Genomic DNA, 115,343 nt, shown 5'->3' on the forward strand with positions numbered 1-115,343 from the left:
AAAAATAAGCAATTGATTTTATATTTAGGTTGTTAATAAGATAATTGCTAAATAATGCCTTGGCTCCAACGAGAAAATTGCTCAATCCCCATCCTATTTAATATATAACGAAACCAAACACTGTAATTTTGTGGGTTTTTTTCAGTGTCTTGATAGAGTGTATCTAAAGAAACCCAACGATAATTCATCACTTCATCTGGATTGCTATGTGGTAATTCGTTACTAAACCCAAGAAATAGATGATCAAATTCATGCTCTATCAGATCATCTGTCACTTTTTCGTTATACAGAATAGTTCCAATAGATTGCATATCACATTGCATACCTAATTCTTCATCTAAACGACGATGAATAGCATCTGAAAGTAATTCGTTTGGAAGCGGATGACTACAACATGTATTTGCCCATAAACCACCAGAGTGATATTTAGATATTGCACGTTGCTGAATAAGTAATTGTTGTTTTGAATTAAAAATAAATATTGAAAAGGCTCGATGTAAGGCGCCTACAATATGAGCTTCAAGCTTTGGCATTGTTCCTAGCTCATTATCATTTTTATCTACGAGAATAACAGCGTCTTCCACAAGAAATCACCTTAATAAAATAATATATTGTTATAGCGTGAATATAACATGACTGTATATCAAATAACGATTTATTGTGTTGTCCTTTTTATGGCATCACAGTGATGATGCCTTTATTATAGTAATAAATACGTAGGTAATCTGCTTTTTTAAAATTATCTAAAAATAACTATTTGTTTTATATAAATTTAAAATAATGAATTTAAATGATTTAGGTAATGGCTATCAGAGAGTTTACTAGATTCATATTATGATGAGAGGTAAGATGAAATACTAATTCTGCTACTGTTTGTAGCAAAATCTAAAATAAAGGAATTTAGTTATGTCATCTATATTACCTCGCTCTGTAACCTCGCCAAAAAAAATTCTTTATTGGTAGCCAATTACTGTCTTCTGTCGGTAAATATGTAAAAGATTTTGGTGATAATGCATTTATTATTAGTGATGAGTTTTTTTTAGAAAAAGTAACTAAAGAAGCGGCTCCTTCTCTAAAAGAAAATGGTATTGTTTCACTGGTTGAAAAATTTAATTACGAATGTACTGAGGCAGAAGTTAATCGCCTTGGTAAAATCGCGGTTGAAAATAAAGCAAACGTTATTATTGGGATTGGAGGAGGTAAGACATTAGATGTGTCTAAAGCCGTTGCTTATTATCAACACATTCCTGTTATTTTATTCCCAACTATCGCTTCAACTGATGCACCTTGTACTGCATTATCTGTTTTATACAAAGAAAATGGTGAGTTTGATAAATACTTATTCTTACCACAAAATCCAGATGTTGTTATTGCTGATACCGCTATTATTGCATCAGCCCCACAACGCTTTTTCTCAGCAGGTGTTGGCGACGCCTTAGCAACTTACTTTGAAGCACGAGCTTGCTATCAAGCAGACGGCTTAAATTTAGTCAATCAACGTCCATCACGTACAGGCCTTGGTTTAGCACAACTTTGTTTTGAAATGTTAAGTGAAAACATTGATAAAGCAATGGATGCTATTCGCCACAAAATTACCACTCCTGCATTAGAGCAAACTATTGAAGCAACAATCTACCTAAGTGGCGTTGGTGCTGAAGCCGGTGGTTTAGCAGCTGCTCACGCAGTAAATAATGGTATGTCTGCTGTTGAGTCTTTACACCGAGTTCAACATGGTGAAAAAGTGGTATTCGGTTTATTAACTCAATTAGTGTTAGAAAATGCCCCACAAGAAGAAATTGATGAAGTGATCCGTATTATTAAAGCGGCAGAATTACCACTGACACTTGAAGATATGGGCATGAAAGAATTCATTGAAAGCGAATGGCGCACTGTTGCTAAAATCGCCTGTGCTGAAGGCGACACGATGGGTAATATGCCAATGAAAGTGACTGAAGAAGATGTTTATAATGCAATGATCGCAGCTAACGCATTGGCTCATCGTTATAAATAATTCTTAGTTTAGTAATGATTATCTTAAAACCCCAAATTGATTTTGGGGTTTTTCTTTACTCTAATGTTGGATTCATTTGGGTAAGATCGAACGGTGTTATCTGATAAACATAGTAGTTCAACCAATTAGCAAACAATAAATGTCCATGACTACGCCAAGAAGCGATAGGTTTTTTACTCGGATCATTATTAGGAAAATAGTTTTCGGGTAATTTAGGATCTAGCCCCGCTTTAACATCACGATGATATTCATCTGCTAGTGTATTGGGATCGTATTCTGGATGCCCAGTTGCAAAAACAACTCTTTTATCTTTTGATGCAAATAAATAAGCGCCAGCTTCTTCTGATGTTGCAAGGATCTCTAAATCAGTATTGTTTTGAATAAACTCGATAGGAAAACCAGCATAGCGAGAATGCGGAGCAAAGAAAGTCTCATCAAATCCGCGTGTTAACAGTGAAAATGGTGAGCAAGTGTTATGACTATATACGCCTGAAATTTTTTGTTCTAGCGTGTATTTAGGTAGGTCGTATAAGATATTCAATCCAGCTTGAGCAGCCCAACAAATAAAGAGTGTAGAAGTCACATGCTCTTTAGCCCACGTAATGACTTCTTTTATTTCATCCCAATAAGCCACATCTTCAAATTCAACTAGCCCTAATGGCGCACCCGTGACAATAAGCCCATCGAAATTTTGTTCTTTAATTTGGTCAAAATCACAATAGAAAGTATCGAGATGCTCTACCGGGGTATTTTTAGGAACACGAGAGTCAATACGCAATAATTGAATATCAATTTGAAGAGGGCTATTAGAAAGCAATCGTAGAAATTGATTTTCTGTTTCTATTTTTTTGGGCATTAAATTAAGGATAAGCACTTTTAATGGGCGAATATCTTGAATACTCGCTCTACTGGATGTCATAACAAAGACATTCTCTTTTTGTAAACAACGGACTGCGGGTAGCTCATCGGGCACTCTAATTGGCATTTCAATAACCTCTAAAATACATCTAGACATCTAGAAGCCTGAATTTATCTAATAACCTTTTAAATGTCGAGGTCTTCATGTGGTGTATGAAGAATATTCATATAAGAAAAAGCTATATAGCTAAAATCATCAAACATTAACATTCTTTTTTCCGTCTATTATCGATCTCTTCCAGATCCCTCGAATTATTTTGAAATTCTGATTTTTGTACAATAAAAAAACACCGATGTAATCACATTGTTAAAAATTATTTAAATAAAAATGGAATTCATTTTTGATTTTTGTGAAAACTGCATTAATCTTAATCAGGTGTGTAAAAGCTTTTAGGGGAATGCAGAATGTCACAATCGTTAACAACAGAAGAATTAAATTTTACGCAATCTTTTGGTGAACAGGAAAAGGATATATTAAATCATGATGTTAAGTGTTTTTTAACTGATTTAGTAAATCATTTCTCAGATAGACGCCATGCTTTATTAGTTGAAAGAGATAACTGGAAACACAGAGTTGATAATGGTGAACTTCCTAATTTTATTTCGGAATCAGATTCCATTATAAAATCAGAATGGAAAGTTAATCCAATACCTAAAGATCTTCAAGACCGTCGAGTGGAAATAACAGGGCCTGTTGATCGCAAAATGGTTATCAATGCACTAAATGCTAATGTGAAAGTCTTTATGGCGGATTTTGAAGACTCCTTAGCGCCTACATGGGACAAAGTAATTGATGGCCAGATCAATTTGCGTGATGCCGTCAAAGGCACTATTTCTTATACCAATGAACAAGGTAAATGTTATCAACTTAAAGCGTCACCTGCGGTATTGATTGCAAGAGTAAGAGGACTCCATCTTCCTGAGAAGCATGTGCTATGGCAAGGGAAGCCTATTGCAGGGGGATTATTTGATTTTGCTTTGTATTTTTACCATAACCACAAAGCCTTATTAGAAAAAGGGAGTGGCCCTTATTTTTACATTCCTAAATTGCAAACATGGCAAGAAGCTAAATGGTGGAGTGATGTTTTTCATTTCACTGAAAAGCGCTTTGGTTTAGCGACAGGAACCATTAAAGCCACAGTATTAATTGAAACCTTACCCGCTGTTTTTCAAATGGAAGAAATTCTTTTTCATATGAAAGAGCATATCGTTGGACTCAATTGTGGTCGTTGGGATTATATTTTTAGCTATATCAAGACATTAAAAAATTATCCTGATCGTGTATTACCTGATAGACAAGGGATCACGATGACTCAACCTTTCTTAAGTGCTTATTCACGTTTACTGATCCAGACTTGCCATAAACGAGGTGCGTTTGCGATGGGAGGAATGTCTGCATTTATCCCAAGTAGAGATCCTGAGCAAAATGGCATTATTTTGAAAAAGGTATTTGACGATAAAGAGTTTGAAGCAACAAATGGCCATGATGGCACTTGGATTGCTCACCCTGGTCTTGCTGAAACAGTATTAGCTGCTTTTGATCCTATTTTAGGATCTCGAAAAAACCAACTTGATGTTCAACGTAATGAAAAAATTACGGCAGAAATGTTATTAGCACCTTGTACAGGTGAACGTACAGAAAAGGGCATGAGAGCGAATATCCGTGTTGCTGTGCAATATATCGAAGCGTGGATTTCTGGTAATGGTTGCGTACCTATCTATGGATTAATGGAAGATGCAGCAACAGCGGAAATATCGCGTACCTCTATTTGGCAATGGATCCGCCATCAAAAAACACTGTCTGATGGGCAAGTCGTGACTAAAGATCTCTTTCGTAAGATGCTGAAAGAAGAGCTTGAAGTGATACACCAAGAAGTCGGTGATACTCGTTTTAAAGAAGGGCGTTTTAAAGAAGCGGCTTCTTTGATGGATAAGATTACAACCCAAGATGAATTAGTCGATTTTCTGACTTTACCGGGTTACCAACTTTTAAATTAAAAAAGATACGTCAAAGCGTATTTATAAACTGCAAACATCATCACTACCGTATTTATAGGAGCTGTTTTTATGACTATTAGTAGATCAGAGCAAATCGCCCAATTAGAGAAAGAGTGGGAACAACCTCGCTGGAAAGGCATTACCCGTCCTTATAGCGCTGAAGATGTCATTAAATTAAGAGGTTCGGTTAACCCAGAACATACCTTAGCAAGACGTGGCGCTCAAAGGCTTTGGTCATCATTAAATGGAAAATCGAAAAAGGGTTATGTTAACGCATTAGGTGCTTTAACTGGTGGGCAAGCGTTGCAACAAGCAAAAGCAGGGTTAGAAGCTGTTTACCTTTCAGGATGGCAAGTGGCTGCTGATGCTAACACCGCAGCAAGCATGTATCCTGATCAGTCGCTATATCCAGTTGATTCTGTTCCTAATGTTGTTCAACGTATTAATAATACGTTTAGACGAGCTGATCAAATTCAGTGGTCAAATGGTATTGGTCCTCAACATAAAGATTATATTGATTTTTTCCTTCCTATTGTGGCTGATGCGGAAGCAGGTTTTGGTGGAGTATTAAATGCCTTTGAATTAATGAAAGCAATGATTGAAGCTGGAGCGGCAGGTGTTCACTTTGAAGATCAATTAGCAGCAGTGAAAAAATGCGGTCATATGGGAGGAAAAGTATTAGTTCCGACTCAAGAGGCTGTACAAAAGCTTGTTGCTGCACGTTTGGCCGCTGATGTGTCTGATGTGCCAACATTACTTGTTGCCAGAACAGATGCTGATGCTGCCGATCTCTTAACTTCAGATTGTGATCCTTACGATAGTCCATTCTTAACAGGAAAACGTACTCCTGAAGGTTTCTTCTGTACCCATGCGGGTATTGATCAAGCTATTAGTCGTGGACTTGCTTATGCACCTTACGCTGATCTGGTGTGGTGTGAAACATCACTCCCTGATCTGAAAATGGCAGCTAAGTTTGCAGAAGCTATTCACGATAAATATCCCGGAAAAATGCTGGCTTATAACTGCTCGCCTTCTTTTAACTGGAAAAAGAACCTTGATGATCGCACGATCGCGCATTTCCAAGATGAGCTTTCCGCGATGGGATATAAATTCCAGTTTATTACTTTAGCGGGTATTCACAGCATGTGGTTTAACATGTTCGATCTGGCACATGATTATGCCAAGGGTGAAGGTATGAAACATTACGTTGAGAAGGTGCAAGAAAAAGAGTTTGCTGCACTTAATCAAGGCTACACCTTCTCCTCGCATCAGCAAGAAGTGGGAACAGGGTATTTCGATAAAGTGACCACGATTATTCAAGGTGGTATGTCTTCAGTGACGGCACTAACGGGCTCAACAGAAGAACAACAGTTTTAGGTTTCAGCGAACCACAAGTTTTAAAAATATCATTATCTATTTTTGTGGTGATAATTCAGGAGCAGGATGCTCCTCTTTTTCGTGAGGTTGTTAATGACGCCAGAAGATTTAATTGCTCAAACAATTTTACAAGGCTTTGATGCTCAATATGGTCGCTTCCTTGAGATAACCTCGGGGGCACAATATCGTTTTGAGCAAGCGGATTGGCATGGTGTTCAAATCGCGATGAAAGAGCGCATCCGTTTATACGATAATCATGTTGGATTAGTGGTTGAACAACTTAAGTGTATTCGGCATGATATTGATAAAGAAAGTCTTTTTCTACAAAGGGTGAAAGAAAACTATACGCAATTATTGCCCAATTACCCTCGGTTTGAGATCGCAGAGAGCTTTTTTAATTCTGTTTATTGTCGTCTGTTTTACCATCGTGAATTGAATAAAAAAAACCTATTTGTTTTTTCATCCCAACCCGCTTATCGCTTTACACAAGCACCTCGACCGTTATCAAAACAGTTTGTTATTCAGAGTGATTTACCCACATTACTGCAAGACATTTTATCACGCTTACCTTTGCGACTACCGTGGCAAAATAAACAACGCGACATTCACTCTATTTGTAGTGTACTTATCGCTCAATTCTCTTCTGAACAATTGCAGAGTGCGGTATTTCATATCGCAAACGAACTCTTTTATCGTAATAAAGCGGCTTGGTTGATTGGCAAAATAGTGATTAATAATCAATATATTCCATTCTTATTGCCTATTCATAATGTTGAGCAGCAATTACTGATTGATACCTGCCTTATCTCAGCAGATGAAGCGAGTATTGTCTTTGGTTTTGCCCGTTCTTATTTTATGGTTTATGCCCCATTTCCTGCGGCATTAGTTGCATGGTTAAGAGATATATTACCAAGCAAATCTATCGCTGAGCTTTATATGTCAATAGGGTGTCAAAAACACGGTAAAACAGAATACTATCGTGAATACCTCGCCTTTATGAATTTTTCATCGGAGCAATTTATTGAAGCGCCTGGTGTGAAAGGTATGGTGATGTTGGTATTTACATTACCCACTTATGATCGTGTTTTTAAAGTGATCAAAGACAAGTTTGCACCACAAAAAACGATCACTGTGGAGCGTGTAAAAGAGTGCTATCAATTAGTTAAAGAGCACGATCGCGTCGGACGAATGGCAGATACCCAAGAGTTTGAGAATTTTATGATCGATAAGAAAAGAATTAGCCCTGAATTAATGGCTGTTTTTGAACAAGAGATCCCAAATAAGCTAGAAGATCTAGGTGATAAAATACTGATCCGTCACCTTTATATGGAACGGAGAATGATACCGCTCAATATCTATATGGAACAGTGCGATGACAATCAACTTAAAGCTGTTGTTGAAGATTACGGGCAAGCGTTGAAAGAGCTTATTGCAGCGAATATTTTTCCCGGTGATATGCTGTTTAAAAACTTTGGTGTAACTCGGCATCATCGTGTGATTTTCTATGACTATGATGAAATTAGTTATATGACAGATATGAATTTTCGGGCGATCCCTCCTGCTCGCTACCCTGAAGATGAATTAGCGAGCGAGCCTTGGTATAGCGTTGCACTCAATGATGTATTTCCTGAAGAATTTCGCTATTTTCTATGTAGTGATAAGCGAGTTTGTCACTATTTTGAAGCTCAACATCGTGAGCTTTTATCACCAGAATATTGGCAACAGCAACAGCAAAAAATTAAAGAAGGGTATATCGAAGATGTTTATGCCTATTCCCAAACTAAGCGATTTACTTAATAAATTGCCCTAGGAAAAGATAAAAATAAAGATAGGTACAAGGGGATACCTACCTTTATTGGATAAAACCTATTTTTGTACAGAGATAATTAACGCTGAGTACCCGCAACAGCTTCTTTAGCTAATTCAGTAATGCGTTGGAAATCACCTGCTTTCACTGCATCATTAGGCACTAACCAAGAACCACCAATACAAAGTACACTCTCAAGTGCAAGGTAGTTACGGTAGTTTTCTGGTGAAATACCGCCAGTTGGGCAGAAGCGAATTGTTGAGAATGGCCCTGCAATTGCTTTTAATGCCTTAACACCACCATTAGCTTCCGCTGGGAAAAATTTAAATTCATTTAAACCGTAGCTCATTCCCAGCATTAATTCGGAAACTGTTGAAATCCCTGGAATTAAAGGAATAGTTCCCGCAACAGCCGCTTTGAGTAATGCTTCTGTTAATCCTGGGCTAATAGCAAATTGAGCACCCGCTTCAGTAACTTGCGCTAATTGTTGAGGATTAATTACCGTCCCCGCGCCAACAATAGCTTCAGGAACTTCTTTTGCAATACGGCGGATAGCTTCAATTGCACATTCTGTACGTAATGTCACTTCTAAGACTTTTACACCACCAGCGACTAAAGCTTTTGCAATAGGGACTGCATCATCAATATGGTTGATAACAATAACCGGAACAACAGGCCCTGATTTTAGTACAGACTCTGCACTTGTATTCCAATGATCCATGATTGTATTTCCTAATCAGAAAGTGGTGAGCAAATAAATTTAATTTGCTCCTCGTTAAGCCTCAAAACTTGTCTACATTAAAAATCAATGCAACAAGCACCTTGTTCAGCACCTGATAAATGACGGCGTAAATTAATGAATAACTCACGACCACAGCCTGTATTATTGGCACTTAAATCAGGGATTTCATCTTGGCGAGCATTTAATGTTTGCTCATCGACAAGCAACGTTAACTCACCTGTTTTACCATTAACACGAATGATATCACCATCACGTACTTTGGATAATAAACCACCATTTACAGCTTCTGGTGTAACATGAATTGCGGCGGGAACTTTACCTGATGCGCCTGAAAGTCGACCATCTGTAACTAATGCGACTTTGTATCCTTTATCCATTAACACCCCTAACGGTGGCATTAGTTTATGTAATTCAGGCATCCCATTGGCTTGTGGCCCTTGATAACGCACAACGACCACACAATCTTTATTTAACTCACCATCTTCAAATTTAGCGGCAATATCATGTTGGCTATTAAAAATAACAGCAGGCGCTTCGATAATTTTATTCTCATCAGGTACCGCAGAGGTTTTCATTACAGCTCTACCTAAGTTACCTTGCATTACTTGTGTACCACCGTGTGATGAGAATGGTGTATTGATATCAGCAATCACATCTTTATCTAAAGAGCTTATCGCACCTTCACGCCAATCAAGTTTGCCGTCATTTAACCAAGGCTCTAAGGTATAGCGTTCAATACCAAATCCAGCAACAGTGTTTACATCACGATGAATTAAGCCTTTTTTCAGTAATTCACGAATGATGAGAGCAACCCCTCCAGCCGCTTGGAATTGGTTAATATCAGCAGGACCATTAGGATAAATGCGAGCAATAAGTGGCACAACTTGCGAAAGTTCAGAGAAATCATCCCAATTAATAATAATACCTGCTGCACGAGCCATTGCGACTAAGTGCATAGTGAGATTAGTGGAACCACCTGTTGTTAACAGGGCAATAATGCCATTTACAATCACTTTCTCATCAACTAATTGACCTATAGGGAGATAGTTACCAGCGTTTTCTGTGAGACGCACAATTTGGCTAGCGGCTGCGTCAGTCAATGCATCACGCAATGGCGTATTAGGATGCACAAAAGAAGCGCCAGGTAAATGTAACCCCATTATTTCCATCACCATTTGGTTGGAATTTGCTGTGCCATAAAAGGTACAAGTCCCAATACTATGATAAGAAGCAGCTTCCGCTTCTAACAAGGCATTACGATCTACTTTACCTTCAGCATAAAGCTGGCGAATACGGACTTTTTCTTTATTGGGTAAGCCGCTAGTCATAGGGCCCGCAGGAACAAAAATAGCAGGAAGATGACCAAAAGAGAGTGCAGCCATCGCTAATCCGGGAACGATTTTATCGCAGATCCCTAAATACAGAGCACCATCAAACATATTATGGGATAAACCCACTGCCGCTGACATTGCAATCACATCACGACTAAGGAGTGATAACTCCATGCCATCTTGACCCTGAGTGACACCATCGCACATTGCAGGAACACCGCCTGCCACTTGTCCCACGGCACCAACAGCATGTAATGCTTTTTTAATTTTTTGAGGATAATCTTCATACGGCTGATGAGCTGACAACATATCATTGTAAGCAGTGATAATGGCAATATCATTATGAACCATATTTTTCAGGCGATTTTTATCATCGGTCTGACAAGCCGCGAAACCATGAGCCAAATTACCACAAGCAAGTTGAGCACGATGTACTGTTTGGCTTTTTGCGGCTTCAATTTTTTTCAGATAAGCACGACGAGTCGATTGTGAACGAGCGACAATACGCTCTGTAACCTGTTTTACTGTTTCATTTAGAGGTGCAAAATCGTTCTGAAAATGGTCATGATCTTTAGGGTTCATAATGATGCTTCCTTTATTCACACAAGGGTGATGAGCTTTACTATTGGCTATAAAAAGAGAATATAAGTATTAGCTATAGTATTTGTTACCGGTAACATTGTTACGGGTAACAAGCAGAGTTGCAATACTCTTAATGCACCTTAAACAACATCTGTGATCAGCATCAATTTTTTAAGGGGAGAAATAACAGTTTTTTAATATTTAACGGAAATAAAGTGTAAAAGCGGTCATTTTAAAAAACTGAATCGGTTTAATTGCGGAGATACCTTCCTCATTACTTTGCAATGAGGAAGGTGAAAGAGGGCGAATTAACTTTTTACGCCACCGTATTCACGGCTAATTTGTTTTGCTGCTTTTATCACCATCGCACCCAATTCAGTGATACGAGAATCCGTCATTCTAGACACAGGACCTGAAAGCGAAATTGCGGCAAAAGGCTGGTGGTGTTCATCATAAATACAGGCACCAATACAGCGTAAGCCTAAAGCATGCTCTTCATCATCGAAAGAGAAGCCTTGTTTGCGGGCTTGTTCTAAATTTTCTTTTAAGGATGAAGGAAGTGTTCGTGTATGAGGGGTATAAGCCATTAGGCCTTTTTTCTGGAGCAAAGGCAGTAATTTATTTTCTGGTAAAGTGGAAAGAAACGCTTTACCCGCACCCGATGCGTGCATGGGTAATTTACCGCCAATAGGTGCAGACATTCGCATTAACGCATTACATTGCACTTGATCGACAATCACCGCATCAAATTCAATTTGGTCAAGAATTGCCAAATTTACCGTTTCACCTGAGTCTTCCATTAATTGACGTAAGATGGGGTGAACCATAACAAGTAAGTTACGGGTTTGCAGAAAACTACTGCCGACAATAAAGGCGTGTGTACCTACAACCCATAAGCCTAAATCTCCGACTTGGCGAACAAAACCATGTTGTTGAAGTGTAGTGAGTAGGCGGTGTGTTGTGGAATTGGGTAACCCAGCTTGAAAGGCTAAATCAGTTAGGGCGATACCACCTGGAGATTCGGAAATATATTCCAATAATGTCAGTCCACGACTTAATGACTGAACAGGGCCTCCTTGTGCGGTGCTTTGAGTGGCAGTTGTTTTCGTCTTACGCACTTTTTTATTTGTAGGGGAAACTGTCATGCATACACTCCAGAAATGCTATCCATATTAATATCTATTATGAACTATCTCGTGTAATAAAACTCCTCTGATCACCGCATTTTTCAAAACAAAATGTGTGATAAGAAATATTACTGTAATGGGATTTATCGCTAAGTGAAAATCTCTCATCTTCGTCTTAGAAATCTTTATAAAAAGATATGGTAGGATAAAAAAACAACGAAATAACAATAAAGAAAACAAGAACAAAAACATTCTCTATTAAGAGGGAACAACGTGGCAAACATAAAGCAACAACTGACGGAAGCATTAGCAAAACGTATCTTAGTACTTGATGGTGCAATGGGTACAATGATCCAACAATATCAACTGACAGAAGCCGATTATCGAGGTGAGCGTTTTGCTGATTGGCGTTGTGATGTCAAAGGGAATAATGATCTTTTAGTTTTAACTCAACCGCAAATTATTGCCGATATTCATAATGCTTATTTTCAAGCAGGCGCTGATATTGTTGAAACCAACACCTTTAACTCGACATCTATCGCGATGGCGGATTATCAGATGGAGTCGCTTTGTTTCGAACTTAATGAAGAAGCGGCAAAATTAGCTAAAGCCTGTGCAGATAAATGGAGTGCCTTAACACCAGATAAACCTCGCTATGTCGCGGGTGTTTTGGGGCCAACCAATAGAACTGCCTCAATATCCCCAGATGTTAACGATCCAGCTTTTCGTAACGTTTCATTTGATAAGCTGGTGGAAGCTTATCGAGAAGCAACGCGCGGATTAATTACAGGCGGTGTTGATCTAATTATGGTCGAAACTATTTTCGACACACTAAATGCGAAAGCGGCTATTTTCGCCATTAAATGTGAATTTGAATCACTCAATATTGAGTTACCTGTGATGATCTCCGGCACCATTACGGATGCATCAGGAAGAACATTAACAGGTCAAACAACAGAAGCGTTCTATCACTCTTTACGCCATGCGGATGCGCTTTCATTTGGCTTAAATTGTGCTTTAGGCCCTAAAGAATTACGCCAATATATTCAAACACTTTCACAAATTTCTGAAACCTATGTCAGTGCTCACCCTAATGCTGGTTTGCCTAACGCCTTTGGAGGCTATGATTTAGATGCCCAAGAGATGGCTGAGCAAATTAAAGAGTGGGCACAAGCTGGTTTTCTCAATATTGTAGGAGGTTGTTGTGGAACCACTCCTGCGCATATTCTCGCCATTTCACAAGCGGTAGAAGGCATTGCACCAAGAGTATTACCTTCCTTGAAAAAAGCATGTCGTCTTTCAGGTCTTGAACCATTAGTCATTGATGAAAATTCACTGTTTGTGAATGTGGGCGAAAGAACCAACGTTACAGGTTCTGCTAAATTTAAGCGCTTGATAAAAGAAGGTAATTACCAAGAAGCGTTAGATGTTGCACGTCATCAAGTTGAAAACGGTGCTCAAATCATTGATATCAACATGGATGAAGGCATGCTAGATGCCGTCGAAGCAATGACACGTTTTCTTAATCTCATTGCGGGTGAGCCTGATATTGCCAAAGTGCCTGTGATGATTGACTCCTCCAAATGGGAAGTGATCGAAGAAGGTCTAAAGTGTATTCAAGGCAAAGGTATTGTTAACTCAATTTCGATGAAAGAGGGTGAAGTTCCTTTTCTTGAGCATGCTAGATTGGTGCGTAAATATGGTGCTGCTGTTGTCGTTATGGCGTTTGATGAAGTAGGGCAAGCGGATACCCGAGAACGCAAAATTGAAATTTGTCGCCGAGCTTATCAGTTATTGACCGAGCAAGCGGGTTTTCCTCCTGAAGATATTATTTTTGATCCTAATATATTTGCCGTCGCAACAGGTATTGCAGAACATAATAATTATGCCGTTGATTTTATTGAAGTCTGTGCGGATATTAAATCTCAACTGCCTTATGCCTTAATTTCTGGTGGGGTATCTAACGTTTCATTCTCATTTAGAGGTAACGATCCTGTTCGTGAAGCTATTCACTCTGTTTTTCTCTATTACGCAGTAAAAAATGGTATGGATATGGGGATTGTCAATGCGGGACAACTCGCCATTTATGACTCACTACCTGATGAACTGCGTAACGCAGTTGAAGATGTCATTTTAAATCGTCATGAAGAGAGCACAGATAATTTATTAGCATTGGCAGAGCGTTATCGTGGCACTAAAAGTGATGAGCAAAATCATCAGCTTGCCGAATGGAGACAGTGGAATGTTGAGAAACGTTTAGAATACGCCTTAATTAAAGGGATCACCGAGTTTATTGTTGAAGATACAGAAGCTTGTCGCCAACAAGCATCAAGCCCTATTGAAGTGATTGAAGGGCCATTGATGAATGGTATGAATACCGTCGGTGATTTATTCGGTGAAGGCAAAATGTTTTTGCCTCAAGTTGTGAAATCAGCAAGAGTGATGAAACAAGCCGTTGCTTATCTTGAGCCTTATATCCAAGCGACAAAACAGGCAGGAACTTCCGCAGGTAAAATTTTACTCGCCACAGTGAAAGGTGATGTTCACGATATTGGTAAAAATATTGTCGGTGTGGTTTTGCAGTGCAATAACTATGAAATTATCGACTTAGGTGTAATGGTGCCTTGCGATAAAATTTTGCAAACAGCGATTGATGAAAAAGTCGATATTATTGGTCTTTCAGGGCTGATCACACCTTCACTTGATGAGATGGTGAATGTTGCTAAAGAGATGGAAAGGCGCGGTTTTTCTTTACCATTAATGATTGGTGGAGCAACAACGTCTAAAGCGCATACTGCAGTAAAAATAGAACCTAATTATAGTCATCCTACTGTTTATGTTCAAAATGCTTCAAGAACTGTAGGTGTTGTTGCTGCACTATTATCTGAAACACAAAAAGCCGATTTTGTTGCTAGAACGCGTCGTGAATATGACGTTGTACGCCAGCAATACGCCAGAAAAAAACCTCGTACTCCTCCTGTTTCTTTAGAGGTTGCGCGAAAAAATGCACTACAAATTGATTGGCAAAATTACACACCACCAAAGCCCAATCAATTAGGAGTGCAAGAGATCACGGCAAGTATTGAAACCTTGCGTGAATATATCGATTGGACGCCTTTCTTTATGACGTGGTCTTTAGCGGGGAAATATCCGCGTATTTTAGAAGATGATGTGGTTGGTGAAGAAGCAAAGCGTGTATTTGCCGATGCAAATGCGATGCTGGACAAATTAAGTCGTGAAAAATTATTAACACCTAAAGGGATTATGGGGCTATTCCCTGCCAATCGTCTGGGTGATGATATTGTGATTTATCAAGATGAAAGCCGCCAACAAGTACTTTTGAAAAGCTGTCATTTACGTCAACAAACGGAGAAAAATGATTTTCCTAATTACTGCTTAGCCGATTTTATTGCCCCTGTTGAAAGTGGTGTTGCTGACTATTTTGGTGCTTTCGCAGTCACGGGCGGATTAGAAGAAGATACTCTGGCGAATGCTTATGATAATGCCCATGATGACTACAATAAAATCATGGTAAAAGCGTTATCAGATAGATTAGCAGAGGCCTTTGCTGAATATCTTCACCAACGGGTCAGAACAAAGATTTGGGGTTATAGCGCGGATGAAAACCTCTCTAATGACGAACTTATTCGAGAGAAATATCAAGGAACTCGGCCTGCGCCGGGGTATCCTGCTTGTCCTGAGCACACAGAAAAAGCAAAAATTTGGCAATTACTTGATGTTGAAAATCGCATTGGAATGAAACTGACAGATGCTTATGCCATGTGGCCTGGCGCTTCAGTATCGGGCTGGTATTTTAGTCATCCTGACAGTAAATATTTCGCCGTTGCTCAAATTCAAAAAGATCAGGTTGAAGATTACGCAAAACGTCGAGAAATGAGTGTGAGTGAAGTTGAACGTTGGTTAGCGCCTAATTTAGGGTATGAGTCTTAGTTTATTTTTGTTTTCAGATCTCAATAATGTAATAAATAGTGAGGGGATAGCAATATCTCCTTGTTATTTCCTCTAGCCGTTCTCATTAAAGATGTTTAAGCTATAAGCCTGTATCAGAAAAAAGGACATTACAATGAGCTATACTTTGTACCTTCAGAAAACACCACCTGCTGGCGCTGAGGTGCCGTTTCCTTCTTTAGCAAAAGGAAATTATCCATTAAGTGAAGTTTTAATTAATGCTTTTTTAAATCTGATGCAACTAACAGGAAACTTAGATACTGATGCTGTTTTAGATGAAAAAGCATTTGATAAAATTTGGCTAAAAGCAGAAATGACGCCTGCACGAATCGAAGAAGTCGGGGACTATATTTATCATAAAACTCCGACTTCCCCAGAGCCTGTTGAAGAAGAAATAGCATTATTTAAGCAGGCAATGAAAGAAGAAGAAGCGTTGCTTGCTCAAGAGAGTAAAAAAGAAGGGAATATCCCTATTCATAAATTCGCTACTAATGATGGTTGGATTGTCACACCGAAAGAGTGTGAGATTATTGCTTCTACACTTACTGCTAACTTGTTGGAAGATAACCGGCTTTTTGTTGAAAAAATTGCAAAGATGTCTCATATTGCGCATCGTTCTCTAGAAATTGCCTTAATTGATTTTGGTAAGTTTAATCAATTTGCTAAGAAATATGGTGGTTATCGGGTGTATTAAAAATAAAGAGCTTCTTAGTAAGAAGCTCTTTAAAATAAAATTATTGAGTATAATGGCTGGTCTTATTAATTAATGCTAGGTGCTTATCTATTCTTAACGATGTAGTCGGTGTTTGTTTGAAATTTGGCGATAGGTATTCTTGAATAATTTCTATAAAACTTTCCTTTATATTCTTAAGGTTTTCAGAATATTTTGCTATTTCGGTATTTTCATTAAGACTAATTAATTTTTCAATGTTATTTTTATTAATATAATTTAAAATATTATCTTTTTTTTCTTGATATGTTTTTTTTATTTCTTCATTAATAATGTTATCTGAACTAATTAATCTTTCAAAATTTAAAGATATCTGTTCTATTGTTTCTTTAATTAAATATTCATTATTTTTAGTATTTTGTATGAAATTAGTCAATTCAGTATCTGATTGTATTTTCTTATTCAAAGAATTCACATGATATATTGATTTTTCGTTTTTCTGTTTAGCGCTTTGTAACATTGTGTTATTCGTGTTTTGGGTTGATGTTATACTTCCATTTAAGTCATTATTTACTTCTTTTATATAAGGAATGAAATTTGTTTGGGTGATCCTTAAGTGATTAAAACTACCTATTTTTTTCATTGAGATATCCATATTTTTTAATAAAGTGAGGTTGTAGTTTAAAAAAATATAAATGGAGTATCTTTAATAGATAAAGCATTTTTAATAAAGAGTATGAAATATAAAAGAGAAATAATTTCTTATCTCTCTTTTATATATTGATAATTCGTTATTAATTAAAACAATGTATCATGTAATTTACGCACAATATTATCCGCATCTTTGCCATCAACTAATAAACATAAATTGTGAGTACTTGCACCATGGCTTATCATACGAATATTATAATTTTCTAATGTGCCGAAAATTTTAATACCTAAACCATTCACCTGTGAAAGTGAATTACCAATCACAGCAACTAATGCTAGATCTTCTTCTACTTCAACACGGCATAATGCGGATAATTCAGTTAAGAGTGCATTGGTTAATAAACTCCCCGATGCGTTGGTAGTGCCAGTTGTATCAAGTGTTAACGCAATGCTCACTTCTGATGTGGTTATCACATCAACAGAGATATGATGGCGCGATAAAATAGTAAATATCTCTGCTAAAAAACCTCGTGCATGAAGCATTTTCAGGCTGTGTAATGTGAGTAAAGTTTGTTTTCTACGTAGTGCAATTGCGCGGAATACAGGTGGATTTTCTGTTTGAGCACAAACTAATGTACCGCCTTCTTCAGGGGCTTTGCTAGACCCCACAAACACGGGAATCCCACTACGTACAGCGGGTAATAATGTGGCAGGGTGTAAAATTTTAGCGCCAAAGGTGGCCATTTCAGCCGCTTCATCAAAGGCAATTTGATCAATACGATGTGCCTCTGGCACTATTCTTGGATCGGTACTGTAAATGCCTGGTACATCCGTCCAAATATCCACACGAGACATTTCGAGTGCTTCACCAATAAGTGCAGCCGTATAGTCACTACCACCACGACCGAGTGTTGTGGTTCTCCCTTTAGGCTCTTGACCAATAAAACCTTGTGTGACGATGACAGTTTCTTCCAAACGAGGCTGAATAAGGCTTTGTGTTAGTGCTGTTAACTGCACCATATCGGGCTCTGCATGACAAAATAGATCATTCGTTTTCATCACTTTTCTGACATCAAACCAATCTGCCTGTATGCCTTTTTCACGTAATAATTCAACAAATAGCAAGGTTGACATTAATTCACCGTGACTGACTAATTCGTCTGTCAATGCATCTGATGTGGCAAGTGAAGCAGCTTCAGAGAGCATCTCAATATTTTCAAGCAGACGATTTATTTCTTGAGAAATAATTTCTGGTTGAGAAAGCTGGTTGATAATTGCGTACTCAATATCACGAACTTGTGAGAGTAAAGCCTCTCGTTGTGAAGGCTCTGTACCTGCTGCAAGCTCAATTAACAAATTAGTAATGCCGGCAGATGCCGAAAGAACCACGACACGAACTGACTTTTGTTTCAGGATAATATCTGCGCATTTTTCCATTGCTGAAAAGTTAGCAACACTGGTGCCACCAAATTTAGCGATAGTGTATGGCGATGATGAAGATGAAGGCGTAGCAGTATTATCAGTCATTGTCGTATTCCTTTAGGCAAAAATGAGATGTTGGACACACTTAGGAATATCGGTTATTAAGTAGAGAGTCAATGCAGAGTGAAGAATAATCAATTTAATTAATAATCAGCTCCACATTATCGGTTTTACCTATGTAAGTAATTAGTACTAGATTTATTGAATGGTTTTGACCAATATCATCAAATGAGAAAGAATTGACTGTAACTATTAAATGTCAGGCTACAATCTGAGAATATTAGATTGTAATCTTAAGAGAGTATTGTGAATGAAAAATGTAAACCCAACCCAAACCCTAGCCTGGAAGGCATTAGAAAACCATTTTTCGGTGATCAAAGATACCGAGATGAAAACACTGTTTGCTCAGGAACCATCACGCTTTGAGCAATTTTCAAAAACGTTTTCAGACCAAATTCTAGTGGATTTTTCAAAAAACCGTATTACGAAAGAAACATTAGAAAAATTGCAGGCTTTGGCTAAGGAATGTGACGTTAAAGGTGCGATAAATAGCATGTTTACGGGTGAAAAAATCAACCGTACTGAAGATCGTGCTGTATTGCATACTGCATTACGTAATCGTAGCAATACTCCCGTCATCGTTGATGGCAAAGATGTTATGCCTGAAGTTAATGCTGTACTGAATAAAATGAAAACATTCAGTGAGCGCATTATTAGTGGTGAATGGAAAGGTTATACAGGCAAGGCAATTACTGATGTTGTGAATATTGGTATCGGTGGTTCTGATCTTGGCCCTTATATGGTGACAGAAGCATTACGTCCATATAAAAACCATCTTACTATGCATTTTGTTTCTAATGTTGATGGTACGCATATCGCAGAAACACTGAAAAAATGTGATCCTGAAACGACGCTATTCCTTATTGCATCAAAAACCTTTACTACACAAGAAACCATGACAAATGCGCATTCAGCAAGAGATTGGTTCTTAGCCTCAGCTAAAGAAAGTGCATTTGTCGCTAAACACTTTGTGGCGTTATCCACAAACAGCACAGAAGTAGCTAAATTTGGTATTGATACTGCCAATATGTTTGAGTTTTGGGATTGGGTTGGTGGTCGTTATTCATTATGGTCAGCAATTGGTTTATCTATCGCATTATCTGTTGGTTATGACAATTTTGAGCAATTGCTGGAAGGTGCTCATGCAATGGATAATCACTTTAGAACAACAGATGCTGAAAATAACATCCCAATGATCCTCGCTCTGATTGGCATTTGGTATAACAATTTTTTTGGCACAGAAACTGAAGCGATTCTGCCATACGATCAATACATGCATCGCTTTGCGGCTTACTTCCAACAAGGCAATATGGAATCGAATGGTAAGTATATTGATCGTGATGGAAACAAAGTGAGTTATCAAACGGGCCCTATCATTTGGGGGGAACCGGGTACAAACGGACAACATGCGTTTTACCAACTGATCCACCAAGGTACAAAAATTATCCCTTGTGATTTTATTGCGCCTGCAATTAGCCATAACCCACTATCCGATCATCACGCAAAATTGATGTCTAACTTTTTTGCTCAAACCGAAGCTCTCGCTTTTGGTAAAACGCGTGAGCAAGTTGATGCTGAATTTGCCGCAGCAGGAAAAGATCCTAAGACTATGGGATATGTTGCCCCTTTTAAAGTGTTCGAAGGTAACCGCCCAACTAACTCTATTCTGTTAAAAGAAATTACGCCTTATTCATTAGGTGCATTGATTGCAATGTATGAACATAAAATCTTTGTACAAGGTGTTATTTTCAATATCTTCACCTTTGACCAATGGGGTGTTGAATTAGGCAAACAACTGGCTAATCGTATTCTTCCTGAGTTAAAAGGTAAGGAAAGTGTTAACAGCCATGATAGCTCAACAAATAATCTGATTAATCGTTATAAAGCATGGCGTTAATCGAATAAACTGAATATAAGTAGTTGGTTAGATAGAAAGGAGGTTTTTATGACCTCCTTTGTTTTTTGATTGTTTAGTGCTCCATCTGATTTTCTTTTAACGCTTTTTTAGATTATTTATGCGAAATGTTATCAGCTTTTAACTTCCCTTAGTCACATCATGATATCCTTACGCATCATGACTCATACTAGTTAGGATCATCAAAGCGTGATGATGAATAAATGTTCAAAAAATCAATAATTACCCCTGCACCTATCCATTGGCTACCCAGTGAGGAACATGCAAGTATTCAAGAAAGTACATTAAGTTGGTTAATGGAATTAGGCTCCATGACAAGGCGATTTGAACAATATTGCCAAAAAGTCACCGTAATGCCTTATCAAGAAGGGTTTATTGACATTATTGAGCCCGCTGACGAAAGAGCGTGTTTACCCAAAAGTCAGCGTTATTGGTTAAGAGAAGTGGTATTGTGTGGTGACGATATTCCTTGGTTATTAGGGCGGACGTTAGTACCAGAAGAGACATTGACAGGCGAAGACAGAAAACTGGTCAATCTAAGAACCGTTCCACTTGGGCGTTATCTGTTTCAGGAAACAACATTAAGCCGTGATTTTATTCATATCGGGCAACAAAATGGGTATTGGCTACGCCGTTCTCGTTTCCAGCTTTCAGATAAACCTTTATTATTAACCGAGATGTTTCTACCTGCATCACCAGTGTATGAGAAGTAATTAGGGGGAGCTAAAATTGGAGGGAAGTATGACGCAAAGTAAATGGCAAGCATATAGCCGTTTAATGCGTATAGATAAACCTATCGGAGCGCTATTATTACTTTGGCCAACTTATTGGGCTTTATGGATTGCCGCTAAAGGTTTTCCTGATTGGCATATTCTGATTGTCTTTACTATTGGCGTGTTCTCTATGCGTGCCGCTGGGTGTGTAATAAACGACTTTGCTGACCGGAAAATTGATGGCAGTGTTGAACGAACTAAAAATCGACCATTACCTAGTGGAGCTGTGACAGAAAAAGAGAGCAAAATTCTATTTATCGTTTTGGTACTCTTGTCCTTTGCATTAGTTTTAACACTTAATACTATGACTATTTGGCTCTCTGTGGCAGGGCTTGCACTGGCGTGGTTTTATCCTTTCGTTAAACGGTTTAGTAATTTACCCCAGCTTATTTTAGGTATGGCTTTTGGCTGGTCAATCCCTATGGGATTTGCTGCTGTTTCTGAAAGTTTGCCATTAGTGTGTTGGTTATTATTCCTTGTCAATATTATCTGGTCTGTAGTTTATGATACACAATATGCCATGGTTGATCGTAATGATGATATAAAAATTGGGGTTAAATCTACCGCCATTTTATTCGGTCGTTATGACAAAATTATTATCGGTATTTTACAACTGGTGATGTTGGCATTATTAGTGGGTATCGGTATTTTGCTGAATCTGAAAGGTATCTACTACTGGTCGCTATTGTTAGTAACAGCGCTGTTTATTTATCAGCAGAAACTTATTGCAGAGCGTGAAAGAGCGCCGTGTTTCCAAGCTTTTATGAATAATAACTATGTTGGTTTTGTTTTATTTGCGGGCATTTTATTTAGTTATTTTTAACGGATCATAAGTGCTAAATGGTTCTCTACAATCGAGTAGAAACAAAAAGGGATAAGCAATGCGCTTATCCCTTTTCTATTTCGGTTATGGCTCTATTTACTGATTATTCATCAGCTTTAGGCTCACTTTTTTCGTCAATAGTTTGTACTGAATTGTTATCTTCAGTGATCCCCACGCTTTCAATGGTTAAGCGAATTTCTGGTGACATTAATTTTGCAATCACTTGGTAAAGGGCAGATGCATCTGCTTTGAGAATATCTTCATTATCATTGAGATACCCTTCTTCACGTAGCGTTGAAACTAAAGTAGAGAATACCGCTTTATCAAAGAACTCAGGTGCGTTGATACCATGCAAGACTGAAAGACGTTGTGCCAAGATACGGCTCTCTTTCTCCAATAATGCACGACTAATTTCGGGTGCAAAATTGAGTAAGGAGAGTGTAATACCATAGCGTTGTAATGTTTCTCTGACGCTGGCGGCTAAAAGCTGTAATGGACGAATACGCGCTGGGTTGATACGTAGTAAGCCATCACTATCAGAACAAATCAGGCGTTGACGGCACAATTCTGCAATCAAAGTATTAATGACTTCAGGGAGTTCTTCTTTCTCATAACGAATAAATAGTTCCGCTTTAATAAGAGGGAAGATTAGCTCAACTTGTTTCATTAAATCATCACGATGGATTTTTTCATGATGTAAGATGATGCTGGCAATTAATGACGGAGTGATCATTAAGTGGATTGTGTTATTACGGTAATAAGTCATTAATACCGCGCTTTCACGAGGAAGTACCACAATATCACCCAGACTGTCTTTTTCGACTTGGAATTTATCTGATTGTAGAGCGTGTTCTAATAAGGTTTCAGCATTTTTATCAGACACAATCATATCTGCCGAATAAGGCACATTGCGTAATAATTGCAGATAACAATCGACTTGCTCTAACAGTTGCTCTCTTGTGAGTGCGCGCTGACGTGATGCCAGCAAGGCTGTTGAAACAAGGTTGATCGCATTAATCGATGCTGCATTATTGATATGAACCATAATGTTATCAGCTAGTGCGCTTACTGCTGGGTTCAACCAACTTGGACGCTGTGGCTCAATGGGATCAATATCATCACGCCATTGTGGTACAGCCTGATTTAAGTATTGTACAACAGAAATCGGCTCACCAAAGTTCACATAGCCTTGACCAAGGTTACGTAATTTACGTAATCCTCTGACCATCTGCATAAAACCTTCTTTCTCTTTTGTTGCTCCACGTAACTCTTTGGCATAGGTTGCCACTTCCATTACGTGCTCATACCCAATGTAAATTGGAACAACAGAGATAGGGCGTGTTTCACCGCGTAACATGGCTTGTACCGTCATTGAAAGTGTCCCTGTTTTAGGATCTAACAATCGACCTGTACGAGAGCGTCCACCTTCAACAAAATATTCAATGGAGTAGCCTCGTGTAAATAGCTCACCTAAATATTCGCGGAAAATGGTGGAGTAAAGCTTGTTACCTTTAAAGGTTCTTCGGATAAAGAATGCCCCTAAACGGCGGAAAATCGGACCTGCTGGCCAGAAGTTGAGGTTAATACCTGCCGCAATATGTGGGGGTACTAAACCTTGGTGATAAAGCACATAAGAAAGCAGCAAGTAGTCCATGTGGCTACGGTGACAAGGAACATAAACGATTTCATGCCCATCTTGCGCGAGTTTACGCACGCGTTCGGCATTATAAACGTTAATACCTTGGTAGAGCTTATTCCATGTCCAACTTAATACACGATCACTAATACGCACCGCTTCATATGAGAAATTAGCTGCAATTTCTTCCATGATATCAGTGGCATTTTTACGTGCTTTATCAAGTGAGATTTTCTTCGCTTTTGATTCATCTTCAATTGCTTTTTCAATGGCTTTCGATGAAAGCAATTTATTGAAGAGATCTTGGCGTGCTGGCAATTTAGGGCCAACTGCCGCTAAACGCTGACGTGAAAAATGGATACGCGCAACGCGAGCGAGTTTTCGAGCTATACTGGTGTCAGTGCCGTGTTCGTTCGCCATTTCACGCATTGATACAGTGGGTGAAAAACGAACAAAACTATCACGACCTAACCAGAGGATAGCGATAAATTTTTGGATACCGTTAAGCACACGTAAATGTGGAACACCATTATGGCCTTCACGACCTGGAGAGCGTCCAAACATCACAGAAACTGGCAACATCTCAATATCAAGATGTGGGTTATTACGATGTGCATCAAGATAAGCGTGGAATGTCTTCACGGAATCTTTTCGAGGATCGGGCGAGTAGTAACGGAATACTCTTGGGCCGTCATCAATAAAGACGTATGCAGGAAGTTTTGTTCCGCCTATTTCAATAGGTTGCAGTGGATCTGGCAATCCTAATGATAGACATTGCTGTCTTAAAGTCAGTAAGTCCGCCTTGGAATGATAAGGCAGAACATAAAGAAAAGATCGCGACGTATCTAATCCTAATTCAGTGATAGGGTTAGTCGGAACTCGTTTGCTTTTTACCAGTAATTTTAGTGGTAAATTCAATGTGTTATAATATAGTTTACGCCAAGCTGACATAAATAGTTGTAGCCTCTTATTAGCAATACTTCGAAAGCATAACAGAAAGTCTTTCGTAGATCTGTGGTGCTGTGACAATATTAATAGAGAAAAGTGGCAAAATAATCGTTTGTTTTCGATAGAGTTTATTATGGCTAATCAAAATAAAGGTCTTACCCGAATCATTAAAGCTGGTGGCTATTCATACAAAGGCATTCGTGCCGCTTGGACTAATGAAGCCGCTTTTAGACAAGAAGCTATTGTGACCTTGGTTGCAATTATCCTTTCATTTTTCATCGATGTCAGTGGTCTAGAGCGCATTTTACTCATTGGTTCCGTTGTGTTGGTTGTGATCTTGGAACTGGTAAATAGTGCAATAGAAGCCGTTGTCGATCGAATTGGATCTGAATACCACGAATTATCTGGACGTGCAAAAGATATGGGTTCTGCCGCCGTTCTGATTGCTATTATATTGGGATTATTTACTTGGGTAACCATTCTTTGGGGGCATTTCTTCGCATAAAGTTAAAAAATTCGATTTTTGTCGAAAAATAATCCAAAGATGCGTGTTTTATATTCATTTGAGGTTTCAAATCGTCATATACCTGTATATACTCACAGTCTGACTGTATAAACAAACAGGGGGCGGAATGAAAGCATTAACTGCAAGGCAGCAGCAGGTTTACGATTTGGTTCGTGATCACATTTCGCAAACGGGTATGCCACCAACACGGGCTGAAATAGCTTCCCAACTTGGGTTTCGCTCACCAAATGCGGCAGAAGAGCACTTAAAAGCTCTTGCTCGTAAAGGTGTGATAGAAATTGTCTCTGGTGCATCCAGAGGTATCCGTTTGCTAATGGAAGAAGAGCCAGAAGGATTGCCATTAATTGGGCGAGTCGCAGCTGGTGAACCACTTTTAGCGCAAGAGCATATTGAAAGCCATTATCAAGTTGACCCAATGCTATTTAAACCAAGTGCAGATTTTTTATTGCGCGTTAATGGTATGTCAATGAAAGATATCGGTATTATGGATGGCGATTTACTTGCCGTGCATAAAACGCAAGATGTTCACAACGGGCAAGTTATTGTGGCTCGTATTGAAGATGAAGTGACAGTAAAGCGCCTTAAGAAAAGCGGTAATAAAATTGAACTTCATGCAGAAAACCCAGAATTTTCACCTATTATCGTCGATTTACGCGAACAAAACTTTACTGTGGAAGGTTTAGCAGTCGGGGTTATTCGTAACGGTGAATGGCTGTAATTTGTACCAAAGTAAGTCAACACAACTTATTTTATAAAGATGCAGATGATGTGTAAAAGCACAAAATCATCTGCATTTTTTATTTTTTAATTTGTATAAAAAACACCACTGCACTACAAATGTAATTACAATATGATGAGTTTTAATTATGGAGGTGTTTATGACAACAATACAAGTTAGAGTAGACGATGAGCTAAAAAAAGAAGCTTATCAAGTATTTGAAAAAATGAACCTGTCTCCTTCAGATGCTATAAGATTGTTTCTACGTTATGTTTCTGAAAATGAAAAATTACCTTTCTCTGAAGTTTCTATCGTTGTTGGTGAACAAGATGAAGATGAGGATATTTTAGCTGTTGTACGTGAGCGTTTGAAGAAACCATGTAAACGTATAAGAGTAAATATTGATGATCTTTAATATTGAGTTTGATAAGCGTGCATTAAAAGAATGGTAGAAACTCGATCAAAGCATTAAAGAACAATTTAAAAAGAAATTAAAAAAATTACAGGAAAACCCTTATATAGAGTGAGTCTGCTCGCTTAAAAGGTGATCTCTCGGGTTGCTATAAGATTAAATTACGAGCATCTGGTTTTCGATTGGTTTACCAAATCATTGATTCAGAAGTCGTTATTTTAGTTATTGCTATTGGTAAGTGTGAAGAAAGTAAAGCGTATTCATTAGCTGAAATGAGAATTCAAAAGTAGAACACGTATTAGCCAGCATTTAGCTGGCTTTTTGTATTTTATAAGCTTAACGAGGCTTATAGTCACCGGTTTTTTTCTGCTTAAGATTATCATCCATACTGTGATCATGATGACAACCTTCAGGATGAGTACACTCTTGTGCTTCGTGGCACTGTGAACATAATCCATGAATTTCGATTACGCTATGTCGTAAATGAAATCCACTCTCTTGTGCCAGTAATGAAATAGAATTTTCGATTTTATGGCTATTTTTTTCAGTGACAGATAAACAACGGTCACAAATTAGCATTACTGATGTGTGTTCAACATCATCAAAATGATGACAAAGTACATAGCTGTTGGTGGATTCTATTTTATGGATAAATCCTTGCTCAAGTAAAAATTCTAATCCACGATAAACCGTTGGCGGTTTTGCTTGTGGTTCAACTTGGCGTAGTAAATCCAATAAGTCGTATGCGCTGATAGCAGAAGGTTGCTGCACTATCAGACGCAATACTGCCAGACGTTGTGAAGTCAGGCGAACACCTCGTTTCTGGCAGATCTTTTCTGCCTGAGCGAGCAATTTCTCTTCATTCATGGGGATCAGATGCTCTCAGACGTTGTTAATGGCGCAGATCTTACCATATTTTTTGAAAGCAAACCTTTGTGTAAAGTGGGGTTTTGTGAAAATAACTTTTCATAGTGTTCTGTCATGATCATCAACAAAAAACCCAGCCTAAGCTGGGTTAATTTTTTAGATGGTTTTAAGATAATTTTTTCTGAAACTAGGTTTCAGGTGACCGTTAAAACGGAATATCGTCATCAAAATCCATTGGTGGTTCATTGTTTGGCGCTGGTGCTGCTGCAGGTTGTTGTGCAGGACGAGATTGTGCGCCACCGCTAAATTGTTGTGATGCTTGTGGCTGTTGTGGTTGACCCCAACCGCCTTGGCCACCTTGTGAAGGTGCGCCATCTTGACCACCACGGCCGCCTAACATCTGCATTGAGCCACCGATATTGACCACAACTTCAGTGCTATATCTGTCTTGACCGCTTTGGTCTTGCCATTTACGTGTTTGTAATTGACCTTCGATATACACTTGTGAACCTTTACGCAGATATTCGCCTGCAATTTCTGCCAGTTTGCCGAAAATTACCACACGGTGCCACTCGGTTTTTTCTTTCATTTCACCGGTTTGTTTATCGCGCCAGCTTTCTGATGTTGCCAGTGTCAGGTTTGCAACTGCACCACCACTTGGCATATAACGGATTTCTGGATCCTGCCCTAAATTACCGATAAGAATAACTTTGTTTACGCCTCTGCTCGCCATGTGCGGTACTCCTGCGAAAGTAAATTTTTTGAAATCATAAGCGAATAAGTTTATCACGTACGCTAAAATTTGAATATGACGCGTGATGAATTTCTCATTTGTGAACATTGTCGAAATTTTTTTGTCTCAAAATGACAGGTTTTCATCGTCATTCAATTTCACTATATATACTGTATATCCATTCAGTTAACTTTGTGTCATAATTATCCGATTCTTTCTTTTTCGGCGACTCTCTCAATCCGGGATATGTTCATGGATAAAATCGAAGTACGGGGCGCTCGCACCCATAATCTAAAAAATATCAATTTGGTCATTCCCCGCGATAAACTTATTGTTATTACGGGACTTTCTGGCTCTGGTAAATCCTCTTTAGCCTTTGATACGCTTTATGCAGAAGGACAGCGACGCTATGTCGAATCGCTTTCTGCCTATGCTCGTCAGTTTCTTTCGTTAATGGAAAAGCCTGACGTTGATCACATCGAAGGTTTGTCTCCCGCTATTTCGATTGAGCAGAAATCTACGTCGCATAACCCGCGTTCGACTGTGGGAACGATTACAGAAATTCACGACTACCTACGGCTCTTATTTGCACGCGTTGGTGAACCTCGCTGTCCTGATCACGATATTCCATTAGCCGCTCAAACAGTTAGCCAAATGGTTGATAATGTACTTGAGCAGCCAGAAGGCAAGCGCTTAATGCTGTTAGCGCCTGTGGTGAAAGAGCGTAAAGGCGAGCATATTAAGTTACTCAATAATCTTGCTGCCCAAGGTTATATTCGTGCGCGTATTGATGGTGAAGTGTGTGATCTTTCTGATCCGCCGACATTAGAATTACAGAAAAAACATACCATTGAGGTGGTGATTGACCGTTTTAAAGTGCGTGACGATCTCGCCCAACGTTTAGCAGAATCTTTTGAAACAGCATTAGAACTTTCTGGTGGTACTGCTGTTATCTCTGATATGGATGATAACAATGCATACGATATCATTTTTTCTGCAAACTTTGCCTGTCCTGTTTGTGGTTATAGCATGAGCGAGCTAGAGCCTCGTTTATTCTCTTTTAATAACCCTGCTGGGGCTTGCCCAACTTGTGATGGTTTAGGTGTTCAGCAATTTTTTGATCCTGAATTAGTGATCCAAAATAGAGAGATTTCTCTTGCTGGTGGTGCAATTAAAGGATGGGATCGCCGTAACTTCTATTATTTCCAAATGCTTCGCTCATTGGGTGAACATTACCATTTTGATGTTGAAGCGCCGTTTGATTCGTTACCAGATAATATTCAAAAAGTCATTTTAACGGGTTCAGGCAAAGAGAATATTGAATTTAAATACACAAACGATCGTGGTGATGTTGTTGTTCGTCATCATCCTTTTGAAGGCGTATTAAATAATATGGAACGCCGTTACCGCGAGACAGAATCAAGCGCGGTACGTGAAGAACTTTCTAAGTATATTAGTAATCGTCCTTGTGCTTCTTGTGGTGGTACGCGTTTACGCCGTGAAGCGCGCCATGTGTATGTTGAAAATACTACATTACCTGAAATTGCAGATTACAGCATTGGTCATGCGATGACCTTTTTCCAAAATCTCAAGCTCAGTGGTCAAAGAGCAAAGATCGCAGAAAAAGTCTTAAAAGAGATTGGTGATCGACTTAAATTTTTGGTCAATGTAGGCTTAAATTACCTCACACTTTCTCGCTCGGCTGAAACCTTGTCAGGCGGTGAAGCGCAACGTATCCGCTTAGCCAGCCAGATTGGTGCTGGATTAGTTGGCGTAATGTATGTCTTGGATGAACCTTCAATTGGGTTACATCAACGAGATAACGATCGTCTACTTGAAACACTGATCCACTTACGTAATTTGGGTAATACGGTGATCGTTGTTGAACATGATGAAGATGCTATTCGTGCAGCAGATCATGTTATCGATATTGGCCCAGGCGCGGGCGTTCACGGTGGTGAAATTGTTGCTCAAGGTACGCTTGAAGATATCATCAATAATCCGAATTCATTAACAGGCAAATTCTTAAGTGGTGAACGTCGTATTGCTATTCCAGAGCAACGCGTTCCAGTTGATCGTGAGAAAATGCTGACGATTTTAGGTGCTAAAGGTAATAACCTAAGAAACGTAAATCTGAAATTACCCGTGGGTTTATTTACCTGCATTACGGGCGTTTCAGGATCAGGTAAATCAACGTTGATTAACGATACGTTATTCCCTATTGCACAACGCCAATTAAATGGTGCTACAAATAGTGTTCCTGCACCTTATTTAGACGTTGAAGGTTTAGAGCATTTCGATAAAGTCATTGATATTAACCAAAGCCCGATTGGCCGAACACCTCGTTCAAATCCAGCAACTTATACAGGGGTATTTACACCTATTCGTGAGTTATTTGCGGGTGTACCTGAATCGCGTACTCGTGGTTATACGCCAGGTCGTTTTAGTTTCAACGTAAAAGGTGGTCGTTGTGAGGCTTGCCAAGGTGATGGCGTAATAAAAGTTGAGATGCACTTTTTGCCAGATGTTTATGTACCTTGCGATCAATGTAAAGGTCAGCGTTATAACCGTGAAACCCTTGAAATAAAATATAAAGGGAAAAACATTCACGAAGCGTTGGATATGACCATTGAAGAGGCGAGGGAGTTCTTTGATGCTGTGCCAGCGCTGGCTCGTAAGTTACAAACATTGATTGATGTTGGTCTTTCTTATATTCGCTTGGGGCAATCAGCAACGACTTTATCGGGTGGTGAAGCACAGCGAGTTAAGTTAGCAAAAGAGTTGTCAAAACGTGGTACGGGACAGACGCTTTATATTCTTGATGAGCCTACAACAGGGCTTCACTTTGCTGATATTGAGTTGTTACTTGAAGTACTTCATCAATTACGTGACCAAGGTAATACCATTGTTGTTATTGAGCACAATCTTGATGTGATCAAAACAGCGGACTGGATTGTGGATCTTGGCCCTGAAGGCGGAAGTGGTGGCGGTCAAATTTTAGTGTCAGGCACACCAGAGCAAGTCGCAGAGTTTGAAGGCTCACATACTGCAAGATTCTTAAAACCAATCTTAGAGCGCGGTTATTAAGATCACACCGCTTATTCCCTTATGATCTAAGCGCTACGAACAATAAACTCTTTACGGTTTGTAGCGCACTTTCTTCAAGAAAAGTAAATCCATGGGATATGATAGAATTTAATTCTATCGAAAAAAGTATTCTCTTTGGGCTATACACTTCCTTATCTATTTTTATCTTATTAGCCACCTATTTTTATAAAAAACAGATCAAATGGTTAATTGTGCTGTTTAGTAACAGTATTTTAACCAAATACGAGATAACAAAGCTAAATAGAAAGGATTATCATAGTATATCGTGATAGACAGCACAGTTTATTTGGTGATTTGTTTCAATTGTTATACTTGACTATTATTGTATAACAATAGTTATTTTTCATTATTAATCAATCATTTATTTGTTTGCAAAGGTTACAATAGAGGGAAGGTTATTATTTACTATGCTCTTTGAACAGATAATCCTATTTTTCTCCTTACGATAGAATTTTTTTCCAAATCATTTCGGGCTATCACGATTTATAACAACTTTTTTCTCCGTAATATTCCCTATCATTTACCCATAATAAATAATACCTGCAAAGAGTAAGGCTATTTCGACATCGCAATGTTAGATAGACTTTTTTTACCCCCAAAAATTCGTTTTGCTATTAACAATTACAATATAAAAAGTGAGTACTAATATGGAAACGGCTTCCTCAAAAATAGAGACAACAAGCTATCCCGCAACTAGTGCTGGCGCTCGCCGCGCAGGTATGACAGAACAAGAATGGCGTGCTGCAATTAAATTCGACGGCAATGATGTGGGCTGGGTTATCATGAGTATCGGTATGGCTATCGGTGCAGGTATTGTGTTTTTACCTATGCAGGTAGGTCTGATGGGATTATGGGTTTTCCTACTATCCTCGATCATTGGTTATCCTGCGATGTACCTTTTCCAACGCCTATTTATTAATACGTTGGCTGAATCTCCAGAGTGTAAAGACTACCCAAGTGTTATCACCGGTTACCTCGGTAAAAACTGGGGTATTTTATTAGGAGCACTCTACTTTGTGATGCTAGTCATTTGGATGTTTGTTTACTCAACGGCAATCACCAATGACAGTGCTTCTTACTTACAAACATTTGGTGTTACGGAAGGTTTACTGTCAGAAAACCCATTCTATGGTTTGATCTTGATTTGTGCTTTAGTCGCTATCTCTTCTCGTGGTGAACAATTACTGTTTAAAGTATCAAGCTTTATGGTACTAACTAAACTGTTTGTTGTTGCTGCGTTAGGGATCTCCATGATTGGTATGTGGCATCTTTATAACGTGGGAGCATTACCACCCGCTGGACGTTTAATCAAAGAAGCAATCATTACATTACCTTTTACCCTGACTTCAATTCTGTTTATCCAAACATTAAGTCCAATGGTTATCTCTTACCGTGGTCGTAATAAAAACCGTGAAGTTGCTCGTCACAAAGCGTTACGTGCAATGAACATCGCGTTCGGTGTGTTGTTCTGTACTGTTTTCTTCTATGCAATCTCATTCACATTAGCAATGGGTCATGATGAAGCAGTTAAAGCGTATGAACAAAATATCTCTGCATTAGCGATTGCTGCAAAATTCTTCCCTGGTGGTTGGGTAACTGTTGTAAGCGTTATGCTAAATATCTTCGCCGTAATGACTGCATTCTTTGGTGTCTACCTAGGTTTCCGTGAAGCGACACAAGGGATCGTTATGAATATTCTGCAACGCTATATTCCAGCAGAAAAAATCAACCAAAAATGGGTACAAAACGGCATCATGATTTTCGCCGTGCTTTTAGCATGGGGTGCAATCATTCTGAATGCACCAGTACTGAGTTTTACCTCAATTTGTAGCCCAATCTTCGGTATGGTGGGTTGTCTTATCCCTGCATACTTAGTGTACAAAGTACCAATGTTACACAAATACAAAGGTGCATCGCTCTACCTGATTATTTTTACCGGTTTACTGCTCGTTATCTCTCCGTTCTTGGCATTCTCATAGTCGCCGACTTCGGTTCTAGTTAGGCATTGTTTTTAAAAACTAAATTAATCCAAGGTGTTAGATTATGAGCCAGAACAAAAATTCTCATTTATGGTCACAGTTTGTTCGTCAGTTACGTGAAGGTGTTAAGCCAGCAGTGGGTTGTACTGAGCCAATTTCATTAGCATTGGCAGCAGCGAAAGCAACTGCGCTTTTAGGCGAGCCTGTTGTTCGTGTCGAAGCTTGGGTTTCACCAAACTTGATGAAAAACGGAATGGGCGTAACAGTGCCGGGAACGGGAATGGCTGGGCTACCTATTGCAGCAGCATTAGGTGCGACAGGAGGAGATCCTGATGCTGGGTTGGAGGTCTTGTTAAAAGCATCCGCTGATGCAGTTGCTCAAGCTAAGACACTGGTTGCTCAAGGTAAAGTCACTGTGGGTGTAAAAGCACCTTGTGAAGATGTTCTTTACTCTGAAGCGAAAGTGTATAGCCAATCTGGTTATGCCATCGTCAGTATCGCAAGAGAGCATACACATGTTGTTCGTTGTGAATGTAACGGTAACGTTGTTTTTGAGGAAGATAAATCAGCGCTTACCAATAATTGTGAATCTACTGATGAAAAACCTTTTACTGATGTTTGTGCTGAAGATATCTATAATTTCGCACTTAACGTGCCAGTGAGTGAAATTGAATTTATGCTCAATGCCGCTCGTTTAAATGGCGCTTTATCAGAAGAGGGACTACAAAACACCTATGGATTAGCCATTGGTCGTACCTTAATTCTGCAACAAGAGAAAGGTTTGTTAGGTAAAGACTTACTTAATGAAATCATGATCAGAGCATCAGCTGCATCTGATGCTCGTATGGGTGGGGCGGTATTACCTGCAATGAGTAATTCAGGCTCAGGTAATCAGGGTATTGCCGCAACATTGCCTGTAATGGTGGTTGCTGAATTTATTAAAGCCGATGATGAAACCTTACTGCGTGCATTGGTTTTATCTCACTTAATGGCAATTTATGTTCATAGCCATTTTCCACCACTTTCCGCCCTTTGTGCTGCAACAACCGCTTCAATGGGTGCAGCCGCAGGAATGGCATGGTTACTCACAAAAGATTTCACCACTGTCAGTATGTCTATCAACAGTATGATTGGTGATATCAGTGGCATTATCTGTGATGGCGCATCGAATAGCTGTGCAATGAAAGTATCAAGTAGTGCAGCGAGTGCCTATAAAGCAGTATTAATGGCGATGCAAAATCAAAGTGTTGCGGGTACTGATGGTATTGTCAGTGACGATGTCGATAGTTCAATAGCGAATCTCTGTGCATTAGCCAGTCGTGCAATGCAACATACAGATATTCAAATCATTGAGATTATGGAAGAAAAAGCGCGTCGTAATGCTGGGGAAAAGAAGCAAGCTGTCAATATATAAAAGGCGAAAACCTAAAGCGGTAGTGATGTTGTGATGCAGTAAAAAGAAATACCTGCTTATAAAAATAGGCAGGTATTTTTTTATCATGGAATTGCGTTGATTAGATTAAATACTCACAGCCGCAAAGGCTTGCGCAATGCGCTGAACATTACTTGTATTAACACCTGCCATACAAACACGGCCAGTACCGACAAGATAAATACCAAATTCGTCACGTAATCTATCAACTTGCGCTTGTGTAAAGCCGGTATAGCTGAACATACCGCGTTGAGTTAATAGATGATCAAAATTCTTTTCAGGCAGAGCAACTTTTAAAGCTTCGACTAAAGTAACGCGCATCTCTTTAATGCGATCACGCATATGCGCGACTTCTTTTTGCCATTGTGCAGTTAAAACTTGGTCTGATAGCACTTTATTGACAATTTGCGCACCATAGTTTGCAGGGCTTGAGTAGATACGACGTACACCTGCTTTCAACTGACCTAATACATGTTCGCATTCAGTGGCATTTTCACACACAATTGATAAGCCACCAGCACGTTCACCGTAGATCCCAAATATTTTTGAAAAAGAGTTACTGATAAGTATCGGTAATCCTGCTTTTGCCATAGTACGAATAGCGTAAGCATCTTCATCTAAATTTTCAGCAAAGCCTTGATAAGCAATATCTAAGAATGGAATTGCTTGGCGAGCTTTTAATACTTCAGTGACTTGATCCCATTGATCTTTAGTCAGATCAGAGCCTGTTGGGTTGTGGCAACATGGGTGCATCAATACGATGCTTTTTTCAGGCAGTTTTTTAAAGCAATCGAGTAGTGCTTCAAATTTTACGCCTTTGGTTTCAGGATCAAAGTATGGGTAATAATTTACCTTGAAACCCGAGCCCGCAAAAATAGAAGCATGATTATCCCAAGTCGGATCACTTATCCACACTTCTGATCTTGGGAAATAGCGATGGAGAAAATCAGCACCTACTTTTAATGCGCCTGATCCACCTAATGTTTGGATTGTGGCAATTTTCTTTTCTGCAATTAGAGGATTATCTGCACCGAAAAGGAGAGCTTGAATTTCGCTGCGATAAGGCGCCAGCCCTTCCATTGGTAAATAAAGTGTTGCGGTGGGGGTCATGGCATTAAGTTGCTGACGCGCAACTGAAACTGTTCCTAAAATAGGGGTCTTGCCTTCTTCGTCATAATAAAGACCAATGCTTAAATTAATTTTATCCTGACGTGGGTCTTTGTTATAAACATCCATCAATGAGAGAATCGGATCTCCCGGAAACGCTTCAACCTGTTGAAACACGGCTTCTTCTCCAATCACTTTTAGTGTGTCATAGGGATACAATATCGTGTGTATTATTGTTCGTCTAGGTATTCCATGATGACGCGCGAGGTTAATTTTGTAATCAACTCATAGGCGCTAATACCACTATATTTGGCAATTTCTTCTACGGGCAACACATCTCCCCATAAAATAGCTTCATCACCAACACTATCAATCAGTTCAGTCCCCAAATCGACGCTGATCATATCCATCGAAACTCTGCCAACAATAGGCACTTTTCGATCATTGATCCACACAGGAGTACCTGAAGGTGCACTACGAGGATAACCATCGCCATAACCAATAGCGATCACACCAAGATAAGTGTCTTTTTCACTTACCCATGTTCCACCATAACCAACAGGTTCACCCGCTTTATGTTTACGAACAGCAATCAGGCTTGTTTTCAGTGTCATTGCAGGGGTTAAGCCAAAATCTTTACCTGTTCTTTCATCACCAGTGGGGGAGATACCATAAGTAATAATACCGGGGCGAACCCACTGATAATGAACTTGAGGCCAAAATAAAATACCCGCAGAAGCTGCGATAGACTTATCACCGGCTTTATCTTGAATAAAATTTTGAAATAATGTGATTTGTTTTTGTGTTGCTTCAGGAACATCAGGCTCATCAGCGCGACTAAAATGGCTCACAATATTGACAGGTTGTTGTACATTTTTGCAGGCGGAAAGTCGTAAATAGAAGGCTTGCACATCTTCAGGACGCACGCCTAAACGGTGCATCCCCGTATCGATTTTCATCCATACTTTGACGGGTTCATCTAAGTCGGCCTGTTCTAATGCTTCTAATTGTTCTTGGCTATGAACAACCGTTTCAATGTGGTTGACGACTAAAATAGGTAGGTCAACGATATCAAAAAAGCCCTCTAACAGAAGAATGGGCTTTACAATACCCCCACTTCGTAAGGTTAATGCTTCACCAATACGTGCAACACCAAAACAATCAGCATTGTCCATTAAGGTATATGCTGTTTCTAATAACCCATGACCATAAGCGTTTGCTTTCACGACAGCTATCAGGTGGCTATGTGGGGCATAGTCTCTCACATGCTGAAAATTGTGACGCAGAGCGCGGCGATCTATCACTGCGGTTGCCGCTTTCATATTATTCCAATACTTCCTTTCATTAAGTCAAGGTTAGTGATTATTCATCGTCGTAAGCAGGGCCAGCATAGTTATCAAAGCGTGACCATTGGCCGTTAAAGGTAAGCCTTACTGTACCAATTGGACCGTTACGTTGTTTACCGATGATGATTTCTGCAACCCCTTTTAAATCACTACTTTCGTGGTAAACCTCATCACGATAAATAAACATGATAAGGTCAGCATCTTGCTCAATAGAGCCTGATTCACGTAAGTCGGAGTTAACAGGGCGTTTATCAGCACGTTGTTCCAAACTACGGTTTAACTGTGATAGAGCAACCACAGGAACTTGTAATTCTTTAGCTAACGCTTTTAAAGAACGAGAAATTTCAGCAATTTCTAGTGTTCTGTTTTCAGATAATGAAGGTACTCTCATTAACTGTAAGTAGTCAATCATGATAAGGCTTAAACCGCCATGTTCACGATAGATGCGGCGAGCACGAGAGCGTACTTCTGTTGGTGTTAAACCCGATGAGTCATCGATATACATATTGCGTTTTTCAAGCAAAATACCCATGGTGCTTGAAATACGTGCCCAATCCTCATCATCAAGCTGGCCTGTACGAATTCTTGTCTGATCGACACGAGATAATGATGCCAACATACGCATCATGATTTGGTTGCCGGGCATCTCTAAGCTGAAGATAAGTACGGGTTTTTCTTCCGTCATTGCTGCATTTTCACATAAGTTCATGGCAAATGTGGTTTTACCCATAGAAGGACGTGCAGCAACAATAATTAAATCTGACTTTTGTAATCCTGCGGTTTTTTTATCAAGGTCTTGATAACCACTTGAAACCCCTGTGACACCATCATGAGGTTTTTGATAGAGCTGTTCTATTTTTTCAACAGTCTCTTCTAAAATTGCATCTATTGCTTTAGGACCTTCGTCTTTATTGGCGCGTGTTTCAGCAATTTGGAACACTCTTGATTCAGCAAAGTCGAGCAGATCTTCACTGGTGCGTCCTTGAGGATCAAAACCCGCATCTGCAATTTCGTTGGCAACTTTTATCATATCGCGAACAACCGCACGCTCTCGGACAATATCCGCATAAGCGTTGATGTTCGCCGCACTTGGCGTATTTTTTGAAAGTTCTGCTAAATAGGCAAAACCACCTACACTGTCTAACTCGGCATTTTGTTCTAATGCTTCGGATAGCGTAATCAGGTCGATAGGTTTGCCTAATTCCAACAAACGTTGCATTTGCGAGAAGATAGTACGATGAGGTCGGCTATAAAAATCTTCGGCGGTGACGCGTTCAGAAACATTATCCCAACGTTCATTATCTATCATCAGACCGCCTAACACGGACTGCTCTGCTTCCAGCGAATGGGGAGGTAGCTTTAATCCCTCCATTTGTCGGTCTTTAATATCAGACATCAGCTTGTCAGTGGTCTTGTTTCTGGCCATAAATCCTGCATAAAATCGAAAAAGTGTCAGTCAGCGTATTAGTATACGCTAACCCAATTATCTGTGCCTTGTAGAAATAGCTATCCTTTGTCATTATCTCCAAAGGTCTTTTTGCGCTCGCTTATTTAACCTCTCATCCTACAAAGGAGATAGTAATGGCTAATCGTATTCAATTTGCAACTCATGGCGATGCAGATGTTCTTGAGTTAGCAACATTTACACCCGCTCCTCTTGGCGATCATGAAGTTCAAGTTGCCAATAAGGCAATTGGTATTAACTATATTGATACTTATGTGCGTAGCGGATTATATCCTGTAAGCCAATTCCCAAGTGGATTAGGCACTGAAGCTGCGGGCATTATTATCAAAACAGGCGCTAAAGTGACTTCACTAAAAGAAGGGGACAGAGTTGTGTATGCGCAATCTCCGCTAGGGGCTTATAGCGATACGCATAATGTACCAGAAAATAAAGTAGCACGTCTGCCTGATAATATCTCTTTTGAACAAGCCGCAGCCTCTTTCTTAAAAGGATTAACGGTTTATTATCTCTTCAATGAAACTTATAAATTACAAGCGGGTGAAACCTTCTTATTCCACGCAGCAGCTGGTGGTGTTGGTTTAATTGCCAGCCAATGGGCGAAGGCCATTGGTGCAAAAATGATTGGTACAGCAGGTAGTGATGAAAAAGTTGCCAAAGCAAAAGCCGCAGGTGCATGGGAAGTGATTAATTACCAGACTGAGTCGATTGTGGAACGTGTCTCGGCGCTAACTAATAACCAAAAAGTGCCTGTTGTTTACGACTCTGTTGGTAAAGCAACGTGGTTAGATTCGTTAGACTGCTTGCAGCGCCGTGGCTTAATGGTGAGTTTTGGTAATGCATCAGGTGCCGTAACAGGTGTCGATTTAGGTATTCTTAATAAAAAAGGTTCTCTATATGTGACGCGCCCATCTATTTCGGGTTATATCACAACGCGTGAAGAGCTAGATGCTGCAAGTGAAGCGCTATTTGCATTAATTGGTAGCGGTAAAATTGATGTAAGTGTGCCAGATAATCAGAAATTTGCTTTAGCAGATGCGAAAGATGCTCATCGTTATCTTGAAAGTAGACAATCTCAAGGATCGAGTTTACTTATTCCTTAATTATTATTTATAAAAACTAAAACCTATTTAAAATAAATTAAATAGGTTTTTAATATTTATTATTAATAAATATAAATAATTTCAAGTTTGATTATCAAAAAAAAGCCTTATTTTTATTTTAGATTTATTTTTAACTCTATCTCTTTTAATTTACGTTTTCGTGATTTTTATTAATAGAATATGGAGTGTTTATGCAAAAAGATGAATTAAAGGATTTTATTGATTTTATTTATGAAGATAATAAAGTCAGTAATGTTGAATTACAATTTATTCGTGATGTCGCAGATGAAAAAACAGAAGCATTATTTAAACGCCTTGGTGAAAATAATAATTTATCTGCATTCCAAAAATCAATGGATGTATCAGTTCAATTAATGCAAAATGCTTTTTTTGATATTAAAAAGAAAGAAGGAACAGAAGAAGGTAAACGTGAAGTTAAAGAAGCATTTGAATTTCAAATTGCTTATTTAGTTGCCAATTATAATCGCTTCTTCTCATTACTTTAATGAAAGTAAAACCAGCCCAATGTGGCTGGTTTTATTTTTAATATCGTTATTTTTCAGTTACAAATTTAAGTGCATTTTCTAAAACAGATAAATCAGCGCCCTGTTTATGGGCATTTTCACTTAAATGACGTCGCCATTGTCTAGCGCCTGGAATACCTTGGAAAATCCCCAACATATGACGTGTAACATGACCTAAATAAGTACCTTGTGAGAGCTCTTTCTCAATATAAGGATACATTGCTCTTACCGCAGTGACTGCATTGGCAATAGGTAGCTGGTTGTCAAAAAGCTCATGATCAACATGCGTTAGAATTGACGGGTTTTGATAAGCCTCACGACCTACCATAACGCCATCCATATATTTTAAGTGCTCTTTGGCTTCTTCTAGTGACTTAATACCACCGTTAATTGCCATAGTGAGATGCGAGAAATCGCGTTTTAATTGATAAACACGAGGATAATCTAAAGGTGGAACTTCACGGTTCTCTTTTGGACTTAAACCCGATAACCATGCTTTACGGGCATGAATAATAAAGGTATCACAGTTATTATCACGGCTAACAGTATCAATAAAATCACATAGAAATTCGTAGCTATCTAGCTCGTCAATACCAATACGGGTTTTTACCGTAACAGGAATATCAACGACATCACGCATGGCTTTCACACAATCTGCAACGAGTTGTGCATCTCCCATTAAACAAGCACCAAAACGCCCATTTTGTACGCGATCTGAAGGGCAGCCCACATTTAAATTGATTTCATCATAGCCACGCTCTTGTGCCAATTTTGCACATTGCGCTAAAGCTTGAGGATCGCTTCCACCTAACTGCAAAGAGACTGGATGTTCTTCTTCACTGTATTTTAGATAGTCGCCTTTACCGTGAATGATGGCACCTGTTGTGACCATTTCAGTATAAAGCAGTGTATTTTTACTGAGCTGACGAAAGAAATAACGACAATGACGATCAGTCCAATCGAGCATCGGCGCAACAGAGAAACGGTTCAAATTATATGTATTTGAATGGCTATTAACACGATGATTTTCTGTTGGTTTATTGAGTTCTGTATTTTCTGACATGCTGTAATTCTTTCGTCTATTTAGGCGTTGCTACCCTTATTTTTTTGTGAGGGTAGAAAATGAGGGCGCATTATAGCATAGAGAATAACTAACGCATGGTGGATCTGATGTTAGAATTGTTTTAATGAACTCAAGAAGAGTCATCAGAAACAACAAAATAGGAACTTATATGCCAACAGAAAAAAGAGCATTGCCTTATTTTAAATTAAATATCATCCTGAACCGATAAAAACAGGAGCTTTTATCACAGATGATACCGTTATATGTGATTGTTGTGGAAAACTACGCCTACATATTGATTTTAGTTAATGAACATCATTCAAATAATATTAAGTCTATTTTTTAGAACATAGACTTGATATTTATTTTTATAAAATAGCCTATTTATATTATCTCTATTAAAAATGGAAATAGTCACTGCTCAAGGTTTTACGCTATAAAGCGAAAAAATAAAAAGAGGAGCATTGAATATGAACATTAAAAGAAAGATCCTTATAAAATTAAATAATCTTGATTATGATAATAAAAAACTGTCATTTTCTACTTCCCATGAAATGCATCATTCCCTTTTAACTAATATACCTTTAGTTCCGGTAATATCATCTGTTCATCAATTACCACCCAAAAATTATATAGATTCTATTACAATAAACTTTAATGATCTAAATAAATATTATTACCTTAATTTACCAGAGAATAATCATTATTCTTTAGATGAAGTGATTAAAATATTACAACAACACCCTGATATTGAATATGTACAAACGGTGCCGATACAACCTATTGAACCTCCTAATATTACGCCTGATTTTACTCAATATCAGCAATACTTAAATACGCCAGAAAAAACAGTGAATATTAATAAAATTAAAGGATTAGGGATTTGTGAAGCATGGAAGCAAGAAGCATATGGGCAAGGAATACAAGTGGCTGATATTGAATGGGATTTCAATCTTTCTCATCATGATTTATCAACGGATAATATTACGTCGTTATTACCATTTAATGAAAAAACCAGTCAGGCAGATCATGGTACAGCGGTTGCGGGATTAATAATGGGAAAAAATGATGGTAAAGGGATCACTGGACTCGCTTATAAATTAGATATGTTTTATGCCATCTCTGAATTAACTTGTGGGCGTATTGATGCGATTATTGCGAGTAAACGCATATTACATGCTGGTGATATTGTTTTATATGAAATGCAGACAATTTGTGAACATCAAGCTTATGTACCTGCGGATTATGAAATGCATATTTGGGAAGCGACTCGCGCATTAACAGATGCTGGGATCATTGTGATTATGGCAGCAGGTAATGGGGGCGTAGATCTGGATTTACCTGATTATGAAAGTTACCGACAACGCCATGATAATAACTCAATACGTGTTGGTGCAGGTTCGCCTTATACATTAAATCGATTACCTTTCTCAACGCATGGTTCACCTATTCATGTACAAGCGTGGGGAGAGGATGTTGCAACAGCGGGTTATGGTGATCTGTTTCGAAGTGATGATAACCATACTTATACCGCTAATTTTAGTGGAACATCGTCAGCCAGTGCTTTAGTTGCGGGAGCCGCTGCTGTGATCCAATCTTGGTATAAAGACCGTACAAACAGTGTGTTAACGCCGATACAAATGCGTGACTTATTAATTAGAACAGGCACTTTTCCACTGTTAAATGACAAAATCGGCCCTTTACCAAATGTGAACAACGCAATTTTGTATTTAAAAAAATTAATAAAACGTCATTAAGTACAATAGTATTAATTCCCTTAACACCTCCTAAATATTAGGAGGTGTTATTTAAATTCCATCTATATGATATATAAAGTTTTTATCATCATAATAAGATGAAAATATAAAAAGAAGCGTAATTTAATCAACTTTTCTTGTATAAACAACGACCATAAAATAGCGTTGCAAATAAACGAGCTAATAAGTTTTTATAGGAAAATAAGGCGATTAGACAACTTCTAAGAGAAAATTTATTTAATTATAAACTTAATCGATTTTTACGATTTATATAAATTAATAGCATTATGATTTTATTGTGTTTTTAGCATAAACCCTAAAGGGCATGGTTTATGATGAAAAACTTAAATATGAATAGTTTTTCATTGTTTATGCACCTTTTTGCTTTCAATTTCACGTCACTGCGTTTATCATTTTCCGCTTGTACTATACATACGGCGTCGCTGGTTTTGGGCTTCTGTGGAGCATAATGCTCCGGCAGCTCACACAGTCTTTTCCAGTGGCGGTTCTATCTGCATTATTCTTCGGGATAGAGTATTACCTTAAATGACTGAGAAAACATCTCTGACACCAGTTGTCGAATTAAAATCCTTAAGTAAAGGTTTCGACGGAAAACAAATTATTTCCCGCCTCGATCTCACTATCAACCATGGCGAGTTTTTAACCATCCTCGGTCCTTCGGGCTGTGGTAAGACGACGGTTTTGCGTTTAATCGCGGGTTTAGAAGACGTTGACGATGGGCAAATTATCCTTGATGGACAAGATATTACGGATATCCCAGCGGAACAACGTTTTGTAAATACGGTTTTTCAAAGTTACGCGCTTTTCCCACATATGACTGTTTTTGAAAACGTCGCATTTGGTCTTCGCATGCAGAAAACACCTGCTGATGAGATTAATATTCGCGTTGAAGAAGCATTGCGTATGGTGCAACTTGAAGATTTCGCACAACGTCGCCCAGCACACCTTTCTGGTGGACAACAACAACGTGTTGCGATTGCGCGCGCTGTTGTGAATAAACCAAAGGTCTTATTGCTTGATGAATCATTATCTGCACTGGATTACAAATTACGTAAACAGATGCAAAATGAATTAAAAGCCTTACAACGTAAATTAGGGATCACCTTTATTTTCGTGACTCATGACCAAGAAGAGGCGCTGACCATGTCAGACCGGATCGTGGTGATGCGTGAAGGGCGTATTGAGCAAGATGGTACTCCGCGTGAAATTTATGAAGAGCCAACAAATCTGTTTGTTGCGCAATTTATAGGTGAAATTAATATCTTTGATGCGCGTGTGCTCCATCGTATTGATGAAACACGTATTCGTGCTGATGTTGAAGGTCATGAATGTGATATTTATACCACATTACCTGTGACACAAAATCAGCAACTCAAAGTATTACTTCGACCTGAAGATCTCCGTGTTGAAGAAATTCACGATCTTGAAAACCTTCCTGGGTTAATTGGTTATGTTCGTGAACGTAACTATAAAGGCATGACGCTAGATTCTGTTGTTGAAATGGAAAATGGCAAGGTGGTGATGGTCAGTGAATTCTTTAATGAAGATGATCCAGATGTTGATCACTCGTTAGACCAAAAAATTGCAGTAACTTGGGTTGAAAGCTGGGAGGTCGTACTGGCAGATGAAGAAAACACGTAAACTATTTCAAAACATCGTTATTACTGGTGTTGTGGGTTGGTTGATGCTGTTCGTCTTCTTGCCGAATATCATGATCATTGCGACCAGTTTTTTAACGCGTAATGATGCCAACCTTGTCGAGATGGTCTTTACACTCGATAACTACTATCGCTTATTTGATCCGATGTATGCAGAAGTGTTACTGCATTCTATTAATATGGCGGTAGTCGCAACATTAGCTTGTTTATTATTAGGTTATCCCTTTGCTTATTTCCTCGCAAAAATGCCTAAGAAAATACAGCCATTAATGTTGTTTTTATTGATTGTACCTTTTTGGACAAACTCGCTTATTCGTATTTATGGATTAAAAATATTCCTAAGTACGAAAGGTTATTTTAACGAATTCCTGTTGTGGATTGGACTTATTGATAAGCCACTCAGAATTATTTATACCCCAGAAGCCGTTGTGCTGGGACTGGTTTATATTTTATTACCTTTCATGGTATTACCGTTATATTCCAGCATTGAAAAGTTAGATAAACCTTGTTTAGAAGCAGCGCGCGATTTAGGTGCTAATAAATTTCAAACCTTTATTCGTATTATTATTCCATTAACAATGCCGGGCATTATTGCGGGTTGTTTACTCGTGATGTTACCTGCGATGGGCTTATTCTTTGTTGCTGATTTAATGGGTGGTGCGAAAAACTTATTAATTGGTAACGTAATTAAGAGCCAATTCTTAAATATTCGTGACTGGCCTTTCGGTGCAGCCACAAGTATTTGTTTAACATTGGTGATGGGATTAATGCTGTTTGTGTATTACCGAGCCGTGAAGCTACTGCATAAGAAGGTAGAAATAGAATGATAGGACGGTTATTGCGTGGTGGATTTATGTCCATTATTTACGCGTATCTTTATATCCCGATCATCATTCTGATAGTTAACTCTTTTAACTCATCACGTTTCGGGATCAACTGGAAAGGCTTTACCACAGATTGGTACGCCATTTTATTTAATAATGACAGTCTGCTTCAAGCGGCAGGACATTCATTAACAATGGCGGTCACCTCTGCGACATTCGCCACATTAATCGGCTCATTAGCGGCGGTTGCACTTTATCGCTACCGTTTTCGTGGCAAAAAATTTGTCGGTGGTATGTTGTTTGTCGTCATGATGTCGCCGGATATTGTGATGGCGATTTCGTTACTTGTACTGTTTATGATCCTAGGTGTTTCATTAGGATTTTGGTCGCTTCTATTTTCACATATTACATTTTGCCTGCCTTTTGTTGTGGTGACTGTGTATTCACGATTAAGTGGGTTTGATGTAAAAATGCTGGAAGCTGCTAAAGATTTAGGGGCAGGTGAATTTACTATTTTACGTAAAATCATTATGCCTCTGGCAATGCCAGCAGTAGCTTCAGGTTGGTTATTAAGCTTTACGTTATCTATGGATGACGTTGTCGTTTCCTCTTTTGTGACAGGGCCAAGCTATGAAATTTTACCACTGAAAATTTACTCAATGGTAAAAGTGGGTGTTTCGCCAGAAGTGAATGCGCTTGCAACCATCCTTTTAGGTCTATCTTTAGTATTAGTATTAATTAGTCAGTTGATCTTAAGAGACAGAACTGGCAAAGCGTAAACATGCATTAGTGCGAGTTTCTCGTACTTTTTGGGGTCTTGAAGACCAATCTGTTGGAGGTAGGCTCGCTGCCTATTTGATATTAACGCACCAACCACTGAAGGAAACATAAATGAAAAAGTGGTCCTCAGTACTTGCTGCCAGCGTAATGGCATTAAGTATCGGCACAGCATCGGCTGATGATGGTAAGACATTATATTTCTACAACTGGACGGAGTATGTGCCGCCTGGTCTGCTTGAACAGTTTACGAAAGAAACTGGGATTAAGGTGATTTATTCCACCTATGAATCCAATGAAAGCATGTATACCAAGTTAAAGACCTATAAAGAAGGTGCTTATGACTTGGTGGTTCCTTCTACTTATTTTATTTCTAAAATGAGTCATGAAGGTATGCTACAAAAAATCGATAAATCAAAATTAACCAATTTTGATAATCTCGATCCTAGCCTTTTACATAAATCATTCGACCCAGAAAACGATTACTCCATTCCTTACATTTGGGGGGCGACTGCTATTGGTATTAATAGCGATGAAGTTGATGTGAGTAGCATTACTTCATGGGCAGATTTATGGAAACCTGAATATAAAGATAGCCTGTTATTAACCGATGATGCCCGTGAAGTTTTCCAAATGGCATTATTAAAATTAGGCTATTCGGGTAATACAACCGATCCTAAAGAGATTGAAGAAGCCTATAAAGAGCTACAAAAGCTGATGCCAAACGTATTGGCCTTTAATTCAGATAATCCTGCTAACCCTTATATGCAAGGGGAAGTTAATTTAGGAATGATTTGGAATGGCTCTGCATTTATTGCTCGCGATGCTGGTGCACCTATTGAAATGGTGTGGCCAAAAGAGGGGGGTATTTTCTGGATGGATAGCTTAGCTATTCCTGCTAATGCCAAAAATGTCGAAGGTGCGCATAAACTTATCGACTTCTTATTACGCCCAGAAATCGCAGCAAAAGTGGCTGAAAACATTGGTTACCCAACACCTAATCTCGCTGCGCAAAAGCTACTGCCAAATGTGATCACTAAAGATAATTCTCTTTATCCAACAGAAGAGATTATCAATAAAGGCGAATGGCAAAATGATGTGGGTGATGCGACAGTGTTGTATGAAAGCTATTATCAAAAATTAAAAGCGGGACGCTAATCGCATCTTATTTGCTAAAAAGCCACCTTTATAAAGGTGGCTTTTTTTATGTCGAAAAAGGCATAAGGTTTCCATTAAGTTAACAATAAAAATAAATGAGAGAGGTTGTGTAAGCCAAAGATAATTAAAGAAAATAAGCGTGACTTGTATTATTTTTTTATACAACATTCAGCAACAAGTCGACTGTTTTTTTCTTGCGTTTTGCGTTGTTGTTCAATATTAATTAAATAATTGCTCTGTAGAAAATAACTAATATGAACATCAAATTTTTCAGAAATCAGATAAATAAATTCAATACTTATCCTATTTGTTCCCCGTTCATAACGAGAAAGTTGTTGTTGGCTTATTCCTAACTCTTGAGCAAAAAGGGCTCCTGAGTATTTTAATTTCTTTCGTAAATGACGTATTCGTTGCCCTATACGAAAATTAATGGTTTTGCTGTTATCAATCATTTAATCAGCCTTAGAAATTCAAATCATTATTGATAAGAAAAAGTCAGACTGGCTAACCCGTTTGCTTTACCAGGTTTTAGTGTTCCAGTCGTGATATAGCGAGTTGACAGGTTTAATGTGTAGTTTTCGTTATTAGAAGTTGTTATATGAAGTAAACGTTGATTAGGTTGTCCAGTCGCGCTGATATCAGGCCCATAAACGACGGGGGTTGGATTATCATTAAAAAGAAACTGTATCCCAATACCCGAAGCATCAGAGTCTGATGTTAGTGTGAGTACATCTGTATTATTAGAATAGGTAGATTGGTCGGTCATGCTGGCATATAGGTGAACATTGGTATCACAAGTGACAGAAATGGGCTTACTTTGTGTTTTTGACGTTGAACCAATGGTTGCCATATCTCGCATTGAGATATCGCCTAATTCATAGGTGAGATTTTTCGTATTGACCGTACAACCTCTGGCTTTAATGGTGATTGTCACAGGGTTAATAGCAACGAGAGAGGTGTTATTACCTTTATGTGCACCACCATATTCAGACCAAGTATTGGCGATAACGGTATAAGGAATATTATAAATACCCGTTTCTAAGTGTTCATCTGTGACAACAAACACTACTTTGCCTTTTAATGAAATGCGGTCAACATTATGGTTAACAGTAGAGCCTGCCGCTGGATAAATAATGGTTGCACCAGAACCATTATTAACATCAATTGGCACATAAGAAACACTGTCATTGTTATCTTTTAGGCCAAAAGCATAGCCAATACCTTTGACTCCGGGTAGTGAATAAATTGGGTAACGATCTCCCCCTTCGTAATAGTAAATACCACTAATTTTTGAGCCTAACGCATTGGCATACAGTGTTTCTACCCAACATTTTTGTAAGAACTGATTTTCACATTTAAAGCCATTAAAAACGGAAGTTTCACCTATCCACGTTGAGGTTATGGGAGTGCCTGTGGGTGTACCATCCGCTGCGCCATCAAAATTCATTGGCGGCGGTGAAACTACAAGAGGATCTGCCACCGCCCATGCCATTTCTGTGGGAAGACAAACAAGGGAAACCAGTAATGTAAGGGGGAATAAAATACGTTTCATTATTGGTACTCCAATAAAAATGTGGTGGTTGCATTGGCTTGTCCTGCACTGACTGGCACTTGAGTGGCGACATAGCGAGCGTAAAATTGCAGGGTATTATCTTGATTAGGTAACAGGGGATAAGATTGGCTTTTATCATTAACTGCGATTGATGTTCTATTTTTATCCATAATTGAAATAGCGACACCTTTTGCGCCATTATCATTAATCGCCAGTAATGTATTATCAGAGAGATCACCCGTACCGTTAAAACTGACTTTCACCGCACTGGCCTCTGGCTGACAGTCCACTAATTTGATACTAAAAGGAATAACTGGTGTTCGTTGTTGGCTCATCGCCGTTGATGTGAAGTCTTTCGTCGCAATGTCGCCAAGTTTCACTGTAATATTTTCTGAGTTTGTCTCAACGGTGCAGGTGTTGCCTGTCACTCGTGCATGAATTTGCACTAAAGTGTCATAGGCATATCCTTTAGTCATAAAAAGGAGTGATAGAGCCAAAATAAGCGTGAGTTTATGCATTATTGGCACTCCTGTGTCATTTTTACAAAAGGTTCATCTTGTTGATTTTCAGGTAATTTATAATTTACTTGGCACTGTTCAGACGCACGATTTCCCCAACGAATATCTAATACGCCTGATTCAGGGACACCAGAAAGGTAAAGTAAGCCATCATCACCAATAATGCCGGATAGGTGATTTTGCTTGTCGGATGCTATGGCACCAAAAGGAAGTGGGCGCCCTTGTCGCTGCAGTGTTAGGAGTAGGCGATATCCTGTTTTAGCATCAAAATTGACTTTGATAACAGCGCCTTGGGTCGGAATAGCTTGCTGAATATTCTGTTCAATTTCGACATTATCAGGAAGTGCTGTGGTATCAAGCGCGACTTTATTTTGGCGATAAGCGGTTGCATAAGGAATAACGGCAAATCCACGCCAGTCGGTATAAATCCCCGTTGCATTATCGATGGGAACGTCTGCGGTTTTGCGAGCATCAACAAGAATGGTATTTGAGCTTAAAGGCTGGCTTAACGTTAAACCTTCGCTGTGAAGTAACATCCCCCCAGCAACGCTATAATTCAGTTGTTGAGCCTCTTTGTTATAGTTATAACCCACATTAAGGTTGCCATAGCGACTTTGATAACCTAATGCTGCGTTACCTGTATAACTTCCGCCTTGATTACTATAGCCTTGCTGAACACTGTAATTGAGCGTGTTATCTTCAAATAATGTGCCTGCTACACCGGCATTATGTGCTGAATAACCATTATCATTATGACTATAGTTATAAGTGAGATAAGCACTATTTACGGATTGATAGCTTGAAGGCATTAATAATTGCAATGGAATCGAAATACCCAAAGAGAGTGTTTGATCGCGCTGACCGCTATTCATCATGCGGTTGTATCCATAAATAATATTGTAAGAGAGGCCTTTTACATTGCCGTTATAACCAGCTTGAAACAGAACATTTTTTTCATTGGTTTCCCAATAATTTTGCCAATTGGTTGTCATGAAAACAGAACCATAATCTCCAAGTTGCTGTGATAAATTCACTTGAAGACTGCCTTTTTTTCTATTGTGTAAATTAAAATAGCGTAATGGTTCTTCTTTATTATTTTCATAGAGATAGCCTGACATTCGAGTATTAAGTGTTTCATCTAGCGTATAAAAACCCGAAGTGGAATAGCGATATCCTAATAATTGAAAATTTGTTCCAAATTGGTTTAATGATTTGGCATAGAGAAAGCGCAGGGAGTACCCTTCAGAAGTGGAATTATCAGGTAATTTACTATGGGCAAAGGTGATATCCGTTGAGAATGCACCTAAAGTTCCCATATTCCGACCTACACCTAGCGCATAAGATTGATAATCAGAGGTAATTAATGCACCACCGTAAGCGGTACTGTCATAAGGAAGACCATAAATAAGATGACCTTGGATAAAGCGAGGCTTTTTATTTTGGCTATCTTGGCGAACTTCACCCGCTTGAATAACAAACTTTTTTTGACCTTCTCGTTGTAAAATAGGTACAGCAGAATAAGGCACAATATAGTCGTGTTTACTTCCATCGTTCTCTTCAACTGAGACATATAAATCGCCACTATTTGAAGTGGGATAAAGATCGCGAATTTCAAATGCACCAAGAGAGACAAAAGTCTGATAAATAACATAGCCATTTTGTCGAATAACAACTTTGGCATTGCCACTTGCAATACCTCTCACAACAGGTGCAAATCCTCGTTGGCTATCTGGCAACATGGTGTCATCACTTTCTAAAGAAACACCTCGGAAATTAACGCTGTCGAATAATGTTGATGAGGTATAACTATCGCCAACTTTTAACTGACTTCTTAATGACACAATATTTCGTTGAAGATAGGTATTGATGTGATCCCATTGATGCTTTCCATTTGATGAATTCCATGTGGAATAATCTCTCAATCGCCAAGCGCCAATATTGATCCCGCTACGTAGATTAAGGTAATAGCTATTATTATGAGAATTTCCCCAATTATTGGCACCACTAAAACTGTAATTTAATAAACCTGCGGTAATTCCGTTATCCCATTTTTCCGGTGGAATATAACCTCGTGCTTGGAGATTTAATGCGGCTTGAGGTACTTGAATTTTTAATGCTTGTTTTTCAATATCATAATTAACGCTGGTATTAGGAATAGAATCCGAAATATCAATACATTCTTTTTCTGATTTTAAATCAAAGTCAGTAATTAACTTAATGTTAATCCCTAGTGACTGTAAAAAAGCTTTATTTAAACAAGGGATCACATTTTTATTATTGCTAATAAAATGAATACTTTCATTTCGTAGATATTCATTATTAAAAATAATATCCAGAGGATAATCACCGGGTTTAATACTGTTTCCTGCTTCAAAATAGCTTAAATCAGTGACTGCTTCAGGTGAATCAGATAAAAATGCAGGATTAAATCGGTTTGCACTATATGAAGGAAATGGCAATATTAATGAAATCGTAATGATGCCAGAAAAAAGAAAACAAACTGTATTTTTATTAACCATGATTTTTAACCAACAAGCTAAAAGCAGATGTAATTGTTAATGAGTAATTTCTTTTTTTAATACTGGGGTCTGTGCGCCGTAATCATTAATTGTTTGGAATGAAATTGTATTTTCATTTCGATTTATTTTTCCCAATGTTAATTGGGATAAAGGATTGAGCATGATACTTGATGGAAGTTGACTACCTGTTACGGCTAGATTTACCATCGTAATATAATAAGGCGTTGGATTAGTGGCAATAAGTTCCCCATTTTGATAAGAAAACTTAATTTCATTAGCAAATTTTTCACTATAAGCCGGTAAAATACTTGGGCGATAAAATAATTTAATTCGACTTTGTATCGCAATTTGCATGGTATTTTCTTTCTCAAGCCCTTTTTGTAATGAAGGTATAACTTTTACATTCATCCAAAATAAACTTTCTTTATCTTTTGGTAATGATTTACCGACATACATAATTCTTAATGCATTTTCTTTATTGGCATCTAAAATATATAAAGGAGGCGTAACAATAAAATCAGTTGTTTTATTTCCATCGATATCTGAAACCCATGATTGAATGAGGAAATTATTTTCTTTATCTGAATTCGTTACTACAAGATTCGTTTGTTTAATATTAGAATTATAAACAATACGTGTTGCACCCAATGAAACACCATTAGAATAAGATAATAATGGAAAGAGAAAAACAACAAGGAATATAAGTATTTTTTTCATAATAAAGATACATTAGGTAATGAATACGGGCAATTGTATTTTTGATAGAAAAATATGCCGTCCTTGGCAATAAGATATCAATCAAAAATAATTAGCAATTAAGAGTAGGTAATCATAAAGTTTGTGGTGACGTTTGCGCTACCTGCCTTAACCGCATCTTCAGTTGAAATAAGGGAGGCGTTGTAATGTAATTGGTTTTCACCATCAATCAGTTTTTGAGTTGTAGAAGCTTGGTTTGGTGCAACAATGGCACTAGTAGAATCAGTAATTTTTAAAGCAATATTTTCTGCTGAATTAGCACCTTGTAATGCAAACGCATTTGCATCACCACTTGAAGCCGTACCGTTGAAGGTAATTGCAGCATTAGCTGATACTGTAGTATCACAATTATTTAATTTGATACTAAAAGGAATACGGTTTGTTTCATCACCTTTCGCTGCGAATTCAACAACACGGAATTGACCTAAGTGAACGGTTTGGTTTGATGAGCTGCTATCAACACCACAAGCCGCATTAACGACAGAACCTTCGAAGTTAACAGAACCGCCATTTACAGTGGTGGTAGTTGCTGCTAATGCAGGTGCTGCAATAACTGCCATTGTTGAAGTAATAATGGCAGATAATAATAACTTTTTCATGCATTGTTCCTATATTTTCAATATATATCTTTGTTTTTAGCTTAATAAAATAAGCTATATTTAACCCTGCTTAATAAATGAAGAAGCAGTGATTAAAATAGGTTTGAGAAGCGTAAATAGAATTATTAATACACCTATTAAAATAAGAACGAATAGATCAAATTTCACATTAAACAGGAATAAAATTCATATTGCACTTAAGTCAAATTAGCGAAAATTATAGATGGGCTAAAAAAATTATAGAAATCGTTTAAAACGATAATTTTTGATAGGTTCGATAGTTAAAAACTACGGATATTCTATTAACTATAGGTAAAAATTAATGTTAAGAAATGGGAAAATACATAAGTTTATATAATGTATGTTAATTTTGAATTTATCTGATTGATATTTATTGTATTTTTTGCAGTCAAATAATGATTATCCAAAATAGATAAGGTGTTTATACGTATAACATTATGTTTCATAATATATATTTTATGATAAAAATATTTACATGGTGAAACAAAAATTTACACGTATTGAGGGGAAAAGAAACGAAATAGAATGTTTTTTTACAGAAATAAAAGATTTAAATTTGCTTTTTCAAAAAAAAATAGAAGTAATATTAATTCATTTTTTTTGAAATTAGATGTCATAATTTTACAATTTATAATTCTTCTCTCTTTTTTTACAACCAAGGGGAGTGGATCAATATATTTTATTTTCAATATAAATTGTAACAAAATGTTTCATTGCTCAAGATTTCCTTTTTATTTTTGCCTATTCGTTTTTCATTTTTTGCATGATAGTAATTAAAGCAATTACATTGATTCTGTTTTAATATCGGTTCTAATGACCGGATCTTGAACTCGAAGGCAAAAAAATGATATCTAGCTCATCAAAAGGGACATTATATGGCATTGTTGCCATTCTACTTTGGAGCACCATTGTTGGCTTAATTCGTAATATTAGTGAGTATTTTGGTGCTGTAGGGGGTGCCGCACTGATTTATACCACAGGTACACTCTTTCTTATTTTGATTTTAGGTGTACCTAAGTTATCACGCTTTCCTAAACGCTATCTTTTCTGGGGAGGGCTATTATTTGTTACTTATGAAGTCTGTTTATCTTTAGCTTTGGGATTTGCAACAGACAGAACACAAGCCATAGAGCTAGGAATGGTGAATTATTTATGGCCTAGTTTTACACTAGCGCTTGCCGTAATACTTAATAAGCAGCGATTCTCTATTTTACTGATTGTCGGATTATTATGTGCATTTAGTGGATTAGTCTGGGTTGTGAGTGGCGATAATCCGCTGACAATTGACGGTTTATGGAAGAATATTCAAAGCAATCCATTAAGCTATATATTGGCGTTTTCAGGTGCCATTCTATGGGCGTTTTATAGCAATTTAACTCGCCTTATGTCTGGCGGGAATAACGGCATTGTACCTTTCTTTTTATTAACGTCACTTGCATTGTGGGGACAATACCTATTTTCAGCACCAGTAGAGTGGATCGTGAATACAAAAAGTATCACACTACTATTAATAACGGGTGCGGCTATTGGGCTTGCAAATGCGGCTTGGACAATCGGCATGATCAGAGGCAATGTGACCTTATTAGCCACACTCTCTTATTTTACTCCCGTTATTTCTACTGCATTCTCATCAATATTATTGTCTACCGCACTCTCTTTCTCATTTTGGCAAGGCGTAATGATGGTGACTGGTGGCTCTTTAATTTGCTGGTTAGCCACTCGTCAAAAAAGAATGAAACCACTTAAAATGGCTAAATAGCACAAAAATTAGCTTCAATATAAACCAAATTGCGTATTTATTGAGAAGTGAATTTTATTCGTCTTCCAGTTAATTAATCGAAGTTGAAATTATTTCACTATGCGATAGGTGGCATATCAGCTTATCTATATTAGTTATAGACTAAAAGATCCTACTTCGATTTAGTATCTAAGTAATACGATAAGAACAAATGCAATAAAAAGGGATTGCTATGAAACTTGAGACACTTTCTATTCACGCCGGTTATTCACCTGATCCAACCACAAAAGCTGTTGCTGTGCCTATTTATCAAACGACTTCTTATGCGTTTGATGATACGCAACATGGTGCTGATCTATTTGATTTAAAAGTACCTGGAAATATTTATACCCGAATAATGAACCCAACCAATGACGTATTAGAAAAAAGGGTTGCGGCATTAGAAGGCGGAATTGCGTCTGTTGCTGTGGCATCAGGTATGGCGGCAATTACTTACGCTATTCAAACTATTGCCCAAGTGGGTGACAATATTGTTTCTGTCGCGAAGCTTTATGGCGGCACATATAATTTAATGGCGCATACATTTCCACGAATTGGTATTGAAGCGCGTTTTGCTCCTCATGATGATATTGCTGCACTTGAAGCGCTAATTGATGAAAATACCAAAGCGGTATTTTGCGAAACAATAACAAACCCAAGTGGGAATATTGTTGATATTAAAGCATTAGCAGATACTGCTCATCGTCATGGTGTGCCTTTAATTGTTGATAATACGGTTGCAACACCTTATTTGTGCCGTCCTTTTGAACATGGTGCGGATATTATTATTCATTCGTTAACCAAATATATTGGTGGTCACGGTAATTCGATTGGCGGTATTGTTGTGGATTCTGGTAAATTTCCGTGGGCTGAACATAAAGATCGCTTTGAAATATTAAATACACCCGATGTTTCTTATCACGGGGTAAATTATGTTGAGCATTTTGGTGCAGCTGCTTATATAGCAAGATGTCGTGTTGCTCCTTTGCGTGGAACGGGGGCGGCACTATCGCCATTTAATGCTTTTTTAATTCTACAAGGGTTAGAAACGTTGGCGCTACGCATGGATCGACATACTGAAAATGCACAAAAAGTAGCAGAATATTTGCAAAATCATCCCCAAGTTGCGTGGGTTAAATATGCGGGCTTAACTCATCATCCTGAACATGATTTAGCGGTACGTTATATGTCAGGTAAACCTGCGGGTATTCTCTCTTTTGGGATCAAAGGGGGGGCAGAGTCTGGGGCGAAATTTATTGATGCATTGCAACTCATTGTTCGCCTTGTGAATATCGGTGATGCAAAATCATTAGCATGTCATCCAGCATCAACCACTCATCGCCAATTAAATGATGAAGAATTAGAACGTGCAGGTGTTTCACGTGATTTAATTCGTTTATCTATTGGTATTGAACATATTGACGATATTCTTGCAGATTTAGAGCAGGCATTAATGGCCAGTATTTAAATAAAAAAACACTTTATATTTTATTCTTATGAAAATCTTACCAAGCTTGGTAAGATTTTTTATTTCTATGGAATGTGAAATGGATTTATTTAAAATAAGGAATAATCATGCTAGAACCTATTGGCGAAAATAAAGTTTTACCAAAAGTATCTGAAATAAATTGTGATTGTGGATATTCTCATCCTTCTGGTGAATATCTTTTAGATATAAAAAATACTTCTGTTGAATATAAATCTTTTAAACCTGAATATGAAATTCTGTTTGCTAGAGAGTTAAAGGAAATTAAAGGAAAAATAAATATTAATAATAGAGTTGATATGGATAATATCTTTTATGAATGCAATGTTGATGATCAATATAATTGTAGTGATTTAAAGGAAAATACAGAGCTAGGGAATGGTAAAAAAAGAGAAGTAAATAAGAAAGATTATATGTTATTTGAGAATGGAGGAAATGTTATAGAAAATCAAGACAGTTACTATACATCTCTGAATGGAATGAAATTACCTTATTTTATAAAGAATGTGGCAGATAAACTCAATTTCTATCAAAAAAAACTGAGGAAAATGAATTTAAATGGTATAAATAATAGTGTTTTATCTAAATTGGAAAATATAACGCTTAAAGAAATTGGTAAGCAAAGTAATAAGTTGCTTAATAATCTAAATAATTATGTTTATCCTAAAGATAAATATACCCAAGTAGATAATCAAAGGAATAAGCACAGTCAATTTTGTCAAAATACACTAATTAAAAATTCATCTCAAATTTTTCCAGCTAATGAAATATTAACGCCTTCAGAGAATAAGGCTATTTTATCTGAATATCCATTACATACGAAATTAAATCAATATCTAAAAATGTTGTTAAATGAAAATATTGATGTTGTCTATATTTTATCTGATAAAAATGAGATTTTTAATTATAATGATATAAAATCAATTGAAAGAAACAATGTTAATAATAATTCTTTTATGCTTGATGGGGGTAAATTTAAATATTTTAAATATTTTAAGTATTTTGATTATTTTATGAATAATAATGATGTGGCTGTAATAGGAAATAGTTATGAAAAAAAACAAAGTGAGATGTATGATAATTATCCTATTATAAATTTTGAATTATATACTAATAATGTAAGCGATCGAGATAAAGAAAAGTATATTAAATTTGTTCATATAAATAATTGGAGAGCTGGAACATTAATGGATCCTTTTATCTTAGAAAACACGATTAAGTTTATAGAAAAAGAAAAGTTAGAGACAGACAACTATAACTTCCTTATTCATGGAACTGATGGAATGAATAGAACAAGTGAGTTCTTTGTTATAAAGGAGATAATGGATACTATAAATAATAGTGGGGAAAATAACCAATCATTAGAGGATATTATTCATCAATTAAAAGCTGATAGAAGCCCTCACGTGCTTAATAGTCCTGAGATCCTTATTGAACTTGCTGCTTATGCTTTGGCTAAAGGTATTCCTTTGGTTAAATAGTAAAATAATGGGTAAAATTGACAAGTAATAAGTAAATATTTTTAATGGTTTATTGTTTGTTGATAATAGTCAAATTGTTATTATCTCAAATTTATAAATATAAAGATGAAATCAATATTTATATTTTTATTTTATATTTTCAAAAATAATATAGTTAAATAAATAAGGGAGTGTGAAGTGAACTACAATATTTATAATTAATCGACTTGAGTCTAAAAGGGATTGATTTCGATCAATAAGGAACATACCGACTGGTCGGTATCATCCTATGTATGAATACAACTGCGCATCACCGAAAAAAAGATCCTATCCGAGTTCAAGAACAATTATTGGAAGCGGCAAGTATTATTGTGGCTAATGAAGGTATAGCGTCTCTTTCTTTAAATGCCGTAGCAAAAGAAGCGGGAGTGAGTAAAGGTGGGCTACTTCATCATTTCCCCGGAAAGCTAGAGTTGGTGCACGCGGTCTTTAAACGTTTATTAGGTATTATGGATAGCCGTATTGCCGTTATTATGGACAATGATCCTATTGAAGCGGGGCGTTTTTCTCGCGCATATTTAACTTATATTTCTGATTTAAAACAGTCAGACGAAAGTCGCCAATTAGCCATATTGTCTTTAGCCATGCCAAATGAACCTATTATGCGCAAATGCTGGCGAGATTGGATGTTAGAACATTTAGCCAAAGGCGATAAATTAGATAATAGTTATTTAGGGACTTTAATTCGTTATGCTGCCGATGGTCTTTGGTTATCTGAATTAACAGAAGGCCCTACTATCTCACAAGAAGAGCGTAGCGCATTAGTTCAACGATTATCTGAAATGACATTTGACTATATGACAAACACAGCAAATCAGTAATTTTAATCAGGATGAATGAGGGCACAATGAAATACAAAATAAATGCCTTAATTTATTACGACGCAACGGATGGCGCGATATCATTAGAAAAAGAGAGTGTTGATACACATCTTTCTATTACCGCAAATGCGTTACTTTTTTATTTTATTCAGCACCCTGGAGTGGTTAATCGTGATGAAGTATTAAAACGTGTTTGGGATGATAATGGGTTAGTTTCCTCAAACAGTAATTTAAACCAATATTTGAGTTTATTACGAAAAACATTTCGCCATTATGGTATTGAAAATATCATTGTTACCATTGCGAAAGGACGATTAGAATTTAATCCAGATATTTCAGTTGAACTGATTGATGATTCAACGTTATTACCTTCAATTCAAACGAATGAAGAAACGCCTATTTTAGTTAAAGATGAAAATCAAGTCGCTGTTGAAACAACGACACCTTTATCTTTAACGCAAACTCAAATACCTTTAGAGTCTACGCAAGAAGAAGCGCCCCAAAAAACACAGAAACCTGAAATTTGTTGGTATTTAGCCAGTATCTGTTTTTTATTAGGTGCAGTATTTCTTGCGGTGATCATCTTTTTTAATCAACATCAATCAAAGCCAATTTCACTAACACCATTAACACACAATGATTGTGAATTACTTTCTAATGAAGCCATGATTAATTCTGCAGTAAGTGATAATTATGTTCGTAATTTTGATGCGGTAAGAAAGAAGCTTAATTTACAGTGTGTAAAAGGCGAGCGATTTGTTTTCTTTTATGGTGATAAATTACAAACAAATGGATTAGGGCGGGTATTTTTAGCACATTGTGCAAAGAACGAAGATAACCCATTTAGTTATTGCGATAATTACTTTTACTATTCTTGGAAATACTAATGAAAATCTCAGGGAAACTTTTATGTTTTTTATCGGCCCTGATTTTTATCTTGGTCGCCACTTATGCCGCAACAAGATTATTAACCATTAAAAATGAAGGTGTCATGGTTTGCTCAACCAAAGGCATTATGCGTTTTGAAAATATGGAAGATGAAAATGTAAATGGTAATATTCATTTTTCATTTGGTGCCAATGGTAAAGGGTCAATTGTCGTTGAAGGTTATACCACCTCAAAAGCAGGGTGGTTGTATTTACAACGCTATGTGAAATTTGATTATACAACTAAGCGTGTTTCACCGACTGAACGCCACTACTTTGTTAGCCAATGGGATGCGAGTGCATCATCAATTGATGAATCTCCCGACGTTATTTTTGATTATTTTATGCGCGAAATGTCAGATAGTCATGATGGGTTATTTATTAATGCACAAAAGCTAAATGAGAAAACATTACTATTAAGTTCGCTCAATTCACCCCTCTATATTTGCACCTTAAAACCGGGTAGTAAATTCGATTAATTGCCCTGATTATTTGGTCTCATTTTTGCAAAGGTGGCTTGTACATAGCCGCCTTTTTGTTTGTCTAAAACTCAATATATCCCATCATCTAAATTGATCCTCCTTTCTCACATCTTTCTGATATTAGCTCTTTTGCCTATTCCTTAATTTGAACCGATTGTCTACATGACATTTATAGTAAAGAGTACCCATCTTTATTTTTTATACACCGTAGTAAAGGTTTAATTTTGATAAATACGTTATCAATAAAAAAATAGCACGATTTGTATATAGACTCTATTTAGCCTTTTTCAATTATTGATCTCACGTTCAAATATCAGTGATATTCCGCACATCTTTCCCGTCGATATGTACTGGCTTTTTGCACCTTTTCAACATCCTTCTAACAAAGTTAATTTGCCTGTTTTTTAATCTATTTTTTATAAAGTTCAATAATTTTATAACGATGAAAAAATGAAATTAACAGTATGAAAAGATAAATAGAGGCATAAATAACGCTAAATAGCAGAGTTAAATTCTATATATGTTCATATTATGGATTTATATTTTGTTTTCTTTTTTGCGCGTTATAGTGATTTTGAAACCAACGTCTGCGTTTAAAAAATCACCACGCAGACACAATGGGCAAACGTAAACCGTTAAACGGCTTCTCGGAGGAAATGAAAATGGGTGATGCATTAGGTCTGATCGAAACCAAAGGTCTGGTGGCATGTATTGAAGCCGCTGACGCTATGTGTAAAGCCGCGAACGTTGAACTTATTGGCTATGAAAATGTGGGTTCAGGTCTCGTGACTGCGATGGTGAAAGGCGACGTAGGCGCAGTGAAAGCTGCAGTGGATTCAGGTGTGGAGTCAGCACAACGCGTGGGTGAAGTTGTTACATCGCTCGTGATTGCTCGTCCTCACAATGACATCAACAAGATTGTTATCAAACACAAGGCATAGTTTCTGCCTTAGGAGAACGTATGGGTGATGCATTAGGACTTATTGAAACTCAAGGGCTGGTTGCTTGTATTGAAGCAGCTGACGCGATGTGTAAAGCGGCAAATGTTGAGTTAATCGGCTACGAAAATGTGGGTTCAGGTTTAGTAACTGCAATGGTGAAAGGTGATGTAGGTGCCGTTAAAGCCGCTGTGGAATCTGGCTTAGAAGCTGCTCAACGTGTTGGTACGGTTGTGACTTCATTAGTCATCGCTCGTCCACATAACGATATTCAAAAAATCGTTGCCCAGTACAAAGTGACTGAATAACGAAGGAAATAAATATGAAAGAAGCACTAGGTCTAGTTGAAACCAAAGGTCTTGTCGCTTGCATTGAAGCTGCTGATGCAATGTGTAAAGCAGCCAATGTTGAACTGATTGGTTATGAAAACGTCGGTTCAGGTTTAGTGACAGCGATGGTGAAAGGCGATGTCGGTGCAGTCAATGCAGCGGTTGAGTCAGGTGTTGAAGCGGCAAAACGTATCGGCACCGTCGTGACTTCTCGTGTTATTGCAAGACCGCATAACGATATCGAGAAAATCGCACAACAGCACAAAGCCTGATTACTCAGGCGTGCTGTAAAGCAAAGAAATAAGTTATTCAGCTAAATTTTTTAACTCCTGTATGGAGGAAGACATGGTTGCATTAGATAAAGATTTGCAATCCAGACAACTGGCTCGTGAGCTAGTTCGTAACGCGAAAAATGCACAACTTGTTTATGCTAAGTTTTCGCAGGAAAAAATCGACAGTATTGTAAAACACATTGCATTTGAAGCCGCTCGTCATGCAGAAGAGTTGGCGAAAATGGCGAACGAAGAAACAGGCTTTGGTAAGTGGGAAGACAAAGTGCTGAAGAATACCTTCGCGTCATTGCGTGTGTATGAACATATGAAAGACATGAAGACCGTTGGCATTATCAATGACGATAAAGTGAAAAAAGTCATGGATGTTGGCGTGCCTTTAGGTGTTATCACGGCGTTAGTCCCTTCAACTAACCCAACATCAACCATTATCTATAAAACCCTAATTGCACTGAAAGCGGGTAATGCGATTATTTTCTCTCCGCATCCAAATGCAAAACAGTGTAGTTTCCGTGCGTTAGAAATTGTTAAAAAAGCGGCGCTAGAAGCTGGTGCGCCAGCAGGTATTGTTGATGGTGTGACATTACTGACTCTGGAAGCGACAAAAGAATTAATGCACAGCAAAGATGTGTCATTGATTTTAGCGACTGGTGGTGAAGGTATGGTGCGTGCAGCTTATGCATCTGGTACGCCAACCATCAGTGGCGGCCCAGGTAATGGTCCTGCATTTATCGAACGTAGTGCGGATATCAAAAAAGCAGTGAGCGATATCATCACCAGTAAAACATTCGATAACGGAGTTATCTGCGCATCAGAGCAATCCATTATCGTAGAACGTTGCATTTATAACGAAGTTCACCGCGAGTTATTAGCGCAAGGTGCTTACTTTATGAATGACGAAGAAGCAACAAAAGTGGCTTCAATGTTACTGCGTGCTAACGGTACGATTAACCCAGCTGTTGTGGGTAAAGATGCGATTTATTTAAGCCAACGTGCAGGCTTTAGCGTACCCACAAATACGCGTGTATTAATCGCATTACAAGATACTGTTTCACCAAAAAATCCGTATTCACGCGAAAAACTATGCCCAATCTTAGGAATGTATATCGAAGAAGATTGGAAATCAGCGTGCGATCGTGTGGTGCAATTACTGACTAACGAAGGTTTAGGTCATACCTTAGTTATTCATACTAAAAATGAAGATGTTATTCGTCAGTTCTCTTTAGAAAAACCCGTTAACCGTATTCTGATTAATACCCCTGCGGCATTAGGCGGTATCGGAGCAACAACCAATATTACTCCTGCACTTACTTTAGGTTGCGGTGCTGTTGGTGGTGGTTCTAGCTCTGACAACGTTGGCCCAATGAATCTACTGAATATTCGTAAAGTAGGTTATGGCGTGCGTACCGTTGAAGAGTTGAAACAACCTTGTCCTTTAGCACAAGAAGCTGCTCAAGTTGCTGTTTCTAGCGCAAATCACCAGACCAGCATTCTTGATGATGACCGTTTTCGTTCACCTTCTTTAACCCCTGTTCATGCTGAATGTGCCACTGCACAACGTCAAACTCAAGGTGATGATCGCTTTGGTGCATCTCCTTATGCAACGACAGTCAGTGCTTGTGCGCAGCAAGTGATTGAACAAGGTGATATTACCGAAGAAAACGTGGAACGCATTATCAAGGAAGTTCTCGGACGTCTGAGTAAATAACTCATTGATATAAGGCGATATAAACCATGATCCTCGCAAAGGTAATCGGACACGTAGTAGCGACACAAAAAAGCCCAGAACTTAAAGGTAGCAATTTATTAATGATAGCCACTTTAGATGATGAGCTTAAACCACTGAAAAACAAAACGTATGTTGCAGTGGACAGTGTAGGTGCAGGTATCAACGATGTTGTGTTGGCTGAAGAATACTTTGCACTGAACAAAGATCGTTACAAGGCGATGTCAGTGGTTGCCATTGTTGAGAAGGTTTATCGGGACAGTAAGGAGTAATAACGACATGAGTGAGTTTCTGATAAAACCCAAAATTCAGTTTGGCGCCAATGCACTGGATTTTCTCTCTGGGTTAACTGCCCGCCGCGCATTTGTGGTGACAGATAAAGCAATGGTGAAGTTTGGCTTTGCAAATAAAGTCACTGATAAGTTAATGCAACGAGGTATCGAGTTTCAAGTCTATGATGATGTGGCATCTGATCCTGATATTTCAGCCATTGTTAGTGGTATGAAAATGATGGATGCCAACTATCCAGACTTGGTTATCGCACTCGGTGGTGGGTCTGTTATCGATGCCGCGAAAGCCGTTATGTACTCCCTCTGGCATACCCGTAAAGAGAGCAACAGAACAAAACCACAATTTATTGCGATCCCAACCACAAGTGGCACGGGCTCTGAAGTGACCTCTTTTTCAGTGATCAAATCACGCAGTGAAAAACTGGTCTTGGTTGATGAGTTTATGTTGCCTGATGTCGCCATTCTCGATCCTGAGTTGGTGAAATCTGTACCACCTGCCATTACCGCTGATACAGGTATGGATGTCCTTTGTCATGCGCTAGAAGCTTATGTTTCTAAAGCTGCATCTGATTTCTCTGATGCGATGGCAGAGAAAGCCGTCAAGTTAGTCTTTGGTCATCTTATTGATTGCCACCATCAAGGTGACAACTTAATGGCTCGCGAAAAAATGCATAACGCATCTTGTATTGCAGGCATGGCATTTACTAACGCTTCGCTGGGTATTACTCACAGTCTTGCCCACGCATTAGGCGGTGTATTCCACGTTCCTCACGGTCGTGCAAATGCGTTATTGATGACACATGTTGTCGCCTTTAACGCCAATCTTCATGGTGATTGTAATAGTGAAGCAGCAAAACGTTACGCCTATCTTGCTCAAAGCTTAGGACTTCCGGCTAGCACCGTAAGAGAAGGGGTAACCAGTTTAATCGTCGCCATTAATGTATTGAAAGATGAAATGGGTATGCCGAAGAGTATTCGCGATACCGGTGTCAGTGAAGCGGACTTTTATGCCCGTTTAATGGAAATGGTCGGACAGGCTTTACGTGATAGCTGTACGCCGACAAATCCGCGTGACGTGAACACACACCAATTAGAAACATTGTATCGTCAGGCATTTGCCGGTGTATCACACAGTTAATGCTCAACCGAATTAATACCGATTAGGTCAAGTAAAGAACATCAGGAGAGCCTCACATGGCCAAATATTCTTTGACGCCACGCGTAAAAATGCTGGCAGAACGTTTAGTTTCACGTAATAGCTCAATCAGTACAGAGCGTGCGACAATTTTTGATTCATTAGACAACAGCATTGCAGGTGTTCCTCAAGCGATTAAACCTGCACAGCGTTTTTATGAGTTTATCCGCCATTTTCCAAGCTATATTGCACAAGATGAACTGATTATCGGCAGCCAGTCATCAACACCACGCGGTGCGATTTTTCACACTGAAGAAGAAGTGCGTAGTGATTCTATCTACCGTTTCTTAAGTATTAATAATAGCGTTACATCACCTGATTATATGCTGGTGGTAAACCAAGGTTTCTTAGCAATTAAAGCACAGCTTGAAGACAGAATTAGAAGTATTGGTAGTGCCGTAAATCGTAGCAGTATGGACGAAGCTAATTACTGTAAATCAGCTATTTATGCATGTGATGCAGCACTGTATTTCGCACAAATTCTGTCTGCAAAAGCAGAGAATTTAGCAGCAATGGAAGGTAACCCATACCGTAAAGCTGAATTATTAGATAGTGCGGCTGTATTACGTAAAGTCCCTGCAAAACCAGCAGAAACCTTTAAAGAAGCGGTTCAAGTATTCTATTTACTGCAATTAATTTTACATCTGGAAAATGGTAGTTACGCAATCAACCCAATGGGATTTGATAAAGCGTTATATCCATTCTATCAACGTGATATTGACCAAGGTCGCTTAACGCAAGCACAAGCCTATGAAATTGTTGAAAGCGTATGGCTGAAATTAGCTGAGCTTTCAGAAGTGCGCGCAACCAAAGAAGTTGATGGTTACCCAATGTTTGATGCAATGACACAGGGTGTGGATATTAACGATCCACGAGTCAGCATCAACGAACTGTCAGAGATGCTGTTATCAGCTCGCGCTAATCTGTCAACCTTACACAGCTCACTGCAAGTGCGTTTATATAATGGCCGTGTGAATTCACAACCTCAATACGCTGCACCTTCTGCAAATTTTGTTGCAGCACCAAGTGCTGATGCGGGCGAATTCAAAGTAATGGAAGGTTTAACGCCTCGCTTACAACGCTTACGTAATCGCTATTTAGAAGCACGCCCAAGTGTCTCTATTTATAGAGCATTAGCATTTACTGAAATTGTTCGTAATAACCCGGGTTTACCACCAATTTTACTGCGCGCTAAAGCTTTCCGTCGCGCATGTGAAACCGCACCTATCTTAATTCAAGATGAAGAGCTGATTGTGGGACATCCTTGTGGAAAAGCGCGTGCTGGTGCTTTCTCTCCTGATATCGCATGGCGCTGGGTTCGTGATGAACTCGATACCATGAGCACACGTCCACAAGATCCATTCCAAATTTCAGAAGAAGACAAAAAAGTTATTCGCGAAGAGATTGTTCCATTCTGGGAAGGTCGTTCTTTAGATGAGATCTGCGAAGCACAATATCGTGAAGCGGGTGTGTGGGAATTTAGTGGTGAAACCTTTGTCAGTGACCTTTCTTATCACCAAATTAATGGTGGTGGCGATACTTGTCCTGGTTATGACGTACTGCTTTTCACTAAGGGTATGAACGGTATTAAAGCCGATGCGCAAACCAAACTGGCTGAATTAAGCATGGAAAATCCTGCTGATATCGACCGTATCTACTTCTACAAAGCATCTATTGAAAGTTGTGAAGGTGTCATTGCTTACGCACATCGCATTGCAGAACATGCGCGTGAATTAGCATCAAAAGAGCGTGATCCACAACGTCGTGAAGAGTTACTGACGATTGCTCAAGTCAACGAAAATGTACCCGCTAACCCACCAAAAACGCTACAAGAAGCATTGCAAAGTATTTGGACAGTTGAGTCATTGTTTGAAGTAGAAGAAAACCAAACAGGTCTTTCTTTAGGTCGCTTAGACCAATACTGCTTCCCAATGTATGAAAACGATATCAAATCAGGTCGTTTAACGCGTGAACAAGCACTGGAAATGATGCAAGCCTTTATCATCAAATGTGCTGAATTAATGTGGATGTCGAGTGAGTTAGGTGCGAAATATTTCGCAGGTTATCAACCATTTATCAACTTAACTATCGGTGGACAAAAACGCTCTGGTGGCGATGCATGTAACGATTTAACTTACTTGATTATGGATGCTGTGCGCTTTGTGAAAGTGTATCAACCATCACTCGCATGTCGTATTCATAACCAATCACCACAGCAATATATGGAAAAAATCGTTGATGTAGTAAAAGCGGGTATGGGTTTCCCAGCCTGTCACTTCGATGATTCTCATATCAAGATGATGCTGCGTAAAGGCTTCGACTTTGAAGATGCACGAGACTACTGCTTGATGGGTTGTGTTGAGCCACAAAAATCAGGTCGTATTTATCAGTGGACATCAACAGGTTATACCCAATGGCCTATCGCAATTGAATTTGTATTAAACCGTGGTCGTATGGTGCTGTTTGATAGCTATCAAGGTTTAGATACAGGCGATTTACGCGACCTGCGTACTTATGAAGATTTCGACCGCGCTGTAAAAGAGCAAGTGGCACATATCGTTCGTTTATCGGCAATCGGTACGGTGATCAGCCAACGTGTTCACCGCGATGTTGCACCGAAACCATTAATGTCTCTGCTGGTTGAAGGCTGTATGGAACAAGGTAAAGACGTCACTGCGGGTGGTGCGATGGTTAACCATGGCCCAGGTCTGATTTTCTCAGGTTTAGCGACTTATGTGGACTCAATGGCGGCTATTCGCAAACTTGTTTATGAAGATAAGAAATACACCTTAGAGCAAATTCGTGATGCGCTATTAGCTAACTTTGAAGGTCATGATGAGTTATTACGTGACTGCTTAAATGCACCGAAATTTGGTAATGACGACGATGTTGTTGACCAATATGCGTTAGATATTACGGAATGGACTGAGCGTGAATGCCGTAAATACAAAATGCTCTATTCCACTCTGAGCCACGGTACGCTGTCTATCTCTAATAACACGCCAATTGGTGAGTTAACCGCAGCGACTCCAAATGGTCGTTTTGCATGGAAACCATTGTCAGATGGTATCAGCCCAACACAAGGCGCAGATAAACATGGTCCAACAGCAATCATCAAATCAATCAGTAAGATGAATGTTGAAACTATGAATATCGGTATGGTTCATAACTTCAAATTCCTGAAAGGTTTGTTAGATACCAATGAAGGACGCCAAGGTTTAATTACCTTATTAAGAACGGCTTCAATTCTGGGTAACGGCCAGATGCAATTTAGCTATGTTGATAATGAAGTACTGAAAAAAGCGCAATTAGAGCCTGAAAAATACCGCGATTTGATTGTTCGCGTTGCAGGTTACAGTGCTTACTTCGTTGAATTATGTAAAGAAGTTCAGGATGAAATTATCAGTCGTACTGTGATTGAGAAATTCTAATCATAGCCATAGGGATGGCACAGGCTATCCCTTTTAATCGACAAGACAAGATTTAAATTTATCGAACAGGGATGTTTGATGCAGATTTGGAGGCGTAAAGATGGAGACGGCGGCAGAAACAAGAGGTCGGATATTTAATATCCAGAAATACTCTATTTATGACGGTGATGGTATTCGTACTCTCGTTTTTTTAAAAGGCTGTAATATCCGCTGCCCTTGGTGTTCAAATCCAGAAGGTCTTAGCAGTGAATTTCAAGTGATGTACTCTCGCGACAAATGTGTAGATTGCGGTAAATGCGTTGATGTTTGTCCGGCGGGTGTGCATTACATGACAACCAATGAAAGTGGTAAACAAGTTCATCGTGTTGATCGCGCTGTTGATTGTATTGGTTGTCGCAAATGTGAAGAAGTGTGTATCTCTGATGCGCTTGATATTATGGGAAAAGATGTTTCTGTTTCTGAGTTAATGAAAATCATCATGCAAGATTATGACTTTTACATCTCTTCAGGAGGTGGTGTCACAATCGGTGGCGGTGAAATGAGTTTACAAACTGATTTTGCGGTTGCGCTTTTACGAGAATGTAAAAAGATGATGATCAATACCGCCGTGGAAACACAAGCAACCACTAATGTGGCGAATTATGAAAAATTAGCGGAAGTTGTTGATCAATTTCTTATTGATATCAAACACATTGATACCACTCAGCATAAAGCGTTGTTTGGCATTGGTAATGAGAATGTCCGCCGTAATCTAGAGCGTTTAATGGATCTTGGTGCAAATGTGGTTGTCCGTATGCCTTTAGTGCGAGGTTATAACGACTCTTATGATGCGATCACTGGCGCGATTAACTACGCAATGGAACTTTCAAAACGCGGTAATCTTCAACGCATCGATATTCTTCCTTATCACCAATTTGGACGTAATAAATACGAAAAATTGGAAATGATTTACCCAATGAAAACTGATCCCAGTTATACGCCTGAAGAGCTTGACAGCTTAGAAGCCTTCTTTAAGAAATTTGATTTCGATATCCGTCTTGTCCGCCACTAAGTAGGAGAGAAAGATGAACAGTTTAGGTGTGATTGAAACACGAGGGTTGACTGCAGCCATTCAGGCAGCTGATGCCGCTTGTAAAGCAGCAAACGTGGAAATTATCGGGTACCGAAAAGTGGGTTCTGGGTTGGTATCAGTCTGTTTTCAAGGTGAGATCAGTGCTGTTAAAACAGCGATTGATCATGGTGTTGATGTCGTGAGCCAAAAAGAGTTGGTTATCGGATCATTGGTGATCGCAAGACCAGAGCTAAGTGTTATTACTAAATTACTGACAGTAAAAAGTAAGAAAAAAGCGCCCGCCGTTGCTGAAATAACGCAAGAGACTGCTCTTGAAACAGTCGTTGAAACAATTGCTGAAAAAATAGCTGAAACAGTCGTTGAAGCCCCTGTTAAAAACGAAGTTGAAAACCCTGAAGCTACAAAAGCAGTTGCAGATTTACAAGTTCAAAAGATTGCCTCTGAAACTAAGGCCGCTACAGATAAAGCTCAAAGCAGTAAAAAAGAGATCAAACCAGAAAGCCGCAAAGGTAAAAAATAATGATTAATCAACAACTCATGGGAAAAATTCTCTCTCGCTTACCCGCACATGGCGTAATGTTGGGAGAAACGCAAGGAATGGCTATCCCTGTTGGTATTTCTAATCGTCATGTGCATCTTTCACAGCAAGATGTTGAAGTCTTATTTGGCAAAGGTTATCAACTCACCCCGTTTAAAGATCTTAAACAACCGGGTCAGTTTGCAGCAAAAGAGTGTGTCATTGTTGTGGGATCTAGAGGCTCGATCAGTAAAGTTCGTGTTTTAGGGCCAGTTCGTCCCCAAAGCCAATTAGAAATTTCAAAAGCTGACTGTTTTGCATTAGGTGTAAAAGCGCCAGTACGTGAATCGGGTGATTTAGCCGGTTCTGGCAATGCTGTTTTAATGGGACCTGCGGGTCATGTTGAATTAAAAGAGCAAGTGATTTGTGCTCAACGCCATATTCATATGAGTGAAATTGACGCCAGAATGTTAAACGTCACTAATGGTCAAAAAGTGCATGTCAAAACAGAAGGCGAGCGTAGCCTGATTTTTGATGAGGTCGTTGTTCGAGTCAGTGAGAAATTTGCTTTGGAATTTCATATAGATACTGATGAGGCGAATGCAGCAGGACTTCGTAACGACGATAGCGTATTTATTGTCAGCTAAGGCAATGAGGTGACGTAATGGACAATCAGTTAATTGAAAGGATAGTCGCTGAAATAGAAAAAAGAATGAAAAAGTCAGTGTTGTTAGCGCTTACACCTGCACTGGGATACCAAGATGAAATCTGTCAGCGTATCAACACGTTTTCTCATATCCGATTTTCTCTTTTTGTTACAACACAGGCACAAGTCAGTCATGATTTGTCGAAATGGCGTCATCTAGGAGAAATGCATAACGCGAGTGAGTTCGATTGCCAGCAGTTATCGACTTATCACGCACTGTTTGTTCCTTATTTTGATAAAAAGCTGGTGGGTGAAATTATTAATGGGCTATTTATCAGTGAAGAAGGGAAGTTAATTCATTCTGCACTCGCTCAAAATATTCCTGTTATCGCATTACCTTATTTTTGCCAACCAGAAAGTGAATTAAATGAGATTTTAGGTTTAAATAAAAATAAAGAGTACAACCTGCTTATTCAGGAAAATATTAGTCGATTAAAATCAATGGGTATTATTTTTCATCCTATAAATGATGTTGAAGCTAATTTAATAAACCATCATATTAGTTATCAAGCTAAACCTGAATATAAACCTGAAATTAAACAAGAGAATAATAATCGCTATATTACTTTAAATGAAGTAATGAATAAACCTGGAGAATATCATTTATCGAAAGATAAATTGACGGATTCTGCTATTGAATATTTAAAAAGTTTGAAAAATTAATCTTAAATTATATCTGATAACTCAGGAGTCTTATTATGTCACCAAAAGCTAAATCATGGCTTTGGATGCTGGCGGTTATTATTTCAGAAACCTCAGCAACCTCTACCTTAAAAATGTTTGATAATAGTGAAGGTACAACTAAAACATTATTATTAGGCTTAATTGTTGTTCTTTATGTTATTTGTTATTACTCGTTATCGCGTGCAGTAAAAAATATTCCAGTTGGTTTAGCTTATGCGACGTGGTCTGGTACTGGTATTTTAGTGGTTTCTTCTTTAGGTATGTTATTTTATGGTCAACATCCTGATACTGCGGCAATAATAGGTATGGCAGTGATTGCCAGTGGTATTGTGATTATGAATCTCTTCTCCAAAATGGGATCAGAAGAAGAGGAAGAAGAGACAACTGAAACTCCTAATATTAAACAGGCAGCATCGCCAGTTAATAAATAAATCTATTTCTTAATAAATCTAATTTTTAATAAGACTTATCTTTGATAAATAAGAGTTTTGTTAAAATAAATAAGGATAACAATTATGTTTACCGGATTCTTATGGCTGGCGCTGTCTATCGGTTCTGAAATCACCGGCACGTCGATGATCAAAAAGACCAATGGCTTTAGTAAATTAGCTCCTTCTGTTTTAGTGATTGCTGCTTACTGTATTTGTTATTTCGCTTTAACGCGTGCAATGGGATATATTCCTGTTGGTGTAGCGTATTCACTATGGTGTGGGTTTGGTATTGTGGGTGTGACTTTAGTTGCCATGATTCTATATAAACAAAAACCAGACTTACCCGCTATATTTTCAATGGCATTAATTATCTCTGGCGGAATAATTATGAATACATTCTCTACGATGTAAGCTAACTTTATAGATTAGATAGTGATTTTACCTTTTTAACTTAAATGCCGATATTTTATTAAAAAGTATCGGTATTTTAATTTGTTTTTTATAACTTTTATAAAGGTGTTTTTTTTATATATCAAATCGTTCTCTAATAAGATAATACAGTTTTATATTTAAGGGCATAGATATGATATTATCACCAGTTAATTCAATAAGTGTACCTATTACAAATTCATTAGGATCAAGTGGAGAGGTAAAAAATAGTACTAGGGACAATATAATAAGTATTAAAAATAGCCATAATGAAATTAATCCAATACTGTTTCCTAAACCACCAGCAGGTTCATCAATATATAAATTATCAAATACGACTTATAGTCTTCCTACTGACTTGTCACCTAAAACACGAATAGTAGATAATAGATTACGTTCTAGACGACAAATTAATAATACAGATATATCAAATTTTAATTTCACTCAATCTAATAAAGAAGTAAATTTGCGTAATTTGAGAGATAATTTTTTAGTTTCGGTTAAAAAATGCACTGATACAGATAAGTATAATGAAAAATCTGAACAGTTATTTAATAACTTAAATGGTTTAAAATATAGTTCCGCTGATTATCAATCGGTTGAAAATTCTAGATATAGTCAGGAATTAACGTATCGTACAGATACTTTAATAAAATCAGGCGATGTATCATTGCCAGCGAATAATGTTAGTTCTTATAATTCTTCTAATATAACTATTGCATCCCAATATCCTTTGAATAGTAAAGAGAGTTTAAGTCATTATTTCAATATGTTATTTAATAACAATATAGATACAGTTTATGTTTTAGCATCGAATGATGATATCAAAAAAGATCTCTCAAAACTGGGTGGTGAATATAATAAAAGTGATTTTGAAAAAGAAGGTTTTAAATATTTTAGAGAAGATTTGGATTTAGATAATATAAATTCTCGTCCCATTGAAAAGTGGGATTTCAGTAAGTTTAAAATAAAAGATAAAAATGGAATAGTTAAAGTTGTAGAAAATAAAAATGGAGAAAATGAATTTTCAGGAAATAAAAGATATTTAAATTGCAAAACATATACTAATTTAGTGACTAAAGAAAACAGTAATGAAAAGAGAATAATAAACTTTGTCCATATTTATGATTGGGCTGATCATACAGGAATAGATGCGACAAAATTAAAAAATACAATTAATGTTATTGGCGATAAATTAAAAATAAACCCAACAAAAGAAAATATAGCGGTTCATTGCCTTGCTGGATTAGGAAGAACAGGGGAATTTATTGCTTTAATGGAGATGATGAAAGCAGAACAATCTGGGAATAAAGAAGGAAAAAGTTTAGAAAGTATTATCTCTTATTTAAGAGAAAAACGCAGTGTCCGAGCGCTTTATCAGCCTGAGCAAATTGCTGAACTTTTGAAATATGCAATAAATAATAATATACCGCTACTTAATGATGATATTAAAATAAAACAACATTTGTTTAAATAGCTATAAACAATCCCCATTGCATTCACAATGGGGATTATTTTTACGACATTACTATTTATTATTATCTGGCTTACAACTCACCCACTTGCTGTAACTGTTTTTGACGTTCTGTTTGGGCGCTGATTTGATGGTTTCGCGCTAAAAAGCTGTACATTGTTGGCAATACAAACAAGGTAAACAATGTGCCAACTAACATTCCTGAGACGATAATTAGTCCTAATCCATAGCGGCTATTTGCCCCAGCACCACTAGCGAATAACAGTGGGATAAGTCCAATCACCATTGCCGCCGTGGTCATTAACACAGGGCGTAAGCGGATTTTTGCTGCTTCAATAATCGCATCACGTCGGTTTAGGTTTTTATGAACTTGCAATTCATTAGCAAATTCCACCATTAAAATACCGTGCTTACTGATAAGCCCAATCAGGGTGACTAAACCAATTTGAGTGTAGATATTTAATGTCACTATACCTAAAGCTAATGGCACTAATGCACCACAAATCGATAACGGAACCGTAATCAAAATAATCAATGGATCAACCAAGCTTTCATACTGTGCGGCTAACACTAAATAGATAATGATAAGCGCCGCAATAAAAGCAAAGACTAAGGTATTTCCTTCTTGGGTAAATTGGCGAGAATCAGATTGCCAGTCATGGCTAAAGCCCGCAGGTAATGAATCTGCTACGTTTTCTAAAAAGGCGACTGCTTGCCCCATTGTGATACCCGGTGCGGGGATCGCTTGGAAAATTGCTGCATTTTGTTGATTAAATTGCGTGAGCTTATTAGGCTCAACTTGTGTCGTAATATTTACCACTGTCGATAATGGAATTAACACATTATCTTGAGTACGAATATAGTGCCCAGCAAGTGCTGCAGGCGTTAAACGTTGGTGACGTACACTTTGCGGGATCACATCATAAGATCGACCATCCATACCAAAGCGGTTGATATAATGTTCACCGACTAACAGAGACAGTGATTCACCAATATCCTGCATACGAATACCTAAACTATTGGCTTTTGCTCTATCTATTGCAACTTGAACGACAGGGTTGTTGTAATCTAAATCGCTATCTACCACGACAAACAGACCGCTTTCTCTGGCTTGTTGTTTGATTTGTTCCATTGTTTCAAATAAAACGGGATAACCTAATGGGCTACGTAATACCATTTGCACAGGTAATCCCCCCACCGAACCGGGCAAAGAAGCTAATTGGAAAGCAAAAATACTGGTTCCTTCAATATGACTTACGCGGTTTTGCAAGTCAGCTTGGATTTGATCTGCATTGCGGTCACGTAAATCCCAACCATCAAAGTTGATCCCACCAAAGCTTGCCGAAGGGCCATCTGTGCCATTAATTATCCATGTGCTATCTGTTTCAGGCAGACTCATATAAATTTCATCAAGCTTCTGATTAAAACGTTCTGCATAGGCTAAATTTGCATGTTGTGGTGCTTTTACGGCGGTTAAGACGCTCGCCTGATCTTCTGAAGGCGCTAATTCTTGTTTTGTCTGGCTATATAAAAACGGCAAGCTGACAAATACGGCTAAGGCGAAAACGAGGGTTAACCAGCGGTTAGCTAAAGAAAAATTGAGTACGTAACCATAATAATGAGCCAATTTATCAAAGACATACTCGGCAATTTTTGCCATTTTGCCTTCATTTTCTTTTGGTTTTAACATTAATGAGCTCATCACGGGTGATAAGGTTAATGCCACAATACCGGATACAATCACACTACCTGCCAGTGTTATCGCAAATTCTTTAAATAGTGCGCCAGTCAAACCTGCCATTAAACCAATAGGCGCATAAACTGCGGCTAATGTAATGGTCATTGCAATAACAGGGCCTGCAACTTCTCTTGCACCCACTAGCGCCGCTTGAACCGGTGATAGTCCTTCTTCAATATGGCGATGCACATTTTCAACAACCACTATCGCATCATCCACGACTAACCCAATGGCTAAAACCATTGCCAATAAAGTCAGTAAGTTAATGCTAAAGCCAAAGGCAAGCATTAATCCTGCTGCACCCAGCATAGATAACGGAATGGCAAGTACAGGAATAAGAACAGAGCGAAATGAGCCCAAACAGAGATAAATAACAGCAATAACAATTAAAATTGCTTCAATTAATGTTTGTACTACTTGGTCAATAGAGGCTTTGATAAAACGTGAAGTTTCAAAAGCAAGCTCCACTTCAACACTTGGAGGTAAGGTTTTTTCAATATCAGCGAGATTTTCACGAATACCATCAACAATAACGAGAGGGTTGCCTGTTGGTGTGGGAAATAGACCTAAAAATACCGCTTTTTTGCCATTCATAATACCACTGGTTTCGGTGGCCGCCGCACCAAGCTCCACTGTGCCAATATCACGTAAACGCACCAGACTATTGCCATCATTACTAATCACCATATCTTTAAATTCTTCGACATTAGTGAGATCAGTATTGACATAAACGTTGGCAATCACAAACTCACCCTCGACTTTACCCGCAGCGGCTTGATAGTTATTACGACGAACAGCCTCTGCCACATCGCTGGCTGTTAAATTGCGTCCTGCTAGTCGATCAGCATCTAACCATAAGCGCATTGCCAGTTGTTGACCGCCAAATACTTGAACTTTAGCCACACCATTAATAGATGAAAAGATGGGTTCAACAACACGAGAAAGATAGTCGGTTAGTTCTGGAATAGAAAGCTGTTCACTAGAAAAACCAACATATGCAACGGCTGTTGATTCACCAGATGAAAGCTCGATAACGGGATCATAAGCTTGCTCAGGTAGCTTATAGCGCACTTGATTCACCTTTGCCATCACTTGCGTTAAAGCTTGAGTAGGGTCACGGTTTAGCTCCATTCTCACCGTGACTAAGCTTTTCCCTTGTACCGAAGAAGATGAAATATAATCCACGCCCTCAACAGAGGAAACGGCTTGTGTGATCGGTTGTGTCACAAATCCTTGCATTAATTCAGATGAAGCGCCGGGATAATCCGTTGCTATCGTGATCGTTGAATTTTGCAACATCGGATATTGGCGAATGGGCAATTTACTGAACGCAAATGCGCCCAGTAAAAAAATCAGCGTGCTAACAACTAACGCCAAAACAGGGCGCCGAACAAAAATATCGGTAAATTTCATTATTAGCTCCCGTTATGGTTTTGTTGTTGCTGATTGAGCCAACGCCAATGTATCTTGCTCAATGGGTTCAATTGCTATCCCATCACTTAATTTAATTTGGCCTGATGAAACAATTTGATCTCCAAGGGCTAAACCCTCTTTTATTTCAATCATGCCGTTGTAGCGCAATCCAACTTTCACAGAGACACGCTTAGCGATAAGGTTTTTTTGATTGTCAGATTGCGCTACAAACACGGTATCTCCATAAGCAGTATAAGTGACTGCCGTTTCTGGTACGGTTAATACCATAGGACTATCAGGAGAAGTAACTTGAACACGAGCAAACATGCCCGCTTTTAATTTATTGTCAGTATTCGGTAAAACAGCCTGTATTTGCACTGTACGAGAAGGGCCAATAAGAGGATCAATCGCATTTATTGAACCCGTAAAAATAATATCTGGGTAAGCATCGACTTCGATATTGATTGGCTGTTTGGTTGAAATTTTCGGTGCAGCTTGTTCATCAAGGGAGAAATTGAGCTTTAAATGGCTTGCATCAACGAGTGAGGCAACACGTTCACCCGCATTAAGATATTGCCCTTCATGGACAAGTTTTATTCCAACAATACCGTCAAAGGGCGCTTTAATTGCTTTTTGTGCAATCCGCGCTTTCACTTCACGAATGGAGGCCACAATCATATCGCGTTCTGATAACGTGCTATCTAATTGCGCTGTTGCCACCATATTTTTACTATAAAGCTGTCTGGTTCGAGAATAGAGTTTTTCTGCGTTGGTTAATTGCGCTTGTAAACGTAATAACTCAGCTTGTTCAGGTTCATCATTTAATTTCGCTAAAACTTGACCCGCTTTAACAGTTTGCCCCGACTCAAAATTAATCACAGCAATTCGACCATTGGTTTCAGCAGCTAAATAAACTTGGCGCGCAGCTTCTAATTCTCCAACCCCTTGCATATTGTTGGGTAATTTTGATGATTGTACGGTTGCTAATGCCACTTTTGTTGGAGGGTAAGCAAATTGCTGCGTTTCCTCATCATTTGATGAAGTTGTCGCGTAGACTATCGCACCTGCACTGAGCAAAAAAAGCGAGGCACAGACGGTAAAAGTGAGTTTTTTATTCATATTATTGCCTATCCCATGATGAGCATTTTTCTATTTTTATTGATTGAATTGTTGCCACAGTGCTTTGAAATAACGGTTATTTGCCGTTGCTATAAATCATTTCTCAACGATCTTAAACATAGAAGTCAGTATTCCACTGGCTTGACTTAATTTGAGGAGAGGACTATAAAACCTCAAGTTAAGTTGAGGTCAAGAGGAAAAGTTAAAAATGAAAAAAGAAAAAATAGATTTCAATAGAGCACTTACTGTTGGTGAGGTAGCAAAACGAAGTGGTGTTGCAATTTCAACGTTACATTTTTATGAAGAAAAAGGATTGATAGAAAGCTATCGAAGCGCAGGTAATCAACGCCGTTACCCTCCAGTTGTATTGCGTTATGTGGCAATTATCAAAGCGGCGCAGAGTACAGGTATTCCACTAAAAGAAATTCAGGAAATACTAGGAAAATATCCACCAAATAGTAAATTGACCGCAGAACAATGGCACGAAATATCAACGGATTGGAAAGTGCGATTAGATGAAAGAATTCACCGCCTTAAGCGACTACGTAACGGACTTGATCACTGTATTGGCTGTGGTTGTTTATCGCTAAGTGATTGCCCATTACGTAATCCAGATGACATTTTAGGTGAGAAAGGTGCAGGAGCTCAGATCCTATAATTAACGTTAAAATGAAAACGAAGCGCTATCAGGTTTAAAGAAGCTCTCATAATCGTCTTGGTTATCGTTCATTCCTAATAAGTCGAGTGTAAATTGGTGATAAAAACCTTGGTAAGAAAGAAGTGAAATTAACGCCTGATTAATGACCTCTTTATTATCACTATTTTCTAATTCACTTTCTTGGCGAGCATACATTAATAGCGCAACTTGACGTTTTTCTTTTAAGGTTTGATTGCCTTCATTTTTAACATCAAATTGATTTAATAACGCTAAGATATCTTTGACTGTATTCACGTTGGCCGTTTTTAAATTTTGGTAAAAAGTAGGATTTAGTGTCGCCATTAAAGGATCTAATTCCTTATTTACGATACTTTTTGATGCAGGAAAATGAGGCTGTGGTTCATATAAAGTCTGTGTTTTCAAAGCATCAATCTTCATTATTGCCCCCACTGGATGTTTCTATTTGAGGATGCATATCATCCGATATATCAAACGTATTAATAAATTTCAGCAGAGCCTCTTTAATTTCTTGAGTAAATGTTGCTTGATAAGATTCAGAAAAAGGTTGGTGAAATTGTGCTTTTAAATCATTGAGTAACAGTGCAGGATCAAAAAAAGTCACTTGATCACCAGCATGAATAGCAATGACCTTGTTGTCATGAGATACCAATTCAATATTGATATTATTGAGTTCTTTCTCAAGATATGGACGTAGCGTTGCAGGAATATCTAGCGTAATTTTTTTCTCTGAAGGTGTTGCTGAAATTAAACGACGTGTGAGTTCAACTTGTATTTCTGGTGAGTCAAAAAATTGAGCAATAGTTGCGGTTATTTGCTCTCTTTGTTGAAATTCATAGTGTGCCAGTTGCTCTTGATATTGAATTGAGAATTTTAATATATCCCCTAATAATGCTTGTAATCCTTTACTATAAGCTTGGTTTGCTATCTCCTTATTATGCGCATCTAATTTATCATTAAAATCTCGGAGCATTTTTTTTGTCGCGAGTTTGGCCGCTAATCCAGCTTTATAAATATTATCAAGCTGTCGAACATAGCGAGCCCGTATTAATACACCTTCACGAGTGTATGTTAAAAGATCTTTAGACAGCGAGCGCAGCATAATCTAATACCAAAAGAAAAAGTGAACGGGATAAAAAGAGTGACTGAGGAAGTTCAACCAGTGATGATTGTGGTGCAAAAAGCAATGTAAAACGTTGAGCCAGTGCGGTTGAAATTGACTGAATAAAATCAAACAGTAATTGATAACCAACACTAATTGGATCACTCACTTTAAGTGAAAGCACACTATTTTTATTTCCGTTTAAAACAGGATAAAGAGATAAGAATGCTTTTAATGGTGGATCTAAACGATAGTAATTTCCCGATAATAAAAGTGTTTCTCGAGAATAAAAATAGCCTAAGAATAAAGCACAACGAGGAAGTAATGCCCAATGGGTAAAAATCTTGTCTACGATAATATCAATGTCACAATCTAGTTGATTAATAAGTTGATATCGTTGAATTAATTGGCGATTGGCTAATTTTTGCCATATCGCACTTTCTTCTTTTGAGGCTAATACAGAATAATTAGCATGAATATAACTAAGGGGGTCATACATTACCTTAGATATCGTTTCAAATTGTTCAGGAGTTAGATTCATTATCACTCTCTATCTTCTGTATTTTTTTACGTCGATACATTACTAATGTAATCACAATGACAGCGACAATAATCACTAATAATAAGCTGGGGAATAACCAAGAGCTAAAAGATGAATTAGGATCATCTTGATGTAATTGGTTGTTTATCAACGTGAATTTATTGATATTTCGTGGATATAGCAAAACGGTAATATTATTCTCATCCATATCGCTAAAAGCATTATGAATGAAAGCACGAACATCTTCGCTTAATTGGTCATTATCTAGCATACCCTCTTCATAAAAAACTAAAGCTGAAGAATGAGGTGTTGGAATAACACGTTCTGTGGGGGATATTGGATAACTCACATGTACCCTAGCATCAATAACATGGTCAATTGTAAGTAATGATTGTTCTAATCGCTGCTCAATAGCTGAAATTAAACGGGCTTTTTCTGCTTGAGGCGACGATACCAATGCGTCTGATGGAAATAATTGAGTAACCTCAATACGGGAGAGTGTGGGTAATTGATATTCTTCTAAGATCTGAATAGCAATTCCCATATCTTCTTTTTTGACCGAAACATCAAATAACCCTTTTCCTAATGCTTTACGAGTACTGGTTATTTGGTGTTTTTGTAAAACAGCTTGAATTTCCGTTGCCTGTCTTTGATCCAAATTAGTGAGTAGAGATTGATCTTTACAGCCACTTAATAATGGAAACAGGCAACATAATAATGCCAAAAACAAATATCGCATTTTCATTACTATTGTGCCTTGAGTAATGTTTCAACAATATTCAGTGATTTTCTGGCTAACGTGCTCGCTAAATTCATTGTAATTGTATAGTCATTAAGTGTTGTTTGTAGTTGTGTGTAACTTTGAACATCACTTAATTGGCTTAATGTTGTTAGCTTTTCTTGGATCTGTTTTTCATATTGAAAACCACTTGTGATGCTGTTTACCATTATTGAGGATAAATTATCATCACTTGTGCTTTTATCGTTTGGTAATGTAGCCAAATGAACAGGAACAACTGGGGTAATCGCCATATACAGCCTCCATTAAATAAAAACTAACGCATATTCCCGATAATGCTCATTGCCAAATCTTTCACAACTTTAATCGACGTTGATTCTGCATTACGCGTAATATTATATTCAGCAAGCTTTGCTTGGTAATCAGCTAAGGCCGCAGCATTTGATGTATCTGTTTTTAATGCATTTAATGCAATTTTTAATGCCTCACTTTGTTTTTGTACAGGCTCTTGAAAATAACTATCAACTTGGTTAATAGTGCTGACATCATCGGCAACAGAATAAGCTGGCATAATAGTATTCCTCTAAGATTGATTCTAAATTATCGATTATAAATATCGTTATTATCCTTGAGGAAAATAACGATGTTGGTTATCAAGAAAGATATATCCATGATCTTCTTGTAATGTTGCTTTATTTTTCAACATAGGATTGCTTATATTTTCACGGTAAAAAATAAATTTTCTGCCAAAAATAGCCGTTTGTTTTTTGATATAAGTATCCAGTTTTTCTTTGTTACTGATATTTAATGCATCATCAAAAATAAAGGTTAATCCGTTATTTTTTTCTTCAATGGTATAACCTATTGTTTTAGTTAGCTCAAATTCATTTATATCATTAATAATGTTGGGTATTGATATTCCTTTAATGGTTGGCTGGCAATTTTTTGAAAAATCAGAATTGATATTATTGATTATTTTTAATTTTTCAGTTTCATTATGATAAAAAAAACTAACAATAGGTTTGAATTTATCTTTAAAAATTATATGTATTTTTTGATGATTATTACCGGTAGATAAGTTTTTTATTTTTTCCAGATAGATAATTTTATTTTCTAATGTATTTTCTATTTTTGACGTCGGGTATAAATTATCATAAATGCAATAATATCCATTTTTTCCTTGATATCCTTTAAAATTTAAACTTTTTGATAAAGTTGGAATAATTTTTTCTTCTGCCGGTCTCTTTATATAAAAAACTAATGCTATAAAGAATAGTGTTATTAATATTAATAATAAAAGATTTTTTTTATTTATGATGCCTGTTTTTTTCTTTTTTTTAAAATCAAATGATGCGAAAGATAAATCATTTTTATCACTAATAAAAAAGATAGGCGTATCATTGCTATATATTGGACTATCGACTTTCAACGAATATTCTTTATCGATTTCTTTTTGTATTAAGCTACTTTCAATTCTATATTTATTATTTTCACTATTATCTTCATCAAGTATAATAGCGAGCTTTTTCTCATCTTCCTGTTTATCACAAGGGATATAAAGTATGGTTTTATCATTTTCTTCTTTATTTTCAATGTATTCTTTATTATATAAGAATAATGAATAGCGATTGGGTGGTAGAGGAATGATTGTTCCTTTTAATGGGCCACTGAGGATGTAAATATAATAAAGCATGGATTTAGCCTAATGATAAATTGTTATTAATTCATAATATAAATATAGTTTAGCCAAACGAGCATAAAAATTCTTTTAAAAAAAAGCACATGTTTTTTATTTGATAGTGGTATTGATATTTTACTATCACTTTTTTTAAATAATAAACAGAAAAAATTTGTTATTCATCTTTATAGTTAATAATAGGTGATATTATTGTAAGATTATATAAAGTAAAACCATAAAAATGAGTTAGCTAAAAGTTTATTATCTTTAATTTTTTAAATTTACGATAAGTATAAGTCGAGGTATTTGCTATGTTAATAAATGATATAAAAATAAGTGGCGATAAAAATATATTGCTGGGGAATTCATTGTTCTTTTGCATTCCTTTAAATAATGATTTCCCAGTAAAAATATATGATGAAAAAACGACTAAAATTATAAAAGGAAAGGCTTTTATTTATAATGCCAAAAATGAAGATGTTATTTTTCAATCTGAAAATCAGTCATGGAAAATTGAGAAATGTTCATTTTTTATTTGTGCGAGGTTATTGGCGTTTATTGATTATGCTCGTGATTTTTCAAAAATGACAGCAATAGGATCTGAATTTGATATTAATCAACAGATTTTTTATATAGAAGATACTAATAAATCTCTAGAATACGTATTAATAAATGAAGCAATAAAAACAGAAAGTCAATTAGAGCCTTTATTTGTCACGATAAGACACAGTGAAAGTTATTGGCTTATTTTGCATCTCATTAGCTATTTAGATGAGAAGAAAAGTAATATTGCACAAATCGGAGAGCGATATGGAGTATCAGGTACACATTTTAGACGACTATGTAAACGTTATTTAGGTAATTGTGGAAAAAGTCAATTGCGTTCATGGCGTGCAGCATCTTCAATTTTAACCACGCTATCAACCGATGAATCATTGACACAAATTGCAGTCGATAATGGGTTTAGTTCAGCGTCTCATTTCTCTAATGAAATTAAGACATTATTTGGTATTACGCCAACAGAATTTCGCCGAATTGGTCAGCATCTTTATGAAAATAAAAAATAAGATTTATTGTGCTATTGGGCTAGCACTTTGCTGCAGTTTGTCTTTTCAAACTCAAGCTGCGCAAGGAAAAGTTATTTATACACATCAGGTGAAAAAACCTGATGTTTTTATTGCGGTTGATACGCGAGTAGAACAATTCTTTCTTGTGTTATCAGATAAACTAAATAAACCTTTTATTCTGAGTAATGCGGTAAAAAAGGAAAGAGTAACTGGAAATTTTGATATTTCCTCACCAGAAGAAGCATTTGAATTGATGATAAAACGCTTGTCATTACTCTATTTTAATGATGGAAAATCAATTTATATTTATGAGAACAGTGAGATCCTGCAAGAGCTATTTCAGGTACAAAATATAGGTTTAATTGAGCTAAAAGAATATTTACAAGATGTGGGATTATATGATCCTCGTTATCCACTGCGAGCAGGTCGTGATCAACGCACTTTTTATATTTCTGGTCCCCCTGTCTATATTCGGTTGGTTAAAGCGGCGGCTGAGTTTTTAGATAATGATGTGCAAGAGCAAATTAATGAAAATATAAATAATCAAGTACCAACGGGAAGTTCTCGTTATGGTGATGAGTTTGTACAAATATTTCCATTAAAAAACACTTTTGTACAAGACCGAGCTTACACTTTACGTGATGAAAAAATTGTTTTACCTGGTATTACTTCTGTTTTACAGCAACTATTTATGTCTTCTGAGGGAATCAAAAGAACAGCAATAGAGCCTAGCCGTAATATAGAAAATGACAATGCACAGCAAGATGATGAAACGATAAATAGCATTCAAGAAGCTAATGCTCCTATTATGACCAAAATGGGACAATATAATGTCGAATTAGTCCCTTTACCAGGCTCAAATAGTCTTTTAGTTAAAACGAGCCGAGAAGGTTTAGCGCTGATTGGTTCGCTGATTACTCAATTAGATAAACCGAAAAGGCAAGTTGAACTGTCACTATGGATAATCGATATTTCTAAAAATAAAGCCGATAGTTTAGGGGTTAATTGGCAGGCGAGTTATGGCTCGAGTAAAGGTACTTTCTTTTTTAATACGGCAAGTTTAAGTGCAGCATCTGGTTTGAGTTTCTTAGGAAAAATCAAAGCATTGAGTGAAGATGGTGAAGCACAAATGGTGTCTCGTCCTATTTTATTAACTCAAGAAAATACACCTGCTATTTTTGATAACAACACCACTTTTTATACACAAATAAAAGGCGAACGCGTTGCTTCATTAGAATCAACAACGTTTGGTACGATGATCAGTGTATTACCTCGCATTGGTAATTTGAATAAAGATATTGAGATGATCATTAATCTTGAAGATGGTGCTGAGAAAAAAGATGAGAATGGTGATGATGAAAGTGTTGAAAAATTACCGGTTATAAACCGTACAAACATTAGTACTGTTGCCCGTGTTTCTGAAGGTGGAAGTTTATTAATTGGTGGATATACACGCGAAGATAATGTGAAAGCTGAGAATAGCGTTCCTTTTTTAAGCACTATTCCTTTAATTGGCCGAGCATTTAGTTATCAATCTGAGAATAACAAAAAAATGATCCGTATTTTTATGTTGCAACCTCGATTATTAGAAAATTCGGATACTGAAGATTTTGGATCTTTAATTGAAAATCCATTTCAACCAATTGATAAAAAAACATCTCAAGCATTAAAACAACTTCAAGCCTTTATGAGGTAGCACTATGATCGGGCCAATTAATACCTCTACTTCCACAAATTTAGCAAACAACAGTATTGGTAAAAAAAGCCAACAAGAAACAGAATATAAACAACCAAAAATAAATGAAAGTCAAAACTATCAAAATCAATTAATCGAGATATCTGATGATATGTCTATGGTTGCAACACTGTTTTCTCAACGCTTTGGTCAATCATTAGATAAAAAAGCAAATAGAGGGCAAAGCACATTATATATTGCAGAAGAGGGGGCAGATAAGAAACTCGATAAAGTCATGATGTTATTTAGAAAATCAGGGCGAAGTTTGCAAGAATTGCTCAGTTATTTACGTAAAATGTTCCCTGATGAAAGTGATCTCGTGATGGTTTTACGAGAATTACTTAGAAAAAAAAAGTTAGGTGCACAATTAGATGCAGGTATTGAGAATGAGATAAACCGTTTACTTGAGGGGGAGAATGGAAAGCAAATTAGAGCTGGTATTAATATTGCGCTTCAGGCTAAAACATTTGCAAAGTTACTTTCTCTCAATGCTCAGACATTAAGAGATCTTTATCGTAGTTTTATTAACCTTGATTTTGAACCTATTTATTTTTTTAAGATGTGGGTAGAAGAGTATGACATTAAACAATGCACAATTATTTTGAGTTTTTTAACACAAAGCTTGATTTGTGATATGCAATCATTAATGCCCAGTTGTTCTCAAAGTTCAGAGTTTGGTTATTTTCTAGACCGTGTTAATAAGTTACGGACTTTATGTAGCTTTATCGAAATCAATATAGAAAAACTAGAAAAACAAGATTTAAAAAATACAATAACAGATAAAGAGCTGTATCAATTGGTTTTTCATGGAATGACATTTCCAGAAGAAATGGAAAAATATTTAATATCTCTTTTAGAAAATAAATGGATAGATTATTTAGTTAATATAAAAATGAAATTATTACAAGGAATAAAAACGATATTTAATAACTATCCAGAGTCATTATATTTATCTTATGAATTTAGAGATGAATGCCAAATAATCATACAAAAACTTATAGATAATTACCTTCGATTAGAACAATATCAACAAAGAAAATAAACAAAAAATAATTTATGGATAATTTCTATGATTTATAGATTCCTATTGGCAATAAAAAATAGACCAGAACTAATCGTATTATCGGTTATGATTTTGGTTATTATGATGTTAATTATACCTTTGCCAACATATATTGTGGATTTCCTTATTGGATTGAATATTACTATTTCTCTTCTTATTTTTATGAGTTCATTTTATATTACTCGAATATTGAACTTCATGACCTTTCCAGCATTATTACTGATTACGACACTTTTTCGTCTTGCTCTTTCTATTAGTACAAGTCGATTAATCTTATTGGATGCGGATGCTGGTGAAATTATTACTTCATTTGGTGAGTTTGTTATTGGTGAAAATTTAGTGGTAGGTTTTGTTGTTTTCTCAATTGTGACTATTGTGCAATTTTTGGTAATTACTAAAGGTTCTGAACGTGTTGCAGAAGTTGCGGCGCGTTTTTCTTTGGATGGTATGCCCGGAAAACAAATGAGTATTGATGCTGATTTAAAATCTGGGATCATTACTAATGAAGAAGTGAAAATAAGAAGAAAAGAATTAGGTCAAGAAAGTCAATTATATGGCTCCTTCGATGGTGCAATGAAATTTATTAAAGGCGATGCAATTGCGGGCATTGTCATTATTTTTGTTAACTTAATTGGGGGAATTTCTGTCGGTATGGCGCAAATGGATCTCTCAATTTCACAAGCGTTACATACTTATACACTTTTGACCATTGGTGATGGGCTTGTTGCTCAAATTCCTGCATTGCTGATTTCTATCAGTGCGGGTTTTATTGTTACGCGCGTTGGTGGTGAAAATAATAATCTTGGTTTTAGCATAATGAATGAATTGTTAGCTCAAGATTTTGCGTTGTTAGTAACTGCAATCCTTGCCTTTGTTATTGGTTTTTTACCTGGTTTTCCAACCCCTGTTTTTCTTATTTTATCGGTAATATTAGGAGGCTATTTCTTTAAAAAACAATGGAAAAGTAAGAAAAAAGAAGCCTCTACAGAAAGTGGGGATGAAAAAAATGAAGATGATGCTTCAGATCCTGATAGTAAAAAAGGCATTATTTCAAATCTATTTTCAAATAAAAATGAATCAGACGATGAAAATAGTTTATTAACTGAGAATATTACCTTATCTCAAGCAGAAACATTACCTTTAATTATTACGGTTTCCGCTAAGAAGAAAGCGTATCTTTCAAAACTAGTTTTTGAAAAATGGTTGAAAAAAGAATTTATTTTACAATACGGTGTGTTGCTTCCCGATATTGTTATTCATTATTCGGATAAAATTGATGAAAATAAAATTATTATCTTAATAAACGAAGTTAAGGCGGATGAATTTGATTGTCCTTTCCCCTTTGTTTATGTTGAAAATCCTAATGATGAACTTTTTTCTTTAGATTTTAAAATGATAGAGATTAAGGATAATGATGTTATCCATTATTGGATTAATAAGAATGATACAGATAAATTAACATCGTTAGGTTATAAAGTAGAATTGCCAGAAATCTATTTTTATAGAAAATTTTCCAACTTGATTACATTGAATATTGTTGAATTTCTTGGAATACAAGAGACAAAAAATATTCTTGACAAAATAGAGGAAAATTCACCTGAACTTTTGAAAGAGTGTTATAGACAAGTCTCTATTCAACGAATTAATGATGTTTTACAACGCCTAGTACAAGAAAAAATTCCTATTAGAAATATAAAAACAATAATAGGAGGTTTAGTACAATGGGGAAGTAGAGAAAAGGACCCTGTACTTTTAACTGAACATATCCGATCACTGCTTTCACGTTATATTAGCCACTTTTTTTCAAAAGATGGAAAATTTAATGTAATTATTTTATCTCATAATGTAGAAGAGATTATTCGTAGTGGAATAAGGCAAAGTTCTTCGGGAACATTTTTAAATTTAGAACCTGCGGAGCTTGATATGATAATAGAAAAAATATCTACTGCTATTGATGAGATTAAATATATTCAAGATTATGTGTTTTTAACAGCAATAGATATAAGGCGATTTGTTAAAAAACTAATAGAAACACAATATCCACAGCTATCTGTATTGTCTTATGATGAAATTACATCTGATATTGAAATTAACGTTTTACAATCTATTTAGGAGAGATTATGTCTTTTGATCTAGCAAGTTTAATTATGGATGCCATGAATGTAATTGGACGCAATGATTTATTCTCAGAGGGAAAATCTGTTGATAATCATTCAACAATAACAATTAGTTTAGGCGATATGCCTGATATTAATTTATTGGTTGTTGATGAGGTTCCTATGATCTGGTCTGTGCTTGGTGAATATGATGAAAACTTATTATCACAATGCAGTACATCATTATTATTAACCAGTATTAATAATCAAATGGAGAGTTTTTATCCGGGGCAGCCTGCTTTAGTGAAAGTAGAATCTGAATTAGAACTACGTGCCTCATTTATGCCCATTGCTTTACAAAATGGTGAATCAATGGCGAAAGCGATTGATGAATATTTCCAAATGATGAATAGCGTTCATCAACAGTTTATTGGGTAAAAAATGAATAACACATTTTCAATATTTCATCACGCGGCTCATCCTATGCGAATACAAGGTAATATTCTTGAAGTCATGCTACGTGATGTATTTATTGGAGAAATTTGTCTATTAAAAGATCCCATCATTAATGGTCAAATTATTGGTGAAGCGATAGTGATTGGTTTCCGTAATGGTATTACGATTTTAAGTATGATGGGAAGTTCGCAAGGTTATTCTTTGCAAATAATCGTAGTACCGACGGGAAATGCTTTTTCAGTCGCTTTAAGCCCTAATGTTTTAGGGAGTATGATTGATATTAAAGGTAACTATTTATTACGCTTTAGTAATAAAAAAATGGAAGAAGAAAACTTCTATTCATATTTACCTATTGATGGTCATCCTCCCTTATTTAGTGAAAGACGACCTATCACTACAATTTTTGAATCAGGTGTTCGTGCAGTTGATGGATTATTAAGTTGTGGATTAGGGCAACGAATGGGAATTTTTGCCAGTGCAGGAACGGGTAAAACAATGCTTATGAATATGTTTATCCGTTTTTCTCAAGCCGATGTTTTTGTTATCGGGTTAATTGGTGAAAGAGGGCGTGAAATCACAGAGTTTGTCGAGGAATTAAAAGCAGATAAACGATGCGAAAAAACAGTATTAATTTGCTCAACTTCAGATCAACCCGCAATAGAGCGTTGTAACGCAGCATTAGTTGCCACCACAGTTGCTGAATACTTCCGAGAACAAGGCAAGAATGTCGTATTATTTATTGACTCAATGACACGTTATTGTCGAGCTTTAAGGGATGTCGCTCTTACGGCTGGCGAACTTCCTGTTCGTAAAGGTTATCCTGCTTCTGTCTTTGATAAATTACCCGCGATCCTAGAAAGACCTGGAGTGACTGAAAAAGGTTCAATCACGGCATTTTACACTGTCTTGCTTGAAAGTGATGATGAACCAGATGCCATAGGAGAAGAAATTCGTTCTATTTTAGATGGACATATCTATCTTTCACGAAAAATTGCCGCTTCGGGTCATTATCCTGCGATTGATATTTTAGGCAGTGTGAGCCGTATTTTTCAGCAAATAACCCATGTTGAGCAACAAAAAGCAGCATTGAAAATAAGACAAATATTGATGCGTTTACAGGATATTAAATTATTACAAGAGGTGGGTGAATATCGTGTAGGTGAAAATGAATTAAACGATCTTGCTGTAAATAAACAATCAGCAATAGAGGCGTTTCTTGTTCAATCCTTCAAAGAAAAAGCCGATTTTCAACAAACTTTGAACCAACTTTATGCGCTTACCTCTTAATCAACAGGTATTGATGAATGCTATTGCTAAGCGCCAGCAAAGAATAGAAAGAGAGCAACAAAAGCATCAACAGTTAATAAAAGAGGCTGAAGATAAGAAAAAAGAACAAATGCGATTAGCTTCTGCGCTAGAAAATGAAATCCCTATGTATGAAAGAGTGGGGCATTATTCAACGCTTTCGTTAAATCAACAAAAACGTAAACAAGCTATTGTCTTAGCGTCATTGAATATTTCCATTACTCAAATTAAGGAAATAGAGTATCAATTAGATAAATTAAAAAAAGGAAGTCTAAAGTTACAAAAAGAAAGGGAAGTGGTGATCAAAAAACAAAAGAAAATGAAGCTTTATCTTGAAAGAAAAGCATTAAAAAAAGAGTTATATATTGAAAGATTAGAACAGAACGAAATACAGGAGATGGTATTGTATGATATTAATAAAGACAGATAATGTTATCTTAAATACAAATTTATCAAATGAAAGAATTAGTGAAAATAAGTCTGTTTTTTCTAAAAAATCATCACTTTCTTCTACTGATTTAGAATTATCAATGACTGATAATGAGAGTGTTTCTTCTGAAAATGTCAGTAAGATAAAACAAAAACTAGATGACTTTTATCATCTAAATCATAAGGATGATATTGACCTAAAAAGTCATCTAAAAATAAATTCCAATAAAACAAAAACTAAAGACGAAAAGGATAAAAAGGATGAAACCGATTTTTTAAATTTAGAAGGACTATTATTAACACAAAGGAAAATATATTCACAAATTTGCGTTCATGCAAAGCAAGTGAAAATAGAAAAAAAATCACTATCTAATCATGAAAGTAAAAAAATACCTGTTTCTCATAAGATAACGGTAGAGAGTAATTTAAAAGTTACGAATGATCTTAAATCAAGTAAAGACATAAGTGTTGGTGCTTCTGATGGCAAAAAGGAAAATAAATTAGATATTAATGGGGCAGGTTTGCTTGATGAAAGGAAAGTCGTCAATCAGAAAGTAAAAAGTGTAGAGAAAAATAAAGTTATTAATCATAATGTAGAAGAAATAGATAATAAAATTAAAACTCATAAATTTATCAAGAACAATGAAAAACAAGTAGAAAACAACATAGAGAACAATACAGAGAATAAACAGTATTCCTATGGGGAAGAACGCTCTTTTTCTAAAGATAATACTGCATTTAAAATAAAAGAGAATACATTGGGTATTCAAAATGACCTAATAGAAAAATTAGATCATTCAGCCCATAAAAATAGTCATTCAAAGAGTAATGAAATAGAGAAAAATAGTCTTTCATTTAATACTGAAAAACGAAATTCGAATATAGATAAATTGGATGAAAAAAAAGTAAAAGAAGAAGTTAGTAATATATCTATATTTAATAATATAAAGCCAGAATATCAACAGAAAATACAAGAACCCTTAATTGATAAAAAACTGCTTGATATACCCGCTTTAAGTCTTCTTTATAAAGAAGTATCAAAGATGACTCAACCTCCTAGTATTACTTATGTTTTTAAAAAATGGGGAAGTGAGCTTCATCAGATGAAAGTTAATTTTGATATCAATAAAAAGATCGAATTGATTGCTTCTACTGGACGCGTTTATCAGTCCTCTTTAGACAATTTTAATCAATATCAAGGACGATTAGCGCTTTCATTAGAAAATGATAATTCTCATTGGCAGATTAATGCAATTGATCCTTCCAATGATAAAGAAGATGAAAAATGATCTTATCAGATGTTAAAGAAAGTATTACTCAAGATCAAAATAGCGATTCAATGAATATTCTATCTTCTTTATATGAAGCTCAATTGCCGATCACTTCTGCTTATTATTTTAAAATAAAAGGTAAAAATACATTAGGTTCATTTACAGGGCTTATTGCCGTTAACCAAGTCATGGATAGCCTGTATTCTGAAAAAAAAATAGATTGGGAGCAGGTTCCAGAAGCTTATCTTCGCGTTCTATTCTCACAGAAATGTTCACAATTATTGTTTCCTTTTTCGAAAGAAGAGATGTCAGTAGCGGTAGAAAATATCTGTTTAGGAGAGCAAAAAGAAGTTAGCTATCCCGTTGTAAATACCTCAATAGGAGATGTATTTATTTGCTCTTTTGAGGGGCATTATGAATGGATGTTATCTTCAAAAAATAAAATAAATGCTATTGCTCAATTCCAGCTTGGTAATAGCAAAATGACCGTTTCGTTATTAAAAACCCTTTCTTTGGGGGATATTGTGTTGATTGATAGCATTGATTCTTCACTTATTATTGGTGAAAAAAAATGGATGCGTTATCAATGGCAAGAAGGAGAAAACACGGTGGTTTTAGATGAAGAGTTACTAGCTAATGAGGTAGAGGAAGAAGCATTAATTGAAGATATTGATACAAATACAGCGACACAAGAAAATGAGGATTTAAAATCAATTGGTACTATTCCCATCACCTTGTCTTTTTTACTCGCAAGTAAAGTATTATCTATTGAAGAAATTGAAAAACTAGCCCCAGGACAACAAATTATATTACCTGATAATGCTTCACGACAGATTACATTAGTTGTTAATGGTGTTGCTATTGCTCAAGGGGAATTAATTAAAGTGGGTGAGCGATTAGCTGTAGAAATTCAACGTTCCCATTTACAGCAAGATTAAATATATGGAAAGCTCAACGACGCTCATTTTAACGTTAGCACTAGCAACATTAGCTCCTTTTATTATTGCTGCCGGAACCTGCTACTTAAAATTCTCTATCGTACTTGTGATGACTCGTAATGCTTTAGGTGTTCAGCAAGTGCCTTCTAATATGGTACTCAATGCGATTGCATTAATGATGGCTTTGTTTGTTATGACACCAATAGCAAAAAATACCTATCATTATCTTATTGAAAACCCGGTTGATATAACTTCTCCTGATTCTTTTGAGCGATTTTCTGACGATGCATTAGGGGAATATAAACAATATTTATACAAATATTCTGATCCTGAGTTATTAGATTTTTTTGAACAAGCACAAGGAAACCGACCTGATAGCTATGGCGAGAAAGAAAATATAGAAAAATCGTTGTTATCACTGCTTCCCGCATATGCATTAAGTGAAATAAAGTCTGCTTTTATTATTGGTTTTTATCTTTATCTACCTTTTATTGTTATTGATTTAGTTGTTTCTTGTATTTTATTAGCGCTGGGGATGATGATGATGAGCCCAGTCACATTATCAGTGCCGTTAAAATTAATTTTATTTATCGCTATGGATGGTTGGACTCTCTTAGCTAAAGGACTAATTAATCAATATCTTGAACTCATGGCGGTAAGGTAATGGATATGGTTTATGCGGCTAATAAAGCCGTTTATTTAGTGATATTACTTTCAGCGGGACCTATTGCCATTGCGACATTTATTGGATTGGCGATTGGCTTATTACAGACCATTACACAAATCCAAGAACAAACATTACCTTTTGGTGTAAAACTTGTTGGTGTTTTTGTTTGCTTATTAGTCACTATGGGTTGGATGGGCGATAAAATATTAGTGTATGCAAAAGAGATGATGACGTTAGGATTTGCAGGATAAATAATATGTTAATACTGCTAGGGTATATACAGACTTATTTAATCGATCTTTTTTTACTTGTTGCAAGATTATTTCCTATCTTTCTTTTTATTCCTTTTTTAAATAGTCGAGTTCTTAATAGCCAATTATTAAAATATATTATTATTTTTTATATTGCTATGGGAATTAGACCCAGCATTATTATTACAGATGAAGTAAGAAATATATGGGAAATTATATTATTAAGTGAATTACTTCTTGGCGTTTTAATAGGGCTTCTTTTTGCTACTCCATTTTGGATCGCGTCTGCATTTGGCGAGTTTGTGGATAACCAACGGGGCGCTAGTATTGGGGATACTATTAACCCAACTACGGGAATTGAATCTTCTGAATTCGCTTCATTAACGGGTTTATTTTGTGCTGCCTATTTTTTATCGACAGGTGGCTTAACCTTATTGATGACTACGATAAAAGATAGCTATGACGTATTTCCCATTGGTTATTTTAACAAAGAAATTGGTTACTCTTTTATTGGGCACTGGCTTAATAGCATGATTCATACTGCGCTTGTTTTAGTCTCACCCGTACTGATTATTATGTTTTTAAGTGAAGTTGCACTAGGTGTTTATTCTCTATTTTGTCCTCAACTAAATGCATTTTCACTGTCATTATGTATAAAAGGAATTATTGCCTTTATATCATTACTTCTTTTCTTTACTTCGGCGATGACCACAGAACTTTATGCATTTTTTAATAATAGATACTTTTATACGATCTTTATGAGTATTTATCATGGCTGAAAAAACAGAAAAACCCACTCAGAAAAAACTCGATGACTCTGCAAAAAAAGGGCAAAGTTTTAAGAGTAAAGAGTTAACGTCAGGACTTGTTTATCTTATCGGTGTTATGTATTTATTTCATCAAGTTGATTTAGGTGAATTTAGTCGTTTTTATCAATCTCTTTTACTTCATCCAACAAATATTACATTAAAGAGTTACGTCGATGTGATATCAAAACTATTCTTTGATATTGTTTTGCCGATACTTGTTGTAGCTTTTTTATCTGGTGCTATTCCTTCTTTATTTAGTTCGCGTTTTAAACTTGCAACTGAAGCTATTAAGATTGATCTTAATCATATCAATCCAATTTCAGGATTTAAAAAAATATTTAGTATAAGAACAATAAAAGATTTATTAAAAACATTATTATTTATAGTTATATTTTTAATTACTTGTTATGTTTTTATTATTTTACATGGTAAGGAAATATTTATATTATACCGCTCTGATTTAAATGTTGTTGTTGATAAATGGTGTTCACTCGTCGTTAATTTTGTATTTATATTTTTTATTCTTTCAATACCTATTCTTATTTTAAATATTATTGCTGATTTCTTTATCTTTATGAAAGATATGATGATGGAAAAACATGAAGTTAAGCAAGAATATAAAAATATGGAAGGCGATCCAGAAATAAAATCAACTCGTCGACAGTTTCATCAAGAATTGCTTGATGAACCGATGAAAAAAGTAATTCGAGATTCATCTGCTGTTATTGTCAATCCAACCCATGTGGCTGTTGGTATCTATTTTGATCCTGATAATGGCATTATGCCTTTAGTTTCATTGAGCTGTATTAATGATAAAGCATTGGCGGTGAAAGCTTATGCTAAAAAAGTAGGAACACCAGTTGTTCGTTATCCTGAACTGGCGAGAAAAATTTATCATAAATATCATTTATTTGATGTAATGATAGATCAAGATTTATTAGATGTTATGGATATTCTTATTTGGCTTAAGAAAATAGAAATTGAAGGATTATTAAGAGAAGAAATGGACTATATAAATTAGTAATAAATCAACCTAGCGCATATATATTTTAATTATAAAAATAATGTATTTATTTTTATAAATATAGGCGTATGTTTTATTAAAGTAATTAATTAATGATTAAATTAGAATTTCATTATTAATTATTCATCATCGATGAAAGGATTAACATCATGTCAGTATATAAAAAAATGTCAGAAAATGAACTTGATCAATTAGCAAACTACATTGTTTCTATTGTTCAGAACGGGACATCACTCAAGGACGAAGGCGCTATCCCAGAAGGATTTATGGAAGGAATCTATTCATTTGCTTATGACTTTTACCAGAAAGGAAAACTGGATGAGGCCGAAGCAATTTTCAAATTTTTGTGTCTCTACGATTTTTATAATGTTGATTACATTATGGGGCTTGCTGCTGTTAAACAATTGAAAAAACAGTATCAAGCGGCAATTGATCTTTATGCTTTAGCTTATCTCAATGCGAAAAATGATTATCGACCTGTCTTCTATGCTGGGCAATGTAATTTATCGCTTGGTGAAAAAGAAAAAGCAAAATATTGTTTTAATCAAGTTTCAGAAAAGATTAACGATCAATCTATCAAAGAAAGAGCCAATGTTTATTTAGAATCATTAAAAGATATTCCTCTTGTTGTTCTTAATGCAGATAAGGAAGAACAGTATGAATGATATTAATAAGGTTAATGATAAAATTATATTTTCTACACCTCTACCTTCTAAGGAGGTAGAAAATGTCACTATAAATACGACACAGCAAGCTCAAAGAATTAATACTGTAAATGAGCATATTGTATCTTCACAAATTAAAGATAAAGAAAATAAAATTTCTGCACCTGCTCTTAGAGCACCTATTGAGCAGAAGAAAAATAATCAAAGAATTAATGTTCAAAATGATGTGCAGTATAAAATCAATGTTTTTTCTCAACAAAATAAAAAAGAAAATGACAAGGCTGCTTATAGCCAAGAAAAAGGTAACAAACTAGATATATCTCAAAATCAAAAATCCTCTTTAGCATTCTCAGCACCAAGTCAATCAGAGAATAAAAAATCGACGAAAGATTATGATTTTTTATTTTTACAACTCTCTTATCAGAATGCCATTCATCAGAATGTTTTAGATAAAATTAAAGATCCAGATAAGCTTGATTATTATATAGATAAGCTAAATAAATTAGCTCAAGGCATTGATGGCTTAAAAGAAAAATTTAACTCTGTTCTAGATACTATAAAGAATAGTAAAGATGCTTATGTTGATTATTGGATGGAAATCGATAGTCAAATTAAATCGAATAAATTCAAAACAGAAGCTGAAGTCGAAAAATTCTTAAAAAATAATAATATTCCTAGGTCATTAATTAAAGATTTATTATCAGGAAATATTAACTCTAAAAGTGATATGGAAAATTCACTTAAAAAAGCATTTCCATTTTTGAATTTACCAGATGATATTTCTAAATTATCGTTAGATGATTTAGATAAATTATACAGTACGTTATCTGATTTTTTTGATAATACTTTTAAATATATGCCTAATGTTTCTATTAGTGAAGATAGAATTAATCAGATCACTTCACATAAGGACGAATTAAAAGCCTTAATAAATAAAAAAGAAAATACATCAATAAAAACAAATTTAGATGAAATCAGAGAAACCTATAGAGTCCTTACATCTACTCAAAGTGCATTAGAACTTGAAATAATGTCAGACTCCTTATCAGGAATGGCATTATTAACTTTCTTATTAGCGAAAACACGTGAATTAACACTCAAAGTAATGTTGCAACGTTCTGAAAATGAACAAGCGCTCTTTGAGGAAATGCAAGAAGTGACGGAAAAATCACTTAAAGAAAAAATTGACGATCAAAAAGCTCAAATAAAAAAGCAAGAAGAAATCCAATTTTGGGCAGGTATTGGTTTGAAGCTGTTAGCTGGATTATTAGCCATCGTTGCGGGTGTTGCTTCTATTTTTACGGCAGGCGCTTCCATGGCTTTAATGGCGGTTGCAGTTGTATTAATGGTCGCCGATGCTGCATTAACTATTGCAGATGAAGTGTATCAAGCGATACATGGCACATCGTTTATGGATGAATTAATGCAACCTCTTACTGAAGCTTTGATGGAGGCTTTAGATAAGGTGGTCGATTTTCTAGCGGATATGATTTATGGCTCTTTAGATGCATTAAAGAAATTAGGTATAGATAAAAAAATCATTGAGGATATAAAAAACTCAATACAAGATAAATTAAAAATGGGACTTAAGGCTTTAATTACCGCGGTTTTATTTATTGCCGCAATTGCATTAAGTTTTGTTGTTGGTCCAGCTGTAAATGGTATAACCAATGTAGCCAAGAAAATTGTTAATCAACAAGTCAGAGATATGTTGAAAAGAGTCTTCAATGAAGCACTTGAACTTATGATGGGAAAAATGATTAAAGAAATCATTGTTCAAGCACTTGAAGAAGCCATGAAGAAAATTAATAAACTACTTGCTAAAGAGTTCAGTCAGAAAGCAGGTGTTATGTTAAACAGAACCGTAGTTATTTCTAAGTTAGCCAATGCAACAGCAACAAATGCAGTTAATATTTATAGTAGTGTTCTTTCTGCAAAAATTATGCAATCTGTCGCTGATAGTAAAAAATTAGATGCCATATTAAATCTTATTCAAAAGCTAATGGATAAGATAATGGAAAGTTATCATGAGAATATCGATACCATCACTGAAATTTTAAAAAATATGAGTGAAAAATCTTCTATAAGTAATCGAACTAAATCAGATATGATCAGAAATATATCTATTTAATAAAATTTATTTTTATTAAGGAGTTAATATGAATATGAATATTAAAGTAAGTAATGATAATTTATTATAATAACTATAAGTCTGAACTTAATGAAGTCAGTGGGAATAAAGATTTTATTAATGATGGAAAATTAAGTAAAGAAAATTTAGAGAGTTTAAGTAAAGATATTGATAATAGATTAAATAGTATTTTAGAAAAAGCAAAAAGCATATCAAAGCCAATTCTAACTGAACCAGAAGTAAAAACACCGGATATAAAAAAGATATTAAAATCACTCGAAGTTGATAACGATAATGATATTTATGATCATATAAAAACAGAAAGTTTAGGTATGTTTAATTTTGTATCTTCGGATATGATGAAATTAATCAATTTGATTGTTAAGTATTTAGAAGCAATGATTAAAAAGTTCGAAGCATCCAGAGAAATGGGCGTGATGCTGATGAATATTGAATTAAATATGGCTGATCAAATAAAAGATAATCTTAATAAAAAAGCCAATATTATGATTGGTGCCGCAATTACGAGTGCGGGTATTTCAATGGCAGTTCATGGCATGGGGGCTTTTGTTTCAATTAAAGGGATGGGGAAAGATCTTATTGGTCATTCTAACCCAACGATGATCACCGGTAACTTAGTGACTTCAACTGCGGACCCTTTAGCTAGAGTAGCAGACCAAACTTTGCAGTCTCAAGGAATTGTACTGGATGGTAAACAGAAAGTATTGGAAGCAAGAGGAAGTATTAATAATCATGTCATTAATAATAATAACGAGATGCAACGCGAAGTAACGGAAGTGATAAAAGCATTGTTACAAGCCATTGAAGCAATTATTCATGCGCAGCAGGATGCTGCTTCTGCAATTGGTTCGAATGTAAGAGGATAATTTATGGCTAAAGCTATTGATTCAGGGATGTCTAATATAGCAAGTCATTCAAAAATCTATTTTTCAGATAATGATATTGTTTCTACATCTAAAAATGAAAAACATGTTTTAGATGATATGAAAGAGTTATTAATAAATATAAGGCGAGAAAAAAAAGATTTTGATCTTGATAACTGGATTGATTGTAATAATTTAAAAGGAAAAACAGAGAGGGAAATATATGTTTCTCTCTCTGCACAATATGATAAAAATATTATTTTTCATAATCAATGTTTAAGCTCTATAAAAAAATTAGAACCCATTATAAAAGATGTACGTCCAAATCATGGTTATCCTACTGATTCATTAAGTGATTTTTTTTATGAAGTTAAGCAATCAATCGTTGTAGGTAAAAATGATTATTTAGATATTCTAAAGGATGTTTTTTCCAATTATATGGATTATGTAAGGGACTTAAGAGCAGCAATAACATCCATTACCCAATATACCAAAGCGGGTAAGAAAGATGGGTGTATTGCAATTAATTATATTGAACTTAAAAAAGTATTGGAGAATGTTAAAAAAAGTTATCATGAAAAATTAGGAGAGAAATCATTTTTTTACACTAAACTTTTATTTGAATGTCAAAATGATGGGAGTTACATTAGAAAATTAGGGGGGTATTTAATAAGTTATAAAGAGAAAGAACAAGTTTATCAATCATTAAATGCAATAGAAAAATTATTAAAAGATATAAAAGGCATTAAGGTAATAAAAGAAAATCACTCATTAGAAATAAAAAATAATATTGAATTTAATTTTATTGGCCATATCGATTTTGATGATCTTGATAATCTCTTGGAAAAAATAAATACTGATATTTCTATGGATGGCGTATTATCGGACGCTGAGATAGAGAAAAAAAGAAAACAACTACTTTATGATAATACATCTTTATTTGGTTTAGTTAAACCTGGTTTTGATATTGAAGAAGAAATGAGAAAGATAAAAGCAGATAATGAAAATAAAAAAGAAGAAGTAAAATATAAAAATGTTTTACAAACTGAATTTGATTTATTTAAAAAATCGCTTGATTCATTAGAAAAGAGAATGAATTCTAATCTTGATGAACTCTCTAAAAAATACAGCTCAGCAAATAGCAATTATGATAATTTTGTTAAAATAGTGAGCAGTACAATGAATACATTATTAGAAATGGCGAAAGGTTTTTTACGATTTTAATTTTTTATAGAGATTAAAAGTAAAGTTTATATTTTTAGAGAAAATAGCCCAATAGTGCTAACGTTTATGTGTTGTTTTAAGTTTTGTTAAAATATTAGTTTTAATTTTTTCTTGAAACAACTTCTTTTATTTTTATATAAAAGGTTAATGTTATGGCTACTGCTATTAATTTTGATGTATCTAAAAGTAACAATAAATCACATATAGAAAATAAATCCTATAATGCGATAGTACATAATCAGGAAGAGTTTTTAAATAATACAAATTTTTTATTAGAAGATGTGAAAAGAGAGTATCAAGAATTATCTCTTAATGATGTTAAAGATGATAATAAATTTGAACACCTCTCTAGTAAAGAAAAAGGTTTTTACCTTGATGAACAATATGTAAAAAATAATATTAATCAAAAGAAAAGTTTAAATGAAATTAGTTATGCTTCTCGTGCAATAGAAAATGCGCAATCAAATGACAGTTATCCAACAGATTCATTAAGTGATTTATTTAACGAGGTGAAAAACTCAATTATTTCAGGTAAGGAAGATTATTTAGATGTTCTAAAAGATGTTTTTTCTAAATATATGGAATATATTAAGGACTTAAGGGAAGCTTTATCGACACTAAGTCAAAATACTATTGCTGGTAGTAAAGATGGCTATATTCATGTTTATTTCAAATCATTCTATGATGAATTAAGTAAAGTCAAGGATAAATATCAAAATGGTACACAGGGTGACCATTTTTTCTTTTATCATCGGGTATTTGGGCAACATCAAGATAATGAGCAATATTTGAGAACTATTGATGGAAATAAGATCTATTATAGTAATGAAGAGCAATTAGATAAAGCATTAAGATCAATTGAGGATTTACTCAAAGGTGTTAAAGGAATTAATAGTTATAGAAATAATCAATCTGTAGCACCTGATGTGGATAATGTATTTATTGCAGTAATTGATTTTTCTGATTTAGATAAGTTTATGAAGGAAGTTTTTGATAGAAGTAAAGACAATAAATATATGTTACAAACAGAGTTCGACTTATTTAAAAAGACTCTTGATGCCTTAGAAAAGAGAGTTAATACTAATTTAGATGAATTATCAAAAAAATACAGTGCAGCCAATAGTAATTATGATAATTTTGTAAAAATAGTGAGTAGTACTATGAATACTTTATTAGAAATGGCAAAAGGTTTTTTACGATTTTAATTATATTTAGAGTATCATTATGGAAAGTAAAGTTATTTTAGGGACGAAAAGAGCTGATATTAAAATAAATATCAGCTCTTAAATTTATAGAAAATAAATTAGAATTTATATTCAATACCTAACCAGTAATTACGGCCGTCTTCCATATAGCCTTGTGTATACTCGTAAGACTTATCGAATAAGTTATTGACAGAGGCATTAGCAGAAACACCATAACCAAAGTCATAATCTAAACGTAGATCGGTTTTTGCATAGCCTGCGAGTTTGTCATCTTCATCAATACGGTTATATGTCCAACCTTGCGCTTCTTCCATAACAGTAAAGCGAACGTGTTCTACTGGAATAAACGTTATCCACATATAGGCTTTATGTTTTGGTAAGCCTTCAATATGTTCGATTTTTTTCGGGTCACTGTGAATATAGCTATAGTTTACACCAAGTTCTAACCAATCAGTGACGTTGCCTTTCGTGCCTAAATCAAGACCTACATAGTCGATGCGTCCACTATTTTGGTTTTGGAAAAATGCTTTGCCATCACGATAAACTGTGTGTGCCATAATTGCATCACTGACACGGTTGTAGTAAATGCTGGTTTGGTAACCCCATTTATCAGTAATGTGCCCTTCATAGGTCAGATCAAACGATAATGCACGTTCCGGATCTAAATCTGGGTTAATAATCCCTTTTGAGCCATCTTTGGGTTTTTCAGTAGTGTAACGTTCTTTTTGCGTCGGGAAGCGACTACGATCAGATACGGAGAAGCGGACTGCATCATCATTGGCTAAAGAATATTTCGCCATCATTTCCCAGTTAAAAGCCGTTTGCTTGTTGTCATCAGCCCCTTTATCGGTATCAACACTATCACGCCAGTCATAGCTAATGGCACCCACTAAATCGAGATCATTGGTGACAACCCATTGGTATTCTGTGGCTAAAGACCATGTTCTGTCTTTATAACGCATCCAATCGCCACCTTTCTCTTTTTGAGCGCGGTGAACGTCATCTTTCCAATGTGCGGCAAAAGAGAGTAGGTCACTGTCTCGAGTATCAATACCTAATTGCAATGCAGCGCCCGTGCTGTAGTCGTCATAGTGGCTATAGTCAGGTGTGTCACCTTTTTTCGGATACATATAGAGGGTATTTTCGAATTTATCGTGATAAGCACGGCTTTGTAGATTAATACTGTCTGTGATTTGTGTTACGCCGCTATAGTAATAGCTCTCTTTGTTGTAATCCGGCCATGCCCAATATTTAAATTTACCTTTACCTAATGTTGACGGCGGGCTATTTTTTTCACCGTCTTGTTTTACATAAGTCAGGGTATATTCGTCAGAAGCGCGTGGCGTCCAACCCACTTTGATCATGCCACGTTTATCATCTGTTGCCGAATTATCACGGCGTCCATGTGTACCGGCTGCTTGATTATTTTCATCAGCGCCCGGAATTGGGGTAAAGCGTTGCTTTAATTGGCTACCACTGATTTGAATAAAACCTAAATCATTACGTGCGCCTAAACGTGCGCTCATGTTATGGGCGTAATCGGCACCGCGTGCAAAACCTTGTGAGTAAGCAATACTCCCTTCTAAAGGTTTTTTCGGTGATGCGGTAGTGATATTGATAGCGCCACCCATTAAGTTAGGGCCTTGTAGTAATGAGGTATAGCCTTTGTTGACTTCAATACTTGCTAGATCATTGGTGGTAAAGCGGGCTAAGTCTAAGTTGCCATCATAAGGAACATACGTTGGAATACCATCAAAGAAGACTGGCACTTGGCGGCTATCAAAGCCTCGCACTTTAATGGTGTATTCATTGCGGTTGCCCGATTTTTGCATCACAACACCGGGTAATGTAGCAATAGCTTGTGCCGCATTGACTTTATTTTGTTCAAGCATCTGTTCTTGTGTTAACACATCTGGATTGGCTGCAATCGGGCTACTCCAAACGGTTAATAGATCAGGGGTTGATTGCCCATAAGTGGTGTCGGCGATTGCAATACTTGGTAATAGAGCAAAAGATAAACAGTAGCATAGAGGTTTTAATTTCATCATTCCAATCTCAATTTGTAATCTATATATAAATTTTTATATAACGAATTACGTAAAAATAAATGGATAAAATGAGTGCTGACAATATGTTAGCACTCGGTTTTGTTTATTATTGATTAAATATGTAAATACTTACTTATAAGTTATTATTTTTATTTAATCTTTTGGGTAAAGACGAACTTTAATATCTGTCGGTGGAGCATAATAAGGCGCAGACGTTACCATTAAATGGATACCTGTTTGTGCGTATTTTTCAATTGTATTCAGGTTAATTCCGCCAGCTAACGAAAGATGGCATTGAGGCGCAACTTGAGGCGCTTCATATTGAAGCCGAGCAATATCTTCAACGGAGAATTTATCAAGCTGTAAAATATCTGGTTGGGCTTTTAACGCTTCTCTTGCTTGTTCAATATCATCAGCTTCTACCACGATACATTTTTCAGGTGCCGCTTGGCGTAACTGTTTAACATGCTGTGCCCAATTATCTGGCTCTGATAAAAATCGACGATGATTAGCAAAGAGTAAAATTGTTTCAGAACAACCTTGGCGATGAATAACACCACCGCCTGCAAGTATCGCTTGAGTTGCTAATAGTTTGGTATTCGGGATATTTTTACGTGTACACGCAATTTGCCCTTTAGGTTGATAGCGATGATAGATTTCTAGCATTCTTGCCATATAGTCACTAACACCACAACTCCACTCCAGCACATTTTGCACTACTTTCCAGCCTTGATGCAGCGCATCGGCTCGACCTTCCGCGGTGATTAAGCAATCACCTTTATCGGCAAAATCACCATCTTGTCGATGCGCTTTTACCTCTAACCCTAACTTTTCCAATAAACGGCAACCTAGCGTGATCCCACTAACACAACCCGCTTCACGGCGTGTAAATGTCATCGTACCTAATTGATCACTGATATTCAGGGCGCGACTTGTTAAATCACCATACTGAATATCTTCCATCAATAAATTATCAAGAAAGGCATCAGGGTAATAAATCATAGTGTTAACTCACTTTCTGGCACGACATCCCAAGAAACCATCGCCCAATCACGCGTAGGCGAAATCAGTGAAACGCCATTTTTAATGCTGTCATGATAGTAGTTCGTTAAATGTGTTATTTCATCTTCACTTAAAGGCCCTACGGAGAAGTTGATCCCCTCAATAAATTGCTCAAGGCTATTGAAATTGCTTTGACAATTGCGGCTACGGATATAATCCACTTTAGGGTGAATGCCCATTTGGTTAAGCATATTTACAGCATAAATGTAGGTTGGTAGCGTAGGAACATCTCGACCCAGTAAGCGAATAATGCGTTGATCAACAAAAGTTGGGGATACGGTGTGTGTCGTATAAACACGTAATTTAGCTTGGCGATTAAGCTTTAATAGCGCGGCTTTTAAATCCATCACGAGCGTTGAGCGTGAAGCGACCGCAATATCACAACGAGGAAGTGCATCCCAGCTATCTTCCCATGAGCAAGTGATAAAGTCGGCGTGATTGATGCCTGCTTGTTCTGCTCTACGTTTAGCCACTGTGAGCATGCCTGTACTGTAATCAATACCAATGACTTTTTTGAATTTATCCGCAACATGAATGCTGATAGAGCCAGGGCCACAACCCACATCTAGTAAGGTTTCAGCACCCGTAAAATCCATCATTTCACGAAACTTGATTAAATAAGGATCGTTAGGATTGGCACAGGTTTCTGCCATTTTTTCAGCACGTTTATCCCAATGTTCTGGCTCTTTTTTGGTTCTTTCAGCCTGTACCATGTGGTTTTTATAAAGTTCAGCAAAATCCGTGGTTTCAATGGTGTTCATATTCTTGCCTATATTCATTGTTATTACCCGAGTAGGCGTGAAAATGCGCCTGAATATCTGTGGGTTTTACACCATAAAGGTGCGCTAAATTGTTGGGTGTTAGCAAAATTTCAGGACTATTTTGCAAAACAGGAGTATGAGGTGTCAGTAAAATGACTTCATCAGCCAATGAAGCGGCATGTTGTGGATGGTGTGTTGACATAAAAACACTGATCCCTAACGTTTTTAGTGCCTTAACTTGGGTAAGCAGCTTTATTTGATTACCAAAATCAAGGCTGGCCGCGGGTTCATCCATAATCAGTAATTTGGGCTGTTGTACTAAAGCACGAGCAATCAAGACCATCTGCTTTTCACCACCACTTAAGGTATCAAAAGTTCGGTGAGCAAGATGAGAAAGCGAGAGCATTTCTAAGGTTTCCATTGCCATTGTTTTATCTTGAGAACTTGGCATTGAGAAAAAGGATAAATGTGCGCCTCGTCCCATCACAACCATATCGATAACATTGAAAGAAAAGGGGATATGCGTTGCTTGAGGAACATAAGCCACCACTTTGGCAAGTTCTGTTGGTGACCACTCACTTAGTTTTTTCCCCGCAACATTAATCTCACCTTCAATACAAGGTATTAGCCCTAACAACGTTCGCATCAGTGTGGTTTTTCCACAACCATTTGCGCCTAATAAGCAGATGATTTGCCCTTGTTCGATGTGGAATGAGAGATCTTTAATTAAGGTTTTGCCTTTATAGCCAATGGCGAGCTTTTTTGCATTAGCAATGATCATGCGTCTTTCCTTGTTCTAAGTAACAACATTAGGAAGAATGGCGCACCAATGGCGGAGGTTAAAATACCCAATGGAAGTTCGATATTGGCAATAGTGCGAGCTAATGTGTCAGTGATTAACAGCATAATGGCGCCCACAAGCAAAGAAACAGGCAGTTGTTGGCTAAAGTTAGCGCCCACTAACAATCTTGCAATATGAGGCACTATTAAGCCTAGCCAGCCAATAATGCCCGCAATAGAAACGGCACTTGCGGTTATCAATGTTGCTGACAAAATAAAAACTAGCCGCGTCACTTCGACATTTAAACCTAATGCTCTAGCTTCTTCATCAGATAAACTGAGGATATTCATACGCCAGCGCAGTAAAATCAGTGGAATAAAGCCAATCAACATTAAAGGGGCGACAGAAATTAAATCAGAAGCCGTAATGGTCGAAAGCCCCCCTAAAAGCCAAAAGGTAATTGAGGGCAATTGCGTATAAGGATCAGCGAGAATTTTCATTAATGAAATTGCTGAGCCACATAATGCACTAATCGCAATACCAACCAAGACAAGCGAAAGAACAGGATCGTGTTGTTTAGCAAGCCTTGCAATAAAATAGACTAAGGCAACTGTTGCCAAACCGCCTGCAAAGGCAAATAGCTGAATAGACAACATCGATTGCCCAAGGAAAATACCTAAAACCGCACCCACGCCCGCACCTGATGAAACGCCAAGAATATCAGGAGAAACCAAGGGGTTACGGAACATACCTTGATAAGCTGCTCCTGCAATAGCGAGTCCTCCACCAATTAAGATTGCCGCAAGAACACGGGGAAATCTTATTTGCCAAAAGACGGTTTCAGTTCTGCTGTATTCCACATTGCCTATTAATTTATTACTTACCAGTGTCCACAGTTCATTAGCGGTAAGTGAATACTTACCACTAGTGATTGCAATTAAAGCAACGATGGAAAATACCGCAAATAAAAGCGTGATACGTACTGATTGACTCATGAATACCCCAGCAATTGCTGACATTGTTCAGCACTTAATTGCGTGTGGTAAAAATGAGCAAAGTAATTTTGTAGATCTTGAGTGGTTTGTTTTTCTATTCGAACGTCAAAATGACTTTGTAAGCGACGCATCCCCATTAAACGGTTGATACCCGGAGGACCATCTAACCAACCAAATGGTAATCCTTTAAACAGTAACACTTTGTTGTTTTTAACGGCTTGAATGCTATTCCATACAGAACTTTGAGTGATTTGCTGATAGGCATTTTCATCTTGTGTGATGATAATTTCAGGGTTCCACATTAACAGTTGTTCAGGGGAAACATCAGTCAAACCAGTAAAATCAGGAACATCAACCACGTTTTCAAAACCTAAGGCTTCAATGGCTTCTGTGTGAATAGAGCCTCTTGCACCCGTTTGCAATCCTTTAGCACCCCGAGCAAGGTAAAAACGTGGACTCTCTTTTTGTTCAGATACAAAAAGCGCAGCATCACTAAGATATTGCTCTGCAATCTGCGCTAATGTTTCTGCTCTTTCAGCAACACCTAATAAAGCCCCTGTTTGACGTAACTGAGCTGGGCTATCTTTTAATGTGCCATCAATTAACACATAAGGTACACCCGTTTGATCAGAGACACGCTTCGCCAATGAACGGTAGGTTTCATCCACATTACCACTATCAATAATGATATCGGGTTCTAACGTCAGTAAAGCTTCTAAAGAGAGTGTACTTCCTCGCCCTGATAAACGTCCTAAACGGGGTAATTTGCGTAGTTCATCTGAAAATAAAGGACTTTTTTCTAAATTAAGTGAGGAAAAACCCAATAATTTTTCAGGCGCTAATGCGAGTAACAATTGATCAGTAGGAGGCCCCGCACTAATCACACGATGGATTGTGGTTGATGCAGGAATATGACCAAATTGTGCTGCAATACGCGAGGTTATTGCGGCTCTTACCGAATGTGGAAGTGCCGATAATGTCGCAATAGTTGCGAGGTAAGTTAGAAATTGTCGTCTGTGGATCGCCATAGGTTCACGCTGTTTATTGTTTTATATTGATATCGTTATTTCATTTATTATACAGCGAAGAATACTATCTTTCCTTTGGCTTAAGTCAAGGGATCATCAGTCAAAATCAAATCTAGGCACACATCTGAAAAACTTTATTCGAAATAGTGTATAACCTAGGGCTATAATCAGCATTCTTGGAAAATTAAAGCGCGTATTAATACGAGTGTTTTTGGATAGTTGCGATATAAAATGAAGAAAAAACGCCCCTCATTACAGGATGTAGCTTCGCGAGTTGGTGTTACCAAAATGACCGTGAGTCGTTTTTTGCGTAACCCCGAACAAGTCTCTGAAGCTTTACGAGAAAAAATTGCGCGTGAATTAGAGAGCCTTAATTATATTCCTAATCGCGCTCCTGATATTTTATCTAATTCGACCAGTCATGCGATTGGGGTATTACTACCTTCTTTAACTAACCAAGTTTTTGCCGAAGTTATTCGTGGCATTGAATCAGTGACCGATAAATACGGTTATCAAACTATGTTAGCGCACTATGGATATCGTGCTGAAAAAGAAGAAGAGCGCCTGCTTTCATTACTCTCTTATAATATCGATGGGCTTATTCTTGCTGAAAGAACGCACACACCAAAAACAATGAAAATGTTAGAAACCGCGGGTATTCCTGTGGTAGAGATCATGGATAGCGTTTCGCCTTGTTTTGATTCGGCGGTAGGATTAGATAACGTTGAAGCCTCACAACAGATGGTCAATGAGATGATCAAACGTGGATGCAAACGTGTTATCTACCTTGGCGCAAGACAGGATGAACGAACCTTAATGCGTTTAAACGGTTATGAAAAAGCAATGCAAAATGCGGGTTTACCTGTTGGTAATGTGATGACGCCAAAAAGCTCATCTTATTCATTAGGGGCTGAATTATTACATGCTGCACGTAAGCAATATCCTGATTTAGACGGACTTTATTGCACCAATGACGATATTGCGATTGGTGCTGTTTTTGAGTGTCAACGTTTAGGTATTTCCGTGCCAGAGGATATTGCAATATCGGGTTTCCACGGACATGATGTTGGACAAGTGATGACGCCTCGTCTGGCGAGTATCTTTACCCCTCGTGATGAAATGGGGCAACAAGCAGCTGATTTATTGCTTAAACGAATGAAAGGTAAAATTGCGCGAGGCCAAGTGATTGATGTTGGTTTCCGCATTATTACTGGTGAAAGTATTTAAATATTTAACTTATTGATATTGAAATGAATTAATAATTTTACTAACCCTATTGTTATATGATTAACAGTAGGGTTTTTTATTGAGATACCTTCTCTCTTTCAACGTTATTACTCCCCTATTTTGCGGCGAATAAAAGGAAGCTGATCAGATGTTTTGTTGTCAGTTTGTAGATCATCTTACTTTCATTTGAGAGTCGCTTCACATTTTCGCTCCTTAGTTGATCTTCGTTGTTGTATTCACCTTACCACTTCGGATATGTTACCCGTAACAGTTACGGGTAACATTACAAAAAAGACTTAATATCTGCCTTAAAGGAGCATTCTATGAACGATACCCAATCCCTACACCATGTTTTTATCTTAATGGGGGTATCAGGCAGCGGTAAATCTGCGGTCGCAAGTGGTGTGGCACAACGTACAGGTGCGGCATTTTTAGACGGTGATTTCCTGCACCCTCGCTCAAATATTACTAAAATGGCATCAGGGCACGCTTTAAATGATGAAGATCGTAAGCCTTGGTTACAAGCATTAAATGATGCAGCATTTGCGATGCAAAGAACCAATGAAGTTTCGTTAATTGTTTGTTCTGCATTGAAAAAACAGTATCGCGATATGTTAAGAGAGGGCAATCAATGTCTACACTTTTTATATTTAAAAGGTGACTATGAGCTAATTGAAAGCCGCTTAAAAGCACGTAAAGGGCACTTCTTTAAACCTCAAATGTTAGTGACTCAATTTGAAACCCTAGAAGAGCCAACAAAAGCTGAAAATGATGTATATGAAATTGATATTTCAGTGCCACTTGATGACGTGATTGAAAGTGCAATTAAGACAATAAATTCAGTCACTCAAAAGACTTTTGAAGGGGAAACGGTATGAGTACATTAACACTGGTGCTAACCGCAGTTGGCTCGGTTTTATTATTGCTCTTTTTTGTGATGTACGCGCGTTTACACGCTTTTATAGCGTTAATGATTGTCGCTATTGGTGCCGGTATTTTCTCTGGTATGCCTTTAGAGAAGATCACACAAACCATGCAAAACGGGATGGGGGGGACGTTAGGTTTCCTCTCAATCGTCGTCGCGCTAGGGGCAATGTTTGGTAAGGTGCTACATGAAACAGGGGCATTAGACCAAATTGCAGTGCGATTATTAAAATACTTTGGTGAGAAACGGGCTAACTACGCATTAGGTATTGCAGGTTTAATCTGTGCTTTACCTCTGTTTTTTGATGTTGCCGTTGTCTTGTTAATTGGTGTTGTATTTGCTGTTGCTCGTCGTACTGGTGGCAATGTGGTGAAAATGGCCATCCCTCTCTTTGCGGGTGTCGCAGGTGCAGCCGCCTTCTTATTGCCAGGGCCAACACCAATGCTGTTAGCTGACCAAATGAATGCTGATTTTGGTTGGATGATTTTAATTGGTTTATGTGCAGCTATTCCTGGGATGTTATTAGCAGGTCCTATTTTCGGTAACTTTATTAGCCGTTACGTCACATTAGAATTACCAAAAGATTTGTCAGAACCGAGTTTAGGTCAAAACAAAATGCCTTCTTTTGGTTTTAGTCTTGCACTTGTGTTATTACCGCTAGTTTTAGTGGGCTTTAAAACCATTGGTGCTCGTTTCGTTGAGAAAGAGACTGAGCTATACAATATTCTTGAGTTTGTAGGTCATCCTTTTATCGCTATTCTTGTTGCTTGTTTAGTGGCTATTTACGGCTTAGCTATTCGCCGTGGTATGAGCAAAGAAAAAGTGATGGAGATTTGCTCCGCAGCAATTCAACCTGCTGGGATCATTTTATTGGTCACTGGTGCGGGTGGTGTCTTTAAACAAGTGTTAGTTGATTCTGGCGTTGGTCCTGCATTAGGTAATGCGTTAATTGGCGCGGGTATGCCAATTGCAATTGCGTGCTTTATTCTTGCAGGTGCTGTGCGTGTGATCCAAGGTTCTGCGACCGTTGCATGTTTAACCGCTGTTGGCTTAGTTTTACCGGTTATCAATGAGCTGGGCTACAGTGGCGCTCAAATGGCGGCATTATCAATCTGTATTGCGGGTGGCTCTATTATTCTTAGCCACGTTAATGATTCGGGTTTCTGGTTATTCGGTAAATTTACTGGAGCAACAGAAGCGCAAACATTAAAAACATGGTCATTGATGGAAACTATTCTCGGCACAACAGGTGCTGTCGTAGGTATGATTTTCTTCGCTTTTTTATAAAATTGAATCTTTATTTTCTTGTAATTAGCGCGTCTTTTGACGCGCTTTTTTTCATTGCTATAAATGACTATGAAATGTGACAGAAAATATCCCGTTTCTCATTAATCTATAGGTTTATTTATTAAGTGGGCAAACTAGGGCTGTTATTTTATGGTTGACTATAATTCGCTTTTTATTAAACACACGGATTGTAATATCCACACCATCACGCTAATTCGAGATTCGATTTTAGCATCAAGTAATAAATTACAAGATAAGCTCAATTTACTTGATGAAATGGAACATCTCTTTAGCAAGATGTTGGATAATTCGCAGTCATTGACTCAATTTCTAAATGAAGTGGATACGCATTTTACACATAGCCGAGAAGAGATAGAAGATTTCTCAAGTTGGTTGAAAAAAATTAAAGATAGCGCCAGCAATATTGATAGGCTTTCCAGTCAGGCGAATATTTTATCCATTAACTCAGCAATTGAGGCTGGACATATTGGGCGTGAAAGGGCGGGATTTGCAGTCTTAGCTCAAGAGATGAAAAAGTTGTCATTAGAGATCCAAAAACAAGCTTCTTCTATTGCCAGCATTAATAATAATTTAGGTGCTCGCTTTATTTCCGTTAAAGAAACCACAGAAAAAAACCAACAGCAAGTTCAACAAGTTAAAACACTGGTTGAAGAAGGGCATCAAAATTTAACGTCATTGTCAGAACAAGCCAATGAGCTTAAACATATTTTTACCTTTCTTTCGATGCAGCAATTTTTTAATACGGTCAAACTCGACCATGTTTTATGGAAAGAGGCAATTTATATTCACTTATTAAATAATGATGATGAACACTGTGTTAATCAGCATACAGAGTGCCGTTTAGGGAAATGGTATTATCAAGGTGATGGTAAAAAATTTGCAAAAACTGACGCCTTTCGTCGCTTAGAAGAACCCCATAAATTAGTGCATGAATGTGGTCGTTTAGCATTAAAGGCCAATATAGAAGATAATCAAGAAGCGGTTGCACACTATATAGAGAAAATGGAACAAGCCAGCGTTGATGTTATTAAATATGTCGATGTTTTATTAAATTCAGATAATTACTAACCTGATGAATAAAATGAGAAAAATAAAAAGGAGCGAAAGCTCCTTTTTATTTGTTAAACAGAGTGGGTCAGCCTTTGTTTATTAAGGTATTCAATTGGCTATAAAGTGTATTGGCACTGCTTTCATAACCTTCACGAGAAAGATGAACACCATCAGGTCTTGCCAAATCATACAGCGCCCATGCTTTTATCGAACATTCGCCACCCATATAATCACGCCAATCCCAAAAGAGCGTCTTCTCTTGTTGAGCCACTTCTTTTTGAATTCTGATAATATCGCTTAGCCATTGAGGCTGTTGTGAGCGACAATCAAGTGCTTCTTTATTTTTGATTGAGTCAGAAGGCCCAATTAATAAAATGGCGCTATTAGGAGCTTGCTGGCGAATTTGGCGAATTTTATCCGTAAGCTGTTGGCGATAGGTGTTCAAATCGAAAGTGTCATTAAACGCTTCATTTGTGCCATACGCTAAAATCACCATATCAGGGTTTAATTGACCAAGTGTTTCAGTCCATTGTGTTCCCCATTTATCCATCATATTGATAGTGGCACCATTAATGCCTAATGAGGATAACATTACGCCAGGCTGTTGATTAGTGATCAACCAACCGCCTAATTTAACTGGTTGATTTTTGCTGACGGTAATACTAACAGGGAATGTCATGGCTGTTGGGTTTGAAAACTGCCATTTACCTTGCGTTTGCGATAATGAAAGCACTTTATTTGTTGACGATTGTACATTCATTTGTGCTGTTGTTGGGGCTTTATAGAGCGCTTGCAATTGATAACGTTGCTGAGTGACTGGGTTTTCAGATAACTGTAATTTTGCCCATTTCGCTTGAGGCTCACTAATAAAGCCACCTAATGGAAAATCAGGATCGCTATCTTTTCTGCTCGAAAGCAGTGTCCACGCTTTTTTATCACTCTGATATTGTACGTTTGCAATACGTTGACCCGCGATATTAGTCGGGGGAATAAAACCAATACCGCCATTGCCATAGTCTGCTTGAAAACGCTCACGCAACTTACCACTGAAAAAGTCAGCCGCAGTATGGGAATCACCTAACTGAACGATATGCACCGTTTGGCGGCCTTGTTGTAATTTCTTAACAAAGCCCGCAAAGTGAGGATCGTGATAGTTGTAAAGTTGTCTTGAACCATCAGCAGGTAATACTGTGGGTGTCGGCAACTTCACCGTTTTTTCAGTGTCTTGGTTACAAGCGACTAAGAGTGAAACCAAGGCCAGTATGATTGAACTACTGACTAAGGTTTTACGCTTAAGGATGTGCGTTAGTTGTTTCATTTACAATGACCGTGTTTTTATCTTTTACATCATCAACTGCATTATCTTCTTTCGTTTCTTCTTGAAGATGAATACGTGAGAATACGTGTTGAGCAATAATTTGCTGACCTTTTAAGCTAAAATGAATGCCATCACCGGCTCTTAACTTAACACGACTACTACCATCACCCATATAATCAGAATAAATATCTTTCTCATATTTAAACATATCATTGACGGAAAGGTAAATTTCGCCCATTTTCTCTGCTTCTTCACGGTAAAGTTTATCAAGATATGCCATCCCTTCGGACAACTTCTGCTTGCGCATATTGGGTGGTCCAACCCAAATAACCGTGACATTATTCTGTCTGGCATTTTCTATAATGCTTGCAATTCGCGCTCGGTAGGCTGATTCCCATGCTTCGCTTGCAAATTTTAGGTAGCGTCCTCCACCATCTGGAGGCATATCCCAAGGATCGTTAGGGCCTAAAAAGACCACTAATAATTTAATGGAGTCGTCACTGGCTAATCGCGTTGCAATCGTTTGAGGCCAATTGAAAAAGCGAGGATAAGCCAGCCCTGTACTTTGCTTACTTAAATCAATACTACTGATGTTGTAGTCCGTTTGAAGTTGGCGTTTAAGTAAAGGAGCAACACCCTGCATCATTGAGTCGCCTGCAAATAAGACTTTATCTTTAGGTGATAAAATAATTTCTGTTTTTTGTACGATAGGTTTTAAGGCTTCTAAGGC

General features: G+C 36.9%; 103 protein-coding genes and 1 pseudogene (1 of these 104 running past the window's edge). 67 read left to right on the forward strand and 37 right to left on the reverse strand.

Features of this window, described 5'->3' with window-relative positions:
• Window positions 1-47 precede the first annotated feature (47 nt).
• Window positions 48-584, reverse strand: a complete 537-nt coding sequence (idi, locus tag ACNARN_RS15680; protein WP_198620624.1) for an isopentenyl-diphosphate Delta-isomerase — start codon at window positions 582-584, stop codon at window positions 48-50.
• A 386-nt stretch (window positions 585-970) separates the two neighbouring features.
• Between idi and ACNARN_RS15685 the strand changes: the two genes are divergently transcribed.
• A complete protein-coding gene (locus tag ACNARN_RS15685) occupies window positions 971-2,011 on the forward strand; it encodes a glycerol dehydrogenase (protein WP_416304708.1) in 1,041 nt (346 codons plus the stop codon).
• 55 nt (window positions 2,012-2,066) lie between these two features.
• On the opposite strand, the gene metA is transcribed toward ACNARN_RS15685, so the two are convergent.
• Window positions 2,067-2,996: a homoserine O-acetyltransferase MetA gene (gene metA, locus ACNARN_RS15690; protein ID WP_198620632.1), complete on the reverse strand. Its 930-nt coding sequence runs from the start codon at window positions 2,994-2,996 to the stop codon at window positions 2,067-2,069.
• Window positions 2,997-3,334: 338 nt separating this feature from the next.
• On the opposite strand from metA, the gene aceB reads away from it, so the two are divergent.
• The 3 genes from aceB to aceK all read left to right on the forward strand — a co-directional run bounded on the left by aceB (window position 3,335) and on the right by aceK (window position 8,101).
• Window positions 3,335-4,927 (forward strand): malate synthase A, encoded by a 1,593-nt coding sequence (aceB, locus tag ACNARN_RS15695; protein WP_416304661.1) that lies wholly within the window; start codon window positions 3,335-3,337, stop codon window positions 4,925-4,927.
• A 69-nt stretch (window positions 4,928-4,996) separates the two neighbouring features.
• Entirely contained in the window at window positions 4,997-6,304 is a 1,308-nt protein-coding gene (aceA, locus tag ACNARN_RS15700; protein WP_109373146.1) for an isocitrate lyase, read from the forward strand.
• Between the two features lie 87 nt (window positions 6,305-6,391).
• Window positions 6,392-8,101 (forward strand): bifunctional isocitrate dehydrogenase kinase/phosphatase, encoded by a 1,710-nt coding sequence (gene aceK / locus ACNARN_RS15705; protein ID WP_416304709.1) that lies wholly within the window; start codon window positions 6,392-6,394, stop codon window positions 8,099-8,101.
• An 89-nt stretch (window positions 8,102-8,190) separates the two neighbouring features.
• Here aceK and ACNARN_RS15710 read toward each other — a convergent pair whose 3' ends face one another.
• From ACNARN_RS15710 to iclR, 3 genes are all read right to left on the reverse strand, one after another.
• Window positions 8,191-8,832: a bifunctional 4-hydroxy-2-oxoglutarate aldolase/2-dehydro-3-deoxy-phosphogluconate aldolase gene (locus ACNARN_RS15710; protein ID WP_198620621.1), complete on the reverse strand. Its 642-nt coding sequence runs from the start codon at window positions 8,830-8,832 to the stop codon at window positions 8,191-8,193.
• 77 nt (window positions 8,833-8,909) lie between these two features.
• Window positions 8,910-10,766 (reverse strand): phosphogluconate dehydratase, encoded by a 1,857-nt coding sequence (gene edd, locus ACNARN_RS15715; protein ID WP_416304662.1) that lies wholly within the window; start codon window positions 10,764-10,766, stop codon window positions 8,910-8,912.
• Between the two features lie 308 nt (window positions 10,767-11,074).
• The gene (gene iclR / locus ACNARN_RS15720) at window positions 11,075-11,911 is read right to left on the reverse strand and encodes a glyoxylate bypass operon transcriptional repressor IclR (protein ID WP_075673076.1); all 837 of its coding nucleotides are present in this window, start codon (window positions 11,909-11,911) and stop codon (window positions 11,075-11,077) included.
• A 255-nt stretch (window positions 11,912-12,166) separates the two neighbouring features.
• On the opposite strand from iclR, the gene metH reads away from it, so the two are divergent.
• Window positions 12,167-15,844 carry a methionine synthase gene (gene metH / locus ACNARN_RS15725; RefSeq protein WP_416304663.1) on the forward strand — a complete coding sequence of 1,226 codons (3,678 nt, stop codon included), beginning with the start codon at window positions 12,167-12,169 and terminating at the stop codon, window positions 15,842-15,844.
• 133 nt (window positions 15,845-15,977) lie between these two features.
• The gene (locus ACNARN_RS15730; RefSeq protein WP_232797642.1) at window positions 15,978-16,556 is read left to right on the forward strand and encodes a hypothetical protein; all 579 of its coding nucleotides are present in this window, start codon (window positions 15,978-15,980) and stop codon (window positions 16,554-16,556) included.
• A gap of 40 nt (window positions 16,557-16,596) precedes the next feature.
• Here the strand turns inward: ACNARN_RS15730 and ACNARN_RS15735 are convergent, their stop codons facing one another.
• Together ACNARN_RS15735 and lysC are read right to left on the reverse strand one after the other, a co-directional pair.
• Complete coding sequence (locus ACNARN_RS15735; RefSeq protein ID WP_311748518.1) at window positions 16,597-17,175, reverse strand: hypothetical protein; 579 nt, start codon at window positions 17,173-17,175, stop codon at window positions 16,597-16,599.
• A gap of 155 nt (window positions 17,176-17,330) precedes the next feature.
• Entirely contained in the window at window positions 17,331-18,710 is a 1,380-nt protein-coding gene (lysC, locus tag ACNARN_RS15740) for a lysine-sensitive aspartokinase 3 (RefSeq protein ID WP_416304664.1), read from the reverse strand.
• 265 nt (window positions 18,711-18,975) lie between these two features.
• Here lysC and pgi point away from each other — a divergent pair, with 265 nt between their 5' ends.
• The 3 genes from pgi (at window position 18,976) to ubiA (ending at window position 22,236) form a co-directional block, all read left to right on the forward strand.
• Complete coding sequence (gene pgi, locus ACNARN_RS15745; protein ID WP_416304665.1) at window positions 18,976-20,622, forward strand: glucose-6-phosphate isomerase; 1,647 nt, start codon at window positions 18,976-18,978, stop codon at window positions 20,620-20,622.
• 221 nt (window positions 20,623-20,843) lie between these two features.
• Window positions 20,844-21,353, forward strand: coding sequence for a chorismate lyase (ubiC, locus tag ACNARN_RS15750; protein WP_023583078.1), 510 nt, complete (start codon window positions 20,844-20,846; stop codon window positions 21,351-21,353).
• A gap of 28 nt (window positions 21,354-21,381) precedes the next feature.
• Window positions 21,382-22,236, forward strand: a complete 855-nt coding sequence (ubiA, locus tag ACNARN_RS15755; RefSeq protein WP_100159029.1) for a 4-hydroxybenzoate octaprenyltransferase — start codon at window positions 21,382-21,384, stop codon at window positions 22,234-22,236.
• A gap of 103 nt (window positions 22,237-22,339) precedes the next feature.
• On the opposite strand, the gene plsB is transcribed toward ubiA, so the two are convergent.
• A complete protein-coding gene (plsB, locus tag ACNARN_RS15760) occupies window positions 22,340-24,823 on the reverse strand; it encodes a glycerol-3-phosphate 1-O-acyltransferase PlsB (RefSeq protein ID WP_416304666.1) in 2,484 nt (827 codons plus the stop codon).
• 130 nt (window positions 24,824-24,953) lie between these two features.
• Between plsB and ACNARN_RS15765 the strand changes: the two genes are divergently transcribed.
• The 4 genes and pseudogenes from ACNARN_RS15765 to ACNARN_RS15780 all read left to right on the forward strand — a co-directional run bounded on the left by ACNARN_RS15765 (window position 24,954) and on the right by ACNARN_RS15780 (window position 26,766).
• Window positions 24,954-25,325 carry a diacylglycerol kinase gene (locus ACNARN_RS15765; protein ID WP_198620630.1) on the forward strand — a complete coding sequence of 124 codons (372 nt, stop codon included), beginning with the start codon at window positions 24,954-24,956 and terminating at the stop codon, window positions 25,323-25,325.
• A gap of 127 nt (window positions 25,326-25,452) precedes the next feature.
• Window positions 25,453-26,064, forward strand: a complete 612-nt coding sequence (gene lexA / locus ACNARN_RS15770; RefSeq protein WP_109373157.1) for a transcriptional repressor LexA — start codon at window positions 25,453-25,455, stop codon at window positions 26,062-26,064.
• Window positions 26,065-26,224: 160 nt separating this feature from the next.
• Window positions 26,225-26,479, forward strand: coding sequence for a type II toxin-antitoxin system RelB/DinJ family antitoxin (locus ACNARN_RS15775; RefSeq protein ID WP_198626498.1), 255 nt, complete (start codon window positions 26,225-26,227; stop codon window positions 26,477-26,479).
• Window positions 26,469-26,766 (forward strand): annotated as a pseudogene (locus ACNARN_RS15780) (type II toxin-antitoxin system RelE family toxin). Before ACNARN_RS15775 ends, ACNARN_RS15780 begins: the two are co-directional and overlap by 11 nt.
• Window positions 26,767-26,812: 46 nt before the next feature.
• Here the strand turns inward: ACNARN_RS15780 and zur are convergent.
• Window positions 26,813-27,343, reverse strand: a complete 531-nt coding sequence (gene zur / locus ACNARN_RS15785) for a zinc uptake transcriptional repressor Zur (RefSeq protein ID WP_109373158.1) — start codon at window positions 27,341-27,343, stop codon at window positions 26,813-26,815.
• Between the two features lie 205 nt (window positions 27,344-27,548).
• Window positions 27,549-28,076 (reverse strand): single-stranded DNA-binding protein SSB1, encoded by a 528-nt coding sequence (ssb1, locus tag ACNARN_RS15790; protein ID WP_088494417.1) that lies wholly within the window; start codon window positions 28,074-28,076, stop codon window positions 27,549-27,551.
• 252 nt (window positions 28,077-28,328) lie between these two features.
• Here ssb1 and uvrA point away from each other — a divergent pair, with 252 nt between their 5' ends.
• The 3 genes from uvrA (at window position 28,329) to ACNARN_RS15805 (ending at window position 34,577) form a co-directional block, all read left to right on the forward strand.
• Entirely contained in the window at window positions 28,329-31,163 is a 2,835-nt protein-coding gene (gene uvrA, locus ACNARN_RS15795) for an excinuclease ABC subunit UvrA (protein WP_416304667.1), read from the forward strand.
• Window positions 31,164-31,831: 668 nt separating this feature from the next.
• The gene (locus tag ACNARN_RS15800) at window positions 31,832-33,163 is read left to right on the forward strand and encodes a hypothetical protein (protein WP_416304668.1); all 1,332 of its coding nucleotides are present in this window, start codon (window positions 31,832-31,834) and stop codon (window positions 33,161-33,163) included.
• A 64-nt stretch (window positions 33,164-33,227) separates the two neighbouring features.
• Window positions 33,228-34,577, forward strand: coding sequence for a serine dehydratase subunit alpha family protein (locus ACNARN_RS15805; RefSeq protein WP_198620614.1), 1,350 nt, complete (start codon window positions 33,228-33,230; stop codon window positions 34,575-34,577).
• A gap of 105 nt (window positions 34,578-34,682) precedes the next feature.
• Here the strand turns inward: ACNARN_RS15805 and ACNARN_RS15810 are convergent, their stop codons facing one another.
• From ACNARN_RS15810 to dnaB, 3 genes are read right to left on the reverse strand one after another with little or no spacing between them, the layout of a single operon-like run.
• Window positions 34,683-35,879, reverse strand: coding sequence for an aromatic amino acid transaminase (locus ACNARN_RS15810; protein ID WP_198620613.1), 1,197 nt, complete (start codon window positions 35,877-35,879; stop codon window positions 34,683-34,685).
• A gap of 53 nt (window positions 35,880-35,932) precedes the next feature.
• The gene (alr, locus tag ACNARN_RS15815; RefSeq protein WP_416304669.1) at window positions 35,933-37,024 is read right to left on the reverse strand and encodes an alanine racemase; all 1,092 of its coding nucleotides are present in this window, start codon (window positions 37,022-37,024) and stop codon (window positions 35,933-35,935) included.
• A gap of 40 nt (window positions 37,025-37,064) precedes the next feature.
• Entirely contained in the window at window positions 37,065-38,474 is a 1,410-nt protein-coding gene (dnaB, locus tag ACNARN_RS15820; protein ID WP_023583065.1) for a replicative DNA helicase, read from the reverse strand.
• Between the two features lie 155 nt (window positions 38,475-38,629).
• On the opposite strand from dnaB, the gene ACNARN_RS15825 reads away from it, so the two are divergent.
• Together ACNARN_RS15825 and ACNARN_RS15830 are read left to right on the forward strand one after the other, a co-directional pair.
• Window positions 38,630-39,613, forward strand: coding sequence for a quinone oxidoreductase (locus ACNARN_RS15825; protein WP_416304670.1), 984 nt, complete (start codon window positions 38,630-38,632; stop codon window positions 39,611-39,613).
• 191 nt (window positions 39,614-39,804) lie between these two features.
• Window positions 39,805-40,119: a hypothetical protein gene (locus tag ACNARN_RS15830; protein ID WP_109373166.1), complete on the forward strand. Its 315-nt coding sequence runs from the start codon at window positions 39,805-39,807 to the stop codon at window positions 40,117-40,119.
• A 46-nt stretch (window positions 40,120-40,165) separates the two neighbouring features.
• On the opposite strand, the gene dusA is transcribed toward ACNARN_RS15830, so the two are convergent.
• Window positions 40,166-41,200 carry a tRNA dihydrouridine(20/20a) synthase DusA gene (gene dusA / locus ACNARN_RS15835; RefSeq protein WP_198620610.1) on the reverse strand — a complete coding sequence of 345 codons (1,035 nt, stop codon included), beginning with the start codon at window positions 41,198-41,200 and terminating at the stop codon, window positions 40,166-40,168.
• Window positions 41,201-41,404: 204 nt separating this feature from the next.
• On the opposite strand from dusA, the gene ACNARN_RS15840 reads away from it, so the two are divergent.
• The 6 genes from ACNARN_RS15840 (at window position 41,405) to potD (ending at window position 47,395) form a co-directional block, all read left to right on the forward strand.
• Window positions 41,405-41,509: a CbrC family protein gene (locus ACNARN_RS15840; protein ID WP_198630301.1), complete on the forward strand. Its 105-nt coding sequence runs from the start codon at window positions 41,405-41,407 to the stop codon at window positions 41,507-41,509.
• Window positions 41,510-41,670: 161 nt separating this feature from the next.
• Window positions 41,671-42,957 (forward strand): S8 family serine peptidase, encoded by a 1,287-nt coding sequence (locus ACNARN_RS15845; RefSeq protein WP_416304671.1) that lies wholly within the window; start codon window positions 41,671-41,673, stop codon window positions 42,955-42,957.
• Window positions 42,958-43,503: 546 nt separating this feature from the next.
• The gene (gene potA, locus ACNARN_RS15850) at window positions 43,504-44,619 is read left to right on the forward strand and encodes a spermidine/putrescine ABC transporter ATP-binding protein PotA (protein WP_098941766.1); all 1,116 of its coding nucleotides are present in this window, start codon (window positions 43,504-43,506) and stop codon (window positions 44,617-44,619) included.
• Window positions 44,603-45,463 carry a spermidine/putrescine ABC transporter permease PotB gene (potB, locus tag ACNARN_RS15855; RefSeq protein WP_109373214.1) on the forward strand — a complete coding sequence of 287 codons (861 nt, stop codon included), beginning with the start codon at window positions 44,603-44,605 and terminating at the stop codon, window positions 45,461-45,463. The genes potA and potB overlap by 17 nt, the downstream gene beginning before the upstream one ends.
• Complete coding sequence (potC, locus tag ACNARN_RS15860) at window positions 45,460-46,239, forward strand: spermidine/putrescine ABC transporter permease PotC (RefSeq protein ID WP_036934543.1); 780 nt, start codon at window positions 45,460-45,462, stop codon at window positions 46,237-46,239. The genes potB and potC overlap by 4 nt, the downstream gene beginning before the upstream one ends.
• Before the next feature lie 112 nt (window positions 46,240-46,351).
• Entirely contained in the window at window positions 46,352-47,395 is a 1,044-nt protein-coding gene (gene potD / locus ACNARN_RS15865; protein WP_069366989.1) for a spermidine/putrescine ABC transporter substrate-binding protein PotD, read from the forward strand.
• A 149-nt stretch (window positions 47,396-47,544) separates the two neighbouring features.
• On the opposite strand, the gene ACNARN_RS15870 is transcribed toward potD, so the two are convergent.
• The 6 genes from ACNARN_RS15870 to ACNARN_RS15895 form a co-directional block, all read right to left on the reverse strand.
• The gene (locus tag ACNARN_RS15870) at window positions 47,545-47,847 is read right to left on the reverse strand and encodes a helix-turn-helix domain-containing protein (protein ID WP_198620608.1); all 303 of its coding nucleotides are present in this window, start codon (window positions 47,845-47,847) and stop codon (window positions 47,545-47,547) included.
• 26 nt (window positions 47,848-47,873) lie between these two features.
• A complete protein-coding gene (locus ACNARN_RS15875; protein WP_198620607.1) occupies window positions 47,874-48,947 on the reverse strand; it encodes a fimbrial protein in 1,074 nt (357 codons plus the stop codon).
• Complete coding sequence (locus tag ACNARN_RS15880; RefSeq protein ID WP_109373217.1) at window positions 48,947-49,465, reverse strand: fimbrial protein; 519 nt, start codon at window positions 49,463-49,465, stop codon at window positions 48,947-48,949. Before ACNARN_RS15880 ends, ACNARN_RS15875 begins: the two co-directional genes overlap by 1 nt.
• Window positions 49,465-51,984 carry a fimbria/pilus outer membrane usher protein gene (locus ACNARN_RS15885; RefSeq protein ID WP_416304672.1) on the reverse strand — a complete coding sequence of 840 codons (2,520 nt, stop codon included), beginning with the start codon at window positions 51,982-51,984 and terminating at the stop codon, window positions 49,465-49,467. The genes ACNARN_RS15880 and ACNARN_RS15885 overlap by 1 nt, the downstream gene beginning before the upstream one ends.
• A 36-nt stretch (window positions 51,985-52,020) precedes the next feature.
• Window positions 52,021-52,701 (reverse strand): molecular chaperone, encoded by a 681-nt coding sequence (locus ACNARN_RS15890; RefSeq protein WP_198620605.1) that lies wholly within the window; start codon window positions 52,699-52,701, stop codon window positions 52,021-52,023.
• Window positions 52,702-52,799: 98 nt separating this feature from the next.
• Window positions 52,800-53,339, reverse strand: a complete 540-nt coding sequence (locus ACNARN_RS15895; RefSeq protein ID WP_198620604.1) for a fimbrial protein — start codon at window positions 53,337-53,339, stop codon at window positions 52,800-52,802.
• 865 nt (window positions 53,340-54,204) lie between these two features.
• Here ACNARN_RS15895 and yddG point away from each other — a divergent pair.
• The 20 genes from yddG (at window position 54,205) to ACNARN_RS15995 (ending at window position 73,887) form a co-directional block, all read left to right on the forward strand.
• Window positions 54,205-55,119: an aromatic amino acid DMT transporter YddG gene (yddG, locus tag ACNARN_RS15900; protein ID WP_198626491.1), complete on the forward strand. Its 915-nt coding sequence runs from the start codon at window positions 54,205-54,207 to the stop codon at window positions 55,117-55,119.
• 211 nt (window positions 55,120-55,330) lie between these two features.
• On the forward strand, window positions 55,331-56,605 hold the full coding sequence (locus ACNARN_RS15905) for a bifunctional O-acetylhomoserine aminocarboxypropyltransferase/cysteine synthase (protein ID WP_198632589.1): 1,275 nt from the start codon (window positions 55,331-55,333) through the stop codon (window positions 56,603-56,605).
• A gap of 107 nt (window positions 56,606-56,712) precedes the next feature.
• A complete protein-coding gene (locus tag ACNARN_RS15910; RefSeq protein WP_416304673.1) occupies window positions 56,713-58,104 on the forward strand; it encodes a protein-tyrosine phosphatase family protein in 1,392 nt (463 codons plus the stop codon).
• A 272-nt stretch (window positions 58,105-58,376) separates the two neighbouring features.
• Window positions 58,377-58,964 (forward strand): TetR/AcrR family transcriptional regulator, encoded by a 588-nt coding sequence (locus ACNARN_RS15915; RefSeq protein WP_198632587.1) that lies wholly within the window; start codon window positions 58,377-58,379, stop codon window positions 58,962-58,964.
• Between the two features lie 26 nt (window positions 58,965-58,990).
• Window positions 58,991-59,851, forward strand: coding sequence for a winged helix-turn-helix domain-containing protein (locus tag ACNARN_RS15920; protein WP_416304674.1), 861 nt, complete (start codon window positions 58,991-58,993; stop codon window positions 59,849-59,851).
• Complete coding sequence (locus ACNARN_RS15925; protein WP_006536331.1) at window positions 59,851-60,369, forward strand: FidL-like protein; 519 nt, start codon at window positions 59,851-59,853, stop codon at window positions 60,367-60,369. Before ACNARN_RS15920 ends, ACNARN_RS15925 begins: the two co-directional genes overlap by 1 nt.
• 665 nt (window positions 60,370-61,034) lie before the next feature.
• On the forward strand, window positions 61,035-61,313 hold the full coding sequence (locus ACNARN_RS15930) for a BMC domain-containing protein (protein ID WP_004249182.1): 279 nt from the start codon (window positions 61,035-61,037) through the stop codon (window positions 61,311-61,313).
• A 20-nt stretch (window positions 61,314-61,333) separates the two neighbouring features.
• A complete protein-coding gene (locus ACNARN_RS15935; protein WP_006536329.1) occupies window positions 61,334-61,618 on the forward strand; it encodes a BMC domain-containing protein in 285 nt (94 codons plus the stop codon).
• A 14-nt stretch (window positions 61,619-61,632) separates the two neighbouring features.
• Entirely contained in the window at window positions 61,633-61,911 is a 279-nt protein-coding gene (locus tag ACNARN_RS15940; protein WP_006536328.1) for a BMC domain-containing protein, read from the forward strand.
• Window positions 61,912-61,984: 73 nt separating this feature from the next.
• Window positions 61,985-63,637, forward strand: coding sequence for an acetaldehyde dehydrogenase (acetylating) (locus ACNARN_RS15945; RefSeq protein ID WP_416304675.1), 1,653 nt, complete (start codon window positions 61,985-61,987; stop codon window positions 63,635-63,637).
• Window positions 63,638-63,663: 26 nt separating this feature from the next.
• Window positions 63,664-63,927 carry a EutN/CcmL family microcompartment protein gene (locus ACNARN_RS15950; RefSeq protein ID WP_064721253.1) on the forward strand — a complete coding sequence of 88 codons (264 nt, stop codon included), beginning with the start codon at window positions 63,664-63,666 and terminating at the stop codon, window positions 63,925-63,927.
• Between the two features lie 7 nt (window positions 63,928-63,934).
• Complete coding sequence (locus ACNARN_RS15955; protein ID WP_198620597.1) at window positions 63,935-65,083, forward strand: 1-propanol dehydrogenase PduQ; 1,149 nt, start codon at window positions 63,935-63,937, stop codon at window positions 65,081-65,083.
• Window positions 65,084-65,139: 56 nt separating this feature from the next.
• Entirely contained in the window at window positions 65,140-68,571 is a 3,432-nt protein-coding gene (gene cutC, locus ACNARN_RS15960; RefSeq protein ID WP_416304676.1) for a choline trimethylamine-lyase, read from the forward strand.
• Window positions 68,572-68,671: 100 nt separating this feature from the next.
• The gene (gene cutD, locus ACNARN_RS15965) at window positions 68,672-69,622 is read left to right on the forward strand and encodes a choline TMA-lyase-activating enzyme (RefSeq protein WP_198620595.1); all 951 of its coding nucleotides are present in this window, start codon (window positions 68,672-68,674) and stop codon (window positions 69,620-69,622) included.
• A 13-nt stretch (window positions 69,623-69,635) separates the two neighbouring features.
• Window positions 69,636-70,163 (forward strand): BMC domain-containing protein, encoded by a 528-nt coding sequence (locus ACNARN_RS15970; RefSeq protein WP_416304677.1) that lies wholly within the window; start codon window positions 69,636-69,638, stop codon window positions 70,161-70,163.
• Window positions 70,163-70,807, forward strand: a complete 645-nt coding sequence (locus ACNARN_RS15975) for a phosphate propanoyltransferase (protein WP_416304678.1) — start codon at window positions 70,163-70,165, stop codon at window positions 70,805-70,807. The genes ACNARN_RS15970 and ACNARN_RS15975 overlap by 1 nt, the downstream gene beginning before the upstream one ends.
• A 17-nt stretch (window positions 70,808-70,824) precedes the next feature.
• Window positions 70,825-71,529, forward strand: a complete 705-nt coding sequence (locus ACNARN_RS15980) for a hypothetical protein (RefSeq protein WP_416304679.1) — start codon at window positions 70,825-70,827, stop codon at window positions 71,527-71,529.
• Window positions 71,530-71,564: 35 nt separating this feature from the next.
• Complete coding sequence (locus tag ACNARN_RS15985; protein ID WP_198620591.1) at window positions 71,565-71,981, forward strand: DMT family transporter; 417 nt, start codon at window positions 71,565-71,567, stop codon at window positions 71,979-71,981.
• An 84-nt stretch (window positions 71,982-72,065) separates the two neighbouring features.
• Complete coding sequence (locus ACNARN_RS15990) at window positions 72,066-72,392, forward strand: DMT family transporter (RefSeq protein WP_004245856.1); 327 nt, start codon at window positions 72,066-72,068, stop codon at window positions 72,390-72,392.
• Window positions 72,393-72,564: 172 nt separating this feature from the next.
• Window positions 72,565-73,887 (forward strand): protein-tyrosine phosphatase family protein, encoded by a 1,323-nt coding sequence (locus ACNARN_RS15995; RefSeq protein ID WP_416304680.1) that lies wholly within the window; start codon window positions 72,565-72,567, stop codon window positions 73,885-73,887.
• A 70-nt stretch (window positions 73,888-73,957) separates the two neighbouring features.
• Here the strand turns inward: ACNARN_RS15995 and ACNARN_RS16000 are convergent, their stop codons facing one another.
• Both ACNARN_RS16000 and ACNARN_RS16005 read right to left on the reverse strand, forming a co-directional pair.
• Window positions 73,958-77,035 (reverse strand): MexW/MexI family multidrug efflux RND transporter permease subunit, encoded by a 3,078-nt coding sequence (locus tag ACNARN_RS16000; RefSeq protein ID WP_416304681.1) that lies wholly within the window; start codon window positions 77,033-77,035, stop codon window positions 73,958-73,960.
• Window positions 77,036-77,047: 12 nt separating this feature from the next.
• Complete coding sequence (locus ACNARN_RS16005; protein ID WP_416304682.1) at window positions 77,048-78,154, reverse strand: efflux RND transporter periplasmic adaptor subunit; 1,107 nt, start codon at window positions 78,152-78,154, stop codon at window positions 77,048-77,050.
• Between the two features lie 208 nt (window positions 78,155-78,362).
• On the opposite strand from ACNARN_RS16005, the gene soxR reads away from it, so the two are divergent.
• The gene (gene soxR / locus ACNARN_RS16010; RefSeq protein WP_196532938.1) at window positions 78,363-78,812 is read left to right on the forward strand and encodes a redox-sensitive transcriptional activator SoxR; all 450 of its coding nucleotides are present in this window, start codon (window positions 78,363-78,365) and stop codon (window positions 78,810-78,812) included.
• A gap of 6 nt (window positions 78,813-78,818) precedes the next feature.
• On the opposite strand, the gene ACNARN_RS16015 is transcribed toward soxR, so the two are convergent.
• The 7 genes from ACNARN_RS16015 to ACNARN_RS16045 are packed head-to-tail and all read right to left on the reverse strand — an operon-like array spanning window position 78,819 to window position 82,905.
• The gene (locus ACNARN_RS16015; protein ID WP_416304683.1) at window positions 78,819-79,250 is read right to left on the reverse strand and encodes a hypothetical protein; all 432 of its coding nucleotides are present in this window, start codon (window positions 79,248-79,250) and stop codon (window positions 78,819-78,821) included.
• Window positions 79,240-79,932 (reverse strand): MoaD/ThiS family protein, encoded by a 693-nt coding sequence (locus ACNARN_RS16020; protein WP_198620587.1) that lies wholly within the window; start codon window positions 79,930-79,932, stop codon window positions 79,240-79,242. The genes ACNARN_RS16015 and ACNARN_RS16020 overlap by 11 nt, the downstream gene beginning before the upstream one ends.
• Window positions 79,913-80,473, reverse strand: coding sequence for a type III secretion protein (locus ACNARN_RS16025; RefSeq protein WP_416304684.1), 561 nt, complete (start codon window positions 80,471-80,473; stop codon window positions 79,913-79,915). Before ACNARN_RS16025 ends, ACNARN_RS16020 begins: the two co-directional genes overlap by 20 nt.
• A complete protein-coding gene (gene sctJ / locus ACNARN_RS16030) occupies window positions 80,457-81,218 on the reverse strand; it encodes a type III secretion system inner membrane ring lipoprotein SctJ (RefSeq protein ID WP_416304685.1) in 762 nt (253 codons plus the stop codon). Before sctJ ends, ACNARN_RS16025 begins: the two co-directional genes overlap by 17 nt.
• A gap of 2 nt (window positions 81,219-81,220) precedes the next feature.
• Window positions 81,221-81,505, reverse strand: a complete 285-nt coding sequence (sctI, locus tag ACNARN_RS16035; protein WP_151436217.1) for a type III secretion system inner rod subunit SctI — start codon at window positions 81,503-81,505, stop codon at window positions 81,221-81,223.
• A 23-nt stretch (window positions 81,506-81,528) separates the two neighbouring features.
• Window positions 81,529-81,783, reverse strand: coding sequence for a type III secretion system needle filament subunit SctF (gene sctF / locus ACNARN_RS16040; protein WP_198620585.1), 255 nt, complete (start codon window positions 81,781-81,783; stop codon window positions 81,529-81,531).
• Window positions 81,784-81,834: 51 nt separating this feature from the next.
• Window positions 81,835-82,905: a hypothetical protein gene (locus ACNARN_RS16045; RefSeq protein ID WP_198632581.1), complete on the reverse strand. Its 1,071-nt coding sequence runs from the start codon at window positions 82,903-82,905 to the stop codon at window positions 81,835-81,837.
• Window positions 82,906-83,201: 296 nt separating this feature from the next.
• On the opposite strand from ACNARN_RS16045, the gene ACNARN_RS16050 reads away from it, so the two are divergent.
• From ACNARN_RS16050 to ACNARN_RS16135, 18 genes are all read left to right on the forward strand, one after another.
• Complete coding sequence (locus ACNARN_RS16050) at window positions 83,202-83,957, forward strand: helix-turn-helix domain-containing protein (protein ID WP_198620583.1); 756 nt, start codon at window positions 83,202-83,204, stop codon at window positions 83,955-83,957.
• The gene (sctC, locus tag ACNARN_RS16055; RefSeq protein WP_198620582.1) at window positions 83,941-85,653 is read left to right on the forward strand and encodes a type III secretion system outer membrane ring subunit SctC; all 1,713 of its coding nucleotides are present in this window, start codon (window positions 83,941-83,943) and stop codon (window positions 85,651-85,653) included. The genes ACNARN_RS16050 and sctC overlap by 17 nt, the downstream gene beginning before the upstream one ends.
• Window positions 85,654-85,657: 4 nt before the next feature.
• Window positions 85,658-86,734: a type III secretion system gatekeeper subunit SctW gene (gene sctW, locus ACNARN_RS16060; protein WP_198620581.1), complete on the forward strand. Its 1,077-nt coding sequence runs from the start codon at window positions 85,658-85,660 to the stop codon at window positions 86,732-86,734.
• 27 nt (window positions 86,735-86,761) lie between these two features.
• Window positions 86,762-88,867: an EscV/YscV/HrcV family type III secretion system export apparatus protein gene (locus tag ACNARN_RS16065; RefSeq protein ID WP_198620580.1), complete on the forward strand. Its 2,106-nt coding sequence runs from the start codon at window positions 86,762-86,764 to the stop codon at window positions 88,865-88,867.
• 8 nt (window positions 88,868-88,875) lie between these two features.
• Window positions 88,876-89,289: a type III secretion protein gene (locus ACNARN_RS16070; protein ID WP_196532927.1), complete on the forward strand. Its 414-nt coding sequence runs from the start codon at window positions 88,876-88,878 to the stop codon at window positions 89,287-89,289.
• Window positions 89,290-89,292: 3 nt separating this feature from the next.
• Window positions 89,293-90,594 carry a type III secretion system ATPase SctN gene (gene sctN, locus ACNARN_RS16075; RefSeq protein ID WP_198620579.1) on the forward strand — a complete coding sequence of 434 codons (1,302 nt, stop codon included), beginning with the start codon at window positions 89,293-89,295 and terminating at the stop codon, window positions 90,592-90,594.
• Window positions 90,578-91,042, forward strand: a complete 465-nt coding sequence (locus tag ACNARN_RS16080) for a type III secretion protein (RefSeq protein ID WP_198620578.1) — start codon at window positions 90,578-90,580, stop codon at window positions 91,040-91,042. The genes sctN and ACNARN_RS16080 overlap by 17 nt, the downstream gene beginning before the upstream one ends.
• Window positions 91,020-92,330 (forward strand): hypothetical protein, encoded by a 1,311-nt coding sequence (locus tag ACNARN_RS16085; protein ID WP_368927890.1) that lies wholly within the window; start codon window positions 91,020-91,022, stop codon window positions 92,328-92,330. The genes ACNARN_RS16080 and ACNARN_RS16085 overlap by 23 nt, the downstream gene beginning before the upstream one ends.
• Window positions 92,327-93,250: a FliM/FliN family flagellar motor switch protein gene (locus ACNARN_RS16090; RefSeq protein WP_198626476.1), complete on the forward strand. Its 924-nt coding sequence runs from the start codon at window positions 92,327-92,329 to the stop codon at window positions 93,248-93,250. The genes ACNARN_RS16085 and ACNARN_RS16090 overlap by 4 nt, the downstream gene beginning before the upstream one ends.
• 4 nt (window positions 93,251-93,254) lie before the next feature.
• Window positions 93,255-93,914 (forward strand): EscR/YscR/HrcR family type III secretion system export apparatus protein, encoded by a 660-nt coding sequence (locus ACNARN_RS16095; RefSeq protein WP_198626475.1) that lies wholly within the window; start codon window positions 93,255-93,257, stop codon window positions 93,912-93,914.
• Entirely contained in the window at window positions 93,914-94,168 is a 255-nt protein-coding gene (gene sctS / locus ACNARN_RS16100; RefSeq protein WP_072069116.1) for a type III secretion system export apparatus subunit SctS, read from the forward strand. The genes ACNARN_RS16095 and sctS overlap by 1 nt, the downstream gene beginning before the upstream one ends.
• A 5-nt stretch (window positions 94,169-94,173) precedes the next feature.
• Window positions 94,174-94,947 carry a type III secretion system export apparatus subunit SctT gene (gene sctT, locus ACNARN_RS16105; RefSeq protein WP_349442924.1) on the forward strand — a complete coding sequence of 258 codons (774 nt, stop codon included), beginning with the start codon at window positions 94,174-94,176 and terminating at the stop codon, window positions 94,945-94,947.
• Window positions 94,940-95,998, forward strand: a complete 1,059-nt coding sequence (locus ACNARN_RS16110) for an EscU/YscU/HrcU family type III secretion system export apparatus switch protein (RefSeq protein WP_416304686.1) — start codon at window positions 94,940-94,942, stop codon at window positions 95,996-95,998. The genes sctT and ACNARN_RS16110 overlap by 8 nt, the downstream gene beginning before the upstream one ends.
• A 152-nt stretch (window positions 95,999-96,150) precedes the next feature.
• Entirely contained in the window at window positions 96,151-96,666 is a 516-nt protein-coding gene (sicA, locus tag ACNARN_RS16115) for a type III secretion system translocator chaperone SicA (protein WP_198620572.1), read from the forward strand.
• Complete coding sequence (gene sctE / locus ACNARN_RS16120) at window positions 96,659-98,797, forward strand: type III secretion system translocon subunit SctE (RefSeq protein WP_416304687.1); 2,139 nt, start codon at window positions 96,659-96,661, stop codon at window positions 98,795-98,797. The genes sicA and sctE overlap by 8 nt, the downstream gene beginning before the upstream one ends.
• Window positions 98,798-98,850: 53 nt before the next feature.
• A complete protein-coding gene (locus ACNARN_RS16125) occupies window positions 98,851-99,684 on the forward strand; it encodes a type III secretion protein (RefSeq protein WP_416304688.1) in 834 nt (277 codons plus the stop codon).
• Between the two features lie 3 nt (window positions 99,685-99,687).
• On the forward strand, window positions 99,688-100,905 hold the full coding sequence (locus tag ACNARN_RS16130) for an IpaD/SipD/SspD family type III secretion system needle tip protein (protein ID WP_416304689.1): 1,218 nt from the start codon (window positions 99,688-99,690) through the stop codon (window positions 100,903-100,905).
• Window positions 100,906-101,057: 152 nt separating this feature from the next.
• The gene (locus tag ACNARN_RS16135) at window positions 101,058-102,110 is read left to right on the forward strand and encodes an IpaD/SipD/SspD family type III secretion system needle tip protein (protein WP_416304690.1); all 1,053 of its coding nucleotides are present in this window, start codon (window positions 101,058-101,060) and stop codon (window positions 102,108-102,110) included.
• Between the two features lie 98 nt (window positions 102,111-102,208).
• On the opposite strand, the gene ACNARN_RS16140 is transcribed toward ACNARN_RS16135, so the two are convergent.
• The 6 genes from ACNARN_RS16140 to ACNARN_RS16165 all read right to left on the reverse strand — a co-directional run bounded on the left by ACNARN_RS16140 (window position 102,209) and on the right by ACNARN_RS16165 (window position 108,785).
• Window positions 102,209-104,155 carry a TonB-dependent receptor plug domain-containing protein gene (locus ACNARN_RS16140; protein ID WP_198620627.1) on the reverse strand — a complete coding sequence of 649 codons (1,947 nt, stop codon included), beginning with the start codon at window positions 104,153-104,155 and terminating at the stop codon, window positions 102,209-102,211.
• Between the two features lie 156 nt (window positions 104,156-104,311).
• Window positions 104,312-105,160, reverse strand: coding sequence for a ModD protein (gene modD, locus ACNARN_RS16145; RefSeq protein ID WP_198620568.1), 849 nt, complete (start codon window positions 105,158-105,160; stop codon window positions 104,312-104,314).
• The gene (locus tag ACNARN_RS16150; RefSeq protein ID WP_198626469.1) at window positions 105,157-105,981 is read right to left on the reverse strand and encodes a class I SAM-dependent methyltransferase; all 825 of its coding nucleotides are present in this window, start codon (window positions 105,979-105,981) and stop codon (window positions 105,157-105,159) included. Before ACNARN_RS16150 ends, modD begins: the two co-directional genes overlap by 4 nt.
• Window positions 105,968-106,762, reverse strand: coding sequence for an ABC transporter ATP-binding protein (locus tag ACNARN_RS16155; RefSeq protein ID WP_416304691.1), 795 nt, complete (start codon window positions 106,760-106,762; stop codon window positions 105,968-105,970). Before ACNARN_RS16155 ends, ACNARN_RS16150 begins: the two co-directional genes overlap by 14 nt.
• On the reverse strand, window positions 106,759-107,757 hold the full coding sequence (locus ACNARN_RS16160; RefSeq protein ID WP_198620566.1) for a FecCD family ABC transporter permease: 999 nt from the start codon (window positions 107,755-107,757) through the stop codon (window positions 106,759-106,761). The genes ACNARN_RS16155 and ACNARN_RS16160 overlap by 4 nt, the downstream gene beginning before the upstream one ends.
• On the reverse strand, window positions 107,754-108,785 hold the full coding sequence (locus ACNARN_RS16165; protein WP_198632571.1) for an iron ABC transporter substrate-binding protein: 1,032 nt from the start codon (window positions 108,783-108,785) through the stop codon (window positions 107,754-107,756). Before ACNARN_RS16165 ends, ACNARN_RS16160 begins: the two co-directional genes overlap by 4 nt.
• A gap of 231 nt (window positions 108,786-109,016) precedes the next feature.
• Between ACNARN_RS16165 and gntR the strand changes: the two genes are divergently transcribed.
• The 4 genes from gntR to ACNARN_RS16185 all read left to right on the forward strand — a co-directional run bounded on the left by gntR (window position 109,017) and on the right by ACNARN_RS16185 (window position 113,313).
• Window positions 109,017-110,012, forward strand: coding sequence for a gluconate operon transcriptional repressor GntR (gene gntR, locus ACNARN_RS16170; RefSeq protein WP_198620564.1), 996 nt, complete (start codon window positions 109,017-109,019; stop codon window positions 110,010-110,012).
• A 323-nt stretch (window positions 110,013-110,335) separates the two neighbouring features.
• Entirely contained in the window at window positions 110,336-110,890 is a 555-nt protein-coding gene (gntK, locus tag ACNARN_RS16175) for a gluconokinase (RefSeq protein WP_198626466.1), read from the forward strand.
• Entirely contained in the window at window positions 110,887-112,224 is a 1,338-nt protein-coding gene (gene gntU, locus ACNARN_RS16180; protein ID WP_198620562.1) for a gluconate transporter, read from the forward strand. Before gntK ends, gntU begins: the two co-directional genes overlap by 4 nt.
• A gap of 150 nt (window positions 112,225-112,374) precedes the next feature.
• Window positions 112,375-113,313: a methyl-accepting chemotaxis protein gene (locus ACNARN_RS16185; protein WP_416304692.1), complete on the forward strand. Its 939-nt coding sequence runs from the start codon at window positions 112,375-112,377 to the stop codon at window positions 113,311-113,313.
• Between the two features lie 67 nt (window positions 113,314-113,380).
• Here ACNARN_RS16185 and ACNARN_RS16190 read toward each other — a convergent pair whose 3' ends face one another.
• Together ACNARN_RS16190 and ACNARN_RS16195 are read right to left on the reverse strand one after the other, a co-directional pair.
• The gene (locus ACNARN_RS16190) at window positions 113,381-114,613 is read right to left on the reverse strand and encodes an SGNH/GDSL hydrolase family protein (RefSeq protein ID WP_416304693.1); all 1,233 of its coding nucleotides are present in this window, start codon (window positions 114,611-114,613) and stop codon (window positions 113,381-113,383) included.
• A protein-coding gene (locus tag ACNARN_RS16195; protein ID WP_198620559.1) for a DUF459 domain-containing protein crosses the window boundary here: on the reverse strand, window positions 114,588-115,343 show its 3' portion. The gene runs 447 nt beyond the window's last position; 756 of the gene's 1,203 nt are visible here — the last part of the coding sequence; the start codon falls outside the window, past its right edge — the gene reads right to left on this strand; its stop codon occupies window positions 114,588-114,590. The genes ACNARN_RS16190 and ACNARN_RS16195 overlap by 26 nt, the downstream gene beginning before the upstream one ends.

The organism is Proteus sp. TSJ240517, from assembly GCF_047921575.1.
Lineage (GTDB): Bacteria > Pseudomonadota > Gammaproteobacteria > Enterobacterales > Enterobacteriaceae > Proteus.

Excerpts from the sequence above, each read along its gene's own strand:
- metA (WP_198620632.1), bottom strand. The coding sequence starts at position 2,996 with ATGCCAATTAGAGTGCCCGATGAGCTACCCGCAGTCCGTTGTTTACAA.
- aceB (WP_416304661.1), top strand. The coding sequence starts at position 3,335 with ATGTCACAATCGTTAACAACAGAAGAATTAAATTTTACGCAATCTTTT.
- aceA (WP_109373146.1), top strand. The coding sequence starts at position 4,997 with ATGACTATTAGTAGATCAGAGCAAATCGCCCAATTAGAGAAAGAGTGG.
- ACNARN_RS15710 (WP_198620621.1), bottom strand. The coding sequence starts at position 8,832 with ATGGATCATTGGAATACAAGTGCAGAGTCTGTACTAAAATCAGGGCCT.
- edd (WP_416304662.1), bottom strand. The coding sequence starts at position 10,766 with ATGAACCCTAAAGATCATGACCATTTTCAGAACGATTTTGCACCTCTA.
- iclR (WP_075673076.1), bottom strand. The coding sequence starts at position 11,911 with ATGACAGTTTCCCCTACAAATAAAAAAGTGCGTAAGACGAAAACAACT.
- ACNARN_RS15730 (WP_232797642.1), top strand. The coding sequence starts at position 15,978 with ATGAGCTATACTTTGTACCTTCAGAAAACACCACCTGCTGGCGCTGAG.
- ACNARN_RS15735 (WP_311748518.1), bottom strand. The coding sequence starts at position 17,175 with ATGAAAAAAATAGGTAGTTTTAATCACTTAAGGATCACCCAAACAAAT.
- lysC (WP_416304664.1), bottom strand. The coding sequence starts at position 18,710 with ATGACTGATAATACTGCTACGCCTTCATCTTCATCATCGCCATACACT.
- pgi (WP_416304665.1), top strand. The coding sequence starts at position 18,976 with ATGAAAAATGTAAACCCAACCCAAACCCTAGCCTGGAAGGCATTAGAA.
- ubiC (WP_023583078.1), top strand. The coding sequence starts at position 20,844 with ATGTTCAAAAAATCAATAATTACCCCTGCACCTATCCATTGGCTACCC.
- ubiA (WP_100159029.1), top strand. The coding sequence starts at position 21,382 with ATGACGCAAAGTAAATGGCAAGCATATAGCCGTTTAATGCGTATAGAT.
- plsB (WP_416304666.1), bottom strand. The coding sequence starts at position 24,823 with ATGTCAGCTTGGCGTAAACTATATTATAACACATTGAATTTACCACTA.
- ACNARN_RS15765 (WP_198620630.1), top strand. The coding sequence starts at position 24,954 with ATGGCTAATCAAAATAAAGGTCTTACCCGAATCATTAAAGCTGGTGGC.
- lexA (WP_109373157.1), top strand. The coding sequence starts at position 25,453 with ATGAAAGCATTAACTGCAAGGCAGCAGCAGGTTTACGATTTGGTTCGT.
- ACNARN_RS15775 (WP_198626498.1), top strand. The coding sequence starts at position 26,225 with ATGACAACAATACAAGTTAGAGTAGACGATGAGCTAAAAAAAGAAGCT.
- zur (WP_109373158.1), bottom strand. The coding sequence starts at position 27,343 with ATGAATGAAGAGAAATTGCTCGCTCAGGCAGAAAAGATCTGCCAGAAA.
- ssb1 (WP_088494417.1), bottom strand. The coding sequence starts at position 28,076 with ATGGCGAGCAGAGGCGTAAACAAAGTTATTCTTATCGGTAATTTAGGG.
- uvrA (WP_416304667.1), top strand. The coding sequence starts at position 28,329 with ATGGATAAAATCGAAGTACGGGGCGCTCGCACCCATAATCTAAAAAAT.
- ACNARN_RS15800 (WP_416304668.1), top strand. The coding sequence starts at position 31,832 with ATGGAAACGGCTTCCTCAAAAATAGAGACAACAAGCTATCCCGCAACT.
- ACNARN_RS15805 (WP_198620614.1), top strand. The coding sequence starts at position 33,228 with ATGAGCCAGAACAAAAATTCTCATTTATGGTCACAGTTTGTTCGTCAG.
- alr (WP_416304669.1), bottom strand. The coding sequence starts at position 37,024 with ATGAAAGCGGCAACCGCAGTGATAGATCGCCGCGCTCTGCGTCACAAT.
- dnaB (WP_023583065.1), bottom strand. The coding sequence starts at position 38,474 with ATGGCCAGAAACAAGACCACTGACAAGCTGATGTCTGATATTAAAGAC.
- ACNARN_RS15825 (WP_416304670.1), top strand. The coding sequence starts at position 38,630 with ATGGCTAATCGTATTCAATTTGCAACTCATGGCGATGCAGATGTTCTT.
- ACNARN_RS15830 (WP_109373166.1), top strand. The coding sequence starts at position 39,805 with ATGCAAAAAGATGAATTAAAGGATTTTATTGATTTTATTTATGAAGAT.
- dusA (WP_198620610.1), bottom strand. The coding sequence starts at position 41,200 with ATGTCAGAAAATACAGAACTCAATAAACCAACAGAAAATCATCGTGTT.
- ACNARN_RS15845 (WP_416304671.1), top strand. The coding sequence starts at position 41,671 with ATGAACATTAAAAGAAAGATCCTTATAAAATTAAATAATCTTGATTAT.
- potA (WP_098941766.1), top strand. The coding sequence starts at position 43,504 with ATGACTGAGAAAACATCTCTGACACCAGTTGTCGAATTAAAATCCTTA.
- potB (WP_109373214.1), top strand. The coding sequence starts at position 44,603 with ATGAAGAAAACACGTAAACTATTTCAAAACATCGTTATTACTGGTGTT.
- potC (WP_036934543.1), top strand. The coding sequence starts at position 45,460 with ATGATAGGACGGTTATTGCGTGGTGGATTTATGTCCATTATTTACGCG.
- potD (WP_069366989.1), top strand. The coding sequence starts at position 46,352 with ATGAAAAAGTGGTCCTCAGTACTTGCTGCCAGCGTAATGGCATTAAGT.
- ACNARN_RS15870 (WP_198620608.1), bottom strand. The coding sequence starts at position 47,847 with ATGATTGATAACAGCAAAACCATTAATTTTCGTATAGGGCAACGAATA.
- ACNARN_RS15875 (WP_198620607.1), bottom strand. The coding sequence starts at position 48,947 with ATGAAACGTATTTTATTCCCCCTTACATTACTGGTTTCCCTTGTTTGT.
- ACNARN_RS15880 (WP_109373217.1), bottom strand. The coding sequence starts at position 49,465 with ATGCATAAACTCACGCTTATTTTGGCTCTATCACTCCTTTTTATGACT.
- ACNARN_RS15885 (WP_416304672.1), bottom strand. The coding sequence starts at position 51,984 with ATGGTTAATAAAAATACAGTTTGTTTTCTTTTTTCTGGCATCATTACG.
- ACNARN_RS15890 (WP_198620605.1), bottom strand. The coding sequence starts at position 52,701 with ATGAAAAAAATACTTATATTCCTTGTTGTTTTTCTCTTTCCATTATTA.
- ACNARN_RS15895 (WP_198620604.1), bottom strand. The coding sequence starts at position 53,339 with ATGAAAAAGTTATTATTATCTGCCATTATTACTTCAACAATGGCAGTT.
- yddG (WP_198626491.1), top strand. The coding sequence starts at position 54,205 with ATGATATCTAGCTCATCAAAAGGGACATTATATGGCATTGTTGCCATT.
- ACNARN_RS15905 (WP_198632589.1), top strand. The coding sequence starts at position 55,331 with ATGAAACTTGAGACACTTTCTATTCACGCCGGTTATTCACCTGATCCA.
- ACNARN_RS15910 (WP_416304673.1), top strand. The coding sequence starts at position 56,713 with ATGCTAGAACCTATTGGCGAAAATAAAGTTTTACCAAAAGTATCTGAA.
- ACNARN_RS15915 (WP_198632587.1), top strand. The coding sequence starts at position 58,377 with ATGAATACAACTGCGCATCACCGAAAAAAAGATCCTATCCGAGTTCAA.
- ACNARN_RS15920 (WP_416304674.1), top strand. The coding sequence starts at position 58,991 with ATGAAATACAAAATAAATGCCTTAATTTATTACGACGCAACGGATGGC.
- ACNARN_RS15925 (WP_006536331.1), top strand. The coding sequence starts at position 59,851 with ATGAAAATCTCAGGGAAACTTTTATGTTTTTTATCGGCCCTGATTTTT.
- ACNARN_RS15930 (WP_004249182.1), top strand. The coding sequence starts at position 61,035 with ATGGGTGATGCATTAGGTCTGATCGAAACCAAAGGTCTGGTGGCATGT.
- ACNARN_RS15935 (WP_006536329.1), top strand. The coding sequence starts at position 61,334 with ATGGGTGATGCATTAGGACTTATTGAAACTCAAGGGCTGGTTGCTTGT.
- ACNARN_RS15940 (WP_006536328.1), top strand. The coding sequence starts at position 61,633 with ATGAAAGAAGCACTAGGTCTAGTTGAAACCAAAGGTCTTGTCGCTTGC.
- ACNARN_RS15945 (WP_416304675.1), top strand. The coding sequence starts at position 61,985 with ATGGTTGCATTAGATAAAGATTTGCAATCCAGACAACTGGCTCGTGAG.
- ACNARN_RS15950 (WP_064721253.1), top strand. The coding sequence starts at position 63,664 with ATGATCCTCGCAAAGGTAATCGGACACGTAGTAGCGACACAAAAAAGC.
- ACNARN_RS15955 (WP_198620597.1), top strand. The coding sequence starts at position 63,935 with ATGAGTGAGTTTCTGATAAAACCCAAAATTCAGTTTGGCGCCAATGCA.
- cutC (WP_416304676.1), top strand. The coding sequence starts at position 65,140 with ATGGCCAAATATTCTTTGACGCCACGCGTAAAAATGCTGGCAGAACGT.
- cutD (WP_198620595.1), top strand. The coding sequence starts at position 68,672 with ATGGAGACGGCGGCAGAAACAAGAGGTCGGATATTTAATATCCAGAAA.
- ACNARN_RS15970 (WP_416304677.1), top strand. The coding sequence starts at position 69,636 with ATGAACAGTTTAGGTGTGATTGAAACACGAGGGTTGACTGCAGCCATT.
- ACNARN_RS15975 (WP_416304678.1), top strand. The coding sequence starts at position 70,163 with ATGATTAATCAACAACTCATGGGAAAAATTCTCTCTCGCTTACCCGCA.
- ACNARN_RS15980 (WP_416304679.1), top strand. The coding sequence starts at position 70,825 with ATGGACAATCAGTTAATTGAAAGGATAGTCGCTGAAATAGAAAAAAGA.
- ACNARN_RS15985 (WP_198620591.1), top strand. The coding sequence starts at position 71,565 with ATGTCACCAAAAGCTAAATCATGGCTTTGGATGCTGGCGGTTATTATT.
- ACNARN_RS15990 (WP_004245856.1), top strand. The coding sequence starts at position 72,066 with ATGTTTACCGGATTCTTATGGCTGGCGCTGTCTATCGGTTCTGAAATC.
- ACNARN_RS15995 (WP_416304680.1), top strand. The coding sequence starts at position 72,565 with ATGATATTATCACCAGTTAATTCAATAAGTGTACCTATTACAAATTCA.
- ACNARN_RS16000 (WP_416304681.1), bottom strand. The coding sequence starts at position 77,035 with ATGAAATTTACCGATATTTTTGTTCGGCGCCCTGTTTTGGCGTTAGTT.
- ACNARN_RS16005 (WP_416304682.1), bottom strand. The coding sequence starts at position 78,154 with ATGAATAAAAAACTCACTTTTACCGTCTGTGCCTCGCTTTTTTTGCTC.
- soxR (WP_196532938.1), top strand. The coding sequence starts at position 78,363 with ATGAAAAAAGAAAAAATAGATTTCAATAGAGCACTTACTGTTGGTGAG.
- ACNARN_RS16015 (WP_416304683.1), bottom strand. The coding sequence starts at position 79,250 with ATGAAGATTGATGCTTTGAAAACACAGACTTTATATGAACCACAGCCT.
- ACNARN_RS16020 (WP_198620587.1), bottom strand. The coding sequence starts at position 79,932 with ATGCTGCGCTCGCTGTCTAAAGATCTTTTAACATACACTCGTGAAGGT.
- ACNARN_RS16025 (WP_416304684.1), bottom strand. The coding sequence starts at position 80,473 with ATGAATCTAACTCCTGAACAATTTGAAACGATATCTAAGGTAATGTAT.
- sctJ (WP_416304685.1), bottom strand. The coding sequence starts at position 81,218 with ATGAAAATGCGATATTTGTTTTTGGCATTATTATGTTGCCTGTTTCCA.
- sctI (WP_151436217.1), bottom strand. The coding sequence starts at position 81,505 with ATGGCGATTACCCCAGTTGTTCCTGTTCATTTGGCTACATTACCAAAC.
- sctF (WP_198620585.1), bottom strand. The coding sequence starts at position 81,783 with ATGCCAGCTTATTCTGTTGCCGATGATGTCAGCACTATTAACCAAGTT.
- ACNARN_RS16045 (WP_198632581.1), bottom strand. The coding sequence starts at position 82,905 with ATGCTTTATTATATTTACATCCTCAGTGGCCCATTAAAAGGAACAATC.
- ACNARN_RS16050 (WP_198620583.1), top strand. The coding sequence starts at position 83,202 with ATGTTAATAAATGATATAAAAATAAGTGGCGATAAAAATATATTGCTG.
- sctC (WP_198620582.1), top strand. The coding sequence starts at position 83,941 with ATGAAAATAAAAAATAAGATTTATTGTGCTATTGGGCTAGCACTTTGC.
- sctW (WP_198620581.1), top strand. The coding sequence starts at position 85,658 with ATGATCGGGCCAATTAATACCTCTACTTCCACAAATTTAGCAAACAAC.
- ACNARN_RS16065 (WP_198620580.1), top strand. The coding sequence starts at position 86,762 with ATGATTTATAGATTCCTATTGGCAATAAAAAATAGACCAGAACTAATC.
- ACNARN_RS16070 (WP_196532927.1), top strand. The coding sequence starts at position 88,876 with ATGTCTTTTGATCTAGCAAGTTTAATTATGGATGCCATGAATGTAATT.
- sctN (WP_198620579.1), top strand. The coding sequence starts at position 89,293 with ATGAATAACACATTTTCAATATTTCATCACGCGGCTCATCCTATGCGA.
- ACNARN_RS16080 (WP_198620578.1), top strand. The coding sequence starts at position 90,578 with ATGCGCTTACCTCTTAATCAACAGGTATTGATGAATGCTATTGCTAAG.
- ACNARN_RS16085 (WP_368927890.1), top strand. The coding sequence starts at position 91,020 with ATGATATTAATAAAGACAGATAATGTTATCTTAAATACAAATTTATCA.
- ACNARN_RS16090 (WP_198626476.1), top strand. The coding sequence starts at position 92,327 with ATGATCTTATCAGATGTTAAAGAAAGTATTACTCAAGATCAAAATAGC.
- ACNARN_RS16095 (WP_198626475.1), top strand. The coding sequence starts at position 93,255 with ATGGAAAGCTCAACGACGCTCATTTTAACGTTAGCACTAGCAACATTA.
- sctS (WP_072069116.1), top strand. The coding sequence starts at position 93,914 with ATGGATATGGTTTATGCGGCTAATAAAGCCGTTTATTTAGTGATATTA.
- sctT (WP_349442924.1), top strand. The coding sequence starts at position 94,174 with ATGTTAATACTGCTAGGGTATATACAGACTTATTTAATCGATCTTTTT.
- ACNARN_RS16110 (WP_416304686.1), top strand. The coding sequence starts at position 94,940 with ATGGCTGAAAAAACAGAAAAACCCACTCAGAAAAAACTCGATGACTCT.
- sicA (WP_198620572.1), top strand. The coding sequence starts at position 96,151 with ATGTCAGTATATAAAAAAATGTCAGAAAATGAACTTGATCAATTAGCA.
- sctE (WP_416304687.1), top strand. The coding sequence starts at position 96,659 with ATGAATGATATTAATAAGGTTAATGATAAAATTATATTTTCTACACCT.
- ACNARN_RS16125 (WP_416304688.1), top strand. The coding sequence starts at position 98,851 with ATGATAATTTATTATAATAACTATAAGTCTGAACTTAATGAAGTCAGT.
- ACNARN_RS16130 (WP_416304689.1), top strand. The coding sequence starts at position 99,688 with ATGGCTAAAGCTATTGATTCAGGGATGTCTAATATAGCAAGTCATTCA.
- ACNARN_RS16135 (WP_416304690.1), top strand. The coding sequence starts at position 101,058 with ATGGCTACTGCTATTAATTTTGATGTATCTAAAAGTAACAATAAATCA.
- ACNARN_RS16140 (WP_198620627.1), bottom strand. The coding sequence starts at position 104,155 with ATGAAATTAAAACCTCTATGCTACTGTTTATCTTTTGCTCTATTACCA.
- modD (WP_198620568.1), bottom strand. The coding sequence starts at position 105,160 with ATGATTTATTACCCTGATGCCTTTCTTGATAATTTATTGATGGAAGAT.
- ACNARN_RS16150 (WP_198626469.1), bottom strand. The coding sequence starts at position 105,981 with ATGAACACCATTGAAACCACGGATTTTGCTGAACTTTATAAAAACCAC.
- ACNARN_RS16155 (WP_416304691.1), bottom strand. The coding sequence starts at position 106,762 with ATGATCATTGCTAATGCAAAAAAGCTCGCCATTGGCTATAAAGGCAAA.
- ACNARN_RS16160 (WP_198620566.1), bottom strand. The coding sequence starts at position 107,757 with ATGAGTCAATCAGTACGTATCACGCTTTTATTTGCGGTATTTTCCATC.
- ACNARN_RS16165 (WP_198632571.1), bottom strand. The coding sequence starts at position 108,785 with ATGGCGATCCACAGACGACAATTTCTAACTTACCTCGCAACTATTGCG.
- gntR (WP_198620564.1), top strand. The coding sequence starts at position 109,017 with ATGAAGAAAAAACGCCCCTCATTACAGGATGTAGCTTCGCGAGTTGGT.
- gntK (WP_198626466.1), top strand. The coding sequence starts at position 110,336 with ATGAACGATACCCAATCCCTACACCATGTTTTTATCTTAATGGGGGTA.
- gntU (WP_198620562.1), top strand. The coding sequence starts at position 110,887 with ATGAGTACATTAACACTGGTGCTAACCGCAGTTGGCTCGGTTTTATTA.
- ACNARN_RS16185 (WP_416304692.1), top strand. The coding sequence starts at position 112,375 with ATGGTTGACTATAATTCGCTTTTTATTAAACACACGGATTGTAATATC.
- ACNARN_RS16190 (WP_416304693.1), bottom strand. The coding sequence starts at position 114,613 with ATGAAACAACTAACGCACATCCTTAAGCGTAAAACCTTAGTCAGTAGT.